Source organism: Kouleothrix sp., from assembly GCF_046328425.1.
In the GTDB taxonomy this organism is placed as follows: domain Bacteria; phylum Chloroflexota; class Chloroflexia; order Chloroflexales; family Roseiflexaceae; genus Kouleothrix.
On the sequence record NZ_JAXLWP010000010.1, the window covers coordinates 114,086 to 227,888 of the forward strand.

At 66.5% G+C, this 113,803-nt stretch carries 100 protein-coding genes, 1 tRNA gene and 3 rRNA genes (2 of these 104 cut by a window edge); 30 read left to right on the plus strand and 74 right to left on the minus strand.

The window, feature by feature from the left end; genetic code table 11:
- The 4 genes from U0177_RS11035 to U0177_RS11050 all read left to right on the plus strand — a co-directional run.
- Positions 1-237, plus strand: partial view of a lipopolysaccharide assembly protein LapA domain-containing protein gene (locus U0177_RS11035; RefSeq protein WP_409570680.1) — the 3' portion only. 123 nt of this gene lie to the left of the window's left edge; only the last 237 of its 360 coding nucleotides appear in the window; its start codon lies off the left edge, out of view; the stop codon is at positions 235-237.
- A complete protein-coding gene (locus tag U0177_RS11040) occupies positions 234-1,397 on the plus strand; it encodes a CaiB/BaiF CoA transferase family protein (protein ID WP_409570681.1) in 1,164 nt (387 codons plus the stop codon). The genes U0177_RS11035 and U0177_RS11040 overlap by 4 nt, the downstream gene beginning before the upstream one ends.
- 85 nt (positions 1,398-1,482) lie before the next feature.
- The gene (locus U0177_RS11045) at positions 1,483-2,406 is read left to right on the plus strand and encodes an N-acetyltransferase family protein (RefSeq protein ID WP_409570682.1); all 924 of its coding nucleotides are present in this window, start codon (positions 1,483-1,485) and stop codon (positions 2,404-2,406) included.
- Positions 2,407-2,672: 266 nt separating this feature from the next.
- The gene (locus tag U0177_RS11050) at positions 2,673-3,311 is read left to right on the plus strand and encodes a hypothetical protein (RefSeq protein WP_409570683.1); all 639 of its coding nucleotides are present in this window, start codon (positions 2,673-2,675) and stop codon (positions 3,309-3,311) included.
- 46 nt (positions 3,312-3,357) lie between these two features.
- On the opposite strand, the gene U0177_RS11055 is transcribed toward U0177_RS11050, so the two are convergent.
- Complete coding sequence (locus tag U0177_RS11055; RefSeq protein ID WP_409570684.1) at positions 3,358-4,521, minus strand: tRNA (adenosine(37)-N6)-threonylcarbamoyltransferase complex transferase subunit TsaD; 1,164 nt, start codon at positions 4,519-4,521, stop codon at positions 3,358-3,360.
- Positions 4,522-4,773: 252 nt separating this feature from the next.
- Here U0177_RS11055 and U0177_RS11060 point away from each other — a divergent pair, with 252 nt between their 5' ends.
- Positions 4,774-7,695 carry an N-acetylmuramoyl-L-alanine amidase gene (locus tag U0177_RS11060; protein WP_409570685.1) on the plus strand — a complete coding sequence of 974 codons (2,922 nt, stop codon included), beginning with the start codon at positions 4,774-4,776 and terminating at the stop codon, positions 7,693-7,695.
- Between the two features lie 33 nt (positions 7,696-7,728).
- Here U0177_RS11060 and U0177_RS11065 read toward each other — a convergent pair whose 3' ends face one another.
- The 5 genes from U0177_RS11065 to U0177_RS11085 all read right to left on the minus strand — a co-directional run bounded on the left by U0177_RS11065 (position 7,729) and on the right by U0177_RS11085 (position 11,255).
- Positions 7,729-8,859: an NAD(P)/FAD-dependent oxidoreductase gene (locus tag U0177_RS11065; protein WP_409570686.1), complete on the minus strand. Its 1,131-nt coding sequence runs from the start codon at positions 8,857-8,859 to the stop codon at positions 7,729-7,731.
- Positions 8,860-8,988: 129 nt separating this feature from the next.
- Complete coding sequence (locus tag U0177_RS11070; RefSeq protein WP_409570687.1) at positions 8,989-9,375, minus strand: urease accessory protein UreD; 387 nt, start codon at positions 9,373-9,375, stop codon at positions 8,989-8,991.
- A complete protein-coding gene (locus U0177_RS11075) occupies positions 9,299-9,832 on the minus strand; it encodes an urease accessory protein UreD (protein ID WP_409570688.1) in 534 nt (177 codons plus the stop codon). The genes U0177_RS11070 and U0177_RS11075 overlap by 77 nt, the downstream gene beginning before the upstream one ends.
- A 3-nt stretch (positions 9,833-9,835) precedes the next feature.
- Entirely contained in the window at positions 9,836-10,513 is a 678-nt protein-coding gene (ureG, locus tag U0177_RS11080; protein WP_409570689.1) for an urease accessory protein UreG, read from the minus strand.
- 31 nt (positions 10,514-10,544) lie between these two features.
- Positions 10,545-11,255: an urease accessory protein UreF gene (locus tag U0177_RS11085; protein WP_409570690.1), complete on the minus strand. Its 711-nt coding sequence runs from the start codon at positions 11,253-11,255 to the stop codon at positions 10,545-10,547.
- Positions 11,256-11,508: 253 nt separating this feature from the next.
- On the opposite strand from U0177_RS11085, the gene cphA reads away from it, so the two are divergent.
- On the plus strand, positions 11,509-14,235 hold the full coding sequence (gene cphA / locus U0177_RS11090) for a cyanophycin synthetase (RefSeq protein ID WP_409570691.1): 2,727 nt from the start codon (positions 11,509-11,511) through the stop codon (positions 14,233-14,235).
- 49 nt (positions 14,236-14,284) lie between these two features.
- Here the strand turns inward: cphA and U0177_RS11095 are convergent, their stop codons facing one another.
- The 3 genes from U0177_RS11095 to U0177_RS11105 form a co-directional block, all read right to left on the minus strand.
- Positions 14,285-14,536, minus strand: coding sequence for a hypothetical protein (locus U0177_RS11095; RefSeq protein ID WP_409570692.1), 252 nt, complete (start codon positions 14,534-14,536; stop codon positions 14,285-14,287).
- Complete coding sequence (locus tag U0177_RS11100) at positions 14,533-14,871, minus strand: type II toxin-antitoxin system RelE family toxin (RefSeq protein ID WP_409570693.1); 339 nt, start codon at positions 14,869-14,871, stop codon at positions 14,533-14,535. Before U0177_RS11100 ends, U0177_RS11095 begins: the two co-directional genes overlap by 4 nt.
- Positions 14,872-15,244: 373 nt before the next feature.
- Positions 15,245-16,555, minus strand: a complete 1,311-nt coding sequence (locus tag U0177_RS11105) for a pentapeptide repeat-containing protein (RefSeq protein ID WP_409570694.1) — start codon at positions 16,553-16,555, stop codon at positions 15,245-15,247.
- A 149-nt stretch (positions 16,556-16,704) separates the two neighbouring features.
- On the opposite strand from U0177_RS11105, the gene U0177_RS11110 reads away from it, so the two are divergent.
- The 3 genes from U0177_RS11110 to U0177_RS11120 all read left to right on the plus strand — a co-directional run bounded on the left by U0177_RS11110 (position 16,705) and on the right by U0177_RS11120 (position 18,710).
- Complete coding sequence (locus U0177_RS11110; protein ID WP_409570695.1) at positions 16,705-17,610, plus strand: hypothetical protein; 906 nt, start codon at positions 16,705-16,707, stop codon at positions 17,608-17,610.
- A 37-nt stretch (positions 17,611-17,647) separates the two neighbouring features.
- Positions 17,648-17,998 carry a DUF5655 domain-containing protein gene (locus U0177_RS11115; protein WP_409570696.1) on the plus strand — a complete coding sequence of 117 codons (351 nt, stop codon included), beginning with the start codon at positions 17,648-17,650 and terminating at the stop codon, positions 17,996-17,998.
- Between the two features lie 265 nt (positions 17,999-18,263).
- Entirely contained in the window at positions 18,264-18,710 is a 447-nt protein-coding gene (locus tag U0177_RS11120; protein ID WP_409570780.1) for a YkvA family protein, read from the plus strand.
- 91 nt (positions 18,711-18,801) lie between these two features.
- On the opposite strand, the gene U0177_RS11125 is transcribed toward U0177_RS11120, so the two are convergent.
- The 10 genes from U0177_RS11125 to nrdR all read right to left on the minus strand — a co-directional run bounded on the left by U0177_RS11125 (position 18,802) and on the right by nrdR (position 26,189).
- On the minus strand, positions 18,802-19,605 hold the full coding sequence (locus U0177_RS11125; protein ID WP_409570697.1) for an aminoglycoside adenylyltransferase domain-containing protein: 804 nt from the start codon (positions 19,603-19,605) through the stop codon (positions 18,802-18,804).
- Positions 19,606-19,610: 5 nt separating this feature from the next.
- On the minus strand, positions 19,611-20,537 hold the full coding sequence (gene tatC / locus U0177_RS11130; protein WP_409570698.1) for a twin-arginine translocase subunit TatC: 927 nt from the start codon (positions 20,535-20,537) through the stop codon (positions 19,611-19,613).
- Positions 20,538-20,844: 307 nt separating this feature from the next.
- Complete coding sequence (locus U0177_RS11135) at positions 20,845-21,204, minus strand: twin-arginine translocase TatA/TatE family subunit (protein WP_409570699.1); 360 nt, start codon at positions 21,202-21,204, stop codon at positions 20,845-20,847.
- A gap of 106 nt (positions 21,205-21,310) precedes the next feature.
- Positions 21,311-21,559 carry an acyl carrier protein gene (gene acpP, locus U0177_RS11140; protein ID WP_409570700.1) on the minus strand — a complete coding sequence of 83 codons (249 nt, stop codon included), beginning with the start codon at positions 21,557-21,559 and terminating at the stop codon, positions 21,311-21,313.
- A gap of 98 nt (positions 21,560-21,657) precedes the next feature.
- Positions 21,658-22,086, minus strand: coding sequence for a transcription antitermination factor NusB (gene nusB, locus U0177_RS11145; protein ID WP_409570701.1), 429 nt, complete (start codon positions 22,084-22,086; stop codon positions 21,658-21,660).
- Positions 22,079-22,378, minus strand: coding sequence for an Asp23/Gls24 family envelope stress response protein (locus tag U0177_RS11150; protein ID WP_409570702.1), 300 nt, complete (start codon positions 22,376-22,378; stop codon positions 22,079-22,081). The genes nusB and U0177_RS11150 overlap by 8 nt, the downstream gene beginning before the upstream one ends.
- 23 nt (positions 22,379-22,401) lie before the next feature.
- Complete coding sequence (accC, locus tag U0177_RS11155) at positions 22,402-23,763, minus strand: acetyl-CoA carboxylase biotin carboxylase subunit (RefSeq protein WP_409570703.1); 1,362 nt, start codon at positions 23,761-23,763, stop codon at positions 22,402-22,404.
- A gap of 99 nt (positions 23,764-23,862) precedes the next feature.
- Complete coding sequence (gene fabG, locus U0177_RS11160; protein ID WP_409570704.1) at positions 23,863-24,615, minus strand: 3-oxoacyl-[acyl-carrier-protein] reductase; 753 nt, start codon at positions 24,613-24,615, stop codon at positions 23,863-23,865.
- An 86-nt stretch (positions 24,616-24,701) separates the two neighbouring features.
- Positions 24,702-25,667, minus strand: coding sequence for a restriction endonuclease (locus tag U0177_RS11165; protein ID WP_409570705.1), 966 nt, complete (start codon positions 25,665-25,667; stop codon positions 24,702-24,704).
- Positions 25,668-25,715: 48 nt separating this feature from the next.
- Positions 25,716-26,189 (minus strand): transcriptional regulator NrdR, encoded by a 474-nt coding sequence (gene nrdR / locus U0177_RS11170; protein WP_409570706.1) that lies wholly within the window; start codon positions 26,187-26,189, stop codon positions 25,716-25,718.
- 525 nt (positions 26,190-26,714) lie between these two features.
- Here nrdR and U0177_RS11175 point away from each other — a divergent pair.
- Positions 26,715-27,626 (plus strand): undecaprenyl-diphosphate phosphatase, encoded by a 912-nt coding sequence (locus U0177_RS11175; protein ID WP_409570707.1) that lies wholly within the window; start codon positions 26,715-26,717, stop codon positions 27,624-27,626.
- A gap of 150 nt (positions 27,627-27,776) precedes the next feature.
- On the opposite strand, the gene U0177_RS11180 is transcribed toward U0177_RS11175, so the two are convergent.
- The 3 genes from U0177_RS11180 to U0177_RS11190 form a co-directional block, all read right to left on the minus strand.
- Positions 27,777-30,599 carry a glycoside hydrolase family 2 protein gene (locus U0177_RS11180; RefSeq protein WP_409570708.1) on the minus strand — a complete coding sequence of 941 codons (2,823 nt, stop codon included), beginning with the start codon at positions 30,597-30,599 and terminating at the stop codon, positions 27,777-27,779.
- A gap of 162 nt (positions 30,600-30,761) precedes the next feature.
- A complete protein-coding gene (locus tag U0177_RS11185) occupies positions 30,762-31,376 on the minus strand; it encodes a GyrI-like domain-containing protein (RefSeq protein ID WP_409570709.1) in 615 nt (204 codons plus the stop codon).
- 30 nt (positions 31,377-31,406) lie between these two features.
- Positions 31,407-32,483 carry a methyltransferase domain-containing protein gene (locus U0177_RS11190; RefSeq protein ID WP_409570710.1) on the minus strand — a complete coding sequence of 359 codons (1,077 nt, stop codon included), beginning with the start codon at positions 32,481-32,483 and terminating at the stop codon, positions 31,407-31,409.
- 261 nt (positions 32,484-32,744) lie between these two features.
- Between U0177_RS11190 and U0177_RS11195 the strand changes: the two genes are divergently transcribed.
- The gene (locus U0177_RS11195; protein ID WP_409570711.1) at positions 32,745-33,521 is read left to right on the plus strand and encodes an HAD-IIA family hydrolase; all 777 of its coding nucleotides are present in this window, start codon (positions 32,745-32,747) and stop codon (positions 33,519-33,521) included.
- A 108-nt stretch (positions 33,522-33,629) separates the two neighbouring features.
- Positions 33,630-35,744 carry a glycosyltransferase family 39 protein gene (locus U0177_RS11200; RefSeq protein ID WP_409570712.1) on the plus strand — a complete coding sequence of 705 codons (2,115 nt, stop codon included), beginning with the start codon at positions 33,630-33,632 and terminating at the stop codon, positions 35,742-35,744.
- An 82-nt stretch (positions 35,745-35,826) separates the two neighbouring features.
- On the opposite strand, the gene U0177_RS11205 is transcribed toward U0177_RS11200, so the two are convergent.
- The 9 genes from U0177_RS11205 to bchF form a co-directional block, all read right to left on the minus strand.
- A complete protein-coding gene (locus tag U0177_RS11205) occupies positions 35,827-36,384 on the minus strand; it encodes a pyridoxamine 5'-phosphate oxidase family protein (protein WP_409570713.1) in 558 nt (185 codons plus the stop codon).
- A 208-nt stretch (positions 36,385-36,592) separates the two neighbouring features.
- Complete coding sequence (bchZ, locus tag U0177_RS11210) at positions 36,593-38,110, minus strand: chlorophyllide a reductase subunit Z (protein WP_409570714.1); 1,518 nt, start codon at positions 38,108-38,110, stop codon at positions 36,593-36,595.
- Positions 38,111-38,203: 93 nt separating this feature from the next.
- Positions 38,204-39,472, minus strand: coding sequence for a chlorophyllide a reductase subunit Y (gene bchY, locus U0177_RS11215; RefSeq protein WP_409570715.1), 1,269 nt, complete (start codon positions 39,470-39,472; stop codon positions 38,204-38,206).
- A gap of 149 nt (positions 39,473-39,621) precedes the next feature.
- Positions 39,622-40,431, minus strand: a complete 810-nt coding sequence (locus U0177_RS11220) for a lamin tail domain-containing protein (RefSeq protein WP_409570716.1) — start codon at positions 40,429-40,431, stop codon at positions 39,622-39,624.
- 176 nt (positions 40,432-40,607) lie between these two features.
- Positions 40,608-40,766: a hypothetical protein gene (locus U0177_RS11225; RefSeq protein ID WP_409570717.1), complete on the minus strand. Its 159-nt coding sequence runs from the start codon at positions 40,764-40,766 to the stop codon at positions 40,608-40,610.
- 86 nt (positions 40,767-40,852) lie between these two features.
- Entirely contained in the window at positions 40,853-41,596 is a 744-nt protein-coding gene (locus U0177_RS11230; RefSeq protein ID WP_409570718.1) for a DUF169 domain-containing protein, read from the minus strand.
- A gap of 54 nt (positions 41,597-41,650) precedes the next feature.
- Positions 41,651-42,817, minus strand: a complete 1,167-nt coding sequence (locus tag U0177_RS11235; protein ID WP_409570719.1) for a chlorophyllide a reductase iron protein subunit X — start codon at positions 42,815-42,817, stop codon at positions 41,651-41,653.
- Between the two features lie 84 nt (positions 42,818-42,901).
- Entirely contained in the window at positions 42,902-43,858 is a 957-nt protein-coding gene (locus U0177_RS11240) for a zinc-binding dehydrogenase (RefSeq protein WP_409570720.1), read from the minus strand.
- A gap of 8 nt (positions 43,859-43,866) precedes the next feature.
- Positions 43,867-44,385 carry a 2-vinyl bacteriochlorophyllide hydratase gene (bchF, locus tag U0177_RS11245; RefSeq protein WP_409570721.1) on the minus strand — a complete coding sequence of 173 codons (519 nt, stop codon included), beginning with the start codon at positions 44,383-44,385 and terminating at the stop codon, positions 43,867-43,869.
- A 225-nt stretch (positions 44,386-44,610) separates the two neighbouring features.
- Between bchF and U0177_RS11250 the strand changes: the two genes are divergently transcribed.
- Positions 44,611-45,444: a universal stress protein gene (locus U0177_RS11250; RefSeq protein ID WP_409570722.1), complete on the plus strand. Its 834-nt coding sequence runs from the start codon at positions 44,611-44,613 to the stop codon at positions 45,442-45,444.
- Positions 45,445-45,552: 108 nt separating this feature from the next.
- Here U0177_RS11250 and U0177_RS11255 read toward each other — a convergent pair whose 3' ends face one another.
- From U0177_RS11255 to U0177_RS11300, 10 genes are all read right to left on the minus strand, one after another.
- Positions 45,553-46,401 carry an alpha/beta fold hydrolase gene (locus U0177_RS11255; RefSeq protein ID WP_409570723.1) on the minus strand — a complete coding sequence of 283 codons (849 nt, stop codon included), beginning with the start codon at positions 46,399-46,401 and terminating at the stop codon, positions 45,553-45,555.
- Positions 46,401-46,880: a hypothetical protein gene (locus tag U0177_RS11260; protein ID WP_409570724.1), complete on the minus strand. Its 480-nt coding sequence runs from the start codon at positions 46,878-46,880 to the stop codon at positions 46,401-46,403. The genes U0177_RS11255 and U0177_RS11260 overlap by 1 nt, the downstream gene beginning before the upstream one ends.
- Positions 46,881-47,035: 155 nt before the next feature.
- Complete coding sequence (puhE, locus tag U0177_RS11265) at positions 47,036-48,772, minus strand: putative photosynthetic complex assembly protein PuhE (RefSeq protein WP_409570725.1); 1,737 nt, start codon at positions 48,770-48,772, stop codon at positions 47,036-47,038.
- A gap of 149 nt (positions 48,773-48,921) precedes the next feature.
- Positions 48,922-50,157: a geranylgeranyl diphosphate reductase gene (locus tag U0177_RS11270; RefSeq protein WP_409570726.1), complete on the minus strand. Its 1,236-nt coding sequence runs from the start codon at positions 50,155-50,157 to the stop codon at positions 48,922-48,924.
- Positions 50,158-50,244: 87 nt separating this feature from the next.
- Complete coding sequence (chlG, locus tag U0177_RS11275; protein WP_409570727.1) at positions 50,245-51,150, minus strand: chlorophyll synthase ChlG; 906 nt, start codon at positions 51,148-51,150, stop codon at positions 50,245-50,247.
- 12 nt (positions 51,151-51,162) lie between these two features.
- Positions 51,163-52,596 carry a BCD family MFS transporter gene (locus U0177_RS11280; RefSeq protein ID WP_409570728.1) on the minus strand — a complete coding sequence of 478 codons (1,434 nt, stop codon included), beginning with the start codon at positions 52,594-52,596 and terminating at the stop codon, positions 51,163-51,165.
- A 111-nt stretch (positions 52,597-52,707) separates the two neighbouring features.
- Positions 52,708-53,694: a photosynthetic reaction center cytochrome c subunit family protein gene (locus U0177_RS11285; RefSeq protein WP_409570729.1), complete on the minus strand. Its 987-nt coding sequence runs from the start codon at positions 53,692-53,694 to the stop codon at positions 52,708-52,710.
- Between the two features lie 89 nt (positions 53,695-53,783).
- On the minus strand, positions 53,784-55,703 hold the full coding sequence (locus U0177_RS11290; RefSeq protein WP_409570730.1) for a bifunctional photosynthetic reaction center subunit L/M: 1,920 nt from the start codon (positions 55,701-55,703) through the stop codon (positions 53,784-53,786).
- Between the two features lie 180 nt (positions 55,704-55,883).
- Positions 55,884-56,018 (minus strand): light-harvesting protein, encoded by a 135-nt coding sequence (locus tag U0177_RS11295; RefSeq protein ID WP_409570731.1) that lies wholly within the window; start codon positions 56,016-56,018, stop codon positions 55,884-55,886.
- Positions 56,019-56,032: 14 nt separating this feature from the next.
- On the minus strand, positions 56,033-56,206 hold the full coding sequence (locus U0177_RS11300) for a light-harvesting protein (protein WP_409570732.1): 174 nt from the start codon (positions 56,204-56,206) through the stop codon (positions 56,033-56,035).
- A 524-nt stretch (positions 56,207-56,730) separates the two neighbouring features.
- Between U0177_RS11300 and U0177_RS11305 the strand changes: the two genes are divergently transcribed.
- The gene (locus tag U0177_RS11305; RefSeq protein ID WP_409570733.1) at positions 56,731-57,747 is read left to right on the plus strand and encodes a MerR family transcriptional regulator; all 1,017 of its coding nucleotides are present in this window, start codon (positions 56,731-56,733) and stop codon (positions 57,745-57,747) included.
- A gap of 72 nt (positions 57,748-57,819) precedes the next feature.
- Positions 57,820-58,314 (plus strand): hypothetical protein, encoded by a 495-nt coding sequence (locus U0177_RS11310; RefSeq protein ID WP_409570734.1) that lies wholly within the window; start codon positions 57,820-57,822, stop codon positions 58,312-58,314.
- 278 nt (positions 58,315-58,592) lie between these two features.
- On the opposite strand, the gene U0177_RS11315 is transcribed toward U0177_RS11310, so the two are convergent.
- The 5 genes from U0177_RS11315 to U0177_RS11335 form a co-directional block, all read right to left on the minus strand.
- Entirely contained in the window at positions 58,593-59,420 is an 828-nt protein-coding gene (locus U0177_RS11315) for an ABC transporter permease (protein ID WP_409570735.1), read from the minus strand.
- Between the two features lie 18 nt (positions 59,421-59,438).
- Positions 59,439-60,392, minus strand: coding sequence for an ABC transporter ATP-binding protein (locus U0177_RS11320; protein ID WP_409570736.1), 954 nt, complete (start codon positions 60,390-60,392; stop codon positions 59,439-59,441).
- 143 nt (positions 60,393-60,535) lie between these two features.
- Complete coding sequence (locus U0177_RS11325; protein ID WP_409570737.1) at positions 60,536-61,711, minus strand: anti-sigma factor family protein; 1,176 nt, start codon at positions 61,709-61,711, stop codon at positions 60,536-60,538.
- 6 nt (positions 61,712-61,717) lie between these two features.
- On the minus strand, positions 61,718-62,284 hold the full coding sequence (locus tag U0177_RS11330; RefSeq protein ID WP_409570738.1) for a sigma-70 family RNA polymerase sigma factor: 567 nt from the start codon (positions 62,282-62,284) through the stop codon (positions 61,718-61,720).
- A gap of 110 nt (positions 62,285-62,394) precedes the next feature.
- A complete protein-coding gene (locus U0177_RS11335) occupies positions 62,395-64,269 on the minus strand; it encodes a hypothetical protein (RefSeq protein ID WP_409570739.1) in 1,875 nt (624 codons plus the stop codon).
- Positions 64,270-64,427: 158 nt separating this feature from the next.
- On the opposite strand from U0177_RS11335, the gene U0177_RS11340 reads away from it, so the two are divergent.
- The 4 genes from U0177_RS11340 to U0177_RS11355 all read left to right on the plus strand — a co-directional run bounded on the left by U0177_RS11340 (position 64,428) and on the right by U0177_RS11355 (position 68,653).
- Positions 64,428-64,928, plus strand: a complete 501-nt coding sequence (locus U0177_RS11340; RefSeq protein ID WP_409570740.1) for a pyridoxamine 5'-phosphate oxidase family protein — start codon at positions 64,428-64,430, stop codon at positions 64,926-64,928.
- A gap of 300 nt (positions 64,929-65,228) precedes the next feature.
- Complete coding sequence (gene gatB, locus U0177_RS11345; protein ID WP_409570741.1) at positions 65,229-66,680, plus strand: Asp-tRNA(Asn)/Glu-tRNA(Gln) amidotransferase subunit GatB; 1,452 nt, start codon at positions 65,229-65,231, stop codon at positions 66,678-66,680.
- A gap of 66 nt (positions 66,681-66,746) precedes the next feature.
- The gene (locus tag U0177_RS11350) at positions 66,747-67,640 is read left to right on the plus strand and encodes an ABC transporter ATP-binding protein (RefSeq protein ID WP_409570742.1); all 894 of its coding nucleotides are present in this window, start codon (positions 66,747-66,749) and stop codon (positions 67,638-67,640) included.
- Positions 67,641-67,753: 113 nt separating this feature from the next.
- Positions 67,754-68,653, plus strand: a complete 900-nt coding sequence (locus tag U0177_RS11355; protein ID WP_409570743.1) for an ABC transporter permease subunit — start codon at positions 67,754-67,756, stop codon at positions 68,651-68,653.
- 3 nt (positions 68,654-68,656) lie between these two features.
- Here U0177_RS11355 and U0177_RS11360 read toward each other — a convergent pair whose 3' ends face one another.
- Positions 68,657-69,526 (minus strand): phosphodiester glycosidase family protein, encoded by an 870-nt coding sequence (locus U0177_RS11360; protein WP_409570744.1) that lies wholly within the window; start codon positions 69,524-69,526, stop codon positions 68,657-68,659.
- 49 nt (positions 69,527-69,575) lie between these two features.
- A complete protein-coding gene (locus U0177_RS11365; protein ID WP_409570745.1) occupies positions 69,576-70,874 on the minus strand; it encodes a DUF2088 domain-containing protein in 1,299 nt (432 codons plus the stop codon).
- A gap of 275 nt (positions 70,875-71,149) precedes the next feature.
- On the opposite strand from U0177_RS11365, the gene U0177_RS11370 reads away from it, so the two are divergent.
- Complete coding sequence (locus U0177_RS11370; protein ID WP_409570746.1) at positions 71,150-71,491, plus strand: hypothetical protein; 342 nt, start codon at positions 71,150-71,152, stop codon at positions 71,489-71,491.
- 302 nt (positions 71,492-71,793) lie between these two features.
- Here the strand turns inward: U0177_RS11370 and U0177_RS11375 are convergent, their stop codons facing one another.
- From U0177_RS11375 to U0177_RS11385, 3 genes are all read right to left on the minus strand, one after another.
- Positions 71,794-72,837: an AAA family ATPase gene (locus U0177_RS11375; RefSeq protein WP_409570747.1), complete on the minus strand. Its 1,044-nt coding sequence runs from the start codon at positions 72,835-72,837 to the stop codon at positions 71,794-71,796.
- 367 nt (positions 72,838-73,204) lie between these two features.
- On the minus strand, positions 73,205-74,761 hold the full coding sequence (locus U0177_RS11380) for a 3-hydroxyacyl-CoA dehydrogenase NAD-binding domain-containing protein (RefSeq protein ID WP_409570748.1): 1,557 nt from the start codon (positions 74,759-74,761) through the stop codon (positions 73,205-73,207).
- Positions 74,762-75,412: 651 nt separating this feature from the next.
- Positions 75,413-75,694, minus strand: a complete 282-nt coding sequence (locus U0177_RS11385) for a hypothetical protein (RefSeq protein WP_409570749.1) — start codon at positions 75,692-75,694, stop codon at positions 75,413-75,415.
- Positions 75,695-75,904: 210 nt separating this feature from the next.
- On the opposite strand from U0177_RS11385, the gene U0177_RS11390 reads away from it, so the two are divergent.
- A complete protein-coding gene (locus U0177_RS11390) occupies positions 75,905-76,177 on the plus strand; it encodes a hypothetical protein (RefSeq protein ID WP_409570750.1) in 273 nt (90 codons plus the stop codon).
- A gap of 403 nt (positions 76,178-76,580) precedes the next feature.
- Here the strand turns inward: U0177_RS11390 and U0177_RS11395 are convergent, their stop codons facing one another.
- The 12 genes from U0177_RS11395 to U0177_RS11450 all read right to left on the minus strand — a co-directional run bounded on the left by U0177_RS11395 (position 76,581) and on the right by U0177_RS11450 (position 89,938).
- Positions 76,581-77,354, minus strand: coding sequence for an enoyl-CoA hydratase-related protein (locus U0177_RS11395; protein WP_409570751.1), 774 nt, complete (start codon positions 77,352-77,354; stop codon positions 76,581-76,583).
- Positions 77,355-77,364: 10 nt separating this feature from the next.
- The gene (gene paaD, locus U0177_RS11400) at positions 77,365-77,844 is read right to left on the minus strand and encodes a 1,2-phenylacetyl-CoA epoxidase subunit PaaD (protein ID WP_409570752.1); all 480 of its coding nucleotides are present in this window, start codon (positions 77,842-77,844) and stop codon (positions 77,365-77,367) included.
- A gap of 12 nt (positions 77,845-77,856) precedes the next feature.
- The gene (gene paaC / locus U0177_RS11405; protein WP_409570753.1) at positions 77,857-78,678 is read right to left on the minus strand and encodes a 1,2-phenylacetyl-CoA epoxidase subunit PaaC; all 822 of its coding nucleotides are present in this window, start codon (positions 78,676-78,678) and stop codon (positions 77,857-77,859) included.
- 35 nt (positions 78,679-78,713) lie between these two features.
- Positions 78,714-79,013 (minus strand): phenylacetic acid degradation protein PaaB, encoded by a 300-nt coding sequence (locus tag U0177_RS11410; protein WP_409570754.1) that lies wholly within the window; start codon positions 79,011-79,013, stop codon positions 78,714-78,716.
- Between the two features lie 15 nt (positions 79,014-79,028).
- Complete coding sequence (gene paaA / locus U0177_RS11415; protein ID WP_409570755.1) at positions 79,029-79,973, minus strand: 1,2-phenylacetyl-CoA epoxidase subunit PaaA; 945 nt, start codon at positions 79,971-79,973, stop codon at positions 79,029-79,031.
- A 68-nt stretch (positions 79,974-80,041) separates the two neighbouring features.
- Complete coding sequence (locus U0177_RS11420) at positions 80,042-82,162, minus strand: thiamine pyrophosphate-dependent enzyme (protein ID WP_409570781.1); 2,121 nt, start codon at positions 82,160-82,162, stop codon at positions 80,042-80,044.
- Between the two features lie 45 nt (positions 82,163-82,207).
- Positions 82,208-82,792: a TetR/AcrR family transcriptional regulator gene (locus U0177_RS11425; RefSeq protein ID WP_409570756.1), complete on the minus strand. Its 585-nt coding sequence runs from the start codon at positions 82,790-82,792 to the stop codon at positions 82,208-82,210.
- Between the two features lie 416 nt (positions 82,793-83,208).
- A complete protein-coding gene (locus U0177_RS11430) occupies positions 83,209-84,330 on the minus strand; it encodes a S8 family serine peptidase (protein ID WP_409570782.1) in 1,122 nt (373 codons plus the stop codon).
- Positions 84,331-84,341: 11 nt separating this feature from the next.
- A complete protein-coding gene (locus U0177_RS11435) occupies positions 84,342-85,373 on the minus strand; it encodes a hypothetical protein (protein WP_409570757.1) in 1,032 nt (343 codons plus the stop codon).
- 65 nt (positions 85,374-85,438) lie between these two features.
- Complete coding sequence (locus U0177_RS11440) at positions 85,439-85,885, minus strand: hypothetical protein (RefSeq protein ID WP_409570758.1); 447 nt, start codon at positions 85,883-85,885, stop codon at positions 85,439-85,441.
- 165 nt (positions 85,886-86,050) lie between these two features.
- Positions 86,051-88,438 (minus strand): S8 family peptidase, encoded by a 2,388-nt coding sequence (locus tag U0177_RS11445; protein ID WP_409570759.1) that lies wholly within the window; start codon positions 88,436-88,438, stop codon positions 86,051-86,053.
- Positions 88,439-88,579: 141 nt separating this feature from the next.
- Positions 88,580-89,938: an aspartate aminotransferase family protein gene (locus U0177_RS11450; protein ID WP_409570760.1), complete on the minus strand. Its 1,359-nt coding sequence runs from the start codon at positions 89,936-89,938 to the stop codon at positions 88,580-88,582.
- Positions 89,939-90,258: 320 nt separating this feature from the next.
- Here U0177_RS11450 and yicI point away from each other — a divergent pair, with 320 nt between their 5' ends.
- The gene (yicI, locus tag U0177_RS11455) at positions 90,259-92,580 is read left to right on the plus strand and encodes an alpha-xylosidase (RefSeq protein ID WP_409570761.1); all 2,322 of its coding nucleotides are present in this window, start codon (positions 90,259-90,261) and stop codon (positions 92,578-92,580) included.
- A gap of 250 nt (positions 92,581-92,830) precedes the next feature.
- Here the strand turns inward: yicI and U0177_RS11460 are convergent, their stop codons facing one another.
- Complete coding sequence (locus U0177_RS11460; protein WP_409570762.1) at positions 92,831-92,959, minus strand: hypothetical protein; 129 nt, start codon at positions 92,957-92,959, stop codon at positions 92,831-92,833.
- A gap of 119 nt (positions 92,960-93,078) precedes the next feature.
- Here U0177_RS11460 and U0177_RS11465 point away from each other — a divergent pair, with 119 nt between their 5' ends.
- Positions 93,079-94,596 (plus strand): YifB family Mg chelatase-like AAA ATPase, encoded by a 1,518-nt coding sequence (locus U0177_RS11465; protein ID WP_409570763.1) that lies wholly within the window; start codon positions 93,079-93,081, stop codon positions 94,594-94,596.
- Between the two features lie 295 nt (positions 94,597-94,891).
- On the opposite strand, the gene U0177_RS11470 is transcribed toward U0177_RS11465, so the two are convergent.
- Positions 94,892-97,966: a tetratricopeptide repeat protein gene (locus tag U0177_RS11470; RefSeq protein WP_409570764.1), complete on the minus strand. Its 3,075-nt coding sequence runs from the start codon at positions 97,964-97,966 to the stop codon at positions 94,892-94,894.
- A gap of 68 nt (positions 97,967-98,034) precedes the next feature.
- Between U0177_RS11470 and U0177_RS11475 the strand changes: the two genes are divergently transcribed.
- The 3 genes from U0177_RS11475 (at position 98,035) to U0177_RS11485 (ending at position 99,591) form a co-directional block, all read left to right on the plus strand.
- Complete coding sequence (locus U0177_RS11475) at positions 98,035-98,517, plus strand: hypothetical protein (RefSeq protein WP_409570765.1); 483 nt, start codon at positions 98,035-98,037, stop codon at positions 98,515-98,517.
- 92 nt (positions 98,518-98,609) lie between these two features.
- Entirely contained in the window at positions 98,610-99,023 is a 414-nt protein-coding gene (locus U0177_RS11480; protein ID WP_409570766.1) for a hypothetical protein, read from the plus strand.
- Positions 99,024-99,162: 139 nt separating this feature from the next.
- Positions 99,163-99,591: an ester cyclase gene (locus U0177_RS11485; RefSeq protein ID WP_409570767.1), complete on the plus strand. Its 429-nt coding sequence runs from the start codon at positions 99,163-99,165 to the stop codon at positions 99,589-99,591.
- 104 nt (positions 99,592-99,695) lie between these two features.
- Here U0177_RS11485 and U0177_RS11490 read toward each other — a convergent pair whose 3' ends face one another.
- Both U0177_RS11490 and U0177_RS11495 read right to left on the minus strand, forming a co-directional pair.
- Positions 99,696-100,748: a histone deacetylase gene (locus U0177_RS11490; RefSeq protein ID WP_409570768.1), complete on the minus strand. Its 1,053-nt coding sequence runs from the start codon at positions 100,746-100,748 to the stop codon at positions 99,696-99,698.
- Between the two features lie 221 nt (positions 100,749-100,969).
- Complete coding sequence (locus U0177_RS11495; RefSeq protein WP_409570769.1) at positions 100,970-101,473, minus strand: CBS domain-containing protein; 504 nt, start codon at positions 101,471-101,473, stop codon at positions 100,970-100,972.
- A 234-nt stretch (positions 101,474-101,707) separates the two neighbouring features.
- Between U0177_RS11495 and U0177_RS11500 the strand changes: the two genes are divergently transcribed.
- Together U0177_RS11500 and U0177_RS11505 are read left to right on the plus strand one after the other, a co-directional pair.
- The gene (locus tag U0177_RS11500; RefSeq protein WP_409570770.1) at positions 101,708-102,145 is read left to right on the plus strand and encodes an OsmC family protein; all 438 of its coding nucleotides are present in this window, start codon (positions 101,708-101,710) and stop codon (positions 102,143-102,145) included.
- A 102-nt stretch (positions 102,146-102,247) separates the two neighbouring features.
- Positions 102,248-103,186, plus strand: a complete 939-nt coding sequence (locus U0177_RS11505) for a universal stress protein (RefSeq protein ID WP_409570771.1) — start codon at positions 102,248-102,250, stop codon at positions 103,184-103,186.
- A 33-nt stretch (positions 103,187-103,219) separates the two neighbouring features.
- Here U0177_RS11505 and U0177_RS11510 read toward each other — a convergent pair whose 3' ends face one another.
- Together U0177_RS11510 and U0177_RS11515 are read right to left on the minus strand one after the other, a co-directional pair.
- A complete protein-coding gene (locus U0177_RS11510; RefSeq protein ID WP_409570772.1) occupies positions 103,220-104,356 on the minus strand; it encodes a glycosyltransferase family 4 protein in 1,137 nt (378 codons plus the stop codon).
- Positions 104,357-104,367: 11 nt separating this feature from the next.
- Positions 104,368-105,324 carry a glycosyltransferase gene (locus U0177_RS11515; RefSeq protein ID WP_409570773.1) on the minus strand — a complete coding sequence of 319 codons (957 nt, stop codon included), beginning with the start codon at positions 105,322-105,324 and terminating at the stop codon, positions 104,368-104,370.
- Between the two features lie 34 nt (positions 105,325-105,358).
- On the opposite strand from U0177_RS11515, the gene U0177_RS11520 reads away from it, so the two are divergent.
- Positions 105,359-106,153 carry a class I SAM-dependent methyltransferase gene (locus tag U0177_RS11520; protein WP_409570774.1) on the plus strand — a complete coding sequence of 265 codons (795 nt, stop codon included), beginning with the start codon at positions 105,359-105,361 and terminating at the stop codon, positions 106,151-106,153.
- On the opposite strand, the gene U0177_RS11525 is transcribed toward U0177_RS11520, so the two are convergent.
- From U0177_RS11525 to U0177_RS11545, 5 genes are all read right to left on the minus strand, one after another.
- Entirely contained in the window at positions 106,131-107,315 is a 1,185-nt protein-coding gene (locus tag U0177_RS11525) for a glycosyltransferase family 4 protein (RefSeq protein ID WP_409570775.1), read from the minus strand. The genes U0177_RS11520 and U0177_RS11525 overlap by 23 nt on opposite strands.
- 144 nt (positions 107,316-107,459) lie before the next feature.
- Positions 107,460-107,534 (minus strand) — tRNA-Met (locus tag U0177_RS11530).
- A 5-nt stretch (positions 107,535-107,539) separates the two neighbouring features.
- Positions 107,540-107,651 (minus strand): 5S ribosomal RNA (gene rrf / locus U0177_RS11535).
- 71 nt (positions 107,652-107,722) lie between these two features.
- Positions 107,723-110,650, minus strand: a 23S ribosomal RNA gene (locus tag U0177_RS11540).
- Between the two features lie 196 nt (positions 110,651-110,846).
- Positions 110,847-112,287, minus strand: a 16S ribosomal RNA gene (locus tag U0177_RS11545).
- The 16S, 23S and 5S rRNA genes sit together here with 1 tRNA gene alongside, the layout of an rRNA operon.
- Before the next feature lie 1,007 nt (positions 112,288-113,294).
- Here U0177_RS11545 and U0177_RS11550 point away from each other — a divergent pair.
- Positions 113,295-113,803 carry the 5' portion of a hypothetical protein gene (locus U0177_RS11550; RefSeq protein WP_409570776.1) on the plus strand. It continues 400 nt past the right edge of the window, so only the first 509 of its 909 coding nucleotides appear in the window; it begins with the start codon at positions 113,295-113,297; its stop codon lies beyond the right edge, outside the window.

Genomic DNA, 113,803 nt, shown 5'->3' on the forward strand with positions numbered 1-113,803 from the left:
GTATCGCTGGTGATCGTGATCGCCGCGCTGTTCGGCGCGCTGCTGGTGGCGCTGCTGAACCTGTGGGCCGGCGTGCAGCGCTCGCTGCGCCAGCGCGGCGAGCGCAAGGAGCGCGCCGACATGGCTGCGCGCCACCTGGCGCTGCAGAAGCGCGTGGCTGAGCTTGAGCGCGAGAACGCCGGCCTGCGCGACGACGCGGCGCGGCCCAAGAGCGCGCCAACTTCGGCGGCCAAATGAGCGCTGGCCTGGGCCGGGCGCTGGCCGGCCTGCGCGTGCTCGATCTCACGCGGCTGCTGCCCGGCGGCTTCTGCACGCTGGTGCTGGCCGACCTTGGCGCCGACGTGCTGAAGATCGAGGAGCCCGGCCGCGGCGACTACCTGCGCGCCTTTCCGCCGCTCGGCCACACGCAGAGCGTGCTGTTCACCGCGCTGAACCGTGGCAAGCGCAGCCTGACGCTCAACCTGAAGAGCGAGCGCGGGCGCGAGCTGCTGCTCGCGCTGGCCTGCCGCGCCGACGTGCTGGTCGAGAGCTTCCGGCCGGGCGTGCTGGCGCGGCTGGGCCTGGAGTACGCCGCGCTGCGCGACGCCAACCCGCGGCTGGTCGTATGCTCGATCAGTGGCTTCGGGCAGCGCGGCCCACTCAGCGGCCGCGTCGGCCACGATCTGAACTACCTGGGCTATGCTGGCGCGCTGCCGCAGCTCGCGCCGCGCGAAGGCCCGCCGCTGGTGCCGGGGGTGCAGCTGGCCGACATCGGCGGCGGCGCCATGCCTGCGGCGATCGCCATCCTGGCGGCGCTGCTGGCGCGCGAGCGCGGCGCGAAGGGCCAGTATATCGACATCGCCATGACCGACGGCGTGCTGCACTGGATGGCGCTGCTGGCCGCCGAGCAGTGGGCCACCGGCGCGGCGCCGCGCAGCGGCCACGGCCCGATCTCGGGCGGCTACGCCTGCTACAGCGTCTACGCCGCCGCCGACGGCCGCGCGCTCACGGTTGCCGCCGTCGAGCCGCAGTTCTGGGCCAACCTCTGCCGCCTGCTCGATCGAGCCGAATATATTGGGCAGCAGTACGCGCCCTGGCCGGCGCAACAGGCGATCTTCGGCGATCTCGCGGCGCTGTTCGCCACCCGCACGCGCGACGAATGGCTGGAGCTGTTCGGCGACGCCGAGGTGTGCGTCGGGCCGGCGCTCGATCTGCCCGAGGCGCTCGAGCTGCACGCCCGGCGCGCGTTTCTGCTTGACCAGCCGGGCGAAGGGCGCCTGCGCCAGCTCGGCGGGCTGTTTGGCGCCACTGCGGCGCTGCCGGCCCCGGCGCTTGGCCAGCACACCGGCGAAACGCTCGCCGCGCTGGGCCTGGGCGAAGCCGAGATTGCCGGCCTGCGCGCCAGCGGCGTGGTGTGAGCAATCCGCCGCGTAAACCGTGCCATCAGCAATCCATCCAAGGCGAAGTATAATAGGCGCGTAGCCGTTTATCTGCAGGTAACGTATGGATATACGCAACCTCGAAGAAGCCGATCTGCCCGCCGTGCTCGAGCTGTGCCGGCGCTCGCTGCCACTGGACGAGTTCGAGCTTACGCCGCTGCGCCGCCGCCTGATCGAGGAGCCCAACCGCAACCCTAGCTACCAGCTGTGCCTGTGGGACGACGCGCGCCTGGTGGGCGTGATGTTTGGCGGCACGCGCCGCCTGCACGACGGCCACACCCTGCTGCCGCACGAGCGCGCCGTCGGCATCCTGCAGCTGTTCGCCGTCGACCCTGACTACCGGCGGCGCGGCCTGGCGGGGCGTATGCTCACGACGCTGGGCCAGCGCATGCACGGCCGCGGCCTTAGCTGGCTGCGCTGCGGCAATTTCGCGCCCAGCTACTTCTGGCCGGGCGTCGATCTGCGCTATACGCCGGGGCTGTGCTTCCTGCTGCGCCACGGCTTTCACCGCAAGGGCGACGCGGTGAATATGGAGGTGGACCTGACCGCGCACGATTGGGATACCAGCGCCGCAGAGGCGCGCCTGGCCGCCGACGGCTTCAGCATTCGCCGCCTGCTCCCCGGCGACCAGGCCGCGCTGAGCGAGTGGGTGCACGCCGAGTGGGGGTCGATCTGGCAGTGGGAGGCGCTAAGCACCTACGCGAACGACCCGGTGTCGGCATTCGTAGCGCTCAAGGAGGGCAAGCTGTGCGCCTTCGCCTGCTACGATACCTCGTCGTTCCGCAATGTCTTCGGCCCCACCGGCACCGCCGAAGATCAGCGCTGGAAGGGCCTGGGCCGCGTGCTGCTGCTGCGCTGCCTGCGCGATCTGCGCGAGCTGGGCTTCGAGCGCGCCGAGATCAGCTGGGTCGGGCCGATCTCGTTCTATGCCCGCACCGTCGACGCGGCGATCAATCGCTCGTTCTACTGGCTCGAGAAGGAGCTGTGAGCCGGCCCGCGCGTAGGCCCTGTAACTGACAGGACTTAGGCGGTCGCCTGCGCTATCGGCTTGTTCTGCCTGCGGCAGCATGGTACTTCGCTTGCTTTTGTGCTGAGATGTTGGCGCAAAGCGCCAACATCTCAGCACCATCCATGAAAAAGTACCGCTCTGCCGAAGGCAAAACGCGCACCGCGTAGGCCCTGTAACTGATCTGTGGTAGCATGCCGCCGAGCCGCCCGAAGAATACACGCAGGGCGGCCGCGAGCGAGGACGATATGGCTGCGAAAGACAACGAACCAAGTATCTTCGACCCGGCCGGCATGCTGTTTGGCATGCAGGCCGCCAGCATTGAGGCCTGGACGGCGGCGATGCTGCGGGTGATGAATACCGAAGAGTACACGCGTGCGGCCGGCGCGCTGATCGATAGCTACCTGGCCGGCTCGGCGCCATTCCGCAAGCTTGTCGATAGCATGATGGCCGAGTTCGTTCAGTCGGAAACCTATGCCGCGAGCATGCGCGCGCTGCTCGATAGCTACCTGGCAAGCTCCGCGCCGCTACGCCAGATGCTCGAGGCGGTGATGCGCCAGGGCCTTGCCAGCATGGCCGAGGCGCGCGGCCTGGCGCCAAACTTCGCCGGCTGGCTCGACCCGCTGGGCATGCTGCCGGCGATGCGCGGCGCCATGCTCGAAAACTGGATGGGCCAGTCGCCGCCGGCGATTGTTCAGCAGATGCTCGAGCAGAGCATGACCCAGGTGCTGGTGCAGCTCAACATGCCGACCCGCACCGACGTCACGAGCATTAGCGACCGGCTGAACCAGCTCGATTTGCGGCTCGACGAGATTGAGGCGCGGCTTGACAAGATCGCCGGCGAGCCACGCAAGCCGTCGGCACCGCGCAAGCGCACCTCCGGGTAGCCCGCAAGTCGCCGCTGCTCAGCGCGCATCAGGTCAAGCCGCCGCACTACGCGAAGCCAAGCGGCAGGTTTGGCCGCACGTCGAGATCCCAGCCGTTCTGGCGGCCTTCCTCGAAGCGGTAGAATGCCGCCGCCGCAATCATGGCGGCGTTGTCGGTGCAGAGCGCGATCGGCGGGCAGCGCACCGGTATGTGCGCGCGGCGCGCCAGCTCGGCGCGCAGCCGGGTGTTCGCCGCGACACCGCCGGCCAGCAAGATCTCGGTGGCGCCGTGGGCGCGCGCCGCGTCGACGGTTTTGGTCACCAGCACATCCACCACCGACTCTTGAAAGGCATACGCTAGCTGCGCGATGTGCCGCTCCGGCGGGCGCGGCGCGGCTGTGGTCGGCGGGGCCGGCGCGTCGGCGGGGCTTTTGCGCTGCGGAAGGTTCTTGGTGGCCACGCGCGCCTCGCGGTTCTGATGGCCCTGGATCTGGTGCAGCACCGCCGTCTTCAGCCCGCTAAACGAGAAATCGTAGCTGTCGCGCAGCCACGCGCGTGGCAGCGTTACGCCGCCGGGCGCCTGCGCGGCGGCCTGCTGTATCGCCGGCCCGCCGGGGACGCCAAGGCCCATGATCCGCGCCGCTTTATCGAACGCCTCGCCCGCCGCGTCGTCGCGCGTCTGCCCCAGCAGCCGGTAGCGCCCGTGGCCCTCGAGCAGCGCCAGCAGCGTGTGCCCGCCCGACACCACCAGCGCTACCAGCGGGAACTGCGGCTCGGGGGCTGGAGGTTGCGGCGCGGGAGCTGAGGGAGTGGCGCCTGCGGCTCCCGCATCGTGCTTTCCGCCCGCCAGCCAGTTCGCATAGATATGCGCCTCGATATGGTTCACCCCCACGAACGGCAGCTCGCGCGCCCAGGCGATCGCCTTGGCCGCGTTGAGGCCGGTGAGCAGCGCGCCCGCCAGCCCCGGCCCATACGTGGCAGCCACCGCGCCAACCGCATCCCAGCCGCCCGGCAGCTGCGCCAGCGCCGCCTCGACCACCGCAGGGATCGCCAGCACGTGCTGGCGCGACGCCACCTCGGGCACGACCCCGCCATAGCGCCGGTGAATGTCGATCTGCGAGGCCACGATATTCGCCACGATCGTGCGCCCGCCGCGCACGATCGCCGCGGCCGTCTCGTCGCACGATGTTTCGAGCGCCAGAATGGTAAGCTCGGCTGAAGGCTCAGGCATGGTATTCCCGATCAGTACGTACTGGCCGAATTGTACCATTTCGGCTGCGAACCATGACAGTTCGGTTACAGCGGCCAGCCTGCGTTTAGCTCTTTGGTATCGGCTATTGTACCACGGCGGGCGCGCGGCGGCTCGCCATCTTCATGAATCTATCAGCTGGATCTCAGCTTTGTCATTTTTGGGGTAGGTACTATAAGAGCTAAAAGATCGCTCTCCTTCCCGATTCGCGCTGTTCCCTGAGGAGATCCACCCATGCGCCAGCGGCTACTTTTCATCACACTGTTTGCTATCGCGCTCTGCGCTCTGTACCTGGCGCCTGCCAGGTTCTCGCGCGCCCAGGACGACCCCAACCGCGGCGTGCCCGACCAGGTGCTGCTGACGCCGGGTCTAGGCCCCGATCTTCCCGGCCCCGACGCGCGCACAGCCGCGGCCGCCGACTACCTTTCGCCGCCAATGGCCGCCGCGCGCCCGTTCACGCATATGCTGCTGCGCCGCGAGGCCAGCGTGCCCGAAGGCGCCGCCATTGAGCTCGAGGTGCGCGCCTTGGGCGATGGCGCTAGCTGGACCGACTGGGTGGCGGTGGAGGAGAACGACGACCTGTGGAGCGAGGCCGATGGCCCGGATGTAGCCTGGAGCCAGACGATCGCGGTAGGCGGCAGCGCCCAGCTGTGGCAGGTGCGCGCACACTACACGCCCGCGCCCGGCGGCGCTCTGCCCACGCTGCGCGCCATCCAGGTCAACACCGTCGACGCCAGCGCCCCGCCGCCCGCCGCCGAGCCTGGGCCGCCGGCCGCGCCCAATGCCGTGGCTCCGCCCGAGCCAAGCGCCGAGCCGTCGGCCATTGGCAAGCCCTCCGTCGTCTCGCGCACCGCCTGGGGTTCGCCCGACGGCCAGGGCAGCCGCGTCAAGCCGTACTACTACCCGGTGAACCATATGGTGGTGCACCACACCGCCGACAGCAATACGCTTACCGGCGGCGAGCAGAGCTGGAGCGACCGTGTGCGCGCCGAGTGGGCCTTCCACACCTACAGCCGCGGCTGGGGCGACGTTGGCTACAACTACCTGATCGACCCCAACGGCACGATCTACGAGGGGCGTGCCGGCGGCGACGACGCGGTGGCGTTTCACGACACCGCCAACTATGGCTCGATGGGCGTGGTGCTGATCGGCACCTACGCCAATGTGCCGCCGACCCAGGCCGCGCAGGATGCGCTCGTGCGCCTGCTGGCCTGGAAAGCATCGCAGAAAGGTATCGATCCGCTCGGCAGCTCGTACTACTATGGCTGCGATATCTCGTCGTACTGCCGGCCGTATAACGCCGGCGCGACGGTGCTGAATATCGCCGGCCACCGCCAGGTGACGCCTGGCCACACCACATGCCCAGGCGACCAGACGATCGCCTACCTGCCGGGCATCCGCGACCGGGTGAAGCGCATGGTCAGCGACGGCGGCGCCGATAGCGCCGACCTGATCGTCGACGACCTCGAGCAAAGCTTCGCGCGCAGCCCGGTCGACTGGCACGAGGCCGGCTGTGGCTACAACGGCCATACCTACTGGACCTACGCCACCGATGGCGCGCCCGAGAATAGCGCGACCTGGCGGCCAACCCTGCCGAGCGCCGGGCGCTACCGCGTGTTTGTGCACATTCCGCAGGGTTGTGGCCTAGGCACCTCGCCCTACGCCAGCGGCCAGGCGCTCTACCGCATCCACTCGGCCGAGGGCAACGCCACCCGCACGGTCGACCACAACACCGCCAGCAGCTGGGTGGACATCGGCGCCTACCAGTTTAATGCCGGCAGCGACGGCGCGGTCGAGCTGTACGACAACACCGGCGAGCCGCTGAGCGCCGGCAAGGTGCTGTTTTTCGACGCGATCAAGTGGGAGCCCCACAGCTCGGTGACGGGCGCGCAGCTCACCAAGGTGGCATTTGAGCGCACCGCGCTGGCCAGCGGCGAGCTGCTGAAGGTGGCGCTGACGATCCGCAACACCGGCACCACCACCCTGCACGGCCAGGCGCCGCGCGTCGACCCGACCGCCGGCGGCGGGCTGAACAATCCCAACAACGGCTATGTCTACGACCAGGACGAGTGCTTCGTCGGCAATAGCCAGAGCAGCTACCCGAGCTTCCCGAAAGAAGACGACCGCGTGCGCGTGGTGCTGGGCTGGGCCGGCTGGGACAAGCGCGCCAACAATAGCTGCGCCGGCGCCACCAGCGATTACCCCTGGCGCTGGGGCCTGAGCGCCGACCTCGCGCCGAACCAGGAGCAGACGATCGTCGGCTATGTGCGCTTCCGCGACGCTGGCTCCTACACGCTTCAGGCCGGCATTGTGCAGGAAAACGTGCAGTACCTGGCGCAGGGTGTGTCGCCGACTGCCATTCAGGTCAGCGGCGAGAAGATTGCGCCGGTGGCGGCCAGCTACGACTCGAGCCTGCGGCCGCTGGCGCAGGTGTACCAGCTCGGCGGCATCCCCGACAACTTCCTGGCGCGCACGCGCAACCCGCTGTCGATCCCGCGCGGCCAGTATGTCGGCAGCTTCGCTTGGGATGGCGCCTGGATCAACTGGGGCGAGGGCGGCCCGCTGGGACTGACCGACCAGTTTCTGATCGAGCAGACCCGTAGCTTCTACGCGGCGGCTGGCGGCACCTACACCTTCCGCACCAGCAGCGACGACGGCTCGTGGCTGTGGGTCGACGGCAAGCCGGTGGTGGTGAATAACGGCCTGCATGCCGACGCGGCCGCCACCGGGCAGATCGACCTGGCCCCCGGCGTGCACGTGCTGTCGTTCAAGTATTTCGAGCGCACCGGCGACGCCTCGGCTGGCTACGACGTCCAGGCGCCCGGCGACACGCAATTCCGCACGCTGCCCGACGCGCTAGGCGGCGGCGCGGTGAGCTTCGGCGGCACGTTCGCCGACGCGCCCTGGCTGCGCGTGCCCGCCGACGACCAGGGCGGCAAGGGCGTCGATCACATCCACTGGAGCTGGGATGGCGCCAGCTGGAACGACACGCCCGGCGCGCTGCTCGACCTGGGGCGGCTCGCCAATGGTGGCTACACCCTGCGCTACCAGGCCGTCGATGGCGCGGGCAATGCCGGGCCGCAGCAGACGCTCGCATTCAGCGTGAATACTAACCTGACGGTGCGGCGTGTGTATCTGCCGGTGGTATTCAAGTAGGCCGGAAGCTACTGCGGGGCGGCTCAGCCGTGCTCACGCGCTGAACCGCCCCGCGCCAAACGCCGCAATCGCGCCCGCGTCGCCCGCGCCGCGCATGATCTCGGCCAGCAGCTTGCCGCTATATGGCCCGAGCTGCAGGCCGTGCGGGCCATGCCCGGTGGCTACATATGCGCCGCGCAGGCCCGGCAGCGCCCCGAGGATCGGCAGCCCATCGGCGCTGGCAGGCCGCAGCCCCACCCGCACCTCGGCGAGCCGCGCTGCCGCAAGCCCCGGCGCCAGCCGTAGCGCTTCGGCCAGCACCGTCTGCACGCCAGCCACGCTGGTGTGCGCCGCGAAGCCGCTGCCGCGCTCGCGGGTGGCGCCGGCCACCACCCGCCCGCCCGGCCACGCCACAATATAGTGCCCGCGAAACCCACACACCACCGGCCACTCGCCGGTGTCGGCGCCAGGCAGCTGCAGGTGCGCGATCTGGCCGCGCTGCGGCTCGATCGGTAGCGTAATCCCCAGTGGCGCGGCAAGCTCGGGCGTCCACGCGCCGCCGGCAACCGCCACTGTCCCGGCGGCAATCCGCTCGCCGCCTGCCTCAACTCCTTCGGCGGCGCCCTCGCGCACCAGCAGCCGATCGACGCTCTGCGCGCGCACCTCAAGCCCACGCGCCTCGGCCGCGCGCCGCAGCGCCTCGGCCAGCATCCGGCCGTCGACGCGCGCGCCGCGTGGGTAGAACATTGCCTGCTGAACCGAGGCCAGCGCTGGGAAGCGCCGCCGCGCTTCGTCGGTCGCCAGCTCGTGCGGCGCGTAGGCTGCAGATGCGCCAGAGCGCGGGCGCGCCAGCTCGGCCCCGTGCGCGGCCGCGAACGGCGCAAGCTCGTCGGCGTCGAGCGCTACCGTCAGCTGGCCGCAGCGCGCGAAGCCGGTGTCGCCGTCCTGCTCGGCGGCTAGCTGGGCCACCAGCTGCGGGTAGTAGTCGTTCGCCGCCAGCGCCATCTCGAACAGCGCGTCCGGCGTATGCTCGCTTAGCTCGGGCGTAAGGATGCCGGCGCCCGCGTCGGTGGCACGCCCGGCGTCGGTTCGGTCGAGCAGCAGCGTGCGCGCGCCGCCGCGCACCAGGTGGTATGCCAGCGACGCGCCGACAACCCCGCCGCCGATCACAATTGCGTCGTACATTGCTCCCTCTCAGCACACAACAATCGCAGTCGGCGCGATCGTACCACGGAAACGCGCGCGCGGCGACGGCCAGTGGGCCATCGCCGCGCCGAAGCGGGTGTGCCGGCGATCATGCGGGCCTACCGGATGCTAAACTTGCCGAGCACCATCAGAGCCCGCAATGGCTGTGGCCTGCGCGTGGAGGCGCGCCAGCGCCTGGTGCACCGCGCTGGGCGATGCGCCGAGCATACGCACCAGCACGCCGGCCGCGTTCGGCAGCACCGTCACGCCGACGCGCGGGTCGTCGGCGGGGTGCAGCGCCGCCGCCAGCCGCTCGGCGTCGGGCATGTCGCCGAGCAGAAACAGGCTTCCCGGCACCGGCGTGTCGGCGGGCAGCGGCGGCTGGTCGCGCTCGGGCTCGAGCAGCGCGCGCTCGGCCACCAGCAGGCGCCCGCTCGTATCACACACCTCCAGCCGCGACTCGTAGCGCGCAACCGCGCAGCACTCGCCGCGCGCCAGCCGGCCAGGCGCCAACACGTCGAAAGCGCGAGCCGCGCGCCGGGCGCAGGGTAGCGGTTGTGGTGCGCTGGGCGAAGCGCGCGCCGCCGAAGAGGATCAGCGGCTGGGCCAGCCATTCGAGCTGGGCGCCCGCGCCAAGCGTAAGCGCGAGCGCGTGCGCGGCGTCGCCGCTGGGCATGCGGTATACCTGCGTAGCCGCGGCCATGTGTACGCGCGCCCGCGCGCCCGCGCCGAGCGACACGCGCATCTCGGCGCGGTCGCCGGCCAGCACGCCGCCGAGGTGCAGCAGCGTGAAGCTGGCGGCGCCTGGCGCCTCGGGCGCGTCGTAGCGCACCCGCGAGAGCTGCAGCGGCGGGCTGGCGAACGCCAGGCGCGGGCGCGTCGTCGCGCCGTCGCGCCACAGCTCAAGCTCCAGCCGGCCAGCCTGGCGCGGCGCGGCGCTGGCTGCTTCTGGCGTATGGTCGGCCGTCTGCACGGCTCAGGCGGTTGGCGCGCCAAGCAGCGCGCGCTCGATCGCGTCCAGCACTTCGGCCACACCCGCGCCGCTGCGGCAGTTGGTGAACAGAAACGGCCGCGCGCCGCGCACCAGCCGCGAGTCGCGCTCCATCACTTCTAGGCTCGCGCCGACGTGCGGCGCCAGGTCGGTCTTGTTGATCACCAGCAGGTCGGCCTGGATCAGGCCGGGGCCGCGCTTGCGCGGGATCTTGTCGCCGCCGGCCACATCGATCACGAAAACAAAGAAGTCGACCAGCGCGCGGCTAAAGCTGAGCGTCAGGTTATCGCCGCCGCTCTCGAGCAGCAGAATGCTGGCGTCGGGGTAGCGCGCCTCGAGCTCGGCCGCCGCCGCCAGGTTCATGGTCGGGTCGTCGCGCACTGCGGTGTGCGGGCAAGCTCCCGTCTCGACGCCGACCACGCGCTCGGGGTCGAGCGTGCCGGCCAGGGTGCGGCGCACGTGCTCGGCGTCCTCGCGCGTCACAATGTCGTTGGTGATCACCAGCGGCGCGCGGCCGCGGCCGATCAGCAGTGGCACCAGCGCCTCGATCAGCGCCGTCTTGCCCGAGCCGACCGGCCCGCCGATGCCGACGCGCGGGATGCGGCCGTGTCGCCCGCGCGGCGGCAGCGGGTCGGCGTGTACGTGGGGGTGGCTGTGTTCCATGGTGCTTCCTGTTGGGCAGGCGCCGGCGGCGCTAGCTGGCGAACATATGCATCTCGGCGTAGCGGTGGCGGAACTGCTGCACGTCGATCTGCGGCGCGAAGCCGCCGATGTCGTGCCAGTGGCTGTGGCGGTGCGCGTCGGCGGCGGCGGCGATTGCCGGCTGGGCGCCTAGCAGCAGCGCCTGGGCGTCGGCGTGGTCGATCGCGCCAAGCCGTAGCGCCGCGCCCAGCAGGCTCACGGCGAAGGTGTGCAGCTCGATCAGCGCGGCGGTGTCTTCGTCCAGGCCGGCGGCCGCGCCCAGCAGCGCCAGCGCCAGCGCCTGGTGGCCGGGTGCGCGCCCGGCGGCCACCAGCGCGGCGTACTCGGCCAGCAGCGGGCTCGGGTAAAGCTCGCGGCCAAGCAGCAGCACGCGCCCGCCGCAGCGCCGCGAGGCCGCGCGCGGCTCGGCCGCGAGCTTGCCGGCGTCGAGGCGCGCGTCGATCGCGGCTACCAGCCCGATGTCATTGGCGTGGGCCGCGCGCACGGCCCAGCGCGCCGCCAGGCCATCGGCCGGGCCGGCGGTGTGGCGCAGGTAGCTCGCCAGCAGCGGGGCGACCTGCGCCGGCCCGGCTACGCCCGCGCTCACAAACGCTTCCATGCCGTGCGATTGGGTGTACAGCCCGCTGGGGAAGAATGAGTCGGCCAGCTGCAGCGCCGCGAGCAGGCTCGTTGCGGCCAGCGGCGCCGCGCTATTCGCGATCATACGTTCTCGCTAGGCATGCTTCAGCTCACCGGATTTCGGCTTGCGGCTGTACGGGCGCGATATTGGTGCAATCTCTGCGGTGGCACGCCGGGCCGCAGATTTGAGGCGCGCGACCCCGCCGCCGGCCAGCTAGTGCGCTGGAGCGCCTGGCCGAGCAGCCTCCGCATTGTACCACGCCCCGGCCGCAGCAGCGCGACACGCGCGAAAGCAAGTATGGTACAATCGCCGCCACAGCATCCCAAAGGAGAAAACAATGCGCGTGCGTGAAACTCGAGTATATCGCGGGCCGAGCCCGTATGGCTATCGCCCGGTGATCCGCCTGACGGTTGACCTGGAGGAGCTTGAGCGGCACCCCTCGGGCGAGATCCCACAGTTCAACGAGCGGCTGCTGGCGCTCATCCCGACACTGAGCGAGCACGGCTGCTCGTATGGCGTGCCGGGTGGCTTTGTGCGGCGGCTCGCCGATCAGAACGACGACGGCAGCCGTGGCACCTGGCTCGGTCATGTCGTCGAGCACGTGGCGATCGAGCTGCAGTGCCTGGCCGGCACGCCGGTGACATACGGCAAGACGCGATCGGTGCCGGGGCAGCCCGGCGTCTACTATGTGATCTTCTCGTTCACCGAAGAGCAGGTTGGCCTCGACGCCGGCGAGCTGGCGATCACGCTGGTGCGCAGCCTGCTGCCGCCCGATATGCCCAGCGCGCTCCCGGCCGACCAGGCCGCCGGCTTCCATTTCGCGCGCGCGCTGGAGCGGCTGATCGAGCGCGCCCAGGAGATCGCGCTCGGCCCCACCACCGCCTCGCTGGTCGAGGAGGCGCGCCGCCGCGATATTCCGGCCATCCGGCTCGACACCAACAGCCTGGTGCAGCTCGGCTGGGGCAAGTACCAGCAGCGCATCCGCGCCTCGGTGACGGGCAAAACCAGCAATATCGCCGTGGAGACCGCCAGCGACAAAGAGCTGACGATCAAGCTGCTCGGCGATGTCGGCATTCCCGTGCCGCGCCACCAGCTCGCGCGCAGCGCCGACGAGGCGGTGGCGATCGCCGAGCGCATCGGCTACCCGGTGGTGACCAAGCCGCTCGACGTGAGCCACGGCCGTGGCGTGTCGATCCGCCTGACTACGGCCGACGAGGTGCGGCGCGGCTTTGAGGCCGCCGCCGAGTATACCCGCTCGGTGCTGGTCGAGACGTTTCTGGCCGGCAAGGACTACCGGGTGCTGGTGATCGACGGCAAGGTTGTCGCGGTGGCCGAGCGCGTGCCGGCGCACGTGGTCGGCGACGGCGAGCATACGATCGCCGAGCTGATCGAGATCGTCAACCGCGATCCGCGCCGCGGCATCGGGCACGAGAAGGTGCTGACGCGCATCAAGATCAACCACCAGTCCGAGCTGCTGCTGGCGCGCGCCGGCTACTCGCTCGGCACGGTGCTGAAGGCCGGCGAGGTGTTCTCCCTGGCGGCCACCGCCAACCTCAGCACCGGCGGCACCGCGATCGACCGCACCACCGAGATCCACTACGAGACGCGCGAGATCGCCCGGCGCGCCGCGCTGGTGATCGGCCTCGACATCGCCGGCATCGACATTATCACGCCCGACATCACCCAGCCGCTGCGCGAAGTCGGCGGCGGCATCGTCGAGGTGAACGCCGGCCCCGGCTTCCGCATGCACCTGCAGCCCAGCGAAGGCCAGGCGCGCAACGTCGCCCGGCCGGTGATCGACATGCTCTTCCCGCCGCGCACGCCGGCGCGCATCCCACTGGTGGCGCTCACCGGCACCAACGGCAAAACCACAACGGCGCGTATGGTCGCGCATATTCTGAAGATGAACGGCGAGCGCGTGGGCCTCACCACCACCGACGGCATCTACATCGACGGGCAGCTGTACATGCGCGGCGACATGACCGGCCCGTGGAGCGCGCGCGTGGTGCTGAAAGACCCGACCGTCGACTCGGCCGTACTCGAGACGGCGCGCGGCGGCATTCTGCGCGAGGGATTGGGCTTCGACCGCTGCGACGTCGGCGCGGTGCTGAACGTGTCGTCGGATCACCTGGGGCTGCGCGGCGTCGATACGCTCGAGCAGCTGGCCGAAGTCAAGCGCCTGCTTGTCGAGGTGGTGCGCGACAACGGCGCCTCGGTGTTGAATGCCGACGACCCGCTGGTGGCGGCGATGGCCGAGCACGCCGAGGGCCGGGTGGTGTACTTCAGCATGCACGGCGGCGAGGGCGCCAGCCAGCTGGTGAAGAACCATATCGCCGAGGGCGGCACGGCGGTGGTGCTGCAGCCCGGCGTGCGCGGCGAGATGCTGGCGATCTATGATGCCGAGCAGTATATTCCGCTGCTGTGGACGCACCTGATCCCGGCGACGCTCGAGGGCAAGGCGCTGCACAACGTGGCCAACGCGCTGGCGGCGGCGGCGGTCTGCTACGCGCGCGGCGTTTCGGTCGAGAACATCCGCCAGGGCCTGCGCACCTTCGCCACCAGCTTCTACCTCACGCCTGGCCGCCTGAATGTGTTCGACGAGTACGCCTTCCGCGTGATCGTCGACTACGCCCACAACCCGGCGGCGCTGGCCGCGCTGAGCGACCTCGTCGGACGACTGCGGCCGAACTACCGCCGCACTATCGGCGTGATCGCCGCGCCCGGCGACCGGCGCGACCAGGACATCCGCGCGTTCGGTGCAATCGCCGGCAAGACGTTCGACCTGCTGGTGATCAAAGAGGACAACGACCGGCGCGGCCGCGAGGTCGGCTCGATCGCTGAGCTGCTGCACGATGCCGCGCGCGAGGTCGGCATGCCGCCCGACCGCATGATCACTGTGCTCGACGAGCTCGAGGCTACGCGCCACGCGCTGCGCCTTGCCGAGCCCGACGACCTCGTAGTGATCTGCGCTGATGAGATCACAGCAGTATGGAAGGAAGTCATCTACTATCTGCCGCGCAACACGCGCGGCGGCACGACCGCGCAGTCGCCGATGCCGCACTAACGCCAACAAGCTTTGGGGGCGGCTGTGCTGCCCCCGAATGCATTCCTGGCTACTCGGTCAGGCCAAGGCGCCGCTTCACCTCATCAAGCGGAAGCGTGCGCGCCTGCCGAGCGCGCTCTTCGAGCAGCGCCATGAGTTTCTCGTTCTGGCGCGTCTGGGCAACTTCGATATCGAAATCATCGACCGCGCTCAGCAAGAACTCGCGGCCATCAGCCAACCGCACCACCACATCTTCGTCATTCGCTTGATCGAGTAGGGCAGTCAGATCGATCGTCGGATTCGAGAGATTGATCGTTTTCACAGCATGTACTCCTCGCCGTGGATAAACAATGTGTTGCCTTGCTTATACCCCACGGCGATGATCTTGACCACTGAGCGAGTTGTATCTACGTCGTAGAAAATGCGATATGGGACAATTCGCAGCTCCCATTCGGCAAGCTTATTCGGGCGCAATTGCTTTCTATTGCGGGTCAGAGTCGCTGGCTGGTGCGAAAGCTGTTCTTCAATAGCGGCGATGATGTGTCGTCGGTCGAATGCGCGTAGCTGCTCGATATCTTCGATTGCCTCTGGCGTGAACTCGATCTCGAACATCAGCGTAGCGCCCTCTTTCATCGTTGGCAGCCATGTGAAGAGCATTATACACCACCAGATCCCTACTCATCAGCCGGTTGCGGCGCTTCCAACGCTGGCGCTCACTGTTCATCAGTAGCTTCACCCACGGTACGTTCAGCAGGATGTCGCTCTTGTGGGCCTCAAAGCATTCCGCGCAGTAGTACGCCGGCACGCCACCGATACGTCGATGCACTGCCTTCTCGTCGCAGATGCAGCAGATGTTGCCGTCCTCAAGCAGTGCCACGCTGGTCTCCTTTGCACACACAAAAGGGCCGCCCCCTTGCGGAGACGACCCTCTCGTATTAGGTTTTGCAGGCACAAAAAGACCGCCCCGATCAAGGACGGTCGCTCGTGTCTATACTTATTATAGCACCTTTACCTGTAGGATTCGGGAGACTTACTTTTCTGGTGTTTTCGGTGCCGCTTCGTGCTTTGCTGTATTGTCGTTCTGCGGAGTTGCTCTGGCTTCTGGCGCTGGTGGAAGATGCATGCCAAAGGGCAGTTTCGCGTCTTTCAGTGAACGAGCCTGTGCGAGCTGTTCAGCCGTCACCTTGCAATCGAACTGAAGGTTTGCTTCGATTAAGATCGCATCCCTCAAGTCTGCTCCAAGTAGGTTCGCTTTTTGTAGGTCCGCCCCTCGTAGATCTACTCCGGTTAATTTCGCTTCTCGTAGGTCTGTTCCTCGTAGGTCTGTTCCAACCAAGTTAGCCACTCGCAGATTCATACACCGTAGGTTCGCTTGGAACAAGCTGGCTTCTCGCAGATCCGTCCCTTTCAAGTCTGCATAAAATAGGTTAGCAGCCTGGAGATCCGCCACTCGCAAGTCTGCCTCTCGTAAGCTCGCCTCCCGTAAGTTCGCCTCTCGCAAAAGTGCGCCCTGTAAGTTCGCTTTATATAGATATGCCTTTTCTAAGTTGGCCCCATCTAAATTGGTTCTACTCAAGGTCGCGCCGCTTAGCTCAGCTCCCTTCAGAAATGTCCCGCTCAGGCTGGCTCCGCTGAGATCAGTTCCAGCCAAGTATGCCTCGTTCAGGTCGGCATCGCTCAGGTTCACTCCGCTCAGAATTGCTCCATTCAGCATGGCTTTAGGTAAGTGCGCTAGCGTTAGGTCTGCCCCCTCTAAAGATACAATTGCAGACATGCTGCTCAGTGTTGTTTTATTGTCTAGCTTGATGCTTCCGATAAGATTTGCCTCATAGAGAAATTGAAGTACAGTGGCCTTTCTCAAGCCATCTAGCACCCGGAGCACCGTCAGCGTTCTCGCCCGTGCGATGCTCCGTACCTCGTCATCAGGTTGAGATGTTCGCAGCTTTTCGTGCAGTAACAGTTGAGTTATCTGGTCAAGGTATGATTGCAGTGCGGCGTCCTGTGCCCGATCGTCTTCAATCTTGCGAGCTTCTGCCTCACGTCGCTCTTGAAGTTGAAGGGCATAGCGGTTCTCGGAGCGCGTCAACCAATAGCCGCCGACCGCCAGCACCAACGGTACAAGGAGAAGCTGAAGCCAATCCCACAGCGTCTTTGCAGGCTGGTAGACCACAACAGGAGTGATTGCGGCGTTTGGTGGTATAGGATCAGCAGCGAAGCCCGTCCAGCTGGGAAACAGAGCAGCAAAGTATGCAGCGGCGACAATGCTGGCGATGCAGGCGATGATTATCCCCGCTATGCCTAGGCGAACGAGTACCCCCAGGAGACGTTTCCATAGCTGCATATGTACCTCTGCTGCGTGATTGTTGTTAGGCTATTATATACTTTACGCGAAGCAGAGGTAAAGGTTTCTATAGGCTATCGCCGAACGTCACTTGAACGGATATGCTATAATAGGGCGGCGACAATCAACCTTACTTACGCCCTAGCCTGATGAACCTTAGCGGCTCAGTTATCCGAATAGTCGTCCTCGCGCTGCCCGGCATCATCAGCGCGTTGTTGTATTGGCGACTGCGTGGCCGATCAGAGCATAAAGACTGGGAAGACTTCCTTCTCATTGGGTTGTTCTCGTTTTTCATATATCTCGTTTACGGCGCTGGGATAAACCTCCTCGCCCGCCTCGGCTTTTCTGTGTACCCTCCGAAGGCTTTTGAAGCACTCACAGACGATAAATTAGCAATACCGTGGGGCGAGATACCAGAAGCTACTCTGATAGGCGTAGTGATAGCGGTTCTTGCTGCGTATGCGGATAAGTATAATCTAGTCGGCAAGTTCGGTTATAGGATAGGGGCAAGCAGTCGTTTACACGATAAGGAGCTGTGGCATACTTTCCTGGCACAACCCAACCAGGGATGGGTTTATGTAAGGGACCATAAATTACAACTTGTATACTATGGCTGGTTATTTCAGTATTCAGATGCAGATAAGGACAGAGAGCTTGTATTGCGGGATGTCAAAGTCTATTCCGAACAGGGTCACTTGTATACAAGTCCACTGATGTATATTTCAAGAGACAAACACGACTTAACAATTGAGTTTACTCCAACTATGTCGCCCGTCACTAATAACACTCACTTGGAGGATGAAAAAATGAGTGATAACCAGAACCAGAGCCCCGCAGTCAAGGTAATTGCTCCCGTCATAACCCAAGACGTAACCCCTGATTTCATAAAGAGCCACCAGAACCCAGCACAACAAACGCCACGCCCAGCCGCAGAGCCGGTGGTGGCGACCGTACAGGCGGCACCAGCAGCGGCAGCACCAGCAGCCGCTGCGCAGCCAGCGTCGCCCGCCGCGCAGCCGGCAGCTCAACAGACGAACGGGAATGGCAAGGAATAGCCAACCTTAGAGTGATTGGAAGTTGGGGGAGCTAATGATGACCGAGACAACACAAACCGTAGATGCCCTTTTTGTGGGTAAGGATGCGGTGGTCTCCGCTATCTATCATCGGCTGATTGAAGTCCTGCACACACTTGGGCCGTTTCAGGAGGAGCCGAAGAAAACATCTATCCATCTTGTCCACACATCAGGCTTTGCAGGTATTCACCCCCGCAAGAGCTTTCTGTACCTCAACCTGCGAATGGATCGGCTTTTGCAGGGCGAGCGCGTTGCAAAAAGCGAGCAGGTGTCTAAGAACCGCTATCACAACGAGGTCAAGATAGCTACCCCTGATGAAGTGGATGGCGAGCTTATCGCGTGGCTCAAAGAAGCATACGTGCTCGCATAACTAGATGGGCAGCCGACTTCTTGTAGGCCGTCGAAGTGTGGCGTGGCGTGACAGCCGATGCTGTGCGACGCCACAGTGCTTTATTGCGCGGATGTGAAGTCTAACAGCTTTGTGGAAGGAAGTCATCTACCACCTGCCGCGCAACACGCGCGGCGGCACGACCGCGCAGTCGCCGATGCTGCACTGACGCCAACGAGCTTCGGGGGCGGCTTTGCTGCCCCCGAATGCATTCCTGGCTCCTTCGCTCGCCGTGGATAGGCAAGAAGTGGTTCCGCTTCACCAGCTGCGCCAGTGGGCGCGTGCGCTAAAACAGAACGTCATCGCTTTGTATTTGGCCGCACGCGACCCCCGCGTGCCCTGGTATGCCAAGTTGGTCGCTGGATGCGTGGCGGCCTATGCCCTCAGCCCGATCGACCTTATACCTGATTTTATTCCGGTTCTTGGCTACCTGGATGATCTCATCCTCGTACCGCTGGGAATTGCCCTTGCAATCCGCCTTATTCCGCCTGCTCTCTTTCAAGAACATCGCGAGAGCGCCGCAGCACGTATGGCACACCGGCCTAGCAGCCGCTTGGGTGCGCTGGCCATTGTCGTCATCTGGATTGCCCTGGCGCTGCTCGTGCTTGGCTGCGCAGCGAGGTACGTTTCGGCTTCCTACACGTTTGGAAGGGCCGTCTATCCGTTTGAAATGCTCGCCAACTTGTTTGAATAGAGCAGTCTACATGTTTGAAACGCTCGCCGATTCGTTTGGAAGGGCAGCCAACATGTTTGGAAGAGTGGCCAACTTGTTTGAACAGAGAAGCCTACTCGTTTGGAAGAGCCGCCCACACATCCAGAGCGTCGCGGATGAGCTGAAGTGTGGCGCGTATGTCGCCGGGGGCGGCGGGCTGCGCGGGCTGCTGCCGCCCGGCCCAGGCGCGCTCGATCAGCGCCGCGCCCTGCGGCCCTAGCCGCGCCTGCGCCCACAGCGCCGCCGCGCGCTTCGAGGCAATCGCGCCGGTGTCGAGCGTGTAGCGGATGCGGCAGAGCGACAGCACCACGTACGACTGGTAGCCGCGCCCGGCGAGCAGCTCGGGGTGTTCGAGAACGTGTGCCGCCCAGCCGTGCAGAACCGCGCGCATCGCGGCGCGCAGCTCGTCCGGCTCGACCGGGTCGATCAGCGTGCTCGGCGGCGGCCCGGCCAGCGCGATCCCGCGCTCGCGCAAGATCGCCAGGTGCACCAGCCACGCCGCGTCGTGCTGGTTCAGCTTTAGCCGCTCGCCACGGCCTCGCTCGATATTCGGGTGCAGGCTATGCGCCGGGTCGTAGCGCCGCAGCGCCGCGCGCGCGATATACGTGCCCTCCAGCTCGGCCGACCACGGCGTATCGAGCGCCGCAATGTCGTCGTGCATCGCCTGCAGCGCCGCGAACTGCGCGCCCGACAGCTCGGCATCAACGACGACGACGAAGTCGACATCGCTGGCGTCGTCGAAGTCGTCGCCGGTGATCGAGCCTTCGAGGTACAGGCCTACGAGCTGCGCGCCCAGGATCGCGCGCACGCGCGCGAGCAGCGCATCGAGCAGCGCGACGATCGCCGGGCGCGCGGCCAGGTGCGGGTTGTGCATCATAGCGGCTACTTCGCGGCGGTTGCAGGCTCGTCGGCCGCCGGCCTGGCCGGCACAAAGCGCGAGAGCAGAATGCCCAGCTCGTACAAGAGGTACATCGGCACCGCCAGCAGCAGCAGGTTGTAGGGGTCGCCAGTGGGGGTGATTATCGCCGCTACGATCGTAATAATCACAATCGCATAGCGGCGGGTGCGGCCGAGCATAGCGGTATTGACGATCCCGAGCCGCGCCAGCAGGTAGATCACCGCAGGCAGCTCGAAGATCACGCCATTCCACAGCAGCAGCGTGGCCACCGTCGAGATAAAGCTCTCAAACGTCGGCTGCGCCTCGATCCGCGTCGTAGTGCCGAAGGTGAACAGGAACTGCAGCGCGGCCGGGATGGTGAAGAACCAGCCGAACGCCAGGCCGGCTATGAACAGCTCGGTGACGAACGGCAGCGCGGTGAACAGGATGCGCTTTTCGTGCGGCAGCAGGCCAGGGATGAAGAACGCAATCAGCTGGTAGATGATCACCGGGATGGCGATCGCCACGCCAATCACCAGCGCGATGCGCATGTAGTTGACGAATGCCTCGGCCGGCTCGATGAACTGCAGCTTGATCTCGGCCGGCACGAAGTGGCCGATCAGCAGGTTCGGCAGCGTATCGCCCAGCAGCCACGAGCTATTAACGATCCAGAAGCCGACGAGCGTGCCGACGAGCACCGCCAGCAGCGCTTTGGTCAGCCGGCCGCGCAGCTCGATCAGGTGTGGCGCGACGCCGGCCCAGAAATCGCCGAGCGACTGGAAGCTAGCGAGCGTATCGGCGTCGATCTCGGTGGCCTCGACCACCTCGGGCGTGTCGCGGATCAGCACGCGCACCAGCAGGGCGATCAGCAGCGGCGTGCCGAGCAGCAGCACCAGCAGGCCGATCACCAGGAAGAATTGTGAATTGCTCATGGGCGGGCCTCTTCGGTCGCGATCGGTTCGGCTGCCGGCGCCGGTGCGCCTTCGGCGGGCAGGTGCACGCCCCACGAGGGCGGCTGCCAGCTGGCGTCGAGCGCGCTGCTGCGCGGCGCGCAGCTGTTCTTGCAGCGCGAACAGGTCGCCCATGATCGCCTGGAGCCGCACCTCGATCGACGCGAGCGTATCGGGTGGCGCGGTCAGGCTGGTCGCCGGGCTCGGGCGCCTGCGTGGTGGGGTACGTCGTCCAGGCTTCGGGCAGCTTGAACGGCTCTTCGGCGGCGCAGGGGCGTCGGCCGGGCTTTCAGGCGTGGCGCGAGCTTGGTGGCGCGATCGAGCTGGATCTCGTGCAGCTCGGTGCGCGCGCCGCAGTCGTGAGCGACTCGACCGACTCCTCGATCTGGCGCGCCGCGCCGATCACTTCGTCGCGCACGCTCTGGACTTCGAGCAGGCTAGTGCGCAGCGACGCAAGCTCCTGCTCGATCTCCTGGCGCGCCCGCAGCACCATTGCGGCGTCGGGCGAGCTTTGCAGCCAGTTGCGGCCGCGCACCAGCAGCCTGCCAGCCTGGCGCGCCAGGTCGGGCAGGCGCTCGGGGCCAACCACCACCAGCAGCACCACCAGTATCAGAATAAACTCGCCTGGCCCAATGCCCAGAATTTCCATGACGCAGCCTCAAAAAGAAACCGCCGAGCCGCAGACAACGGCGAAGCGCCGGCTTCGCGTTCCCTACGTTCTCTGCGGTCGTGCAGTCGGTGGCCGGATGCTGGGGCTAGCCTGCAGCCGAGTGCGAGTCGATATAATCGATCGCATCCTGAACCGTCAGGAGCTTCTCGGCGTCTTCGTCGGGGATCTCGACGCCGAACTCTTCCTCAAGCGACATGATCATCTCGACTAGGTCGAGCGAGTCGGCGTTCAGATCGTCGGTGAAACGCGCCGACGGCACAATTTTCGCCTCTTCGACGCCGAGCTGCTCGGCGACAATGTGCTTCAGGCGGGTTTCCATTTCGGGCGATGGCATGGGAAATGCTCCTTTCAACAGCCTGGTTGAGAATATGCCTGTGTAAGATACCGACAGCGCAGACGCCGCAAGCGCGGCGCCTACCCCAGCACAACCGGCTACTCGCTATACCCTTCGATATAGCGCGTCACGACTGTGCCGAGCACACCGTTCACAAAACGGCTGGAATTATCGCTGCCGAACTGCTTTGCCAGCTCGACGGCCTCGTTGATCACCGCTTTGACCGGCGTCTTCTCTGCTTCATCGATCAGGATTTCGTAGAGCGCGATCCGCAGGATGGCCTTGTCGACGCCAGGCATCTGGTTGACTGGCCAGCTTGGCGCGGCTTCTTCGATGATCCGGTCGAGGTACGAGTAGTGCTCCCACACCCCGAACACCAGCTGGCGCAGAAAGCGTTCGCCTTCGGGCGGCAGCAGCTCTTCGGCGATCCAGCGCGCCACCACTTCGTCGGGCGCGTGGTCGGTGGCATCGAGCTCGAACAGGGCCTGGAGCGCAATAGTGCGAACGCGGTGGCGCAGGCTAGGCATTGCCCGCCTCCACGTCTTGAATGTACACGTTCACTTCGCGTACCGCCATACCAGCCAGCTCTCGTATCACTGCCGCCACGGTAGCCTGCACCGCCATGCCCACGTCGAGCAGGTTGGTGCCGGCCTGGGCGATCAGGTAGCAATCGGCACTTACGCCATCGGCGGCCACGCGCAGCGCGACACCGTCGCCGCGCAGGCCTGGGCGTGCGCGCGGCGCGCTGCCGAGGCGTGCAATGCCCGGCACCTCGCGCACCGCCATCACCACCAGGTTGCTTAGCACATGCGGTGCCACTGAAACGTTTCCGGCCGCCTGCGTCACGTTGCCTGGCCTTTCTGGCGCTGGATCAGGTTTGGCAGAAAGCTCAGGTCGATCGTGCCGCGCCGAAAATCTGGCTCGTCCAGCAGTGCGAGCTGAAAGGGCATGCTGGTTTTCACGCCGGTGATAATACACTCGCTCAGCGCGCGCTGCATCCGCGTCAGCGCTTCGTCGCGGTCCTGCCCCCAGGTGATGATCTTGGCGAGCAGCGAGTCGTAGGTACCGGGTGGCGTATAGCCGGCGTAGATGTGCGAGTCGACGCGTACGCCTGGCCCGCCCGGCGGAAGAAAGAACTCGACCTCGCCGGCCGACGGCAAGAAATCGCGCTCGGGATCTTCCGCATTGATACGGCACTCGACCGCATGCCCGCGTATTCTAACGTCTTTCTGAGTCAGCGTCAAGCGTTCGCCGGCGGCGATACGTAGCTGCCACTTCACCAGATCGACGCCGGTAATCAGCTCGGTGACGGGATGCTCGACCTGGATGCGCGTGTTCATCTCCATGAAGTAGAAGTGCCCGTCGGGCCCGAGCAGGCACTCCATGGTTCCGGCATTGGTGTAGCCGATTGCGCGCACGCCGCGCATGGCCGCATCGCCCATGGCCGCGCGCAGGTCGGCATTCACCGCCGGCGAGGGGCCTTCTTCGATGATCTTCTGGTGCCTGCGCTGGATCGAGCAGTCGCGCTCGCCCAGGTAGATCGCGTTGCCGTAGCTGTCGGCCAGCACCTGGATCTCGACGTGGCGCATGCCGGTGAGGTAGCGCTCGAGGTACAGGTCGCCCTGGCCGAACGCAGCCTCGGCCTCGGCCTTGGCGGTGGCGTAGGCGCGCGCCAGCTCGGATTCTTCCTGCACCACGCGCATGCCGCGCCCGCCGCCGCCGGCCACCGCCTTGAGCAGCACCGGGAAGCCGATCTCGCGCGCCAGCTCGCTGGCCTCGTCGACGCTGCGCAGCGCGCCGTCGGAGCCAGGGATCACCGGCATGCCGGCGGCGCGCATCGTCTGGCGGGCCACGGCTTTATCGCCCATCAGGCGGATGGCCTCGGGCGAGGGGCCGATAAACGTGAGGCTGCACTCCTGGCAGATCTCGGCGAAGTACGGGTTCTCCGACAGAAAGCCGTAGCCAGGGTGCACCGCGTCGCAGCCGGTGATCAGCGCGGCGGTGATCAGCGCGGGGGTGTTGAGATACGAGCGCGCCGGCGCGGCCGGGCCGATGCACACGGCCTCGTCGGCCAGGCGCACCGCCAGCGAGTCGCGGTCGGCCTGCGAGTAGGCGACAACCGCGCGCACGCCCAGCTCCTGGCAGGCGCGCACGATCCGCACGGCGATCTCGCCGCGGTTTGCGATCAGTATTTTATCAAACATATATCTTCAATATTGGCGCGGGCGGCGCAGCCCTTGGCCGTGCCGCCCGCGCATAGTGGGGGTGCGAGGCGGCCTCCGCCCCACACCCCCACCATAAAGCTACTGCATCACCATGCCACCGTCGACGGTGAGTGTCTGGCCGGTGATATAGGCGGCGGCGTCGGAGGCCAGGAAGCACACCAGGTTGGCGACGTCCTGGGGTGTGCCCATCCGGCCGAGTGGGATGTTTTCGAGGATGGCGGTTTTGATCTGATCGCTCAGCACGCCGGTCAGCTCGGTCTCGATATAGCCTGGCGCGACGGCGTTGACGGTAATGCCGCGCGAGGCCATCTCGCGGGCGGTGGATTTTGTGAAGCCGACGATGCCGGCCTTGGCGGCGGCGTAGTTCGCCTGGCCGGCGTTGCCCATCAGGCCTACCACCGAGGTGATGTTGATGATCCGCCCGCCGCGGGCCTTGCCCATGGGCCGCAGCGCCGCCTTGGTGCACAGAAACACGCCGCGCAGGTTCGTGCTGATCACGGCGTCGAAGTCGTCTTCCTTCATGCGCAGCAGCAGCGTGTCGCGGGTGATGCCAGCGTTGTTCACCAGGATGTCGAGGCGGCCGTAGCGCTCGATCACCGCCTTGAACAGCCGCTCGACCTCGGCGGCCTGGCTGATGTCGGCCTGAATGGCGCTGGCCTGGCCGTCGGCGGCGGCGATCGCCTGCAGCACTTCATCGGCCGCTGCGGCGTTGCCCTTGTAGTTCACCACCACCGTCGCCCCGGCGGCGGCCAGCGTGGTTGCGATCGCCCGGCCGATCCCGCGCGAGCCACCGGTGACGAGCGCGACCTTGTCGTTCAGGTTGAGCTGCATCCTACACTCCGTGATGTATGATGTACGAATGTGGCTCCGCGATCGGCCGCAGCGGCGTCGCAGAGCCCGAGATGCACATCCAGCGCCTACTTCTCGGCAATCTCAAACAGCGTCTGCCCGTCGATCAGCGCCAGCGGCCGGCCGCGCGCGGTTTTGGCTACATTCGGCTGGAACTCGGTCGATACCACCACCGCGCCCTTGCGGCAGCCCTCGCGCTTCATGTCCTGCAGCAAGCTCTCGACCGTGCCCACGCCGACTTTATCGGCCACGCTCAGGCGCAGGTGCCACGGTTCGCCCTCGTGCTCGAACCACATGTCTAGGTGCTTGTCTTTGTCGATGAAGCGGTAATCTTTGAACGTGAAGCCCTGCTTGGTGAACAGGTTCTTGACATAGGTGCCGAGCTGCGGCAGCGACAGGCCGCGGATATCGCTGGCCTCGCGGATGCTGCCGGGGCGCTGCAGCTGCCCGCCGCGGTTGTCGACTTCGTCGCGCACTTTGCGGTTGCGCTCCTCGGTGCGGCCGGCCATCGAGGTGCCGAACGTGCAGAACGCCACCAGCGAGAACAGCGTGAAGCCGGCGAGCTGCGCCCAGATCTGCAGCAGCGTGAAGTTTGCGGCCTGCTCGCCGAGGGCGCCCTGCATAGCGGTGCGCAGCGGCGTCAGGAAGATCAGCGCCGCCAGCGCCACCGCGCCGGTGACGCCGCCCAGCAGGCCGGTGACAAAGCCGTGAAGGCCGTAGTGCTGGCGCACGCGCCGGCCCAGCAGCAGGCCGGTGCCCACCGGCACGATCCCGGCGATCAGCGAGAGCGATGGCCCCTGCAGAAACGCCAGGCTCATAAGAATACCCGAGGCGATGCCGTACAGCAGCACCACGCGCCAATCGAGCTCGCGCAGCGCGGCACGCTGCGCGGCAATCAGCGCCGCAACGCGGCCGCGCGGCGGCTCGGTGATCGCCGGCAGCGCAGGCTCGGCTGGCTGCTCGCGGCCCTTGCGCGGCGGCTTGGCAGGCTCGGCTGGCGGTGTTTCGCGTTGCTCCGACACGTCGACTCCCATCTATGGCTCCATAAGCTTCAAGTTGCGGGCTGGCAGGTTGGCGGCGCGCTAGCCGTCGCCGGGCGGCGGCTCGTGCTCGAGCAGCTCGTCGACGGCCTCGCGCAGCTTGCCGATATCGGCGAACGAGCGGTACACCGAGGCGAAGCGGATGTAGGCCACGTCGTCGAGCTCGCGCAGGTGGCGCATCACAATGTCGCCAATCGTCGACGACGGCACTTCTTGCTCGTCGAGCGCCATCAGCGCCGCCTCGACATCGTTGGCGAATTGGTCGAGCTGCTGAGCCGACACGGGCCTGCGGTAGCAGGCGGTGCGCACGCCGCGCATCATCTTTTCGCGGTCGTACGGCTCGCGCTCGCCATTTTTCTTCACCACCGTCATGCTCACCGACTCGACGCGCTCGTAGGTGGTGAAGCGCTTGCCGCACGACGGGCACTTGCGGCGGCGGCGGATCGACTCGCCGCCGTTGAGCTTGCGCGTGTCGATGACATCGCTATCGGCGTGTTGGCAAAACGGGCAGCGCATGGCCATCCAATTGGGTAACAGGCGCGGAAACCGCGCCAGCCTGCGGCGCATTATAGCATAGGCGTGCCGCCGCGCCAAACAACCTTCGGCCCGCTGCGGGGCTGGTGCAAAGTCGGCCCTCACCCCCCTTACCCCCCTCTCCCGCACGCGGGAGAGGGGGATTATCGCGTTTGCGCGCCGCCGCGACCGCACCACACAAAGCCAGATGTGTTTCCTTCTCCCCTGTCAGGGGAGGGGGTAGGGGGAGGGGTCGAAAGACGTTGCACCAGCCCTGCGGCCCGCTGCGGGGTATGCCTTACATAACACGAGCTACATGGTCGGGTTCGGGGGCAGCAAAGCCGCCCTCCAAGCCTCCCACGCGAGAGAACACCGCGTAACTTGTTTTACGTAAAAGATCGCCCTGATGGCGCGGATCTTGATACACGCTTAATCAGGCCCTAATGCGGGGCTGCTATTCTTGTACCTGCTTGATCCGCCCGTTCGAGCACAGCATGTATGAAAGAGAGGAATCTCGTGTCGGATCGCATGTCATCCCCTGCCCTCGCACCGGCTGTCGCCCCGGCCGCGCCCGTGCTGGCCTCGCGCCTGCGGCTGATCGCCCTGGCCGTGCTGGCCGCATGTTTTGCGCTGGCGGCAATTCTTCCCACCGAATATCGCGTGGCTGTCACGCTTGGCATTGTTCAGGGCCTCGGCGAGTTTCTGCCGATCTCCTCCTCGGCCCACCTGATTCTCACGCCGTGGTTTCTCGGCTGGCCCGACCCTGGGCTGACGTTTGATGTGGCGCTGCATGTCGGCACGCTGATCGCGGTGGTCGCGTACTTCTGGCGCGATCTGCTGAAGCTCGTGCTGGCGGCGCCGCGCCCGCGCACGCCCGACGGCCGGCTGGCCTGGATGCTGCTGCTAGGCGCCATCCCCGGCGGCATCGCCGGCGTGCTGTTCGACGACATGGCCGAGCAGGCGTTTCGCAACCCGGCGCTGATCGCTTTCACGCTCTCGGCGATGGGCCTGGCGCTGTACGCGGCCGATCGCTGGGGCCGGCGCGAGCGCGACCTGCACGAGATCGGCGCGGCCGATGTGCTGCTCATTGGCGCGGCGCAGGCGCTGGCGATTGTGCCGGGCGTGTCGCGCTCGGGCATTACGATCGCGGTCGCCCGCTGGCGCGGGATCGAGCGCGCGGCGGCGGCGCGGTTTTCGTTTCTGCTGGGCACGCCGCTGATCGCTGGCGCGGCGCTGTTCAAGCTGCGCCACCTGCTCGACACGCCCGGCGTGGTGAATGGGCCGTTTCTGGCGGGGATCGCGGCGGCGGCGCTGGTTGGCGGCCTGAGCATCGCGTTCCTGATGCGCTACCTGCGGCGCGCGGGGCTGGAGGTGTTTGTGGTGTACCGGCTGGCGCTGGCGGCACTGGTGGTGCTGGCGCTGGTGTTTGGGCTGCGCTAGTATCTGCCGAACAGCTCTCGCGGGCGCGGGGTTTACCGCCGCGCCCGCGAGAGCTTTTTTTATGCCCAGGAATGACCCAGCTGCGCCACTTCACACCGCAGCGCCATACGAAACGCTCTGCCGAAGGAAAGAGCTTGCCTTGCCGATGCGCTAGCAGCGCTGCAGGTAGCTGGCCCAGCACCACAGCAGGTAGGCGGCGGCGGTGTTGCGCGCAATGCCCAGCGGCTGCACGCCCTGGCCGCCCTCGAAGCGCAGCGTGCTGGCGATCAGGCGGCCCTGGCCCCAGCGCAGCTCGGCGGCATACTCGTGCAGGTGCATGGTGCGCGTGTCGAGCCGCCGCAGGATCGGCCGCCACTCGCCGGCGTGGCGGCTCATGTCGAGCGCGTGGTCGGCTGCGCAGCCGAAGAGCTGCATGGCCAGCGCGTCGTCGAGCGGGAAATCGCCCCAGGCCGGGTGCGGCTCGGCCAGGCGCAGCGCCTCGCGCCAGAATGGCAGCGCGGCCACCGGCAGCGGCCCGGCCGGCGCGGAACCTGGCTGCAGCAGGATCGCCCGCCCGCCGCGATCGATCCACGCACGCAGCTCGGGCGACCAGGCGGTGGCGATCACGACCGAAGACGAAGGATGAAGGATGAGCGACGCAGACAGCGCGACTGCGTCGTTTGTCGTTCGTCCTTTGTCGATTCCGGGCGCAATCTGCTCAAAGCCGCTCAGCTGCCCGAGCGGGTCGTACAGCGCGATGTCGCGCGCGCCGGCCCACGGGTTGCGCGGGAAGAACCATAGTGGCCAGCTGTTGCGCGCTGGCTCCCCGCCGGTGCCGACCTCGAACTCGGCCGCGAGCGTGGCCTGGCGTGGCGCGGCCATGGGCGGGGCGGCAAACTCGGCCACCGCCAGCTCGCGCAGGTCGCCGGGCGCGAGCGCGAAGGCTGTGGCGTGCTGGCCTGCCGCGAATGGCGGCTCGCCGGCGAACGCCACCTGCCAGCGCAGGTGCGCGTGGCCTTGCGCCGCGCCGTAGTGCGCGGCGATCAGGTGGGCGCGCACGGCGGCGCCGGCCGGGTAGCCGAAGGCATCCCACGGCGCGGCGCGGTCGCCGCCGGCAACCCAATCGCGCCGGCGATCCCAGCCGAGCAGCAGCACGGTGTCGGCGTTGAAGCCGCGAAATGCAGCCAGCTCGAACTTCAGGCGATCGTGCGCGTCCCACATGCCGGCGGTACTGATCGGCGTATCGGCCTCGCCCGTCACGACATAGCCGCCGATCTCGCGGAACAGCCGGGCCTGCTCGATCGTATACTTGCGCTGCCACAGCCCCTGCGCATACGAGCGGCGCGTCAGCTCGGCGGCGCGCGCGCCCATGCCGCTGGCGCGCAGCCGGGCGGCGTGGTGTGGCGCGTCCATCTGCCAGCGCGCCCCCTGCGGGTTGACGGCCGGGTCGCCGCTCGTCCACCACGGCTGAGAAGAGCCGGGGAGCCGAGCGTCAAGCATCGTCTGCGCTGGCGGGGCGGCTTGTGCCTGCCAGCCTGGTTCTTGGTCATGGCCGCTCGGCTCTCGAAACGTGTCGTAGTCGCAGAACTCGCCGAACAGCCAGGGCTGGGGCGGCCGGCCGCGCGGCGCGAAGTAGTCGAGCAGGCTGCGGAAGTGCTGCAGCTCGCTGTAGAAATGGTAGTCGTAGAACTCGGCGAACTCGTTCAGCAGCCCGCCATAGGCCTCGCCCGAGCCGCTGTTGTCGCGCACGAGCGCGTCGCCGGCGTGGGCCTTGGCGAGCGCGAACAGCGGCGCCAGCAGCGCGGCGTCGGCGGCGCGGCTCAGCTCGCAGCCAAGCGTATACAGGATCGCCGCGGGGTGGCTGCGGGCCTGGCGCATCAGCCGCTCGTACTCGCGCGGCGCCTGCTGGCGGAAGAACGCCGACGGCCGCGGCAGCCACATCGGCAGCTCGACCCACAGCAGCATGCCCAGCTCGTCGGCCAGGTCGAAGTAGTACTGCGGCGGGAACCACAGGCACAGCTTCACGCCGTTGAAGCCCAGCGCCTTGAGGCGCGCGAAGTCGGCGCTGACGCGTGCGGGGCCGGGGTTGCTGTGCAGCGCCTCGGGGTACCAGCCCCACGAGAGCGCCATGCGCGGGTAGATTGGCTGGCCGTTCAGCGTGAGCGTGCTGCCCTCGGCGCGCAGCGTGCGCAGCCCAAAGCGCACCACGCGCTCGTCGCCATTGGCGATCGTCAGGCGGGCAGTGTACAGCGCCGGCGCCTCGGGCGACCAGGGCTGGGGCTGCGATATGCTCAGCGCGAAGTGCGCTACGTGCTCGGCCGCGACGGGCGCGGAGGAAGCGGCTGCCTCGTTTTTTGCGCTTTTCGCGTGTTTGGCAGCTACAACCCTGCCGTCGGGGTCGCGTATCTCGAGCGCTACGTCGGCCGGCGCGGAGGTAGCCGCCACGATCGTGGCCGTGCCATTGGCCGCAGCGCGCACCAGCACATCGTCGAAGCAAACCGCGCCAGTCGCGAACAGCTCGACATCCTGCCAGATCCCGCCGAAGCAATGGCCCCAGACGTAGGGCAGAAATCCGGCGAGTGTTTCGCGCAGGTGGAAGCGGCCGGGCGCCGCAGCCGAGTCGGGGCCGGCGGTGAGGCTGGCGGGCTTCTCGACGCGCGCCAGCAGCTCGTTCGCGCCGCCAATATTCGCCGCGCCGGTGATCTCGACCGTGAACGCGTCCCATAGGCCGGTGTGCTCGCCGGCGGGCTGGCCGTTGACGAACAGCTCGCAGTGGTAGCTGACGCCGCCGAAGCGCAGCCAGATGCGCCGGCCGGCCCAGGCGGGCGGCAGGCTGAAGGTAGTGCGGTACCAGAACGGCCCGGCGTCGTCTTTCGGCCGGCCAAGCTGCTCCCAGCAGCCTGGCACCAGCGCGGGCTGCCAGGTCGTCTCGCCGTCGCGGCGCAGCTCCCACGGGCCAGCAACCGCGATCGGCGCAGCGAAAAGGTCGGGCATATCGCTCTGCCGAAGGCTGAGCCCGCCAGCTGCGTAGGTCATAACATTTCACATAGCCACAAAGACACAAGGGCGCAAAGAATATGCGGCTGCAGCGCGCCTTCGCGGCTTTGTGTCTTTGCGGCAAACGTCGATGCTCAGCATATGCGAAAGGTATTGGCGCTAGGCCGGCGCGATTGGCTGGCGAATGATCGTGCGCAGCTTCTCGGGCGCGGTGCGGCTCGGGTCGCCCAAGTAGATCTCGTGGTGCTTGCCGACCAGCCGGTAGCCCTGCGCGCCGATGAACTCGTGCAGCCGGGCGATCGTCGGCGGCTCGGCGGCGTACGGCCCAACGTGCATGATCTGCGCGGCCAGGCCCTCGTGGAGGCGCGCCAGCCGCACCTGGCGCGCCGCCGGCAGGCCCTTCTTGCGCGCGACATCCTCGGCCAGCGCGGCCAGCAGCTCGGGCGGCGGCGCCACCGGCTGGCAGATCATCATGCACCAGCGCCAGTTGCTGCGGTCGTCGTAGCTAAACGCCGCGACGTCTTCCGTCCACCACTGGCCCTCCAGCGGAGCCACGGCGTAATCGGCGGCGGGGTCGCGCTTCTTGAGCGCGAACTTCAGGCCGTAGGCCAGCCCATACAGCGCCGACACCGCGTCCTGGTACGCCTGGGCGCTGCGCGGGTCGCCCGCGCCGTCGATCATCAGGAACTCCAGCTCGGGCACTTCGACTATCACCGGCGCCTGCTCGGGCGCGCTATACAGCTGCTTGAGCTGCTTTTTGATATCGAGTGGCATGGAACCTCCTGTGCTGCTATAGGCTGTATGCTAGCTCGCAAGCCGCTCGAGCAGTACGATGCGTGGGGCCATGCCGCCGCTGCGGACGCGCAGCACCTCGCGCACGCCCCACTGCGCGGCGAAGCGCGCCGCCACCTGCTCGAGCAGGCGCACCTCGTGCGTCAGCAGCGCCATGCGCGCGCCGGGGCGCGCTACCCGCGCCGCCTCGGCCACCAGCCGCGGGTAAAGCTCCTGGTTCTCGCGGTGCGAGCCGACCAGCTGGCCGAATGGCAGGTCGGCGGCGATGATGTCGACGCTGGCGTCGGCCATGGGCAGCGCGCCTGCGTCCCACGGCTCGAGCCGCGCGGCGCGCGCCAGGCCCGCGGCGGCAAGGTTGCGGCGCGCGCACTCGATCGCCGCCGGGTCGGTGTCGCAGCCGATCGCCTGCTTGGTTTGACATAATAGAAGCAGCTCGATCAGGATCGTCCCCGAGCCGCAGGCGATATTCAGCGCGCTCTCGTGGCGCGCCGGCTCGAGCAGCACGGCCATCGCGTGGGCCAGGGTCGCGTTCAGCGAGCCGGGCAGGTTGCAGACACGCCAGGCGCGCGTGGCCAGCGGGCGCGGCGTGAGGCGCACCAGCAGCTCCCAGCCTGCCTCGGCGCGCCGCAGCCGCAGCAGCAGATCGCCCTCGGCCTCGGCCACCGCCAGCCCGCACCGGTCGGCCAGCTGCTGCTTGAATCGCGTCAGCACCGCCGAGTTTTCGCCGGCCGCGCTCAGGCGCAGCGTGGCGTAGGCGCCGGGCGCAAGGCCGAGCGCCAGATCGGCGGCGTGCGCGACCATGCCGAACTGCTGGTTGCCGAGCAGCGCCTTCGGCCGCGGGATGTCGAATTCGAGCACCAGGTACACCGCCACCACGCTGCGCAGCACCAGTAGCTCGCGCGGCTCGCCCACAAAGCCGAAGCGCAGCGCGCCGGGCCGGTCGGCGCCGAAGCGCACGCGATTGCCAAAGCGCGCGCTCAGCTCGTCGCGGGCGAAATCCTCAAGCCCTTCGAGCACGTCGGCCTCGCACTCGTGGCGGGGTGCGGCCGGGCGCTCGGGGCGGCGGTATGGCGGCGTGCGGTGTGGCACGGCGGTTCCTTTGTGTGGCTGGCTGCGTCGCCGACTATTGTAGCACGCGCGCGGGCGCCTGCGATCCGGCAAAAGCAGGCCGGTGCGTGCCGTACGCCGGTGGTGCATGCCTCAGGCGCGCCCGACACTTGTTCGGTTGGGCGAGGCATGATAGGATCATTTTACCGTTGGCACAGCCCGCATTGCCGCAGGGGTTTTACGGCGAACCTGCAACGTTCACCGCATCTGGGTGCGGGCCGAAGCGCCCGCCGAGGAGCACACATGCATTACGAGGCCTACATCTTCGATCTGGACGGCACGATCTACTTAGGCGACCAGCTGCTGCCCGGCGCGGCCGAGACAATCGCGGCGCTGCGCGCGGCCGGACGGCGCACAATCTTTCTTTCGAACAACCCGACCAAGACGCGCGAGCAGTACGCCAAAAAGCTCAGCGGCATGGGCATCGCCACGCCGATCGACGACATCGTCAACTCGTCGTTTGTGATGGTGCAGTGGCTGCTGCGCGAGGCGCCCGGCGCAACGCTGTTTGTGGTTGGCGAGGAGCCGCTGAAGCACGATCTGGCGGCTGCGGGTTTCGCCTTCAGCGAGCAGGCCGGCGCGATCGACATTGTGATCGCGTCGTTCGACCGCACGTTTGTGTACCATAAGCTCCAGGTGGCCTTTGACGCGATCCGCAAAGGCGCGCGGCTGGTAGCCACCAACGGCGACCGCTACTGCCCGACGCCGGCCGGCGGCGAGCCCGACGCCGCCGCGGTGATCGCCGCAATCGAGGCGTGCACCGGCGCGCGCTGCGACCCGATCGTCGGCAAGCCGTCGCCGATCATGGTCGCGCTGATCATGGATCTGCTGAAGCTGCCGCCCGAGCGCTGCATCATGGTTGGCGACCGGCTCGAGACCGACATGCGCATGGGCATCGCGGCGGGCATGGATACCTGCCTGGTGCTCACCGGCGACGCCGACCGCGCCGCGCTGGCGGCCTCGGGCCTCAACCCGACGCTGGTGCTCGAGCGGATCGACGGGCTGCTGGAGCAGCGCTAGGCGACATAGGCGCGCACGGTTTGCGTCGCTGGGCGGCTACGCGGGTTTCGCATATATGCTTGGCACAACGTCATTCTCGGCCGATGAGCAGCATGAAGCGAGGAAGTGATGGAAGACCAGCTTTCCGATGGCGCCTCTAAACAGGCCGAATTCGGACTGGCGTTTGAAACCGCTGTGGCGCAATCGCCGGCCGACAGCCGCCCTGCCGGCCGCGCGCCTGCTTCACCCTGGCGCATGCCGCGCGAGCAGGTGCTGTTTTTCGGGCTCGCGCTTGGCGCGGCGGCGCTGGTGCTGCTGCTCCGGCTGGTGCTGCTCGGCTCGATCCAGAACGACCCCTATGGCGATATCGAGATCGTGTATACCTATGCGACATCGATACAAGCCGGCGAGTGGCCGTTTCACTTTGTGCTGAGCGCAGGCCCGCTGTACAACTACACGATCGCGCCGATCGTCGCGATTACCGGCCTGAGCTACTACGGCCTGAAACTGGCGGCGGTGATTGTGAGCCTGGGCGTGCTGGCGGCAACCTACGCGCTGGGCCGGCAGCTGATCGACGACTATTTCGCGCTGCTGGCGACGGTTGTGGCCGGCGTGTCGTGCTGGCTGCTGATCTGGAGCCGGCTGGGCAACTCGCAAATTATTGTGCCGCTGCTCACTACGGCCGCGCTGTGGCTGGCGGCGCGCGTGGCCCAGCACGGCCGTACGGCCGATGTCGTGGCGTGCGCCGTGGTGTCGGCGCTGGGGCTGTACGCCTACCCGCAAAGCTTTGTGCTGCCGGGCGTGGTGCTGATCACGCTGCTGGGCCTGCGCTGGGCCGGCTGGCCGATCGCTTGGGCGCGGCTCGGGCTGTTTGCGCTGGTGGCGGCGGCATGCGCGCTGCCGTTTGGCCTGCTCGTGCTGCGCGACCCGTATAACTTCATCGGCGGCTATATCGGCGGCAAGATCGCCGCGCCCGCAAACCCGCTGGCGGCGCTGCTGCACAACCTCGCCAGCGCGGCGTTGGCGTTCCACGTGCGCGGCGACAGCTCGTTTCGCAGCCACCCGAGCAAAGTTCCGCACCTCGACGTGGTCAGCGGCGTGCTGTTGCTCGGGGGCGTGCTGTTCTGGCTGCGGCGCGAGCGCCGGCGCTGGGCGGCGCTGCTGCTGGTGCCATTTGTGCTGCTCCAGCTGCCGTCGGCGTTGGTGCTGGCCTTTCCTGAAGAGGTGCCTTCGGCCTCGCGCACGCTTGGCGCGGCGCCGATCGCGTATGTGCTGGTGGCCAGCGGATTGTGGTGGCTGGCGCGCGCGGCTGGCGCGCGCGGCTGGCGGTGGCTTGGGCTGGCGGCAGGCGCGGTTTTACTCGCCGCGATCGTTGGGCTGAACGCCGAGCGCTACTTCAACCAGTATATTCGTGGGCTGCCGTATAGCGATACATCGATCAACGCCGAGATCGCCCAGTATGTCGGCCTCTTGCCGGCCGAAACCAATGTGTATATCGTGGGCTGCTGCTGGGAGTCGAACATGCCTGTGACGCGATACGCGCAGATCGCGCTCGATCGGCCGCGCGATATTCAGGAGCTTGAGCCGCGCGCGCTGACGTGCGACCAGCTGCGGTTTATGCGGCAGCCGACGGTGCTGATCTGGAGCTTTCACGACGCGAGCCCCGCGCCGCAGATGGCGGCCTGCGCGCAGTGGCTGCCGGCGCAGCTGTTCGCCGACCCGCGCGGCCAGCCGCTGTTCCACGCCGCGCCCGTGCGGGTGGATCAGGCGAACCAGAGCCTGCCCGATCTGCCGCCGCCACCGGTCGATCGCGCTGGCGAGCAGCTGGAGTACACGACCGTCGAGGTCGGCGGGCAGCCGATCGGCGTGCGCTTTTCGCCGCTGGATATCGGCACGCCTGCCGATATATTCGATGGCAGCCGCGACACGCTGGCTCGTGGCCGCGACGCCAACCCGCTGGTGATCGAGCTGCGCTTCAGCGAGCCGCGCACGCTGCGCTCGATCGGCCTCGACCTTGGCACCATGTCGCGAGTTCAGGTGAAGCTGGAGGCGACCATGGCCGACGGGAGTGTCGCTCGGGCCGAGCGCGAGTACCAGAATTTGCCGAGCGACCCGCATATCGACCTGGCGCTGGCCAGCGATGCCACGCGGGTGCTGCTGGCGCGCGTCGAGATCACCGACATGCACGAGCGGCCCGCCGACGGGTTTCACATACACGTGCGCGAGCTGAAGCTTCAGCCATAATACCAGCCTCGTGCGCTCGCTTCTGCTTTCAGCCGCAGCGCCGGGCGAAGCCGGGTAGCGCAGCTGAAGATGCGCCGTCTGCTCACTCTTCGGCGCATCCCAGCGCGCTGGGCAGGCCGTCGATGCTGCGCGTGTTGTTCTCGGCGCGGTAGGCCGTGAGCTCGTCGGCATCTTTGGCGTTGGCCCAGTCGAGCAAGGTTGGGCGCTGGCCGGCGTAGTCGTAGCGCGGCACGGCAAAGCCGCACGACGTCTGCACGCGGCTGATATCGGCCACGATGATCTGGCGTACGCCGGGGTACTCGCCGAACAGCGCGCGGAGCGTGGCCCACTCGGGTGCGGCGGGCAGCACAGTGCGGCCGCGGCCATACAGCCGCAGAATCCGCGGCGGCCCGGCGAAGGCGCAGAACATGAGCGTGATCCTGCCGTTTTCGAGCAGGTGCGCCGAGGTTTCATTGCCGCTGCCGGTCAGGTCGAGGTAGGCTACGCGCTGGGGCGAAAGGATCCGCAGGCAGTCGAGCCCTTTGGGCGACAGGTTCACATGGCCGCTGGCGTCGAGCGGGGCGCTGGCGACGAAGAACATCTGCTGTTTCTCGATGAACGTGCGCAGCTCGGGGATGATCGAGGGGTAAAGCTTGGCCATGGGCTTGCTCCTGTGCTTATGGCGGGATCGCTTTTGCATTATACAACGTTCACGGCGGTGTTTTTTACCAGGCATGCGCAGCTTCGCCCGCGCATCTTTTGCTGATATGGCCCGGCAAAAACGCCGCGCGCCACGCCAGAAAAAGCCGCGGGGCGGCAATGCCGCCCCGCGCCGCGATACGCATTTCGCCGAACTATAGGGCCAGGCGTTAGCTTCGCTGTGCCAGCGCGCTCTCGACTAGGTCGGGGGTGATTTCGGCCAGGCCGCGCTGGCGGGCGGCGGCCTCGACCTGCATCTGCAGCTGGCGGCTGGCCGAGATGCGCGGAATAAACGGCAGCTGCTCGAGCGCGGCGTCGAGCAGCGCCTTGGCCTCGGGCTGCCACGGCAGGTTGCCGGCGCCGCCAGCCGCCGCCGCCACCGGCGCGGCGGTGCCCTTGGCGTAGGCCGAGTCGACCGGCAGGAAGTTGAACAGCGCGTCGTACAGCCGGTTGACGATCTCCTGGATCACGTACACCGCGCCGCGATAGCCCACGAACGGCGTGCCGACCGCGCGCCGCACGACCGGCCCGGGAAACGCCGAGGGGATGAAGCTGGTGTACTTCGCGCCGGCCTCGCTCAGGTAGATCCGCTCGTTGATCGAGCCGAACACAAACGCCGGCGCCTTTTTGTGCAGCTGCTGCCGCAGCGCCTCGTTGTCGGGCTCGTCGGGCAGGCGCGGCCGCCCCGAGAGAAAGGCGATCGGCATGCCCAGCTCGTCGCCCAGGAAGCGCCGCAGCCCATCGGCGTGCGCGCGGCTGGCCACGATCCCCACGTCGGTGGTGCCGAACCAGTCGCCCTGCGGGCCGCGCCACAGATCCCACACCGCCCGCAGCGTGGTTGCCTTCTCGTGCTTGATGAACGCCTCGGCCTGCTCGGCAGTACCCAGCAGCCGCCCCAGCTCGCGCACGAACGCGGTGGTATCGCGCATGCCGAACGGCGCGGCGAGCGTCGGCTGGCCGAGGTCGGCCGCCAGGCCCAGCCCGAACTCTTTGTACAGCACCACATTCAGCTGCGCCTCGGCCAGCCGCGGCGTGTCGGCTAGCGTGGCCTCGAACGGGTACACCAAGTTGATCGTGCCGCCCGCGCCGGCGATCAGCCGCTTGAGCTCATCCAGGTCGGACGGCGAGTTGAAGCAGCCGTAGGTCGGGCCGATGATATTGACCGATTTTGCGGCAGGTTGCCCCGGCCTTGCAGCATCGCCGGCCGGCGTATGATCAGCCGCGCCGGCCTGCGGCGCGCCATAGTTCGCCCACAGCCAGCGCAGCACGCGGTCGCGGCCGGCCCACTCGTCTTCCGAGAGCGAGTTGCTGTAGTAGAACAGCGTGCCAGGCTGGAGCTGCTTCACCAGGTCGGTGAGATCCGAGCCGATCATCTCGCTCTCGGCGGTCGAGACCACAATCAGCTGCTTGCCGGCCAGCGCGCCGGTGTCGCGCAGCTGCTCGTAGGTGCGCTTCACCGCAGGCCCGGTGCCCTGGCCGCCGACCTCCTGCTCGGTCATCACCGAGGGCGTAATATTCTCGATGTGCGGGATGGCATCGGTGTAGTCGGGCACGGCGGTGGCCACCAGGTTGAAGCAGCCGATCGGCGCGTCGCAGATCACGTGCACATCGGGCAGGCAGCACATCGTCCACACCGCTGCCCAGTAGCCGCTGGTGTCGGAAAGATCGCGAATAAGTGTGGGGGGCATGATCATCCTCGGAGTCGGCAGCCGGCAGCTCACCACGCAGAGCTATTGTCACACAATGATGCCGCCGGCTGCGTACTGCATACTGCGGGCCGGCTACTCGGCGAAAAATTCCTGCATCTCGCGATACTTCGCGCTGCGGTCGAGTGTGTCGCGGATCAGGCCGAGCGTCGCGGCCATGCCGGTGCTGAGAAAGAACGGCCGCGAGGCGAGCTGGTTGGTGAAGTACAGGCCGGGGATGCCGCGGTCCTTGGCGGCGCTCGAAAACGGCGTGGTGCCGAGCACCAGGTCGGGCGCGTAGCGGTCGAGCGCGCTCATATCCTCTTCGAGCGCCTTGCGGTACACCACCTCTTTGGTGCCGCGCGCCTTGAGCCACAGCTCATCGGGCAGCACCAGCGGGTCAGGCGCAATCGAAGTCGAGACATACGGCACCTCGGCGCCGGCCTCGACCAGCAGGCGCGCGTAGGCCAGCTCGGTTCCTTCGTAGCCTGTCACGAACACACGGCCGCTGAGTGGGCGCGCCGCTACCATCGCCTGGGCGCGCTCGCGCTCCTCTTCGGCGGCCTGCTGCACCAGCGCCGGGTCGAGATCGAGCATCGCGCCGATCGTTTTGATCCAGGCGTACGAGCCGCTGATGCCAACCGGCGCGCCGCCGACCACCGGCACATTCCAGCTGCGGAACACCTGGGTGGTCTCTTTGTAGAACGGGTGCAGCGGCGCCAGCGCGCCGGCGCGCCCGGCGCGGCGCAGGTCGTCGATCGAGCGGCCAGGCAGCGTGATCGTCTGCTCGACGCCCATGCGCCGCAGCACCCCGTCGATCACCAGCGGGTCGGCGGGGAACACCTCGCCGAGCAGCACCACCGTGCGCGGCTCCTTTGGCCCGTCTTGGTCGCCCAGGCGGCGCAGCAGCGCGGCCATAGCCACGTCTTTGGCCTCGGGGTGTGAGTGGATGGCGTAGGCCGGCACGCGCACCAGCACCACCTCGGCCTCGCCGGCCTGGCGGGGCAGCAGCTCCTCGGGCATGCCGGCGGTTTCGGCTACGCACAGCGAGATCACCGGGATGAGCCGGCAGCCCGGCTCGCGCGCGGCGGCTTCGATCGCCGCGCGGGTGCCCTCGACGATCTGTCCGCTCATCAGCTCGGCGGTGCCGAGCGTCGGCGCCAGGATCGACTTGCGCGCGCCGTAGAAGTGGGTAACAAAGGTGAGCCCGTAGAGGCAGCCGGTGTCGGTGGCCATCACCGGGTGCGAGCCTTCAATGCGCGTCAGGACGCGCAGCGATCCGAATGCCGGGCACATCGATTGGGGGTGTAGCTTGCAGGGCTGGCTGATCGGCTGGTCCGTCTGAAGCGCGATCGTCTCGGCCATGATCTCTCCTCGGTAGGGGCGGCGGGTGAAAGCGCGCTGGAGGCCGCGCGGTAGTGCGGGCGGCGAGGTAGGGAGAAGAGGAGACAAAGAGAAGCCGTCGCTTCTCTCTGTCTCCCGCTCTCGTGTCTTCCGGTGCGATGTAGCAGCGGCTATTTACCGTCGTAGGTGTAGCGATTCACCACGGCGCCGCTCGCGTCGAGCAGCACGCCGGTGTCGCCGGTGTTGTTCCAGATCGCGCTGCGATTGCCCCAGTACAGGTTGGCGGCGTCGTTCGCGCCGCTCTTGGTCCAGAGCAGCACCTCGCCGCCGGCCGGAAGCGTGAAGGCAGGGAAGGTGAACACATGCTTCTTGGCGCCGTCGTGCAGCGCCCAGCCAGTCAGGTCGATATCGGCGGGGCCGGTGTTCTGGATGCGCACATACTCACCCTCGACATCGCTGCCGGGCGGGTCGAACTCGATGTAGGCGATCCCCACCGCCGACGCGCCAGGGGCGCTGGCCGTGCCAGCCGGCGCGCCAATGCCCAGCGTGTTCTCGTCGGCGCGGCGGATGGGCCGCACTGCCTGCACATCGCCGATCTTGCCGATATCTTTCGGCAGATCGGCGGCCGGCTCGCCGCTGAAGGCCGGCTTGGTATCGGGCACGGCCGGCCTGGGCACTGCGTCGCTGGGCACGGCGACCTTGGTGTTGTAGTCGCCGGCCGAGATGGTGGTGGTGCCGCTGGGCGCGCCAAGCGAGCCGGCCGGCGTTTCGCCAACCGCGGGCGGCGCGGCGGCGCGCAGGCTTGCCGGCGCGCTCGCGGCCACGAACGGGTTGAAGCGCAGGTACGGCCGCGAGGCGTGCCGATCCGTCCAAACGAACAGCGCGACCAGGCCCAGCACGATCGCTGCGAGCGGAATGATGCAGATCAGGTAGCCCGTGATCGGCACCGGCCCGGTCGCCTGAAGCAGAATGACATTCATTCCCAGATCCTTTCAGTTCCCGCGATGGTCACCATGCCCTGCCGCAGCGCACAGTGCCGGCTGCCAGTCGCCGCCACACGAACCCGCTCGCGGCGCTCGTATGGCAGCAAGCGCCGCCGAGGTGCGAGACGCTAGGGCGCCTCGGCGGCGCCAGCTCTGGCGAGGCCGCCGCCCTGCTAGGCCGGGCGATCGGTTGTAGGCGGCTTGCGCCGCAGGTACGGCCGCGCAGCGTCGCGGTCGGTCCAGACAAAGAATACGATCAGCCCCAGTACAATCGCGGCGAGCGGGATAATACAGATCAGGTACCCCGAGATTGGTACTAGCCCGGCGTTCATGGCCATGCTCCTTTCGAGCTAAAAGTAAGAGAAAGAGGTTTGAGGCATCTCCATGGCTCCTATCTCTCCTTACCGCTCTGCTGGCTTCACGTCTCCTGGCCGCCCCGTGGCGCGTGCGAGGGCATGATCAGCTCGCGCATCTTCTCCGGGTCGATCCGGAAGTTCTCGATCAGCTCGACGATATAGTGGAAGTGCTCGCGCGGGATGGAGATAAACATCTCGCCCGCGCCGACGCGGTTGTGCATACGCCCGCCGCCGTCGCCGGTGGCGAACACGCTGTTGCGCGTGAGCCGCGGCGTGGCGAAGATCGAGGCGCACGCCGACGGGCCGATCTCGCCGATTGGGAAGGTGCCCTCGCGCACCGAGGCCGCCCCGGCGATCTGCATGGCGTGCATGGGGTCGGTGATGCAGATCAGCGCGTCTACCTCCACGCCGTCGGGCACGTCGTCGAGCGGGGCGGCCGCCAGCGCGGCGATCGCGCCCTGCGGCAGCGAGTTGCTCTGGGCCTTGTTGCGCCTGGCGCCCTCGGGCGTGAAGAAGCCCTGCGCCATGGTCAGGTACTCGCCCTCGGTGATCAGCGGCTGCGGGTTCGGCAGCCAGCCCAGGTGATACTGCCCGACCCAGCAGTCGTGGTGCTGGGCGTCGACGTACACCCGCCGCCCGGCCTCGGCCTCGCGCACGATCGCGCATGCCACGACATTGGCCGGCTCGTAGCCTGGCGGTGGCGCGTCGGCGCAGTACGAGATCGCCACCGGCCGGCGTTTCACTTTCATGCGCTCGACCAGCAGCGTGTTCAGGTGCTTCAAGTCGACGGCAGTTTCGGTGGTCATAGTTGCCCCTTTGGAACAGAGCAGCCGGCAGCGTGCGCCGGTCGCCGCTAGCCGCTAGCGATACGACGGCGCGTCGGCGTAGCGCAGGTCGATATACGTAAACTCCTGGCCTGAGCGGCGCAGCGCCGACAGAAACGCTACCTTGCTATCGAGATCTTCGTCGGCGCCGAGGCGCATCTCGAGCGCGCCCGAAGTGACCGTGATGCCGTCTTTGTCGCTGCGATCCATGTCGGTCACGTGCAGGCCGATCGACTCAATCATGCGCTGCACCTTCAGCAGCACCGGGTCGCTCAGCTGCACCTGCGGGATGATCGGCGTGAGCGTGAGCGTTGGGATGCCGCCGACTTTCTTGTTCTTGCCGAACAGCTCGTCGGCGCTGGCGGGCACGGGGCTGCCATCGGGCTCGGCCGCGCCGAACACGCGCAAAAACTCGTCGTACTCGAGCGGCGTGTAGCCGGTGCACGGGTCGATCTCGCGGCGCGCGATCCGCCCGGCCAGGTCGCCGAAGATCGCGTTGAACTGCGCATCCTCAAGCGCTAGCTTGCACGCGTCGGCCAGCTCGCGCACCTTGCGGCTCAGCGGCACGCGCGCCAGGATCGGCAGGCCCACCGCCTGGGCGTACAGATCGGCGGTGTCGCTGCCGTCGTCACGGTTTACCACCAGGCCCAGCACCTGCGTGCTGCCGCCCATCGAGCGGAAGTACTGCGCGGCTTTGGCGATGTTGTTGGCGGCATAGAGCGACTGGCGGTCGTGGCCGACCACAATGATCACGTGCTCGGCCAGCGAGCGCGCCAGCGGCGTGGCGAACCCGCCGCACACCACGTCGCCCAGGAAGTCCATGACGATGTAGTCGAGATCCCACTTGCTCATCCCCAGGCCCTCGAGGGTTTTGAACCCCGACGAGATGCCCTGGCCGCCGCAGCCGCGGCCCACCTCGGGGCCGCCAAGCTCGCAGCCGAAGATCGGCATGCTTGGGCGCAGCTCGTTGCGGAAGATCACATCGCCCACGGCCAGCTGGTCTTCTTTGCCGGCCTCTTTGAACAGCCGCCACTGCTCGCCCAGCGTCGGCAGCGAGTAGCCGCCGAAGATCGTATTGCACGAGTCGTGCTTGGGGTCGCAGCCAAGCTGCATCACCCGGAAGCCGTCGAACGTCAGCCGCGCGGTCAGGTTCGAGGTGAAGAAGCTCTTGCCCATGCCGCCCTTGCCATAGATTGCGAGCATCCGTGGCGCCATTTGTTCCCCCTGAGAACCAAGAGCCGAGCACTTCTCTAGTGTTCGCCTCTTGGTCTGAACGTTTCCAGGTTCTTACACGCTCCACTCGAGCACAAGCTTCAGGCACGCCGGGTCGTGCAGGGCGGTGTGATACGCCTCGGACACCTGGCTGATCGGCAGGTGGTGCGTGAGCAGCCCGCGCACGTCGAGCGAGCCGTCGGCGATCATATCGCGGCAGCGCACCAGGTCGCCCGGCGCCCACTCGCGCGCGGTCAGCAGCCGGGCCTGCTTTAAAAACAACGGCATATACGGCAGGCGCAGCTCGTCGTAGTAGCCCAGCAGCAGCACCGTGCCGCCCTCGGCCAGCAGCGGCAGCGCCTCGGCCAGTGCGGCCATGCTGCCGGTAGCCTCGACAATCGCGCCAACCGGGCCGCCGACCGCATCCTTCAGCGGCGCCTCGCCGGCCAGCGCGATCGCGTCGGCGCTCGAGCGCTCCAGCCGCCCGGCGTCGCGGTCGGCCACGGCCACCCATGCGCCCGCGCGCCGCAGCAGCCGCGCGGCGATCTGGCCCACTGGCCCCTGCCCCAGCACCAGCACGCGCGAGCTGTCGATGCCCGCGCCGCCCAGCAGGTCGACGCCGTGCAGCGCGGTGGCGGCCAGCGCCAGCAGCACGCCTTGCTGCGGCTCGACGCCGCCCAGCGGCACTACACGCTGGTGGTCGACGATCAGCACGGCGGACTGGCCGCCCCAGGCCGGGTTGACGCCAGCGAAGCAGCGCGCCCCGCCAATATACACCCACTGGCCCACCAGCCCTGGCGGCACTTCCGCGCCGACATGCGCCACGCGCCCGACCGTCTCGTAGCCGGGGACGATCGGAAAGCTGAGCATGGGGTGCGGTAGCCGCCCGGCCAGCAGCATGCGCTCGGTGCCGGCGCTGATCGAGGTGTAGAAGGTGCGCACCACCACGTCGCCCGGCCCAGGCTCGGTCAGCTGCACCTCGCGCATCTCGACGCGATTTGGCTCGGGGATTACGATTGCGTATGTGTTCATATGTTTCGTTAGTCGGAAGTCAGCAGGCCCTGGTTGCCAGGGGCTGCCGGATCCTGCCCGTGAGCTTCCGCGCCGCGCGCCATCTGGCGCCGCTGCCGCCCGGCCTGGATGCCCCGCCGCACAAACTGCGCGCAGTTGACGAGGTAGGTGCAGTACGCCAGCAGCATCAGCGTCATCACCGCGCGGTCGTTCCAGTGCAGCGCGCGCGCCAGGAAGTACAGGTTGTGCGTCAGCATCGCCACCGCGTTGCCCACATCCTCCCAGAAAAACTCGCGCGCCAGAAAGTAGTGCCCGAAGATCTCTTTCTCCCAGATCATGCCGGTGATCGTGATCAGCCAGAGCAGCGCGATCTTCACCAGCACGCTGGCATTGGCAACCGCGTAGCCCTGGCCGGTGGCGAGAAAGCGCACGACCAGCCCGAAGCTGGCCAGGAAGGCTACGAACTGCGTTGGCGCCAGAACCGCCTGCACGCGCGTCCAGAAGCTGCGATTGCGGCGTTCGAGCTGTTCGGCTGTGTACATCGACATTATATTTGCACCATTGCGAAATAGTTTACAATCTTTTGGCTCGATACACGCTGGGCGCCAAGCGAAAGCCGGCAAATCTGCGTGGAAAAACCCATCAAATCAAGCTATTCAGTTGAGCAACTGTGATGCGTAGATTATAATACGAAACACTCATCCTGCAAAGTTGTACAACGTTTGTACAAAAGCTCTACATTGAAATGGGCAATCGCCACGACTGGAGGAGGCATGACGCTGCTCGACGGATCGCTATTATTCCTGACGGCCGGCACAGCTAGCGAGCTGGCCGCGCTGCCCGGCATTGCCCGGCTCGCCGCCGCGACCAACAATCAGCTCGTGATTGTGCACCTGGTCGGCGGCGACGACGCCCGCGGCGACGACCGGCGGATCGCCGCGGCGGTGGCGGGGCTTGCGGCCGAGCCGCCGGTGGCCGTGCTGACGGTGCTGGCCGCCAATCTGCCCGCCGCGCTGGCGACGTTTCGGGCCACCAACAGCCGGCTGCTGGCGCTTGAGCCAAGCCGGCGCGGCGGCCTGCTGCGCGTGCTCCTCGGCAACACCGACGAGCAGCTGCTGCGCCTGCACGCCACCCCGCTGCTGGCGCTGCCGGCCAGCGGCGCGCTCGCGCCTATTCGCCGGCTGCTCTTTCCGCTTGATTTCGCTCCACGCTCGGATGCCGCGTTCGAAGCCACGCTCGATCTCTGCCGCGTGCTCGGCGCCGAGCTGTACCTGCTGCATGTATACGGCGAGGACGTGCTGCTTCCTGCCGAGCAAGACACAACCCAGCGCAGCGGCGCCAAAACCGTGCGCGACCTGCTGGCGATCGACCAGGAGCAGCTGCAGCGCTACCACGAGCGTGCCGCCGCGCGCGATCTGCCGGTGCGGGTTGCCACCGCCGAGGGGCGGGCGCACGTGGCGATCAACGCCTATGCCGCCGCCAACGCGATCGACCTGGTTGTGATGGCCACGCATGGCCCGCGCACCCTCGAAGATATTCTGCTCGGCACCAGCACTGCGCGCACCATCCGTGGTGCCGGCGTGCCGGTGCTGGCCATCCCAGCCTAGGTGCGGCTCAAGCCAGCGTTCCGGTGCATTGCCCCGAAGGCGTAGGGGCGCGATAGAACGCGCCCTGCAGCGCCGCGCCAAAACCCGAGGCTTGGGCCATGCCTTTGCTCAGCGCGTCGCGCCCGCTGCCACCGGCGCCGCCAGGAACTCGCGCACAACCGCAGCGTATTCGTCGGGATGCTCGAGCATCGGAAAGTGCCCGCACTGCTCGATCCAGTGCACGTGGCTGCCGGGGATGGCCGCGAGCGTATACGGCACATTGCGGGGTGGCATCACCTGATCCTGGCGCGCGGCCACCAGCAGCGTTGGCGCCTGTATTGCGCGCGCGGCCGCGTCGATCGCCTGGTCGGCGGCCGAGCGCGCGCTTGCCACCGCGGTGTCGTGGTCCATCTCGAGGTAATCGAGAAAGCCGGCCTTGAGCAGCGCCGCGTCGTTGGGGATGCGGTAGAAGAAGCGCGCGCCAAACTGCCGCGCCAGAAACGGGATCTCGGCCATCCAGCGCCCGCGCAGCCGCATGAGCGCGCCGGCCACGCTGGTGATCTGCTGAAAGAACGCGCGCTCGGCGTCGTTGCGAAACAGCGAGATCGCCGTCAGCACCAGCCGCTCGACCAGCTCGGGCCGGCGCGCCGCCAGCAGGATCGCCAGCCCGCCGCCCATCGAGTGGCCTACCAGCTGCACGCGCGTGTGACCCAGGTGCGCCAGCAGCGCCTCGATCGCCGCTACCTGCGCGGGCATATCGAAGGCGCGGCGCACCGGCAGCGAGCGCCCGACGCCGGGCAGATCCGGCACGATCAGGCTGAAGCGGTCGCGCAGCCGCTCGACCGTGCCGCGCCAGTAGCGCCCCGAGCCGCCCCATCCGTGGATCAGCAGCACCGGCGGCGCGCCGCTTGGGCTCGCGGCCGGGTAGCAGTCGGCCACCAGCGGCCCGTCCGGCAGCTGTAGCGTCACCGTGCGCATCAGCCTGCGCGCCGCCAGGGCGACCACGCCGCGAACAGCGGGCCGCTGAGCAGCCCGACCAGCAGGCTGCAGGCGAACAGGATCGGGAAGTGCTGGGTGAAATCGGGCCGCGCCAGCGCGTGCTGCCCGCTGGCAAAGGTGATCGTCGTCAGCGGGATGCGCGCCGTCAGCAGTGCCACCATCGCCAGGTACACCGTGGCGGGGGGGAACGCGCTCGCAAAGCCGATATGCAACGCGGCGCGCCAGTCGCCGCGCGCCAGCCGCACGCGGTAGGCCAGCCATAGCCCCAGCGCCACGCTGATGATCAGCACCCAGATGAACCCGAACAGAAACATCATCCAGGCGAAGCCCAGGTTCCTGCTGCTGAACGAAGCTCCGCCCAGGTAGCCAAGGCCGGCGCTCAGCGCCAGCGCCAGCGGCTGGGCCAGCCGCCAGCGAAACGCGGACGGCTCGGCGGAATGTCGGAACACAAGCTGCATAGTGTTGCTCTTCTCTACGCCACAGCGCCGATACGCTTCGAGCCTACCGGGCGTGCGAAGCCCTCGGCAGGGTGGTGCTCGGCCTTTTCTTGTGCGCGGTTTTCCCGCTTGCAGCCTGGAAAACCGCGCACGACGAATGATCAAACGTACCTTGGCTATACCGCCGGCGCCAGCCGGGCCAGGCCATCGCTGGCATCGAGCCGGCAGGCCGCCAGCGCCGCCTCAAGCTGCGCCGCGTCGACGCTCTGGCCGATCGCCATGACGCGCGGTGCCTCGCCATCGCGCGCGGCGAAGGCGGTGATGCTCGGCTGGCCGCCGGCAAGGTCGAAGTTTACCCAGCCGCGCCGCACCTGCGCGATGCCCTTCATGCGCAGTATCTCGCCGAACAGGCCGCCGGCGGCGCCGTACAGCATCTCGCGTAGCGCGCCCTCGTCGTACACGCCCACCAGCGCGCCACTCCACGACACCAGCCCAAGCTCGTGGTCGTGGTCGTGCGCATGCTCGTGCTCGTCTTCGTCGTGCAGGTCGCTCGCCAGCACCGTCTGCGCTTTGAGCGCGCTGGCGTCTTCGACCACGCCGAAGCGCGCCGGCACGATCCGCGCGGCCGGGTTCAGGGCGCGCAGCGTCTGCTCCACGGTCTGCAGCTCGGCCGGGGTTGCCAGGTCGGCCTTGTTGACGATCAGCACCGGCGCGATGTTCGCCTGGGCGCTGAAGTACTCGGGCATGCGCGCGTAGGCGCTCAGGAAGCCGCCCGCGTCGATCAGCGTGTAGACGCTCACGTCCTTCACGGCGTCGGCCAGGTCGGGCTTGCTCAGCACGCGCAGCAGCGTCGTCACCTCGGCCACGCCGCTCGGCTCAATGATCAGCCGCTGCGGGCTGAAGCGCGCCACCGTCTCGCGGATCTGGCGCCCTAGGTCGCTGCGCAGCGAGCAGCAGATGCAGCCGTTGGGCAGCTCGACGACGTCGGCGCCGCGGTTGTTCAGCAGCGATCCGTCGATGCCGACCGCGCCGAAGTCATTCACCAGCACCACCGTACGCACGTTCGGGTCGGCGTTGGCCAGCAGCCGGCGCACAAACGTGGTTTTGCCGGCGCCCAGGAAGCCCGCCACGACCTCGACGTGCGCCGGGCGCAGCGTGCCGCGCGATTTCAGGCCCCAATCCCAGATCTTGTTCGGGAACGGCAGCACCAGCAGCCAGTGCTCAAGGATCGCCAGCGCCATCAGGAAGGCCAGAAAGGTGAAGCCGATCGCCTGGAAAGCGCTCGCGCCGGCGGCAAACGCCCACTGAAACAGCAGCGCCGTGATGATGGTCGAGACGGTGACCGAGATCGGGAAGAACGCGTTCATGGGCTTCTTGGTGAGGAAGCTACGCAGGAACTGCAGGTGCTCGGGTAGGAACTCTTCGCTCAGGTTGCGCACGCCGAAGAACACATTCAGCTTGGCGCTCTGGTGCATCCACCACATGATCAGGAACGTCCACGCGCCGATCTGGTTCGCGCCGCCCCAGGTAAGCGCCAGCACCACCGTGGCCGCGGCGATCACCGCCAGCTCGTGGTACAGGCTCGTCTGGATGGCGTGGCCAAAGTGGCGCAGGCCGCTGCAGCCCTCGGGGCAGGGCGCGGTGCGCGGGCCAGTCACGTAGCCCATGTAGAAGCTCATCTCTTGCCAGCCCCAGGCCAGCGTCCCCCAGGTGAACGCCAGGTACGCCCCGGCGACACTGGTGTCGTCGCGTGTGGCCGCGAGGCCCCACAGCGCGGCGAACATCAGCAGCGTGCCGCCTAAGAAGCTCCACTTGAACGTGCGGCGCGGCAGCCCGTCCAGGTAGATAATCACGCCGGTGCTGAACCACCATACGAACAGTGCGAACAGGATCGGGAACAGGTGGAGTTGCATAATCGCCCTAATTTCTGCCTTCGCCAGAGCGGTACCGTGTAGTGTTTCCGTGCCGATGCTTTGGTTGCGCCGAAATATCAGCACAGCAGAGTTCAGTAAGTACCATGCTGCCGCAGGCCCATAATCACTCACCAAACGGCTTGCGCCAGCTAGGCATAGCCGCGCGCTGCGGGCTTGCCGGCCGCGCGTGCGCCCGGCCAGTAGTGCTTCACCTGAGACTTCAGGATGTCGCCGGTCATGCGCATTTGGGCCAGCCAGGGCACCGGCGTCATGTTCTTGTGCATGTACGACTCGAACGTCAGCTGCTGCACGTCGATGTTGCGGCACATGTCGGTGAACACTTCCATCTGGCGCTCGTTGCCGTAGCCCCACTTTTGCAGCCAGCGTAGGAAGCGATACATGGTGCCGTAGGTCTTCCACCAGGTTTTCTGGTAGCGCGCGAGCCGCTCGGCGCTAGGGTTGGCCAGGCTTGCGGCCAGCACTTCGGCGGCGAGCTTGGCGCTCTTCATGGCCCAGTAGATGCCTTCGCCCGAGGTTGCCACCACCAGGCCGGCCGCGTCGCCCACCAGCATAGCCCGGTCGAAGGCGATCTGCGGGCGCGGGTGCATCGGCAGCGCGTGGGCCTCTTGCAGGATGATCTCGCCGCCGGCCAGCTCGGGTGCGATCCGGCGCTTGAGGTTCTCGAGGTGCTGCTTGGCGGCTTTGGTGTGGCCGTGGCCGGCGCCGATGCCCACCGCCACATGATCCTTCTTGGGGAAGGCCCAGGCGTACAGGTCGGGGCTCACCTCGGCGCCAAGGTACAGGTCGGCGCAGTCTTCCCAGCGCGCCATCTTCTCGGCGGGCAGGCGGATGCGCTCCTGGATGGCCACGCAGCGCGGCACGTTTGGCAGGCCCAGCGCCTTGGCGGTGGGCGAGTACGCGCCGTCGGCGCCGATCACTGCGGCGGTGCGTAGCGTCTTGGTTGCGCCGCTAGCCTTTTCGCGGTAGGTCGTGGTCACGCCAGTGGCGTCGACCTTCAGATCGAGCAGCTGGCCCTCGATCAGCGCCGCGCCGCGCGCCACCGCCCGCTGTCGCAAAAACTGGTCGAACTCCTCGCGGCAGCACATGGCGATGTAGTTCTCGTCGCTGCGGCCGCTCGTGCCTACCACGTCGATCGCCACAGTGCGCTCGGAAGGCGAGTGCACCAGCGCACGGTGAACCTTGCGCGAGATCAGGTGCTGCGGGATGTCGAACTCCTTGAACGCCACTGGCGGCACGGCGCCGCCGCACGGCTTCACCCGCGCCAGGTCGCGCTCGAGCATCACCACCGGCACGCCTGCCTGCGCCAGTGTCTCGGCGGCGGTGGAGCCGCCCACCGACGCGCCAACCACGAGGACGTCGTCCATAGCCTGTTCCTCCAAGCATTCAGGGGTCAGGGGCCAGAGTGAAGCAGCGCAGCGCGTCCGAAGCCTGGCTTCTGCCCTCTGCCCGATTCAGCGTATTCCGATCGCCGCCGCGAGCATACCCCATACGAAAAGCGTGGTGCCGCTGGCATTATAAAACACCGCACGGCCGCGCGGATCTTGCATGAACTTGCGCTGGAGCGGCAGCTGGGCCACGAACAGCGCCGCAATGATCGCCGCGATGATCCAGCGCTGCGACACCGCGAACAGCATGATCACGAACAGCTGGGCGATGTTCATGGTGAGCACCGCCACCCAAGCGGCGCCCCACGAGCCCAGCATCACCGGGATGGTATTCACGCCGCTCACCCGGTCGCCGTCGACGCTCTTGAAGTCGTTGATCGTCATGATGCCGTGCGCGCCCACCGAGTACAGCCCGGCGATGATCAGCGAGGGGATCGTCAGGCTGCCGAAGGCCAGGTGGCCGGCCAGCCAGGGCAGGCCCTCGTAGGCCACCGCCACCAGCCCGTTGCCGATCCAGCCGTTGCGCTTGGCGCGGAGCGGATGCACGCTGTACACCAGCGCCAGCACCATGCCCACCGCGGTCAGCAGCGTCACCTGGGCGCCCAGGATCAGCGCAATGCCGATCGCCAGAACCGCCAGCACGCCGCTCGTAAGGTACACCTGGCGCGCCGACACCAGGCCGGAGGGGATCAGGCGCTGTGGCTCGTTGATCGCGTCGACCTCGCGGTCGCAGTAGTCGTTGATCACCTGCGAGAGCCCGCACAGGATCGGCCCCGAGAGCAGCACGCCCAGCATGATCCGGCCGATGTCGGCCAGGTGCCAGCCGGCGCCACCGCTAGCGACTGTGCCGCATAGGAATGCCCACGCCGGCGCGAACCATGTCACCGGCTTCATCAGTGCGATCGAGCGCGCCAGCGGCGATGCGGGCACCTTTGGTGCGATCGGGGATGGTGAGGCGAGCGGTGTTTGCATATCGTTATCCTGTCAATAAATAATCTGGTCTGCCGGGATGTCTTGCAACCCTTGCCAGGGCGATGTCGTGCTGTCGGGGCGCAGGTGGGCCAGCCGCAGCGCGGCGATCAGCGCCAGCGCAACCAGCAGCGCCAGCAGCGCCGCGCCGTAGACGGCGGTGTAGCCGAGTATCACGCTGCCCAGGCGCGCTTCGGCTATGTCGCGCGCCAGGCCGCCGCCGACCGCGCCCACGCCCTGCGCCAGCGCTTGCATCACGCCCCACAGCCCCAGGAACAGGCCGGCGTGCGCCCGATCGGTCATGGCCATCACCAGCGCCACGCTGCCGACGATAAACAGCCCGCGGCCCATGCCGATCAGCCACACGCCCGATCGGAACGCCGTCACCAGGCTGCTGTCGCTGGCGATGCTGATGACCAGAAAGCCAAGCGCGCCCACGGCGCAGCCCAGGATGATCGGCAGCACCGGCGAAAAGCCGCGCCACAGCAGCCAGCCGGCCGCCGGGATGGCCGTGAGCATCGCCAGGCCCCAGAGCGAGGTCAGGCGCGTGGTCGCGCTGACGCTCATGCCCAGCACCTGGCCGCCGTACGGCTCGAGCAGAATATCGTGCGAGGCGAACGCTGCCGTCGCGATGAACAGTATCGCGAACAGCTGGCGCAGCACCGGCTGGCGCCACAGCAGCGCCAGCGACTGGCCGAGCGACATCCGCACGCGCACCTCGTCGTGGTAGCCGATCACCGTGCCGTCGCGGCGCAGGCGCTCTTGGCCCCACAGCGATATAACGCTTAGAATCAGGAATACCAGCGCCGAGCTTTGCAGAATCGCGATCAGCCGCTCGTCGGTGTAGTTTACCAGCAGGCCGCCCAGCAGCACCGAGCTGGCGATCGTGCCGAGCACCAGCATCATCCACAGCACCGCCAGCACGCGCCCGCGCTCTTTCGGCGGCGTGAGGTCGCTCACCAGCGCGAGGTAGGCGGTCTCGAGCACATTCACCCCGATGCCATAGGCCAGGAAGATCAGCAGGCAGATGACCAGCGACGGCACGAACGGCAGCGTGCCCTTGCCGCTCAGCAGCACCAGCGAGAAGCCGGCGTTGTTGAGCCCGCCAAACGTCAGCAGGCCGCCGAACACCAGGTAGGGCGTGCGCCAGCGCCCGCGCGCACGCTGCTGGTCGGAGCGGTAGCCGATCAGCGCGCGCACCGGCGACACAAAGTAGTGGATGGCGATCAGCAGTGCCACCAGCGCGGCCGGGATGCGCATGCTCTCGATCAGCACCCGGTTGAGCGTGCCAGTGATCGGCGCGAGCGTCAGGCCCATGCCGAACTGAAACAGCCCCAGCCGCAGCACGCGCAGCCAGAGCGCGGCGCTGCCGTGGCGCTCGAACCAGCCGTTGATGCGGTCGCGCAGCCGCAGTATCGGGCCGAACAATCGCGCAGGTGGTCGGCTCAACGCGCCCTCCTCACAGATGCAGATAACCACAAAGGCACGAAGGCACAAAGCGCGCGGGTTCGGCTGCTCTGTGTCTTCGTGTCTTTGTGGTTCACGACCGGTTCCGTCAGGCTACTTTGGCGTATACCCCAGCACTGCTGGCACCTGGCCGGTGTTGGCCGAGCCGGGCGGCAGCTGCTGGCCCTGGTGGCACATCCAGCACGAAGGTGCCTTCTGCGCCATGATTGGTTTGTAGGTTGTGTTGATGTGCTGGGCCATCTTCAGCATCGTCAGCGCCCAGGTCTTCTGGGGCCGCTCGTTGCTGGGGAAGTAGTTGGCGTTGTGGCAGAATGCGCAGCCTACGCCAAGCGCCTGGGTGTGATGTGTCATCACCTGCTGATTATACTGCACCGCCGCAAGGTTCGGGTCCTTCTTGCCGGTGATCAGCAGCAGGTCGATGTCGGCCGGCGTGTCGAGCTTGAGCTGGAACGTATCGGGCAGCGGGCTCTGGTCGGCCGGGTAGTTCGTGAGCGTGCCGGTCTTGCCGTTGAAGTTCACGGCCTTGCCATTGTGGCAGGTGGCGCAGGTGATCTGCTTGCCGCCCACCGACGCCGGCAGTGTCGCGACGAAGTTCTGGTTCAGATCCTGGCTCATCAGCATCATCTGGCGCGCGAGCGTCTTGCGTGCGACGCCCTGCGCCTCCGACACCGGCAGGCCATCCTCGGCGGCGAAGTTGCCGGCCGAGAGGTTGTGGCAGTAGGTGCAGTCGACTTTCAAGCCACCGGCGACCATCGCGACCATATAGTTGGCGATCGTCGCGGTGTCCATGCCTTTAAGAACTTGCACGTTCTGCGGTTGCGGATGCTCGGTAATATACTTGGCCATCGCCGCCAGCGACGCGGGCTGCAGGTAAGGTTTGGCTGGATCGGCTGGCTCGGGCGAATAGTTAGTGTAGACTGCGGAAGTTTTAGCCGGCGTGCGAAAGCCGGCAAGCTGCCCATTCAGCCACACCACTGTCCCGATGCCGCCACCCACCAACACCAGCGTGACCAGCCCGAACACGAGGAAGAATAAGGTGCGTTCGCTGAACAGCGGTGTGGCGCTACGCTGGTTGTACATCGGCTTCCTCTTCTACGAGATTGCAAGTTGCAAATTGTACACTGCAAGAATGATCACAATGAGCAATGTACAATTTGCAATCCTGGCGTCTACCGCTGAATGAACTGCGACCAGTCGTAATTCGGGTCGGGCGGCGCGACGATATGCACCGACTGCGCCCAGGTATACCAGTCTTTGATCACTGTGCCCGACAGGAGCAGGCCGACTGCGCCTGCGATCACACACAGGATCGCGAACCAGAACGCCCACACGTGGATGCTGGCGGCATTCGCATTGAAGCCCATCGTCCAGCGCCAGAACAGCTGTGCGCGATGCGTGCCCGGCCCCTCGATCTCGATCTCGGCAAGCTCAAACTCCGAGCCGTAGCGCGCCGTGGCCACGATCGTGGCGCCGTGCATGCCCAGCAGCATCGTCGAGCCCAGCAGGCCGAAGATCGATATCATATGGAACGGGTTGTAGTAGAAGTTGCCGTAGCGCACGCTGACATTGTTCGTCCAGTCGAGCATCGCCTTGAGGCCGTGGCCGGGCGCTTCGGCCCAGCCGCCCAGCAGGATCGGCCGTACCAGATAGATCGTAAAGTACAGCACCAGCGCAGCCGAGAAGGCCCGCGCGAGGTTGCGATCCAGCCCGGTGGCGCGAGCGCGGGTGTAGACGCGCGCCCACCACGTCAGTACGGCGATGTGCAGGAAGAACGTCGCTGCCATCCAGTTGCCGCCATTGAACCAGCCCGGCCAGCGCAGGCCGTACGTCGCGGCTGGCGGGTCGACCGACAGGTTCGGGAATTCGCGGATAAACAGGATGAAGTTGTAGTGCACCTGTGGTGATGTAATATACGACGATAGGATGATCAGCACGGTAGCGCTGAAGCTCAGCAGCGCGATCGCGCCCCAGGTGCCTAGGTAGAACGGGCCGACCTGGCCATTGCCGAACAGCCGATCCATCAGCCGCACATACGAGCGGCTCGAGACGCCAAACGTCGTCTCGCTGCTGGTGCCGGGCTGCTCAAGCGCGTGCAGGTCGACTTCATTAGCCGGCTCGCGCGGGGCGCGCCCCGCCACGGCCACCGAGGCGGCGCCGGCAAAGCTCCACCACGGCAATTTGTCCCAGAATGTCCAGAAGCCCGTCCAGCTGTGCACCAGCGTGCCCGACAGGAAAATGCACACATTTGCCGTCAGCACCGCCAGCGCCGCGATCCAGAATGCGATCCGGTGGATGCCGATCTCGCCGATGCTGTAGCCGGCCGCGATCCCGCGCCAGAACACGTCGATGTTCTCGACGGTGATGCCCGGGCGATTCATGCCGCTACGGATGGCCGAGCCGTGCATCGCGAGCAGCATCGTGCTGAAGAACAGCAGCGATATTGCGATCGCGTGGAACGGGTTATAGAAAAAGTTAAAGTACTGGTAGCCGATATTCGACACCCAGTCGAGGTGGTGGGTAATACCGAGCGGGAACCCATTACCCCACGACCCCATGGCAATCGGGCGCAGCCACTGCAGCGTAATCCACGATGACACCACCGCGAAGAAGGTGAGCGGCACCTCGAGACCCATATTTAGCTTGCGGCAGATATCGATTTCGCGCAATCCCCACGAGATGAACGCGATCGTCGCGCAGATTACGATTATTTGCCAGTTAAAACCGGGCCCGCCCGGCGCCTGGAGGTGCAGCCCCAGCGCCAGCGGCGGCGGATCGATGCGAGCCTGAAGAATGTTATACGTACCTTCGACCACGATGAACTGGTAGAGGTAGAAGATCGCTCCGATCGCGGCGAACGTCACCGCCATAATACCCCAGAACCCGACATAAAACCGCCCGATCCAGAAATCGAGCGGGTCTGTGCCGAACAACCGCCCGAACATGGTGCCGCCCGGCCGCTTATAGTATTCTTCGACGATCGCGAAGGGGATGACATCGGCGCTGCGCCGCGATGCCAGTTCCTCCCGCGCGACGTTTGGCGGAACTGGCTGACCGGAGCCAGGCGGCGACTCAGGGGGAAGAGCTGACATCTCAGTCTCTCGCTTTCTAGACTGCCGAGACAGACTTGATCATGGGTATGGGCAACCCACGACCGCGAGTGCGGGAACAGCCTTTAGGCCACGCACGGCAGAGGGCCAACCAGCGCACCGGTCAGCCCGCTGCCGAGCATCTGGAACGACAAACAGCGAACACTTGCCAGCTGTGGCGGGCTATCCGCCAACCAGCTGCAGCCAGTTGTACCGCGGCGAGCTCAACACGACGAAGTGGATCACGAGCGCGATGATGATGCCAAGCAGCGTGTAGAGGATCGCGGTGGTACGGAATTCGATAGGGGCACGTCGCATGAAATCCTCACTAGCTACTGGAGCCACGGCTTCCAGAACCATACTAACGCATGGGCGAGTAGAACGATGACCACCATCGCGTAGGTCGATTGAACGACGATTCGGTGGATCAGCCACTCTTTATTCGAGAACAGCGTCTTCCACGGCGACGGTACGAGATCGCTGGCAACTACCTCTTTCTCAGACATTCAATTCACCTCCTTTCCTCGGGGGTGGTTCCAAAAATGCGATCGGGCGCCAACCGGTGGGCACACCGTAAGGCGTCAAGGGAAGCAGGCCATTGCTCAGGCGTTTGCTTTTGAGCTACCCGGCTCTGCAAAGTGTCAAATTTAAATTAATGCTCGATGCCTTATTATAGTGCTACGTGAGCTTGAGAGTCAATCAAAATATTTAACACAATTACTACACAAATGCTATGCAGATAATGTGCACCTAGCCGCGCAGCTGGCACTGCACGCCGGGCTGCCCAAGCTCGTGTTTGACAAGCACAGCATATGAAAATATAATGAACACACGTTGAACAGTCTGGTGAACAGTGAACCTATGCTGTCGTGTGAGACTACGCTTTGTCTCACGCGATCCTCGAAGTGTGCATCTCGTGCGCTGGCGACGCGGGCTCACGAACGCCCGACGAGTGGCGGCCTGGGCCGCCAACCGCCTGACTCGCAGCCTGATCTATGTGCCCGATCGTGCACCGAAGGGCTGACGTTCTATGAACGAGCATGTGAAGCACATTCTGGCACTGCCCGACTCGCCACGCTATAACATCAAGGCAGTTGTCCAGCAGACGGGTGTGAACATCTCGACGCTTCGCGCTTGGGAGCAGCGCTACGGCCTGCCAAGCCCGAAGCGCTCGGAGCACGGCCACCGGTTATACTCGCAGCGCGATGTCGCAATTATCAAATGGCTCAAGCAGTGCACCGACGAAGGGCTGGCGATCAGCCAGGCTGTGTCGATGCTGCGCGACCTCGACCACGACGATGTTTCCCCTACCCGTGCGCTCGGCAGCCAGCCCGCGCCAACCCTGATCCCACGCGGCGGCAGCAACTGGCCCGAGATCCGCGCCCAGCTCATGGAGTTCCTCGACGTCACCGACATGCGCCAGGCGCACCTGCTGGTGAACCATATTTGCACAATGTTTCCGATCGAGACGGTGATCCTCGAGCTGTTCGAGCCGATCATGCTGCAGATCGGCGAGCGCTGGATCCGCGGCGAGATCACGATCGCCGAGGAGCATATGTTCTCGAACTTTGTGCGCCAGCGCTTGCTCGGCCTGGTGCAGCTGCACGCGCCGTTCGCCCATGGGCCGCGCCTGATCCGCGGCTGCGCCCCCGACGAGCAGCACGAGCTGGGCCTGCTGATGTTTGCTCTGCTGATGGAACAGCGCGGCTGGGAGGTGATCTACCTCGGGCAAAGCCTTGAGGCCGAGGGGATCGAGGTGCTGCTCAGGCGCCTGGCGCCGGCGCTGGTGTGCATCAGCAACTCGATGGTCGAGCATATGGCCGGCATGCTCAAGCTGTGCCAGGCGGTCGCCGCGCTCGAGCCGTATCGCATCAGGCTTTCGTATAGCGGGCCGGTGTTCGAGCACTACCCCGAGTTCCAGGCGCGCATCCCTGGCGTGTACCTCGGCACCGACCTGCACTTGGCGGTGAGCCGCGCCGATCAGCTGGGCGAGGCGATCGACCCCGAGCGCTGGTACCCGATCGCGGCGCCGCAGAATCGCTACTAGCGCGTGCTCGCTTTACGTTTTGCAGGTTCCAGCGTACAATGCCGCGACAGCATCCATGTCGCGGGGGGTAGTATGACAACACTTGAAGCCTGGCTGGAATTGCACGGCGCCCAGATCGCCAGCGTGCTCGACGATCAGCGCGATTACCTGTGCGATATGGTTACGAACCGGCTTACCACCGCGTTTCCTTCGCTGTGCTTCGACCCAACCCGCCCCGACGCGGTCACGTTCCAGCAGCAGGTGTTCCGCGAGACGCCGCGCCGCTTTCACCGGCTGATGCAGGTGGTGCTGCGCTTTCAGACGACGCTGGTGATCGAGCGCGAGTATCGCTGGGGCTGGTCGATCATGCCGCGCTTCGGCGTGGCTCGCCACCATATGATCAGCCACGCGCGCTGGTATTTCGACACCATCCGCAACGCCGGGATGGTCAGCCGCGACGATATGGCGCACCTCGATATGCTGGCGACGCGCGTGATCCAGATCATCGAGCAGATCACCGCCGCGCCCCCGCCGGTGCTGAAGCGGCCCGGCCCGCTGCCGGCCTCGAATGGCCACGCGCCGGCCTGACCTCCAGCTGATCACTTCTTTCTGATGCCCCTGCCGGCTTCGCCGGGCAGGGCATCGTATACCAACTCCGTTTGATTACTTGTGTTTTCTTGTGCGGCGCCCGGCAAAGCCGGGCGCCGCACAAGAAAAGAAGTGGGGCGGCGAAGCCGCCCCCAAACCCCCACCACCGTGTCAGTCATCTAGCGAATTTGGTATTAAACGAGATTTCGGGGGCGGCACTGCCGCCCCCAAACCTCCACTATAGGGCACGTGATCTGCCGGGTGTGGTTTGAGCGGTGCTAGAGATCGCGCTGCCTGAAGCTCAGGAGCGCCAGGCCGAGCGCCAGCGCGGCGTAGCCGGCGGCGTAGAGCACCATGGCCTGGCTGGGCGGCGAGGTACCGCCGAACGGCGAGGGCATGCTGTTCAGCACGGTTGGCTGCATCAGGTAGGCCGCGCGCCGCCACAGCGCCTCCACCGGCATCAGCAGGCTGGTGATAATGCCGATGTTGACGGCCGCGTGCGATTGCATCAGCGCGCCGATCTGCTCGACCCACGCGCCGATAAACGCCACGCCGTAGAGCATAAACAGCACGACGCCGTTGGTAAGCGTCGAGAAGTAGATGCCGCCCAGCAGCGAGAGCGACAGCAGCACCAGCGCCTCGAGCAGCAGCAGCAGCACGGCGGCGGGGTTGGGCGGCAGGTAGCCTACCAGCAGGTACACCGTGCCGACAATGCCGCCGCTCAGCAGCGCCAGGTACAGCATCAGCATCGCGGCGTAGCCGCACCACTTGCCCAGCACCACCTGCCAGCGACCCACCGGTTTGGTGACGATCGCCTGGATGGTGTGGCTGGCGATCTCGCCGGCGATCGTGTCGACCGAGGCAAAAATTGCCAGCATCACAGTCAGAAAGTGCACGACATACAGCCCGGCAACCATCAGCAGGTTGTAGCTGAAGCGCAGCTGCAGCGCGCTGGTGCCGTGCTCCCTCATATTCGAGTTGATCAGGCTGAAGCCGATGCCGAACAGCAGCAGAAACAGCAGCCCCAGCACCAGCGCGGCCAGTACCATGCGGCGGCGCCAGGCTTCGCGGAATGTGAGCCAGGTGATGGTGCGAATTGCGTGCATAGGTGATTCTCAGCAGCGCTACTGCCCGCTGTCCTCATTTCCCACTATTTCGAGAAAGATCTGCTCAAGCGCCATCCGGCGCGGCGTCAGCGCATAGAGCCGCGCGCCGGCCGCGAGCGTGCGCTCGGCAATCAGCGGCAGCGCGTCGTCGTCGGCGAGCGTCAGGTCGATGATTGTGCCGGGGGCTGCGGCCGGCGCCTCGGCAGCGCCATCGCGCACTCGCAGGTCGGGGGCGACGGCGGCGAGCGCGGCCAGCAGGGCTGGCGTGGCCGCGTCGACGCGCAGCTCGACCTGCACGCGCCCGGCGGCTATGTCGGCGAGGCGCAGCGTCTGCAGCACGCGCCCGGCGCGTATGAACGATACGCGGTCGCAGGTGGCCTCGACTTCGCTGAGCAGGTGCGAGTTGAGAAACACCGTGGTGCCGCGCGCCTTGAGCTCGTGGATGATCCGCCGCACCATCATGCGGCCGAACGGGTCGAGCGCCGACGTTGGCTCATCGAGGAACACCAGCTCGGGCTCGTTCAGCAGCGCCTGGGCTAGCCCAATGCGCTGGAGCATACCCTTCGAGAAGCTGGCGATCGGCCGGCGGGCATGCTCGGCCAGGCCCACCAGCTCGAACAGCTCGGCAATGCGGCGCCGGCGCACGGCCGCGCCGATGCCATACAGCTGGGCGTGGAGGTCGAGCAGCTCGCGGGCCTGCAGCCACTCGTGGAAGCGGAAATGCTCGGGGAGAAAGCCCACGCGGGCCATTGCCTGGGCGTCGCCGGGAGCGCGGCCCAGCAGCCGGGCGCTGCCGCCACTGGGGGCGGCCAGGCCCAGCAGCATCTTTACCGAGGTGCTTTTGCCGGCGCCATTGGGCCCCAGGAAGCCGAACACCTCGCCGCGCGGAACCTCCAGCGTCAGGTCGGCCACGGCAACTTTCGCGCCGTAGACTTTACGCAGGCCGCTGGTCTCAATCACCAGGTCGGGCATATAGATCCTGATTTGCACGACGTATGCGTCGGCATTGGTTACATTGGCAGTTTTATAGGGCGATCATCCACTGCGGCAGCATGCGTGTGTGGGGTGTTTCCGCACTCCGCGCGGAAACACCCCACACAATGCAGGCCGTGCTGCTAGCGCACCGACTCAGCCGTGCGGATCAGCAGGTCGACGATATCCTCTTCGCGCGCGGAGCTATCGCCGCGGGCCTCGAGCATGAGCAGCTGGTCGCCGCGCTGCCAGTAAATCTGGCCGTGCTGGCCGTTGCGCGGGCCGCCCACCACCAGCAGCGCCTGCTCGCCGCCAACCGTCACCTGGCGGATGTTGTTGGTGTCGGAAGGGAACGGGAACAGCAGCGTGTTGTTCCAGTTGATCTGGCCGCTGGCAAGCTCGGCTTGTTCGGGCGTCATGCCCAGCACGCGCAGCGCGGCCTTGCCCAGCTGGGCCAGCTCGACGCCGTCGGGCAGCGTAACCTTCGGGCTGGTGCTCTGGTGCAGCGTCAGGTCGTAGCCGGCGCCCTGGTAGTGCGTGCTCACGAATGCCGGCACCTCGACGCTGACTGGTGCGGTGCCGAGCGCTTCGGGAAGGGCGACATCGTGAATGTCGAGCGCGTCGAGCACCTGGCGCGCGGTGGCCAGGTTCACCTGGAAGTGCGTGTTGCCGCCGCTGAGTACGGTGAACACCGTGCTCGCGGGCGCGCCGGGTAGGGTGGCCGGCTGGCTCAGCGGGTGGCCTACTGCGGCGGCGGCTTCGTCGGCCGAAGCGACGGTGCGCGGCGGGGCGGTGTTGCTGACCTCGGGCTTGCCCAAGAACAGCGTGCTCTTGTCGATCTTCAAGTCGCCAAGCTGGCGCAGGCGCGCCTGGTCGATCGGCACGAACACGACCTTCTGCACGCGGAACACGCTGAGCAGCTCGTCGGCGGCAGCGCGCACTGGCGGCAGCGCCAGCAGGGCCAGCAGCGCCACGAGCGCGGCCAGCGCGCCGGCTACGGCCCGGCGCTGGCCGCTCGCGAAAAAGCTCGATACTTGCATGAAAATGCTCCTTGGTTGGGCCGGCGCGGTGTTGCCCGCGGCCGGCGATAATGAAGCGTTGGCGGCCTCACGTGCGCGGCGCAGCGCCTCGTGCGGGCTGGGCGCGTCGGCGGGTGGCAGCAGCGCGCGCAGCCGGGCCGTGCGCTCGCGCAGAGCGGCGAGCGCGGCTTCGCAGCCACGGCAGCCGGCGATATGCTCGGCCACCGCCGCGCGCGCGAGTGGCTGCAGCTCGCCGTCCAGGTAGGCGCGCAGGGTTCCTTCATCGTAGCATGTGCGCATGGCGTCCTAACCTTCTTGCTCGCCCGGCCGGGCTTCGGCCGGGTAATCGCGCTGGTAGCGCTCGAGGAACGCGCGCTCGGCGCGGGCCAGCAGCGTGCCGACCGAGCCAGGCGCAAGGTCGAGCACGGCTGCGATCTCGGCGTACGCCAGGCCGGCATAGCGCAGCAGCAGCAGCTGGCCCTGGCGCTCGGGCAGCTCGGCGATCGTCGCGCGCACGCGCGCCCGATCTTCGGCGCGCAACGCCTCGCCGTACGGGTCGATCTGCTCGGGCGGCTCGGCCAGGCGCTCGGCGTGCTGCCGTGCGCGGCGTTGCCCGCGCAGCAGATTGTAGCCACGGTTCAGCGCCACCCGGCACAGCCAGGCGATCAGCGCCGCGCCATTGGCCGGCGGCGGCCGATCGAGCAGCGCCAGAAAGGTCTCTTGCGCGATGTCCTCGGCCTCCTCGCGGCTGCCCAGCAGGTTGTAGAGCACCCGGTACACCTGGCTGTAGTGCCGCAGGAACAGGCGCTCGAACGCGTCGGCATCGCCGCAGCGCACCTGCTGAAGCAGTGCCTCGTCCGATTCGCTTGCCATATGATCCCTGGTCAGCGGCTGGCTGGTCATTGCTACTGCGCCTGTTCTGCCGGGCCAGCGCGTGTGGCCTTTGTCTATGTAACACCGCCGGCCGCGCTTTTGTGACATGCTCAACCGCAACTACCGGCGTAGTCGGCGATCTGGGTCGTCGCGGCCTGGGCGATCGGGTCGCGGCAGAACAGCGCGCGAATGCGATTCCCGCTGGCGGCGTTCGCCAGGCTCAAGAATGCCATGGCCTGATCGAGCAGCAGCGACAGTGTCGCGACCTCGCCAGTACGCCAGCTCGCCGAGGCGCGAAAGCCGTAATCGTAGGTGTGCAGCCCATCGCTGGCGGGCGGGCGCGCGCCAAGCTGTTCGAGCGCCTGGAGGTTGCCGGCCAGCTCGGCAGAAGTCAGCAGCGTGGCGGCGAGTATGCTGGCGTGCGGCGCCAGTATGTCGTCGCACAGCCGGCCATAGCCGCAGTATGCGGCGCCAAAGGGCGGCAACGCCGTGGCCGACCAGCCCCAAGCTGGGGCGCGCTGGCTGGCGAAGCAGATCTGATCGTGGACGAAATGGAGCGCCGAGGCGCCTAGCTCGCCGCCCGACTCGTCGAGGAAGATCGCCGGCATCAGAGCCATGAATAGTCCTCCGCCGTCCCACCCTGGTTCGAAATGCCACTCGCTCGCAGCGGCGCAGCGTGGCGGTTCGTGGTCGCGCCGGAGGTTTTGCCACGACTGTGCCGGAGCTGCGCCTGCGCCGATGGCGATGAGCTGCGCCAGCCGCGAGTCGGCTGCTAGCCAGTCGTAGTGCCACCATGTCGAGGGCGTGCCATCGAATGCGCGGCAGCCATACATCAGCCCGGCCGCCGGATCGTACAGCCAGGCCCAGTCCATCGCCGCGAGCAGCGCCCCCGCTCGCCCTGAGAGCTCGGCAACGCCCTGCCGCACCACGATCAGGCCAGCTGCTAGCAAGCCGAGATCCACAGTCGAGAATAGATTGGTTTCGTCGGGTGCGATTGGTGGAGCAGTGCCGGGCTGTATGCAGCGGTCGCCGTCGCTGATGGTAGCGGGGCGCTTGGGCGCGAGCGAGACGACGTGGTTGTGCGTGTGCGGGAAGCCGTGTGATTTCGGTAGCCGCTCGAGGCTGGTAAGCGCCGAGCCGAGCCGGGCAAGCCCCTCGGCATGTGGCTGCCAGCCCAGCTCAAGCGCGCCGACGACGCTGGCCATATACAGGCCGATATTGGTGACATTGGTCGTCTCGTCGAGTGGCACCGGCACGCGGCTGCCGGCGGCGTCGACAAACGCAATGTCGTCGACGTAGATCGTACCGCCGGGGTGGATGTGGTCGTTGAAGCCGATGCTCAGCCGGCACAGCGACGACAGGTTGGCGTAGCGGCGCACATCGGCCAGCGGGATGCGCCGTCGCGCCCAGCCTGCTCCTGCGCTGATCAATGCGCTGTCGGGGCGGCCAGGGAAGCCAGCCTGGCAGTTGCTCCAAAGCACCACTTCAAGGCGCTCGCCGCCGCGCGCGCCTTTGACCCACAGCTCGAGGTAGCTCGCCCGACTCACGTCAAACGCGTCTGGGTCGATGTTAAAGCTGCCCCAGGCATTTTGCGGCATGCTGTAGCGCAGCTCCAGGCCGTAGCCGCCGCTGTGGCGGCAGGCTACGTCGGCACAGCGGCGCGCCGCCAGCTGCGCGCTGGGCGCGGTGCTGGTGAACGGCACCCGGTGCGTGGATGCGAGCTGGGGCACAATGTCGAGCAGCGTGGCATCAAGCTTGTCGTGCGGTAGGCCGCTGCTCGGCTCGACCATGGCCAGAATATTGGCGTACGTGGCGCGCGGCAGCGTGTCGGTCAGGTAGGGCGAGAACAGCGTGGCACGCGGCAGGTACTGGCGCGGCGACAGCGCGGCCGGGCCGCTGGTGGCGGCAGGCGCTGCGAGATTGGGCGTGCACATGGAGCATAGCCAGAGCAGCAACCAGCCCCTGATCCAGTGCCGGTGGATCATACACGTTCCTCTCACTCCCGAGCGGCATTGCTCGCCAGCGAAGAACCCACCGATGAAGTGGCACAGCGCTTGCTAGCTGTGTGCCTCGTATTGTACACGACGAATGCGCCGCCTGCCGAGGCATGCTCGGGCAGGCGGCCCAGCAGGAGAAGCGTTTCATGACCGATCACCCGACGCGCGCGCAGGCCATTCGCACGCTTGGCGCGCTGATCAAGGACATCAAGATCGCCATGCTCACCACGATCGAGGCCGACGGCGCGCTGCGCAGCCGGCCGATGGGTACGCAGCAGGTCGAGTTCGACGGCGACCTGTGGTTTTTTGTGGGCGCAAGCTCGCCCAAGGCCCACGAGATCAGCGCCGACCCGCGCGTGAATGTCAGCTATGCCCAGCCCGACGACCAGCGCTATGTTTCGGTGTCGGGCACGGCCGAGCTGCTGCGCGACCGCGAGAAGATACGCGAGCTGTGGAGCCCGCTGTACAAGGCCTGGTTCGCGCAGGGGCTCGACGACCCCGACCTTGCGCTGTTGCGCGTGCGCGTCGAGCAGGCCGAGTACTGGGACGCGCCGTCGAGCAAATTTGTGGCGCTGGCCGGCTTTGTGAAGGCGCTCGCCACCGGTACGCGCGCCGACATCGGCGAAAACGCCAAGCTGGATCTGTAGCGCGGCGTGCCGTAGCAGAGCGTTCGAGCGTGGAGAATCGCCCTGCGCTTGGCTCTGGAAGCCTGCGTGATACGCTGTTCGCTTGATCATGTATCGATTGTGTTGCACGACGTGGCAAAGCCATGTCGTGCAACACAAGAAATTTTGGGGGTGGCTTTGCCGCCCCCAAACCCCCACGTGGTGCGGCAGCGCGTGCCGGTTGGCCCTGAGGCATGCGCGCCGGGCGCTGCTCGCCGGCACAGCGCGCTGTTCCGAACATGCTATAATTGGCCCAGGCCGTGATCACAAAGAGGAAAACCAATGGAATACCTGGTCACGATCGGGCTCGAGGTACACGCCCAGATCCGCACCAAGTCGAAGATGTTCTGCGGCTGTAGCGCCGAGGTCGCCAGCGCCGCGCCCAATACCCACGTCTGCCCTACGTGCATGGGCCTGCCCGGCGCGCTGCCTTACATCAACCGCAGCGCGATCGAGATGGCCGCGCGCACCGGGCTGGCGCTCAACTGCCGCATCCAGCACGACAACGTCATCAGCCGTAAGAATTATTTCTACCCCGACCTGCCATCTTCCTACCAGCGCAGCCAGTTCGACGACCCGCTGTGCGTGGCCGGCTGGGTCGAGATCGACGGCGACAGTGGCGCCAAGCGCGTCGGCCTGACGCGCGTGCATATCGAGGAGGACACCGGCAAGCTCAACCACCAGCCCGACGGCTCGTCGCTGGTCGATTTCAACCGCGCCGGCGTGCCGCTGATGGAGATCGTCTCCGACCCCGACATTAGCTCGCCGGAGGAGGCCAAGCGCTACTTCCAGAAGCTGCAGCAGATCCTGCGCTGGATCGGCGTGAACACCGGCAACATGGAAGAGGGCGCGCTGCGCTGCGACGCGAATGTGTCGGTGCGGCCCGAGGGCCAGAAAGAGTACGGCGCCAAGGTCGAGATCAAGAACATGAACTCGTTCCGCTCGGTCGAGCGCGCGCTGACCTACGAGATCGAGCGCCAGAAGAAGGCGCTCGACGCCGGCGAGCTGATCCGCCAGTCGACGCGCGGCTGGGACGAAGACCGCGGCGTGACGGTCGAGCAGCGCCTGAAAGAGGGCTCGGAGGACTACCGCTATTTTCCCGAGCCCGACCTGCCGCCGCTCAAGCTTTCCGATGCCTGGATCGAGGCGCGGCGCGGCGAGCTGCCCGAGCTGCCCGACGCGCGGCGGGCGCGCTTTGTGAGCGAGTATGGCCTGAGCGCCGCGGACGCCGACGTGCTGACGGTGGCGCGCGGCGACGCAGAGTACTTCGAGGACGCGGTGGCGGCGGCGCGGGCGCACGGCCTGGCGCCGCGCGAGGTGGCCAACTGGGTCACCGGCGAGCTGTTCCGGCTGGCGAAAGACACCGGCGAGACGCTGGCCGACGTGCGCGCGCGCTTCCGGCCGGAGTTCGTGGGCGAGGTGATCGCGCTGCTCGCGGCGGGCACGATCACGCGCACCAGCGCCAAAGAGGTATTCGAGGCCAGCTTTCGCGAGGACGCGGCGCCGGCCGAGGTGGTGCGCGCGCGCGGGCTAGCGGTGATCGGCGGCGGCGACGCGCTGGCGGCGCTGGCGCGCGAGGCGATCGCCAGCAACCCCAAGTCGGTTGCCGACTACAAGAGCGGCAAGGTCGTGGCGATCAAGTTCCTCGTGGGCCAGGTGATGAAGGCCTCGAAGGGCCAGGCCAACCCGCAGGCTGCCCAGGCCGCGCTTGAGGAAGAGCTCGGCCGCATCTAGAACGCCTAACCCGCAACCTGTGCGCGGCGGCGTGCGCGCCGCCGCCAACCTGTGTACGGCTGCCACATGGACGCGATCGTCACCGAGGGGCTCAGCAAGCGCTATGGCGCGCGCGTGGCCGTCGACGCGCTCAGCATGGCGGTGCCCGCCGGCCAGGTGTTTGGCTTTCTGGGGCCGAACGGCGCCGGCAAGACCACCACGATCGCCATGCTGCTCGGGCTGGTGCGCCCCAGCGCCGGGCGCGCGCTGATCTTCGGGCGCGATGTGTGGCGCGAGCCGGCGCCAGCGCTGGCCGATGTCGGCGCGATGATCGATGGGCCGGCGTTCTACCCCTACCTGTCGGGCCGCGATAACCTGCTGGCGCTGGCGCGCGCCGAGGGCTTGCCGGATGGGCGGGCGGCGGCGGCGCTGGCGGCGGTGGGGCTGAGCGACCGCGCGCGCGACCGCTACCGCGCCTACTCGCAGGGCATGCGCCAGCGCCTGGGCATCGCCGCAGCGCTGCTGCGCGAGCCGCGGCTGCTGATCCTCGACGAGCCGAGCAACGGGCTCGACCCGGCCGGGCAGCGCGAGATCCGCGAGCTGATCCGCGATCTGGCCGCCAGCGGCCACACGATCTTTGTTTCTAGCCACCAGCTGCACGAGGTCGAGCAGGTCTGCGACGAGGTGGCGATCCTCAAGGCCGGCCGCCTGCTGGCCTGCGGGCCGGTGGCCGCGCTGCTGCGGCGCGGGCGCGGCGTGCTGGTGCGCGTGGCCGCCGAGCCCGAGCGCGCCGCCGAGCTGCTGCGCGGCCTGGCCTGGGTGGCGGGCGTGGCCCCGCACGGCGGCTCGCTGCTCGTTGACGCGCCGGCCGAGCGCGCCGCCGAGCTGTCGATGGCGCTGGCCGCTGCGGGCATCGCCGTCGCCGAGATCCGCGCCCGCGACGCCAGCCTCGAAGAGTTCTTCTTGCAGACCATATCGTAGGCGATACGAGCTACGCGGCCGGGGCTTTTGCCTGCGCCAGCACGGTACGCGCGCATCTGTGTGCGATTTTCCTGCCTGCCCGCGGCCGCCGGCAAAAAGAGGAAGCGCCAGCTATGCTGAACCTCATCCGCGCCGAATGCTTCAAGCTCGCGCGCCGGCCGCTGGCCTGGGCGCTGCTGGCGGTGCTGATCGGGCTGCTCGTGTTGCTGCGCCTCACCGAGTTCATGGTGGTGGGGCTGCACGACGGCGCGCTGGGTGGCGGCGCGGTGCGCCTGGCGCTGCTGAGCGAAGCGCAGGTGCGCCAGTTCCGGCTTCAGCTCACGTTCCCCGGCGTGTTTGGCGCGGCGCTCGGCCACGTCAACAGCGTTGGCGGCCTGTGCGCGATCGTGCTGGCGGCCGGCGCAGTTGGCAGCGAGTTTGGCTGGGGCACGCTGCGCGCGCAGCTCGCGCGCCAGCCTGGGCGCGGGCGCTACCTGCTGGCAAAGCTCGCGGCGCTGGCGCTGGCGCTGCTGGCCGGCGTGGTGCTCACGCTGCTGGCCGGCGCGGCGCTTGGGCTGGTGTTTGGCGGGCTGCTTGGCGGGCGCGGCGCCCTGCGCCCGGCCGACCTGCTGGCGCTGCCGGTGGCGGCGCTGCGCGCGCTGCTGGTGATGCTGCCGTATGTGCTGCTCACGGTGTCGTGCGCGATCGCCGGGCGCTCGGTGCTGGCCGGCGCGGCGGGCGGATTCCTCTTCCTGATGCTTGATGTTGGCCTGGGCGCGCTTGCGGCGCTGGGGCAGCTCGGCGGCGTGCTGGCGTTTCTGGTGAGCCTGGTCATCCAGCCGAATATCAACACGCTGGTGGTGCAGAACAGCCGCAGCTTCGGGCTCGACCCGGCCGTGCTTACGCCCTCGCTCGATCTGGCTGGGCTGCCCTCGCCGCCCCACGCCATGCTGGTGATTGTGGGCTGGAGCGCGCTGTTTGGCTATGCTGCCTACCGCGCGCTGGCCCGCCGCGACATCGGCGGCGCCGCGTAATCGCTACGCCCGCGCCTCGATCAACAGCACGATCGGCAGCGGCCCAAACGAGTCGATCGACTCCGACAGCTCGCCGGCGCGCAGGTACAGCCCAGTCGAAGATCCGCCGTCGAGGTTGAGCGCGCGGTCGATCGCCAGGTCGCTCTGCGCCAGCCACTGCGCCAGCCCCGGCAGCGTGAACCCGCTGCCCGGCCCGACGATCAGCAGCAGCCGGCCATCGCGGTCGATCGCCAGCACGCTGCGGCGCGAGCGCTCGCCATTGTCCTCGATCTCGGCCGGCGTGCCGCCGGGGAACACCAGCATCGGAAACGACTGCATCGCCTGGTCGAGCGGCTCGCTCGCGTCGTAGGGCTGGTCGCGCAGCGGGCGGATCGATACCCCGCCGTCGGGTGCGACCGCCAGCATGCCGCCAAAGCCCTCGTAGCTCTCGCCGCTGGGCGCGCCGTCGCTGATCAGCAGCGCGGTGGCGCGATACTCCTTGGTGAAGAAGCCGCCGTTGATCACCGCAAGCGGGCGCGTTTCGGCAAACCATCTGCCAAGCCCGCGCGGATTCTCGGGGGCGTAGGCTACCCTCAAGCGAACCCGCGCCGGGTCGAGCCGTACGACCACCAGCGCGCCGGCGCTGGCCTGCACGTGCCGCAGCTCGACACCCGGGCTGCCAAGCTGCCAGCCGGTGTCGGCCGGCGCAGACGTGTCGGTGGCTGGCGGTGCAGCCGGGCGCGCGCTGGTTGGGAATAGCGTTGGCACCGGGCGCGGCGCGCTGGTTGGCGCCGCCGTCGTCACGATGTCGCAGCCGCACAGCAGCACCAGCCACGCCAGCACCAGCGGCCAGCGCGCAGTCGTACGCCAGGTCGTGCGTGTTCGGTCGAGCATACTTGAACAAACCGCGCAGGGCAGCCAGCAGCGCGCTGCGGCCTGCCTACTACCAGCTGCTTTCAACAAACATTCCATCATCGCCGAATGCGATCGGCTCGGGCGCACCCAGCAGCTCGACGCGGCCGGTAGCCAGCAGCTCGGGCAGCAGCGGCTCCGAAGCCCACAGCTCCTCGAGGTGTTTGGTATCGGGAATGCGCGCGATCCGCGCCTGCTCGGCCTCGAGGTTCAGGCAGCACACCAGCGCGATCAGCAGCGCCTGGCGGTCGTTGGCGGCGGCCAGCGGCATGCGCGCGCCCTGCGGCGTCTTGGCGGTCAGGCAGTTCATATACGTCTGCTCGAAGTCGATCTTATCGGCCAGGCGGCGCAGCACGATATCGACCAGGCCCATGCCGGTGGCATTGCCCTCGGTAGCCGGCGTCAGGTCGCGCACGACGATCCGGTTGATCTCGGGCTTGAATGGCAGCGGGCCGCTGTAGTAGCGATTGATCACGTTTGTGTCGGCGCCAATTCCGCTGATGTCTTTGCCGATCGCGTCGATGATCAGCACGTCGATGCGCTCGCCAGGCAGGCTGGGCATCCATTCGCGCGCCAGCAGCAGCAGCTCTTGCTCGCGCTCGCACATACGCGCCGCCGGCACGGCCTCGACATGCGCCAGCCGGCCGTAGCCATCCTCGATCAGCGCCAGGCCGAACGGGATGTTCACAAGTGCCAGCGTGGTGCGCGCCACCGCCGGGATCAGCTCGTGGAATGTGGCGAAGCCGCGCGAGTGAAAAGTATCGGCGCCCTTCTGCTTGCCCAGGCCGATCGCGATCATCTTCAGCAGCCCCGACTCGGTGGGGCCGTGGAAGTCGGTGTGCGGTTTGACGCGCCCCACCGGCACGACGACGTCGGCCTGCTCGTAGGCGATCCGGTCGAACCAAACTGGCACCGGCTGATCGGGGCTTGCCGCCGGGCTGGGCGCCTGGCCTAGCAGCACCGTCTCCATGCTGGCGCGGATCGGGCAGCCTACGCTTGCCTCGGTGATGCCGTACTCGGCCAGCAGCGCAAGCTGGCCCGCGGCGGTTGCGCCGCCGTGGCTGCCCATCGCCGGCACGACAAACGGTTCGCCGCCAAGCCGGCGCACCTCGCGCGCGGCCGCGGCCAGCACCAGCTCGATCCGGTCGATCCCGCGGCTGCCGGCGGTCAGGGCCACACGCGCGCCCGGCGCGATAGCCGCGGCCACAGCCGGGCGCGCGAACTCGCCCGCCACCGCTGCGGCTACGTCGCCAATCGCCGCGTCGTGCAGGTGCTGGCGAACCCTGGCCCAGCGCGGCAGCGTGCCGCGCTCGAACACTTCAAGCCCCATTGCTTCCTCCGGTGGTGGTGAGCCTGTTTGGGCAACAGCCAGCGCGAGCGGCGCAGCGCTTCGCGCTGATTCTTGCGGAGCGGCAAAGCCTCTTCAGGTCGCCCAGTTCAAACAGCCTCTGAGAATGCTGCGGCGATATTACCACATTCGGCAGGAAGCAGATTAAAGCCCAGGCTCGTGGGCCGCCAGCTTTGTGGAACCTGCGCACTGGTGGCGCGTAGATCATACCAGCAACTGGGGCTGGCGCCTGCGCCAAACACACAGGGAGCATCGTAATGGGCTATATCTTCATCTTCCTCTGGATGCTGATCGGTCTGCTGCTCGTGATCGTATCGATGCGCTGGGAGCGCCGGCGATCGGCCGCGCTGATCGACCGTTGGGCGCAGGCGCAGGGCTATCAGGTGCTTGAGCGCCAAAGCCGGCTGTTCGATCGCGGGCCGTTCTTCTGGCGCACCAGCAAAGGCCAGACGGTGTACTACATAACGTTGCGCGACGAGCAGGGGCAGGTGCGGCAGGCGTGGCTGCGCTGCGGCAACTGGTTTCTGGGGCTGTGGAGCGACGAGGTGGCCGTGGAATGGGAGCAGCCACAACAATACGCGGCAAACCGGGCGCAGTGAGAATGCAAGCGCCGGAAGAGCGCCGCCCCGATGCCGCTATGTGCAGTTTTCGGCGCGAAATGCGGAAAACTGCATATACACCAGCTGTAGTTTACCCGAGTTATGCGGTGGGGGGGCGAGGGCGGCTTTGCCGCCCTCGAAAACTTCCTTTTGGCTGGCCGCGACCAGCCAAAAAGAGTGATTTTGGAGGGCTTGCGCCCTCCAAGCCTCCCACGCGCGAGGACACCGCGTTTCTCGTGTAGTTTAAAGAATGCGCAATGCGCACGAGCGCGGTTGCGCAGGCCCGAAGATCGCGGGCGACGCTACGCCGCCATCGCGGGAGGCGAGCCCTGGCGCGCGCGGTCGCGCACAGCCTCGGCCGCCGCGATCCAGCCCTCGACGGTGGTGGGCTTGGGCGCGCGGCTGCGCAGGTAGCTCTGCACTGCCGGCCAGCTATCGCCGCCGATCACGTCGCCGTAGCGGTTGAAGAAGCGCTGCTCGGCCTCGGCCGGGTCGCGCGGCGGCGCGGCAACGCCTGCTGGGGCAGCCTGGGCGGGTGCTGCCGCGAAGGCCACGTCGTCGGCCGGCTCATCCTCTTCGCTGGCGGGCTCGGCGGCGGGGGAGCTAGCCGGCTCGGCTTTGCGCGCGGCGGTACGCTCGGCCTTGCGCGCGGCCGGCTTCTCGCCGTCGGGCACCATGTCGGGGTAGAGCGTGGCCAGCGTGGCTGGGTAGCGCTTGTTCATCTTCAGGTGCGCTGGGCGCGGCGGCTTGATGATCGGCGTGATCGTACGCTCGTCGCCCTCGCGCTCGACCAGCAGCATTGCGTCGGCCTCGTAGGCGATCTGCTCGTCGGCCAGCACGCGCAGCCCTTCGTCCTGCAGGCCGGCGCTGTCGGCGCGGTACTTGCGCGCCAGGTGCCCGATGATCACGACGTGGAAGCCAGCCTGCTTCAGCTCCGTCAGGCCAGTGTATACCGCCTGCATATTGCGGTTGATCGAGGCGTGCTCGTCGAAGCCCACCCCGGTTTTGCGGTCGGTCTCGGCGCCGGCGCGCCGCTGCGCGTAGGCGCGCATCGCCTGAAACACTTTCGAGATCGAGTCGAGCAGCACTGTGTCGCCGGGCTTGCCGAGCTTGCGGATCTCGTCCATCGCCTCGACTAGCGCTTTCAGCGAGAGCGACTGCATTACCTGGATGCGCCGGTGGATTCCCGGCTTGCCGGCCAGGTTCTGGGCCGCGCCTTCGGTGTCGAGCACCCAGAGCGTGCCGCTGCGCCGGGCGCTGGCGGCGAGGTGCGATTTGCCGGCGCCGGCCTGGCCCGTGAGAATATACAGGGTGCCGGTTTGTAGCTCGTCCAACCGCTGGAACATGGAACCCTCCTTGGCGAAGACCGCGCGCGGTCATCTACTCGTATCTATGCGTTCTACTCCGCTTTGCCGGCGCGTTGCTGCCTGGCTGTGCTGTATCATAGCACATATGTTCTGCTTTGTAAAGGGTTTGTTGGCACGGTTGAGGGTTCGAGCAGCGTTTTTCGAGGCCATCCCTTTATACGCTGTTTGCTTGCTCACTTCTCGATTGTGTTGCACTAGGTGGTGAAGCCGCGTAGTGCGACACAATAAGAAATTTGGTGGCGGCGAAGCGCCCCAAACCCCCACCAAAGTGTCAGTAATCAAGCGAATGCAGTTGGCGTCCTCGGCCCTCGGCAGCTAGCCGTGCCACGCGGCAGCGGCTCGCGCCCTACAGCTGCCCGAGGCGCGCCGCGCGGCGCAGCGCCGGGGCCACGCGGTAGCGCTCTTCGCCATACTCGGCGTGCATGTGGTCGAGGATCGCGGCCACGCGGTCGTAGCCGAGCGCGCGCGCTCGCGCCAGCGGCCCGATCGGGTGGTTCGCGCCCAGCCGCATGGCCGTGTCGATGGTTGAGGCGTCGGCCACGCCCTCGCCGAGCGCGAACGCGGCTTCGTTTGCCAGCGCCGCTACCACGCGCGGCACGATCAGGCCCGGCGTGTCGGCAGCCCAGATCGGCGTGCGCCCTACGCGCCGCACCAGCGCTTCGGCGAGGGCGCGCGCGGCAGGAGCGAGCACGGGGGTGGCGGCCAGCGTGATCGCGCCGTCGGTAAACAGCCCGTCGAAGCCGACCAGCCGCTCGGGGTGATGCAGCAGCGCCGCCAGGTCGCTGGCGCAGGTGTCGGCGCACTGCGCAAAGATCGGCGTAGCGGGCGGCAGCTGCCGGTCGAGCACCATCAGCAGGTCGGGGCCGCCTTCGCCGCGCCCGGCCTGCACGAATGCCGCAGCGACCGGCGTGCGATCGTCGTAGGGCAGCTCGTCGGCTGCGGGTATGCCGGCCGCGCTCAGCAGCGCGCTCAGGCCGGGCGCCCACGACCCGCTGCTGACAAGCACCGGGTATGTGGATCCAGGATCCAGATCCGGCTGCGAGCCGGCGCGTGCTTCGGTGTTTTCGGTTTCTGGCTTTCCGTAGTCGTAGAAGCCGCGCCCGCTCTTGCGGCCAAGCCGGCCGGCCAGCAGCATCTGCTGCTGGATGGGGTGCGGGCGGTAGCGCGGCTCGCCGAACGATTGCTCGTACATCGAGCGCGTGACGGCGAAGTTCACGTCGATGCCGATCAGGTCCATGAGCGCGAATGGGCCAAGCGGAAAGCCGCCGGCCAGCCGCAGCGCCTGGTCGATCGCGGCAGGATCGGCGGCCTGTTCGCCCAGCAGGCGCAGCGCCTCGCCGTAGAATGGCCGGGCCACGCGGTTCACCACGAAGCCGGGCGTATCGCGCACCAGCACTGGCGTTTTGCCGAGCGCGCGCGCGAACGCCAGCAGCCGCTCGATCGTGGCGTCGTCGGTGGCGGGCGCGCGCACTACCTCGGCCAGCGCCATGCGGTGCACCGGGTTGAAGAAATGCAGCCCGGCCACGCGCTCGGCGCCGGGGCAGGCGGCGGCCAGCGCGGCGATCGGCAGCGAGCTGGTGTTGCTGGCGAGGATGGCGGGGGCTGGGCAGAGCGCGCCAGCGCGCGCTAGCAGATCGCGCTTGAGGTCGAGCTGCTCGGGGGTTGCCTCGATCACCAGATCGGCGCCTGCCACCGTGGCCAGGTCGCTACTCGTCGTGAGGCGCCTGGCAGCCTGCGCTGCGCCCTGTTTCTCCAACCCGGCTGCGATCCGCGCCTGGGCCGCCACCAGCGCGGTAGCGCTGGTGTCGAATAGCGCCACGCTAGACCCGGCCGCCAGCGCCGCCTGCGCAATACCCGCGCCCATGGTGCCGCCGCCTAATATTGCCACAGTACGTATATCCATCGTAGATTTCCTTTTATACACCAATATTTTCATTCACTGTTCATATGCAAAGCATATGATTGGCGTGTATTTGTTCCTTTATTCTTCCGAGCGCACTTGTTGCAAGGACGGCCTCCTATGGTACGAGGGTTTTTGTGCCAGACCGAGGGGCAAGGCTTGGTGGAGTATGGCTTGCTGCTGATGCTCGTAATGGTCGTGATTGTCGCGGTGCTAACGGTTATTGGAGGCAAAGTTAGCACAATGTACAGCTCAATCAATAGCGGTTTCACGCAGTAGCGCCCATACGCTCCCCGGAAATGAGCGGATCTCGCAATAGAAGCGAGGTTCGCTCTTTTTTTGAATTACAGGACTTATGCGGCTCAAAGGGTATCAGTCCATGGGAGGATTACCGGTACAAGATCCAGACCATTGGCAGCGCTTGGGTGTAACTCCCAAGCGCTCCTTCAGAGCACACCAATCTGAAACAGGCGCAACACTTCCGGCGCTGCGCGCCGCACCATCATCGACCAAATGACGGTAGCCACGCTTTACGACCCAGCGCCCGACTGCGACCAGCCACACATATGCAATCACCAGTGGCAGCAACAATCGCGCAAACCGCTCGCGGTCAGTGACGCCGCTCTCATCAGGTAAAAGCCCCCGCTCTGCCAGTCACGAAAGACCGTCTCGATCCACATGCGCCGACTGCCAAGCCGGTAGGTCTGCCAATTCGCCGGCAGGTTTGTCATCACCGCATGCGATTGGTTTGCCCTCGGTATCTTTGGCCCACCAAGCCAGGATATTCACCGGCCCAATGCGTTCCTCGGTCAGATACACGCCATTGAGATAGGCAACCGTGTCGCGATTGGGCAGCCACTTCGAAAGCGCCGTCGCATCACCATCTGGGGTGAGCGCGAGCAGCGTGTGCCCAGGGATGCCCCAACAAACCATCATGGCCGCGCTCGCGCGCGAGCAAACAGCTCTGGCTGCAGAACTCACTATCGCCGTGGTCCGCTCACGCACCCGTTCAGACAACAGCGCCAGCGCGGAGCCCAGAAGCTTCTTTTGGTCAGCCGAAATCGTCCACTCTGTCCGCGATGGGGCAACGCAAGCCAGGCCAGTAGGGCAGGCGTCGGCGAAAACCGATGCTTACCACAGAATGTTGTGGATATCGCGCAGCGGGACGCGGTCGATCAGCAGTTGCACCCGCTGCGCTTTCAAGCCGTGGAGCGCCAGTTTGGCGACCGGCTGATAGTGTTCCTCCTGCGTGATACGCTCGTTATCGAGCAAGCGCCGAATGCGTTGTTCTTTGGCGGCTTAAGGTGGTGTCCAGCGGCATCGCTCGAGGCAAGTTTCCCAATTTGGGCCGAGACACTTTGGCTACTCGCCGACCACCAGCAACGCCAGGGTTTCGATCTGGCTGGCGAGCGCATTTAACGGCTGCGCGGTCAACTGCTGGGATGTGCTATCATACAGCGTGAGGTAGACATCGGATTCTCCTTTGGCTGATCAGGTCTTGGCACGCGTGATCATACCAAAAGTTGGCGTCTGACCCTCCTTTTTGTCAAGTGAAACCCTTTGAGACTTATGCGGTGTCCTCCCGCGCGGGAGGCTTGGAGGGCGCAAGCCCTCCAAAATCATCTCTTTTTGGCCGCGAACGGCCAAAAAGGAAGTTTTCGGTGGCGGCAAAGCCGCCCCCGAACCTCCACCGCGTAACTCGTGTGAATGAGTGGCGCTGCCGCTATTTCAAGCCATCGCTTCGGCCAACAGCTGCCCGCGCTAGAACGCACCCGTACGCCGCCGACCACAGGCATGGTCGGCGGCGTGTGAGTTGGGCGGCCTACTGGAAGCGCGGCGGGCGCTTCGCGCGAAACGCCGCCACGCCCTCGGCGTATTCGGCGCCCGCGCCGGCCACCTGCTGAAGCTCGGCCTCGTATTCGAGCACGCGCTCGAGCGTGGCGTCCTGGGCCAGCGCGAAGCCGCGCTTGATCAGCCCGAGGGCGCCGGTTGGGCCGCCGGCCAGGCGCTCGGCCAGCTGGCGCACCGCGCCGGGGAATTCCTCGGCCGTGGCCACCACATTCACCATGCCATAGCTGTGGGCTGTGGTCGCGTCGAGCGTGCCGCCGAGCATGCACAGCTCGAGCGCGCGCGCGTAGCCGATCAGACGCGGCAGCAGGTAGGTCATGCCGGTGTCGGGCACCAGGCCGATGTTCGCGAACGCCGCCACGAAGCGCGCGCCAGCCGCCGCCACGCGCATGTCGCAGGCCAGCGCGAGACTCATACCAGCGCCGGCGGCCACGCCATTCACCGCCGCCAGCACCGGTTTGGGCAGTGCCTGGAGCTTCAGCGCCAGCTGGTTGTAGCGCTCGCGCAGCAGCGCGCCAAAATCGACATCGGGCGGCAGGTCGTTGAGATCCTGGCCGCTGCAAAACGCCTTGCCTGCGCCGCTGATCACCAGGCAGCGCGCCGCCGGGTCGGCCTCGGCGCGCGCCAGTGCGTCCATCAGCTCGGCGTGCATCTGCCGGGTGAATGCGTTGTAGGCCCGCGGCCGGTTGAGTGTAATCGTCGCGACGCCAGCCGAGAGATCGTACAGAACTGTTGGCTCGTCGGTCATAGTTGCCTCGCTACAGTGGTTTGAATTGCTCGAATGGCTGCTGGCAGTCGCGGCAGTGGCCGATCGCGCGGCACAGCGTAGGCCCAAAGGCGCTCTCGAGCGTGGTGTGGCGCGAGCCGCAGTGCGGGCAGCGCGCGGGCTCGATCAGCGGGATGAGTGTGCTGCCGGGGACGCCGGGCGGCGCAATTCCGGCGCTAGCCAGGGCCGCGCGCCCAGCGGCGCTGATCCGCTCGGTGCTCCAGCGCACCTCGCGCGCAAGCTCGACGCGTGCCTCGAGGCCGAGCTGCTCCAGGCGCGCGCGGATCTGGTCGCGCATCAGCTCGATCGCCGGGCAGCCGTTGAATGTCGGCAGCAGCAGCACACGCGCGCAGCGCCGCCCGGCGTCGAGCTCGACGCTCAAGATCACGCCGAGGTCGACCAGATTGATGGTCGGGATCTCGGGGTCGGGCAGCTCGCGCAGTGCCTGCCAGATGTCGTGTTCGTCGATCATCGCCGCGCTATTCTACCACTGCGCGCCCGGCTCGAGCCGGCGCACGCTTGTGATCGTGTCGTAGAGCTGGGCGAACTCGCGGCTGTGGCGCCCGGCGCGCCCGCCGTAGTGTGGCGCGAGCAGCGGCTCCCAGCCGGCCGCGCGCTGGGCGAATGGCCACGGCAGGCCGAGCTGCCGCAGCATTGGTTCGATCTGCTCGAGCCAGCGCTGGCACAGCGCCGCCGACGGGGCCGGCTGGATGCCCGACTCGACCAGCGCGGCCTCGCCGGGCAGCGGCTCGAACAGGCCTAGCGCGTCGGGCCACAGCGCGGTGAATGCTGCGTGCTGGCGCTCGCGCGCCGTGTCGCCGGCCGCGAGGCGCGCGAGCCAGGTGTGGGCGTGCAGCAGGTGGTAGCGCTCTTCGCGGATCACGCTCGCCGCCGCCTGAGCCAGCGGGGTGTAGCGGCTGCCCAGCAAGCACTCCAGCCGCACGTAGTCGGCGGTGTCGTACAGAAACTGGCGCGACACGCTGTAGGCCCAGTCGCCGCGCGGCCGCTCGGCCAGCTGGGCGTTGCGAAAGCCTTCGGGTGGCCGGTCGTAGGCGATCTCGTCGGGCGAAACCGCGCCGCCCCGCAGCTCGGCCAGCAGCTCGTAGAACAGCCTGGCGTGGCCCAGCTCGTCTTGCGCCAGCGAGCTGAAGGCAATATCTTCTTCCAGTATCGGCGCGATGCCAGTCCACTCGCTGTTGGCGTAGCCGGTCACGAACTCGTCGTCGGCCAGGGCCAGCAGCAGCTCGGCCAGCGCCGCGCGCGTGTGATCGCGCTCCTGCGTGGCGGGCGGTGTCTCCAGAGCCACGGCGCGCTCCTTTCCGCGTGTGTCGCGCTGCGATCTCAGCGTTTTGTCTCGAGCTGGCTGAGCAGCTGCTCACGCTTATCGCGCATGCGGTAGCCCTCAACGGTGCGGTGCGAGCGGTCGAGCACCGGGCGCAGGATGTCCTGGTCGTCGAGTAGCTGGAAGGCGCTGCGCGGTGCGATCCACAGCGCGTCGCTTTCGCCGCGCCGTCCGAAGATCTCGCGGGCGTAGATCAGCGCGAGGTCGGGGCTGGGCGCGCCCACACTTCCGGCGTGCGTCATTGGCGCGCCGGGCTTCTCGCGGCGGAATACCTCGTAGACGGTTGGTTCGGCTGCCATAGCGCCTCCGCTCGTTCAAATGCCGCAGGTTTGAGTGCGAGCTTGCTCACCTGCCATGGTTTCGCGCACCCAGGCGCCCTGCTCGTAGTTCAGCCGGCGGAACGCCAGCCGTTCGGCGCTGCGCGGGCCGTGGTTGCCCACCACCGTGCGCAGCTCGGCCCAATCGGGCGGGCTATACTCCCAGCTGCCGTTGTCAGCGCGGCGCAGCGCCGGGTCGGGCAGCGCGAGGCCCAGCTCCCACACGCGCGGCACGTACGTGGCAATGAAGTCGCGGCGCAGATCTTCGTTGCCGCGCGTCTTGATCCGCCACAGCGTCAGGTCGCGGTCGTGCTCGGGCGGCGTGGGCGGGCCGTGCATCTGCATCAGCGGCCCCCACCAGCGGTTCAGCGCATCCTGCAGCAGCGCGCGCTGCGCGGCCGTGCCGCCGGCGAGCGTCACGACAATGTCGTAGCCGTGCTTGATGTGGAAGCTTTCTTCCCAGCAGATCCGCTGCATGGTGCGGGCGTAGGGTGCGTAGCTGGTGCCGAGCAGCGCCTTCTGGCTGAGGATCGCCGCCGCGTCGACCAGCCAGGCGATCACGCCCACGTCGGCCCAGCTCTGGGTCGGGTAGTGAAACACGTTGTGGAATTTCGTGCGCCCGGCCAGCAGGTCGTCCATCATCTGCGCGCGCGGCTTGCCCAGGTCTTCGGCCAGGCGGTACAGCAGCTGGGCGTGGCCTACCTCGTCCTGCACTTTCGCGGTGAGCGCCAGCTTGCGCCGCAGCGTGGGCGCGCGCATGATCCACTCGCGCTCGGGCAGCACGCCCATTAGCTCGCTGTTTGCGTGCATCTCGATGAAGCGGATCAGCGCGTGGCGATACTCGCCGGGCATCCAGTCGCTCGCTTCAACCTTGCCACCGGCGGCGATGTGCTGCTTGAAGGCTTCCGCGCGAGCGGTGTCGTTCGCATGCCCTGTTGTCATAACAATCTCCGTTTCGCAGTCGCCAGCAGTGATCGGCGAGTAGAGCCATACGGACTGCTTGCCGGCGGCTAAAAGGCCAGCACTTCCTCGATCTTCGCGCGAATTAGCTCGGCCGTCGGAATGATATTTGACATAAGCGTGGCGCTATAGGGCACGGGGCAGTCGGGCGCAGCCACACGGCCGATTGGCGCGTCGAGCCAGGCGAAGGCCGCGTGGGCCACGGTGGCGGCCACCTCGGCGCCAAAGCCGGCGGTCCAGGTGTCTTCGTGCACCACCAGGCAGCGCCCGGTTTTGCGCACCGAGTCGAGCACCGCAGCGCGATCCCACGGTATGAGCGTGCGCAGGTCGAGGATCTCGACATCGCCGCCGAATTGCGCGGCGGCCTCGATGCAGCGCGGCACCATCGCGCCCCACGTGACGATCGTCAGCAGCTGGCCGGGTTGGCGCAGCGCGGCCTGGCCGAACGGCAGCAGGTAGTCGTCGCCAGGGTATGGCGCGCGGCCGTCGGCTGTGTCGAGCAGGGCGCGGTGCTCGAGAAAAAACACCGGGTCGCCGCCGCGCAGCGCAGCGCGCAGCAGCCCGGCTGCGTCGGCCGCGTTCGAGGGGAAGGCCACGCGCCAGCCGAGTGTGTGCGCAAAGATCGCCTCGCCCGACATGCTGTGCCACGGGTCGCCGCTGCGCTTGCTGAAGCCGATTGGGATGCGCACGACGACTGGCGCGGCGAAATTGTTGGCGGTGCGCCAGCGGATGGTGCCGCAGTCGGTCAGCTGCTCCATGGCCGGGTCGGCGTATTTGCGGAACTGGATCTCGGGCACCGGCAGCAGGCCGCACAGCGCCATGCCCACCGCGCGCCCGACGATGCCCTCTTCCGAGAGCGAGGTGTCGAAGACGCGCTCGGCGCCGTAGCGCGCCTGTAGCTCGCGCGTCGCGCCGTGTACGCCGCCTTTCAGGCCCACGTCTTCGCCGAACACGGCCATGCGCGGGTTCAGCCCAAGCTCGCAGTCGAGCGTCTGGCGGATCGCGTCGACCATATTGACGCGCGCGCCGCCGTGCTGCGGCTCGGCCACGCCCAGCGGCAGGCGCACCGCCAGGATCTCGGGCTGGATGCCGCCGGCCTGCTGCGGGCAGCACGGGTCGAAGAACACGTGGCGCGTGCTGTCGTGCGCGTCGGGTTCGGGCTGATTGTGGGCGCGCTCGGCGGCGCGGCGCACATCGGCGGCCACCTGCGTGGCGAGGTCATCCCACTGCTGTGCGCTCCAGCCGTGCTGGAGCAGCAGCGCGCGCAGGCGCGGCAGCGGGTCGCGCTCGCGCTCGGCCGCCTGCACGCTCGTGTCTTTGTAGCTCTGGCTGTCGGCCGATGAGTGGCCGTTGAGCCGGGGTACGCGCAGACGCAGCAGCGCCGGGCCGCTGCCCGAGCGAATATGCGCCAGCGCCTGCTCGATCCGGCCGAGCGCCTCGATCGGGTCGGCGCCGTCGCCGTCGAGCAGCAGGGTGCCGCCAAACGCCGCCAGATTCGCCAGGATATCGCCGCCGGGCATCTGGAGCGTGCTCGGCACCGAGATCGCGTAGCCGTTGTCTTCAATGAAGAACAGCATGGGCAGCGCCAGCGTCGCGGCCATGTTCAGCGCCGCCCAAAAACCGGCAGTAGCGGTCGAGCCGTCGCCGCCAAGCGCGGCCGCCAGCGCGCCCTGCCATTCGGCCTCGCCGAGCACGTGCTGGCGGTAGCGAATCGCCTGCGCCCAGCCGGCGGCCGGGGTGTACTGGCCTCCGACATCGCCGGTCATGGGTAGCACGGTGCCGTGGCCGCGCGCGGGCATGTTGAACACCGTGCCGATGTCGCGCCCGCCGTTCATGCTGCCGACGCGCGCCATGGTGCTGCACAGCGCTTCTTCAGCCGAAAGGCCGCTGGCGAGCATGAACGGGCGTGAGCGATAGTAGACCGTCGCGGCGTCGTGGGGGTGCGTCAGACTCAGCCCGAGCAGGATCTGCGCAAGCTCGTGGCCGCGCGCCGAGAACTGGTAGCGGATCTTGCCGCTCGGCAGCAGCTCGTCTTCCTCGAGCTGGTCGAGCGCGCGCGATGTCAGCAGCAGGCGCGCCACCTCGCGCCAGTCGCTGGCGGCGATGGGGGCAGGGGCCAGCCGTGGCCTGGTGCGGTTTGCCGGATCGGCGACGATCGGCGTGTGTTGCATCATTCACCTCATTGTGAACGGATCGTGTGTGGCCTGAGGCCGCGTTTAATGCGGCGCCAGCCCGCGCATGAGCAGCTCGAAATACTGCTCGGCTAGATCACGAGCATTCCACGTGCCGCCGGGCTGGTACCACTGGTATGTCCAGTTCAGCAGCGAGAGCACGTGCAGCCCGATCGCTCGCTCGTCGCCGGCCGCGAACTCGCCGCGCGCCACTCCCTCGCGGATGATCTGGCGCAGGTAGGCCTCGTACTCGTCGCGGCGCGCGCGGATGTCGGCCTGGGCCTGCGGGCCGAGGTGGCGCCACTCGTGGAAGTGCACGATCGCGCGCGGCCGGCTCTCGGCGATGATCGCCAGGTGCCGCTGCATGAAGCGCAGCAGCTGTGCCCGCGCGCCGCCGCCCTCGGCGATCGACTCGCGCGCCGCGCGCAAAAACTGCTCGCTGCCACGCAGCACGATCTGGTACAGCAGCTCGTGCTTGCCCGAGATGTGGCTGTACAGGCTGCCGCCTTCGAGCTCGAGCGCGTGCGCGATCTCGCGGATGGTGGTGGCGTGGTAGCCGCGCTCGCTGAATAGCCGCTCGGCGGTGTCGAGGATCTGGTCTTTGCGGGTTTGTGGCGGATTGCTCAACATAAGGTTTTACCACATAGCTCGCGTAACTAACAGGACTTACGCGGTCGCCTGCGATACCGGCTTGTTCTGCCGGCGGCAGCATGGTACTTCGCTTGCTTGTGTGCTGAGATTGTGGCGCTTTGCGCCAACATCTCAGCACCATCCATGAAAAAGCACCGCTCTGCCGAAGGCAAAAACGCGCACCGCGTAAGTCCCTTAACTAGCACACGTTTTGTGGTGGAGGTCGGGGGCGGCTTTGCCGCCTCGAAAACTTCCTTTTGGAGCGCTGCGCCCGCCAAGCTTCCCACGCGAGAGGACACGGCGTAACTAACGCTTGTTAGGCTACCATAATAGCGAAGCGCCTGCCGAATGTCAAGCGGGCAGGCAATTCGCGCGAATGCGAATTGCCTGCCCGCTGGTGCTGCTATGGCGCGCGGTTACTTCTGCGCCACTGGCACGTAGCGCTTGATCTGCGGCGCCGAGCCTGGCGTTCGTGTCGGCGTGCTGGTAGCGGTGCTGGTGGGCGTGCTTGTGGCCGTGCTGGTAGCGGTGCTAGTCGCTGTGCTGGTGGGCGTGCTTGTGGCCGTGCCGCCATTCTTTGCGCTCTGCACTGCGGCAAACGCGTCGATGATGCCGGCGCCGCTGTCGCGATCGACGCCAGCGCTCTCGATGTCGATCGCGCCGGTGAGTAGAAATGCGCGGAGCTGCGCCTGCGTGAAGCTCGGGTTCACCGATTTCACCAGCGCGGCAATCGCGCCGGCGTGTGGCGCGGCCGCCGAGGTGCCGAAGAACGGGTTGAAGCCCGGCGCGGCCGTGCTCACGCCATCGGCGGCGGTGATGTCGGGCTTCTGAATGATCTCGCCGCCGCCGAGCAGCAAGTTGCCCGGCGTGATTGCCGTGCCGTCGGCCTTGAAGAAGTACTGCCGCAGCCCATCTGAGCTGAAGCGCTCGACCTCGTTGCTTGCGTTGAAGGCGTTCGGGTATGGCCCAGCCGGGCAGCCGTTGCAGAAGGCATTCTTCGCCGGTGTAGCCGCGACGCTGAAGGCGTACGGGCTGATCGCCGCCGAGTGTCCATGCGTCTCGCCCGAGGTGCCGATCGTCAACCGGCCGCGGTTGGTGGCCAGGTGCAGGAAGCGAGCCGCGCCCGAGAACTTCACTATCACAAAGCGCGACCCAGCTGGGATCGAGCTCAGGCCGAAGATCTCGATTGGATCTTGTGTGCCGTTCTGGATATTCGTCGAAGCCCCGGTGATTGATGTGCCGGTGGAGTTGAGCAGGAACAGGTCGTAGTCGTCGGTTGCGCCGCCGAGCGGATTTGACCAGAACAGCGCTGGGTTGCGCCCGCCGTTAACCGTAGCTGCGTCGAAAGTGCTCACGCCCGCGCTTGGGTCGAAGTCGTGAAGCGTGCCGGTTTCGCCGGCTCCGCCGAGCGGCCCGCCGCTCACCGGCCCGCCGTCGGCGAAGTCGCCCTCCCACGTGCCCGACTGGTTGTCGTTTTTGTTGCCCGAGTTAGCGGCCGACGAGAAGTACAGCGCGCCGTTGGCGGTCACGTCGTTCACCGCCTGCAAGATCAGCGCGCCGTTGTTTGGCGAGTTGATATTGGCCAGCTGCCCTTCGTGAAATGGCGTTTCGGTGAGTAGCTCACGTCGTCGATGATAATGTCGCAGCCGGCGGCGCGCAGGGCCTTGATATTGTTGGCGAACGAGGCGACGCCGCTAAAGGCGGTGGCGAAGTAGAGCTGGGCGCCGGGGGCGAGGTCGTGCACGATCTCGAGCATGGCCGAGCCTTCGTCGCCGTTGCCGGCCTGCCCCGGCAGCACCGTCACGGCCGGCAGGTCGCCCGAGTTCTGCAGCGTCGTCAGCGAGTTCACGCCGTCGGAGAGCACGCCGATCTTGATGCCCGCGCCGCTCACGCCAAACGTCGAGCGCGCCAGGTCGGCCCGGTGGGTTTTGTCGCCCTCCGACACATTCACCGCGTTGCCGATCTGCTGCGCTGGCGCGCCGCGCAGCGCCGACGCAAGCCCGGCGCGCACGCGCGCAGCCCGATCGGCGAAGCCCGGCGCGGGCAGGGCGATTGTCTCGGTAGTTGGCTCGATCACCGGCTGAATGGAGCGCACATCGGCCAGCGCCGCCAGCGGCTCGGCCTGCATCAGCGGAATACGCGCGCGGATGGCGTGGTATTCGGGGAACGCCGACTCGATCGTGCCGCCGAGCGTGCGGATCTGCGCCAGCAGCGCGTCGCTAACATTCGCGCTGATGTCGACTTCAGTGGTGCCGGCGGAGTCGGCCGCCACGGCGCTACGCAGCCCCGGTGCCGAATGCAGTGTGATCGGCTCGCGGCGCAGCTGCTTGATCCGCCACAGCAGGTTCGAGTCGATCTTGCGCTGGGCCGGCGTGCGCGTGCGCTTGTCGACCAGCAGCGCGGCGATCTGCTGCTGCGCCTGTGCGCTGATCGGCCCGCCTTGCGCGGCTTGCTCGGCCTGCCCTTGCGCGCTGGCTGTGAGGTTCGGCAAGGCAATCGCAAGCACCAGGCATGCGAGCAGCACAAGCGCCAGCCGCCGTGTGCGCGACCGTGGCTTGAGAAGCGAAGAATCATCCGCCATTGAATGCTCCATTCTGACTATGCAGTTAATAGTGATGCGGGCTCTGCGATGCCAATCGCCGCCTGTTACGAGTTGGTCATGGGCGCAAGCGCCGGCGCGATAAAGCGTACATCTGGCTCGGCTGCGATGCGCTCGAGTGCGTTAAGCGGTGCGCGCGCGCGAATGCTATGGCTTGGCGCGTCGGCAGCAAGTACTTCGGCGCCGTAGGATTGAATGCGGGCAAGCAGATTGTCGCTGACGCTGGCACTTATATCAACGTCCACCAGGGTCGATTTGTTACGACTGTCGCCCGTAATCTGGGCCAGCAGGTTCGAGTCGATCTTTTGCTGCGCGGCGTTGCGCTTGTCTTTCGGCGGCGGTAGTACGGTTGTTGGTTCGGGGGCGGCCGGCGCAGATGTGGCCGGCGGAGGAGTTGCGGCGGCGTTGGCCGGCGCTGTAGCGCGAGGCGCTGGCGGTGTAGGCGCGGCGTGCGGCGCTGCCTCGGGCTGCCCACAGGCCACTAGCAGCGCCATGCTAACGAGAACCGCTACGATCCGACGATGGGCGTGTGCTATCGACAATTGGCTTTCATCCTGTAGAGTTGCCATCGGCAGCCGGCGGCCGGTAGTATCCGCTTGTGGCTACCAACAGTCGGCTGCCGATGGCAGGCTTATAGAAACCGTCTATGCAGAGCTGTACTATGGCGACGCGGCCACATACGGCAGGAAGATCTTTACGGATGGCGCCGCACCGGGCGTGCGGGTTGGTGTGCCGGTCGGGGTGCTGGTGGGCGTGTCGGTTGCGGTGCCGGTTGGCGTGTCGGTTGCGGTGCTGGTGGGCGTGTCGGTTGGCGTGCTGGTGGGCGTGTCGGTTGCGGTGCTGGTGGGCGTGTCGGTTGCGGTGCTGGTGGGCGTGTCGGTTGCAGTGCTGGTGGGCGTGTCGGTTGCAGTGCTGGTGGGCGTGCTGGTAGAAGTTTTGGTTGGTGTGCTTGTCGGCGTATTGGTGGGCGTGCTGGTAGAAGTTTTGGTTGGTGTGCTTGTCGGCGTGTTTGCGCTCACCGCCGCCTGCACAGCCGAGTATGCGTCGATGATGCCGGCGCCGCTGTCGCGATCGACGCCAGCGCCCTCGATGTCGATCGCGCCGGTGAGTAGAAATGCGCGGAGCTGCGCCTGCGTGAAGCTCGGGTTCACCGATTTCACCAGCGCGGCAATCGCGCCGGCGTGTGGCGCGGCCGCCGAGGTGCCGAAGAACGGGTTGAAGCCCGGCGCGGCCGTGCTCACGCCATCGGCGGCGGTGATGTCGGGCTTCTGAATGACTTCGCCGCCGCCGAGCAGCAAGTTGCCCGGCGTGATTGCCGTGCCGTCGGCTTTGAAGAAGTACTGCCGCAGGCCATCCGAGCTGAAGCGCTCGACCCCGTTGCTTGCGTTGAAGGCGTTCGGGTATGGCCCGACCGGGCAGCCGTTGCAGAAGGCATTCTTCGCCGGTGTGGCCGCGACGCTGAAGGCGTATGGGCTGATCGCCGCCGAGTGTCCGTGCGTCTCGCCCGAGGTGCTGAAGTTCAGCCGGCCGCGGTTGGTGGCGACGTGGAGGAAACGCGCCGCGCCCGAGTATTTCACTACCACTATGCGCGACCCAGCTGGGATCGAGCTCAGGCCGAGGATCTCGATTGGGTCTTGCGTGCCGTTCTGGATATTCGCCGCGAACCCAATGATGCTCGTGCTGGTGGAGTTGAGCAGGAACAGGTCGTAGTCGTCGGTCGCGCCGCCGAGCGGATCCGACCAGAACAGCGCTGGGTTGCGCCCGCCGTTAACCGTAGCTGCGTCGAAAGTGCTCACGCCCGCGCTTGGGTCGAAGTCGTGAAGCGTGCCGGTTTCGCCGGCTCCGCCGAGCGGCCCGCCGCTCACCGGCCCGCCGTCGGCGAAGTCGCCCTCCCACGTGCCCGACTGGTTGTCGTTTTTGTTGCCCGAGTTAGCGGCCGACGAGAAGTACAGCGCGCCGTTGGCGGTCACGTCGTTCACCGCCTGCAAGATCAGCGCGCCGTTGTTTGGCGAGTTGATATTGGCCAGCTGCCCTTCGTGAAATGGCGTTTCGGTGAAGTAGCTCACGTCGTCGATGATAATGTCGCAGCCGGCGGCGCGCAGGGCCTTGATATTGTTGGCGAACGAGGCGACGCCGCTAAAGGCGGTGGCGAAGTAGAGCTGGGCGCCGGGGGCGAGGTCGTGCACGATCTCGAGCATGGCCGAGCCTTCGTCGCCGTTGCCGGCCTGCCCCGGCAGCACCGTCACGGCCGGCAGGTCGCCCGAGTTCTGCAGCGTCGTCAGCGAGTTCACGCCGTCGGAGAGTACGCCGATCTTGATGCCCGCGCCGCTCACGCCAAACGTCGAGCGCGCCAGGTCGGCCCGGTGGGTTTTGTCGCCCTCGGAGGTATTGACTTTGTTAGCGATCGGCCCGCCCTGCAGCGGCTGCCGGGCAGCCGGGATGCCGAGCACCTCAGTCAGCTTGCTGCGCACCAGCGCCGCGCGCGCATCGAAGCCGGGCGCGGGCGCGGGCATGCCGGCGGTCACCGCGAGCTGCTTAGGCTGGATGAAATGCACGCCGGCAAGCTCGGCCAGCCGCTCGGCCTGCACCAGCGGAATACGCGCGCGCACGGCCCGGTACTGTGGAAATGCAGACTCGACCGTGCCGCCGAGCGCGCGGATCTGCGCCAGCAGCGCGTCGTCGATATCGGCCTGGATGTCGACCTCGACCAGGCCGCCCAGGGCGGGCTGCACATCCGCGCGGAGCGACGGCAGCTGCGCGGTGATCGGCTCGCTGCGCAGCTGCTTGATCCGCCACAGCAGGTTCGAGTCGATCTTGCGCTGGGCCGGCGTGCGCGCGCGCTTGTCGGCCAGCAGCGCGGCGATCTGATTGCGCGCAGTCGCGGCGAGCGGGCCGCCGGGGATGGGCGGCTGCTCCTGCGGCTGCGCGCTCGCCACCAGGTTTGGCAGCCCCGCGAAGCCATACGCGACCATTGCGCTCAGCGCTAGCGCCAGCAGAGCATGGTTGATCCGACCGAACCCACGCACGATGCGTTTCCGTCGTTTCATGGACGTTGCCTTTCTGTATGTGCTATGAGGTTGCCGGAATCTGCTAGCGCTTCTTCAGGCCGCACAAGCCTGGCACGCTGCCGGGATGCAATCTCGGATACCTGCCGATCGTCGCGCGCTGGGGCAAGCCAGCTGGTGGCGCTAGCCTTGCACCGCCCGCGTCACACTGTCGATCGCGCCGCCGACGGCCTCGACAATCTGGTCGATCTGGGCCTCGCTCGTCACCAGCGGCGGCGCCAGGCACACTGCGTCGAGCACCACGCGCGTGAACAGCCCGCGCTCGAGCATCGCGTCGACCAGCTTCTGCGTCACGCCGGCCGTGGCCGGGAACTGCTGCTTGCTGGCTTTGTCGGCCACAACCTCCACCGCCGCGATCATGCCCACGCCGCGCACATCGCCGACATGCGCGTGGCCGGCGAGCCCCTGCAGCCGCGATTGGAAATACTGCCCAACTTCGTCGGCCTGGCCGACCAGTCCCTCGTTCTCGATGATCTCAATATTCTTCAGCGCCACAGCCGCGCACGTCGGGTGGCCCGAGTAGGTGAATGCGTGCATCCAGCGCTTCTCGGGCGGCACGCCGTTCATCACGTCGCGGATCGTGTCCGACACGCCGATGCCGCCGAGCGGCACATAGCCGCTGGTGACGCCCTTGGCGAACTGTATAATATCGGGCTCGATGCCGTAGCGCTCAAGGCCGAACCAGCGGCCGGTGCGCCCAAAGCCGGTGATCACCTCGTCGGCGATCAGCAGCACATCGTACTTGCTGCAGATCTCGCGCACGCGCGCGAAGTAGTCGTCCTGCGGCACGATCACGCCGCCCGCGCCCTGCACCGGCTCGGCGATAAACGCCGCCACGGTGTCGGCGCCCTCGCGCAGGATCGCCTCTTCAAGCAGGTTTGCCGCCGCCACGCCGTCGCTCACGCCTGGCGTCTTGTTCACAAAGCGGTAGGGGTAGGGCGAATCGATATGGAGGAAGCCGGGCACGCGCGGCTCGAACATTGGCCAGAAATTCGCCAGGCCGGTCGCGCTCATGGCCGCGAGCGTCACGCCGTGGTAGGCGCGCGTGCGCGCGATGATCTTGGTTTTGTCGGGCTTGCCGAGCGCCTTCCAGTAGAAGCGCGCGGTTTTGAACGAGCTTTCGCTGGCCTCGGCGCCGCCGCTGGTGAAGAAGAAGGTGTTGATCGAGGGGTAGGTGAGCGCGCTGAGCTTTTCGGCCAGCGCAATCGCCGGCAGGTTCGTCGAGCCCGCGTACGACGAGTTATACGCCAGCGTGCTCATCTGGTCGAACGCGGCTTGCGCCAGCTCGCGCCGGCCGTGGCCAATGTGCACATTCCACAGCCCGCTCAGCCCGTCGATGTACTCATTCCCGGCGGCGTCGCGCACCAGCGCGCCTTCGCCCGAAACCCAGATCTTGGGCGCCTGGTGCGCGCTCGGGTGGTGCAGCGGGTGAATCAGGTGCGCTTGGTCGGCGCGCGTGCGCTCGTCGATCGTCGTGGTCATGGTGCCTCTTCTCTGCTATCGGTGGGTCGCCGGCCTATGATAGCACAGCCACGGATTTGGGTTAACGGATTGCACGGGGTTGCGAGCTTGGCGCTTGCGCGCTTGGAACGCGCGCGGTTTTCCGCAGGCTGAGCGCACCAACTGCCTCGGTCCTTCATGGATTGAACGCGCGCTGATGCTGGTTTTCGTTTGTGCTGGCCGCGCCGGCAGGTTGACAAAGCCCCGGCAGCGGGGTATGCTCTCGTGCCGATGGAGTGCGATCGGCCGCGCCAGCGGCCGGCACCGCTAGCCGAGCGCTTTCGTACGAGCAAGGAGCGGCTGTGAAATTTACCGACGGCAACTGGCTGCTGCGCCCCGGCGTCGCGGCGTTCTACCCCGCCGAGGCCTACGATGTCGACGTCGCGCCCGATGTGCTCACCGTCTACGCCCCCACCACGCGCGTGGCGCATCGCGGCGATACGCTGAAGGGCCCGCTGCTGACGGTCGAGCTTTCGTCGCCAATGGCTGATGTGATCCGCGTCAGGCTCAGCCACTTCGCCGGCGGCCAGCCGCGCGGCCCGCGCTTCGCGCTGCACGAGCAGCCGGCCCGCGCCGTCTCCGCGCGCGCCGACGACGGCGCAGCAACGCTCGTCAGCGGCCGGCTCGCGGTGCGTGTGCCGCGCGGCGGCGCGTGGCGCGTCGAGTTCGTGGCCGATGGCTCCCGCGTGGTCACGTCGAGCGGGCCGCGCGGCATGGGCTATGTCGAGCACGAGGGCGCGCACTATCTCCACGAGCAGCTCGCGCTCGGCGTGGGCGAGTGCGTCTACGGCCTGGGCGAGCGCTTCACCGCGTTCGCGAAGAATGGCCAGGCTGTCGATATGTGGAATCGCGACGGCGGCACCAGCAGCGAGCAGGCCTACAAGAATGTGCCGTTCTACCTCACCAACCGTGGCTACGGCGTGTTTGTGAACCACCCCGAGCTGGTGTCGTTCGAGGTGGCCTCCGAGAAGGTCGCGCGCGCGCAGTTCAGCGTCGCGGGCGAAAGCCTCGAGTATTTCGTGATCTACGGCCCAACGCCCAAGGAGGTGCTGGCCAAGTACACCGCGCTCACCGGCCGCCCCGCGCTGCCGCCGGCCTGGTCGTTCGGGCTGTGGCTCACCACCTCGTTCACCACGCGCTACGACGAAGCCACGGTCACGAGCTTCATCCAGGGCATGGCCGATCGGGCGCTGCCGCTGCACGTGTTTCACTTCGACTGCTTCTGGATGCGGGAGTTCAACTGGTGCGACTTCGCCTGGGACGCGCGGATGTTTCCCGATCCGGCCGGCATGCTGGCGCGGCTGAAGGCTCGCGGGCTGCGGATCTGCCTGTGGATCAACCCCTACATCGCCCAGCGCTCGTCGCTGTTCGCCGAGGGTATGCGCCAGGGGTTTCTGCTGAAGCGGCCCAACGGCGATGTGTGGCAGTGGGACCTGTGGCAGCCCGGCATGGCCCTGGTCGATTTCACCAACCCGGCCGCGCGTGAGTGGTATGCCGCTAAGCTCGCCGCGCTGCTCGACATGGGCGTCGACTGTTTCAAGACCGACTTCGGCGAGCGCATCCCCACCGACGTGGCCTACTACGATGGCTCCGACCCGCACAAGATGCACAATTACTACAGCCACCTGTATAACCAGGCGGTGTTCGAGCTGCTGTGCGAGCGGCGCGGCCCCGGCGAGGCGGTGGTGTTCGCGCGCTCGGCCACCGCCGGCGGCCAGCAGTTCCCGGTGCACTGGGGCGGCGACTGCGACTCGACGTTCGAGGCTATGGCCGAGAGCCTGCGCGGCGGCCTCTCGCTCAGCCTTTCGGGCTTTGGCTTCTGGAGCCACGATATTGGCGGCTTCGAGGGGCTGCCGCCGGCCGAGCTGTATAAGCGCTGGATCGCCTTCGGGCTGCTTTCGTCGCATAGCCGCCTGCACGGCAGCTCGTCGTACCGCGTGCCCTGGCTGTTCGACGACGAGGCCGTCGAGGTGCTGCGCGCCTTCACCCGGCTGAAGTGCCGGCTCATGCCCTACCTCTACGCCCACGCCCGCGAGGCCGCCCACACTGGCCTGCCGCTCATGCGCGCCATGCTGCTCGAATTCCCCGACGACCCAGCCTGCGATTATCTCGATCGCCAGTATATGCTCGGCGAGTCGCTGCTGGTGGCGCCGGTCTTCTCGGCCGATGGCGCGGTCAGCTACTACCTGCCGCAAGGGCGCTGGACGAGCTTCCTCACCGGCGAGCTGGTCGAGGGCGGGCGCTGGCTGCGCGAGACGCACGGCGCGCTGAGCCTGCCGCTGCTCGTGCGGCCGAATAGCGTGATCGCGGTGGGCGCGAACGACCAGCGGCCCGACTACGACTATGCCGACGGCATCACGCTGCAGGTGTACGAGCTCGCCGATAGCCCCGGTATCACCGTCGAGATCCCTACGCTCTCGGGCGAGCTTGCCTGCGTTTTTGAGGTGCGCCGCGAGGGCCGCACTATCACCGTCGCCCCCGAGGGCGCGGCTGGGCGTTGGAGCGTGCTGCTGGTGGGTGTCAAGGCCGCCGAGGTGCGCGGCGCTGGCGTGATGCCGCGCGCTCAGGGCCTGCTGATCGCGCCCGACGACACCGCCGCGGTGCTGCGGATCGAGCTACCATAACGAACCACGCTTGCGGCCAGCTGATCACGCCACCTGCGTAATACCAAATTCGCTTGATTACGTACACTTTGGTATTGGGCAGCCGCCGCCCTGTGTATTGTGTTGCACTACTTGGTGGGGGTTGGGGCGGCTTCGTCGCCCCCAATGTATTGTGTTGCACTACTTGGTGGGGTTTGGGGCGGCTTCGCCTTATTTCGTATTGTGGCCCGCGGGGGCGACGCCGGGGGGGGCAACACAATCTATACGTGATTCAGTAGTGGTTGTGGAGCGCGGTGAACTGCTCGAGCGAGGGATCCAGGCGCATGTCGAGCCACGCTGAAAGCACCAGGTTCACTTCTGGGCGGTGCCACTCTTTCTGCCGCCGTGGCACCTTCAGCATACGGTATGCCAACTCTGGCGCATCTTCCGGGCGAGTATGGCTACAAGCGTACCCTGCCGGCGCATCGCTACGGTAGAACAAATGAACAGGATCGTAGTACAACGAGAAAGAGAACGCCCGTGCTCGCCAAAGTGTTCAGCTGTGCTGTCGTTGGCCTCGAAGGCTGCCCGGTTGAGGTTGAGGTCGATATCAGCCAGGGTCTGCCCAGCTTCCAGATCGTTGGGCTGCCCGACGCCGCCGTTCAGGAGGCCAAAGAGCGGGTGCGCGCAGCTGTGAAGAACTCCGGGGCCACGTTCCCCATGAAGCGCCTCACCGTGAACCTTGCGCCGGCCGATATCCGCAAAGCTGGCCCCGCCTACGATCTGCCGATCGCGGTGGGCCTGCTGCTGGCCTCCGAGCAGGTGCAAGGCCGTGTCGAGCGCGCGCTGTTCGTCGGCGAGCTAGGGCTCGATGGCAAGCTGCGCCACACCGACGGCGTGCTGCCGATGGTCAGCATCGCGCGCGGCCACGGTATCGAGACGGTGTATGTGCCGTTTGAAGATGCGCCCGAGGCCGGCCTGGTCGAGGGCGCCCGCGTCATCCCGGTGCGCACCCTGGCCGATCTGGCCGCGCATCTTGTGGGCGAGCGGCCGCTGGCGCCTTACCTCGCCACCCACACCCTCGCCGACGAAGAGGCCACCTACCCGGTCGATTTCCAGGATGTGAAGGGCCAGGAGCATGCCAAGCGCGCGCTCGAGATCGCCGCGGCCGGCGGGCATAACCTGCTGATGAGCGGCTCGCCCGGCGCGGGCAAAACGCTCATGGCCCGCGCGGTGCCGTCGATCCTGCCTCCCATGAGCATTGAGGAATCGCTTGAGGTGACCAAGATCTACTCGGTCAGCGGCATGCTCCCGCCCGACCGGCCGCTGATCCGCCAGCGCCCGTTCTGCGCGCCGCACCACACGATCTCGCAGGCCGGGCTGGTGGGCGGAGGCTCGCGGATCAAGCCCGGCGAGATCACCCGCGCGCATCGCGGCGTGCTGTTCCTCGACGAGCTTCCCGAGTTCGGGATGCAGACGCTCGAGGTATTGCGCCAGCCGCTCGAAGATCGCGTGGTGACGATCAGCCGCGCCTCGGGCTCGCTTACCTTCCCCGCCAACTTCATCCTGATCGCCGCGATGAACCCCTGCCCATGCGGCTGGCATATGGATCCCGAGAAGCAGTGCACCTGCTCGCCTGCCGTGGTATCGCGCTACCAGAAGCGCATCTCAGGCCCGCTGCTCGATCGGATCGACATCCAGGTCGAGGTGGCGCGCGTGCAGTACGAGAAGCTTGCCTCCGATCGCCAGGGCGAGCCGTCGCGCGCCGTGCGCGAGCGGGTGGTGGCCGCGCGCGCCCGCCAGGCTGCGCGCTTTCGCGGCATGCGCCTGCTTACCAATGCCGACATGGGGCCGGCCGAGGTGCGCGCTTTCTGCCAGCTCGACGGCGCTGGCCAGCGCTTGATGCAGGCCGCCATGCGCCAGCTGCAGCTCTCGGCGCGCGGCTACCACCGCGTGCTCAAGCTCGCCCGCACGATCGCCGATCTGGCCGCAGCCCCCGAGATCGGCCCGGCGCACCTGGCCGAGGCGCTGCAGTACCGGCCGCGCCGGGCCGAGTGATACGCTGTTCGCTTGATCACCTTAGGACTTACGCAGTTTGCGCGTTCAGCCTTCGGCAGAGCGGTACTATGCTCCGTATGCGCGGTTTTTCGCGCCCCGCGGAAAACCGCACACAGAAGATGAACCAGTACCATCTGCCGCAGGCTCAATCTCCTGCCTTGAGGAAGACGAAATACGCAACTGCGTAACTCCTACATCGAGAGATTGGATGCACGGTGGCGAAGCCACGTCGTGCATCACAAAAAGAAATTTGGGGGCGGCTTCGCCGCCCCCAAAGTGCAAGTAATCAAGTGAATTAAGCTTGGCTGGAGCTTGCGGCCTCGGCTTCGCCATTTTCCAGGGCATACACGATCGCTTGCTCCAGCGGCATCCTCTGCCCTTCGGCCCATGCCGCCGCGAAGGCTGTTTCGCCGAGCTGGGCGCGCGCGACCTCCTGCGCTCGCTCGTAGGTCGCGCGGGCGGCCGGCGCTGGCCGGCAGCCGATCGTTTGCCGCAGCTGCTCGGCCGCGCCCCACAGCCGCGCCGCGCGCTCGGGCTGCCCATCCAGCGCGGCAACGCTGCCAAGTCCGGCCAGGCACCAGGCGATCGTGTCCCGGGCGTTCAGCCTTCGGCTTAGCGCCAACCCCTGCCGCAGCCAGCGCGCGGCCTCCTCCAGCTGCCCGAGGCCGAGGACACTCTCGCCGAGAGAGTGATAGGCCGAGCGAACTCCAGCGTGGTAGTCGCTAGGAAACACGGCCAAGCTGTCCCGGTGGAGCTGCGCCGCACGCGTATAGTCCCCGCGCAGCTGCGCTGCGTTCCCTAGGTGATTCAGCGTCCAGGCGTATATGTCGGGGGCGGCGTGCTCCGCCAGCGCGCGACTCTCCGCCAGCAGTAGCTCCACTTGTCCTGCATCCTCCTCCACAATCGCGATTCCGGCCATTGATACAAGCGTCCCGGCAATCGCACGCGCGTCGCCCAGCTCGCGAAAGATTGTCAGGCTTTCGGTCATCCACCGCCAAGCGGTCGTGCTATCACCCTGCTCCCGCGCGAGCCAGCCGAGGCGTTCGCACATATAGCCAGCCAGCTGTGTGTCGCCTTGCTCGCGCGCACGCAGGAGCAACTGTTCAAATTGGATGTGCGCGGCGGAGAAGTTGCCGGTACCTGCAAGTAAATTTGCCAATGTCCGTCGCATGTATCTGTGGATCTGCTCCAGCCCATCGATTGCCACGCTGGAGCTACCGGCGCGCGGCTGATTGAGGGCTTGCTCCAGTGCAGCGATTGCATCGCGGTAGAAGCCGCGATGCCGCCACAGCGGAATCAAGGCACCGCTGAGCTGGAGCGCGAGCGCTGCGTCGCTGGCGCTTCTGCGACTCCAGACCAGCGCCGCGTGCAGGTTATCGTACTCGCGATCCAGGCGATGCACCCACGAGCCAACAAACTCGATATGATCTGACACTCCCTGCTGGCTCAGCGCGAGGTAGTAGCGCGCATGCCGCAGGTGCATCTGCTGTGCTTCGCCGCTGGCGTCGAGCTGCTCCTGCGCGTACTCGCGGATTGTTTCCAGGGGGCTGAAACGCGTTTCGCCTTCTGGCATGGCGATCTGTCGCAGCAGGCTTTTGTCGACTAGCGCGGCGACCTCGGGCTGTACGCCCAGCGAGGCATCGCCGGCGAAGCTACAAACCGCATCGATCGCCTCCGGCGTGCAACCACCCACAAACACGCCCAGCCGCCGGAACAGCGCCTGCTCCGCGTCCGTCAGCAGATCGTAGCTCCACGCGATCGTGGCCCGCATGGTCTGCTGGCGCATTGGCAGATCGCGTGCCCCGCCGGTGAGCACTGGCAGCCGGCTGCTCAAGCGCTCCAGGAGCGCCTCGGGCGTAAATAGCTTGAGGCGTACCGCCGCGAGTTCTATCGCCAGCGGCAAGCCGTCGAGCCGCGCGCAGATCTCGGCCACCGCCGGGGCATGTGCATTTGTCAGCACGAAATCTGGCCGAGCGTCGAGCGCCCGCTCGACGAACAGCGCTACGGCGGCATACTGCGACAACTGTTCGAGTGGCGGCAGCTGCGCCGGGTTCGGCAGCGCCAGCGGTTGCACGCTCACCTCTTTCTCGCCGCGCAGGTGCAGCACCTCGCGACTGGTGACGAGCACCTTGAGCTGTGCAGCGGCCGCTAACAATTCGGCAACCAATGAGGCGGCGTCGAGAAGATGCTCGAAGTTATCAAGCAGCAGCAGCAGGCGCTTGTCGCGCAGATAGTCCTTCAGGGCTGCCAGCAGTGGCTGTCCACCGCTTTCGCGCACTCTCAGCGTGGCGGCGATTGCACTCGTAACCAGGCTGGGCTCGCGAATCGGCGCCAGGTCGACGAAATACACACCGTGCGCGAAGTCGTCGACCAGCTCCGCCGCAGCCTGGAGGCTCAGGCGCGTCTTGCCAACACCGCCCGGCCCCGTCAAGGTGACCAAGCGGACATTCGAGCGGCGCAGCAGTGTCGCAACCGCCACAACCTCCTGCTCGCGCCCGATCAGCGCAGTTGGCTGCGCCGGCAGGTTGGTATGGCGCGCGTCCAGCGTATTCAGCGCGGGAAAGCTCGCCGGGAGGTCGGGGACGGCGACTTGGAAGATCTGCTCGGGCAGGCTGAGGTCTTTGAGCCGATGCGTGCCCAGGTCCCGTAGCGTGGTCTCAGGCGGCAGGTGCTCGCGCACGAGCTGCTCGGTGGCCAGCGAGAGCAGCACCTGGCCGCCGTGGCCAGCCGCCAGCACACGTGCGGCGCGGTTGAGCACCGGCCCAACGTACTCTCCATTACGGCTTTCAACACTGCCCGTATGCAGCGCCATGCGCACGCGCGGTGGCTCGGGCAGCTCCCAGGCTTCCGTGCCGATGACCCGTTGGGCGGCCAAAGCTGCGGCAAGCGCAACGGGTGCCTCGGCGAAGGCGGCGAGAAGGCTATCGCCGACGGTCTTGAAGACTGCCCCGCCGTATGCTCTTACAACCGCTTTCAGCAGGGCATTGTGGCGGGCGAGCGCGGCTGGCATCGCTCGCGGGTGCTGCTCCCACAGCCGGGCACTGCCTTCGATGTCGGCGAATAGAAACGTGATGGTGCCCTGCGGCAAAGCAACGGCCGGCTGCTCGACGGGTTGGGAGGGCAGCGTAAGGCGGTCAGCCGCGCGCTCAGCGCGCGCGGCCTGGACAAACGCCACCCGTCCGGCAGCGTCGAGCCCGAGGCTGTCGGCCAGCCGCTCGGCGAGCTGTTTGGACGGCCGGCGCGCGTCGGCCTCGATCTTCTGGATCAGGTCGAGCGAGCAGCTGACCCGCTGGGCCAGCTCCGCCTGGGTCAGGTCGAGCGCTTTGCGTCGCCGGCGCAGCCAGTAGCCGAACGAGTGGGTGCGTTCCATCGCGTCCTCCTGTATCGGACAGAGTCGCCCAAGCCGGTGGGTGGTGCTGATACAAGGAGCTGCTGAAGATGATGCTGACGCAAGGAGCTGCTGAAATGGAGGCTGCAGGGTTTTGTCCGGATTATTGTACGGCAAATCCGCACCGCTGCCTAGCCCAAATGTGGTGTTATTGCGGCATGCGAAACCGACCACACAACCAATACACAAACCTTCAAGGAGAATATGATGAGCACACACCCCTTCTCGCGGACGGCGACCAGCATTTGCCAGACCCTCGCCCGCTATCGCTGGCCGTCACGTTGGTCGCGAACGTCTCACAGATCTCAGGCACAAACCAATCTCAGCAGAACATGCTGGGCTACGTGCGGATATATCAGGCCGCCGCCGAGGCGCTCCCACAAGATCCTGCCCAGCAGGGCGTGCTGGACTACCTGCGCGCACATACAGTAGCCGCGACACGTCTACAGGCTCCTGCCCAGCAGGGCGTACTGGACTACCTGCGCGCGCATCAGGCCGTCACCGAGCCCCGCCCACGCGTTCCTAGTCAGTAAGGTGTGATCGATTGCGGGCATATGCATACACAGTAGCACGCTGCTGCCATAGCAACGCCTGAGCGAGGTGATCGATGAGACGCGTCGTTGGCTTGATCGCCATCATCCTGGCCATAGGCGCCTGCGGCGCCCTCTCGTGGCTGGCACTCCGCCCACCGGTTGCCATCTTCCTGGCGCCCGGCGCGGCTGAGATCCAGGTGGCCAATCTGCGGCTCGGGGAGCAATACATCAGCTATCGTTGCCCTGGCCCGCCCTACGCCTGGTACTGGGACACGATCCGCATGATCGAAGCGCAGCAGTGGAAGCGACAAACCTCCTTGGGGCGGCCGGACTTGGCTGGGACGAGCTATAATCCAGTTATTCCACTGCGATTCGAACGCGTCTCCCTCGGCTTCTTGGTGGAGGAGGCCGTGGTGGAGCCTGATCGTACAGATCCAAGCCTGGCACGCATTCATGTCTACCGCCGTATCGTCATTCCCTGGCAGCAATTCCCTTGGCATCTTTAGCTGGCATGCGAAGCGCGGCGGCCTGCAATATGGGCCGATTCTACCCGCCGCCGAGCCGAAATCAAAAACACTCATCCAAACCGCCGCATCTCATCGCACGATCTGGTAGCCACCGTAATAATCAAAAGGAGCAAGGGCAATGGCTACCGAGCAGAACAAGGCGATCGTGCGCCGGCTGTACGAGGAAGTGATCAATCAGGAGCGCGCTTCGGTGATCGACGAGCTGTACGCCGCCGATGTCGTCGTGCACGACCCGTTCATGGGCGAGGCCCACGGCGTCGATGCGTTTAAGCAGCTGCTGGGCATGTTCGACGCAGCTTTCCCGCACCATCGCGTCACGATCGACGGCATGGTCGCCGAGGGCGATTTCGTGAGCGTGCTGCATACCCATACCGCCACGCACACCGGCGAATTCATGGGTCTGCCCGGCACCGGCCGCCAGGTCGTGGTCGGCGGGATCGAGCTGTTTCGGCTGCGCGACGGCAAGGTCGCCGAGTTCTGGCGCAAAGACGACGATGTGGCGCTGCTGGCGCAGCTTGGCATTCTACCCGCTCCACAGCCAGCTTAGCGGCTCGGAGAGCGGAAAATCACACACCGGCAGAATCAAGGCGCGCCCTGCCTTCGGCAGGGCGCGCCAGCAGCGCAGCCCATATCGCTTATTGGCCGCGTGATCTACATCCACCCACCCCATAGGCTCTGAAATATCGGGTGGTGGTACTTAATATGTTTGATCACCGGCGTCACATCGGGCTCGCTGGCGTCGAATCTCCCCAGCCGATCGGCCGTCACCGGCTGGTCGAGCAGCACTTGCAGCGAGGCCACCACGCAGTCGGCGAGCGCCACCGGGTCGTAGCCGCCCTCCAGGATCATCACCAGCCGCCCATCGCAGATCGCCTCGGCAAGCTGCTTGAGGCGGCGCACCAGCCCGGCGTACCCTTTGGTGGAAAGCGTGAACGGCCCCAGCGGGTCGGCCCAGTGCCCATCGAACCCGGCCGACACCAGAATCAGCTGTGGCGCGAAGTCGCGCAGCGCCGGGACAATCACCTCGTCGAATACCAGCCCCAGCGCCTGGTCGCCCGCGCCATGCGGCAGCGGTACGTTGAGCGTTGCCCCATAGCCGTCTTCGTAGCCGTTCTCGTCGATCTCGCCGCTGTCGGGGTACAGCGGCGCAGCATGGGTCGAGCAGAAGAGCACCGTGCCGTCGTCGTAGAAGCAGTCCTGGGTGCCGTTGCCGTGGTGCACGTCGAAATCGACAATCGCTACCCGCTCGAGCCCCAGGCTCATGATCGCGTGCCGCGCCGCGATCGCCACGTTGTTCAGCAGGCAGAAGCCCATAGGGCGTTGGTTCGTGGCGTGGTGCCCAGGCGGCCGCACGAGCGCAAATGCATTGCTGGCTTGCCCGCCCACTACCGTTTCAACCGCGCGGATCGACGCGCCGGCCGCCAGCACTGCCGCGTCGAGCGAGCCGGCCGTCGTGTAGGTATCTTCGTCGATCCAGCCGCCGCCGCGCGCGACCGCTGCGCGCACCGCCTCGAGCACGCGCGGCTGGTGTGCCGCCAGAATTTGCGGCACGCTTGCCGGAAGGTAGCTGATCTCCATCAGTGCGGAACGTACGCCGCTGGCGTCGATTGCGCGGTGGATCGCTTTGAGCCGTGCAGCCTGCTCGACATGATCGGGGTTGTCGTGCGCGCTGTGCGCCGGGGTGCTCACAAGTGCTGTCGCCATAGACATCTAACCTCCATGTTTCGCCACTACCCTACAGCAGCGCCCCAGATCAGGCGAGGCGTGCGAGATCTGGGGCGCTAAGGCGGGTTTGAGGCATCCGCCCGACAGGCCGGTGTGCTCACCGGCGATCGAATCAGCGTCATCACGACGCTGATATCGCGAATTATGGTGGCGCCTGGAGTGCAGCCGGGCACAGGTTCCTTGCGGCAACCGACCCCACTCTACATGTTGCCCACCTCGGTATCATCGTTCTCCGATGCGTGTTCGAGCTGTTGCACCAGCGCTTCGAATAGGTCGCTCTCGGTAATAATGCCGAGCACATGGTGCTCGTGGTTCACCACCGGTATGCCGCCGATCTTATGCTCGATCATCAGCGTGGCGGCTTCGCGCAGGCCGGTCTCTGGCGTGATCGTAACCGGCTCCTCGCTCATTACTTCATATACCTTCACGCGCCGCAGCGCCTCGCCGACCTCGAATGGATCGTAGCCTGCCGCGCGCAGCACGTCGGCGCCGCGAATATCGCCCTGCGTGATCATCCCCCGCAGCTCGCCGGTATCGACAACAACCGGCAAACGGCGAACATCGTGCTCGTGCATCAGCGCGAGCGCTTCGCTTAGTGGTGCCGCCAGATTGATCGTGATCGCCGGCGCGCGCATCCAGAACCGGATCTCTTCCTCGGCCGGAATCGCACGCCGCGTCGTTGTGTTCGTGCGCATCGTCTTCATCGTCGGCCTCCTGATGCTTCTTCCCGGCCAGTGATTCGTAGTTCCAGCATAGCAGCATCCACGGCAGGGGCGGTTGAGGAACGATAACTAGTTGTGTCGCTTTCGCTATCCTCAGCTGCTGTATGCCGTCGCGCGCAGTTGCGAAAGTATCCACAGTGGTTATCAAATATTTACGTCGCGATCGTGGCGCTTTGTTACCATAAACCCAGTTAACGACGATTCAAGGAGGCCATGATGGCAACCGAGCTAACAGCCAGCGTGACACTTCAGGGCGGCATGCATTTTGTCGGCAACGTCGCCTCGGGCTACCAGATCGATATGGACGCCAGCCGGATGGCTGGGCCGCTGCCCATGGAGACGTTGCTGCTCAGCCTGGCCGGCTGTACTGCCATGGACGTGGTGGCCATTCTGCGCAAGCAGCGCCAGTTGGTCGAAAATCTCGACGTGCATGTGCGAGGCTTCCGGCGCGATGAGCACCCTGCTGTGTTTACGTCGATCCAGCTTGAGTATGTCGTTCACGGCCTGGATGTCGAGCCGGCTGCGGTCGAACACGCCATCGCGCTTTCGCGCGAGCGCTACTGCCCGATCTGGGCTATGCTGGGCGCCAGCGTGCCGATTACGTCGGTGTTTCGCGTGGTGAGCGGCGAGCTGGCATTTGTGCCGATGGATTAATCCCGATTGCGGTAGTACGCGCTGGGCGGCTTCGTGCGGGCGGCCAGGCGCTGCTGCATGGTCGCTGGGTCGATGACGACCCCAGACGGAAATGGAAAAAGCATGAAAACGATCCTCGTTCCGCTCGATGGCTCGGCGCTGGCCGAGCAGATTCTGCAGTATGTGCAGGTCGTCGCCCCGTTGCTCGACGCAAGCGTGCGGTTGGTGCAGGTGGTGAGCGAGCCGGCGCCCGAGTCGGTTCTCGTCGAAAGCATGACCGGCCTCTATGGCGTGAGCGAGCCAGTAGCCCATCAGCGCGAGCGCAGCCGGGTCGCCCTCGACGAGACATTGGCGGGCGCCGAGGCGTACCTTGCGGCGCGGGCTGCGCGGCTCGAAGACGCCGGGCTGGAAGTGACCTTCGATGTTCAGATTGGCTCGGCGCCCGAGATCATCGTCGATATTGCGCATTCTTCTCAGATCAAGCTGATCGCGATGGCCACCCACGGCTACAGCGGCCTGCGCCGCTGGGTGCTCGGCAGCGTGGCCGACCGGGTGGTGCAGGCGGCGACCGTGCCGGTGCTGCTTATCCGTGCAACGCAGTACTCACAGCGGGGTTTTGGGCTTAGCCGCGTGCTGCTGCCGCTCGATGGCTCCGAGCTAGCGCTGCAGGCGCTGCCGCTCGCGCGCGAGCTGGCGCTGAAATCTGGCGCCGAGCTGATGTTTGTCGAGGCAGTTTCGCCCGACGTCGAGAGCTACCCGAGCCTGGTGGCGCAGCCGGTGTCGCCGTATGGCACCACTGTCGGCGCGCTCCACGATCAGGCCAAGCGAAATCTGGCGATGCTCGCCGATCAGGTGCGCGCTGGGGGCGTTGCGGTTGCGAGCATCGTTGAAAATGGGCCAGCCGCCGAGGTGATCGTCGACGAAGCTACTCGGCAGAATATTAGCCTGATTGTGATGGCTACACACGGCCGTGGTGGCCTGCGGCGCTGGGCAATGGGTAGTGTGGCCGATAAAGTGCTGCACGCTGCGCATATCCCGCTGCTGCTGGTGCGCGTCAGCTAGATTGTTCGGTGGGTGGTGGTGTTCGGGGGCAGCTTAGCTGCCCCCGAATGCGTTGGGGCGCCCTGCGTGCTCGTATACTGCCAGCGTGGCTGCGGCAGTGGCCCGCCACGAGAAATGCGCCGCTCGGGCAGGCCCGGCCGCGCGTAGGCGTTCGCGCAGCGTGGCGTTGCTCAGTACCTGCATCATTCCTTCCGCCAGCGCGTCGGCCGCTGGCTCGACCAGCAGCGCTGCGTCGCCTACCACCTCCGGCAGGCTCGACGTATTGCTGCAAACCACCGGCGCGCCGCAGGCCAGCGCCTCGAGCGGCGGCAGCCCGAAGCCCTCGTAGCGCGATGGGAAGGCGAATACTTCGGCACCGCAGTACAGCCCCGGTAGGTCGGCCTCGGCGATGCCTGGTAGAAAGCAGATCTGTTCGCCTAGCTGTGCGGCGGCTTGCTGTGCCTCGGGGTAGCGCGCATCCCAGTGGCCCGCGATCACCAGCCGTAGCGGCGCTGCCCACGCCGCCTTGAGCTTTTCGAATGCGGCTACCAGGATGGGCAAGTTTTTGTGTGGTTTGTTCGAGCTGACACATAAAATATATGGTTCGTTTAGCCCATAGCGCGCGCGCGTGCGCGCCACAGCTTCGCGCTCCTGCGGCGCGAAGCGCGGGTCGGCTGCGAGCGGCGTTACGCTCATGCGCGCGCGGGCTATGCCATACGCTGCCGCTAGGTCGTCGCGCGCGCTGGCCGAGATCACCAGAATATGCTGTGAGCTGCGCGCCGCTAGCTGTGTCAGCAGGTCGAATAGCAGCCGCGCGCGCAGTGTGACCTCGTGCGGAAATAGGCGCGGGATGGCATCGTAGAGCGTTGTGACGCTCGGGCAGGGCAGGTTCAAGAAGGGCCGTACGTAGTACGGCGCGTGGAACAGCCCGGCCTGTAGCTCGCGCAGCAGCCGTGGCAGCTCGCGCTGCTCGGCAAGTGTAAATGGCCGCGCCGACGTGCGAACCAGCCGGATGGCGTGCTGCTCGAGCGCCGCGATATCGTGGCGCGTGCTGGCTAGCTCGGGGTTGTACAGCGCTACCAGCTCGTGCGATGTGCCCAGCTGCCCGAGTGCGCCAAGCAGATTGTAGACATATCGCCCGATGCCCGGAAAGTGATCATTGACATAACGGGCGTCGATAACAATACGCACGCTGGCTCCTTTTAAGCGTCGTGGTACCAGCCCCACACATAGCCGAGCGCACCGGCGTACGAAGTGAGCGCTTTCAGCGGCTTGAAGCCGGGCCGCCACGATGGCGCGGCGAACGAAAACGGCAGAAATACGTTCGGCAGCAGGATCGCTGTGCGGAAGAGAACGAACGCAGCAGCGTGCAGTGGCGTTTTCAGGTTGCGCCCGCGCGCGCGGCTTGGGTCGCGGCGCACCTCCTGCGCATGGCCCATGCCATACAAAAAGTGCTTGCGCAGCAACGCGCGTAGCGTGGCCGGCGCGGGGTGGTAGGCCCAAGTGTTCGGCACCAGCACGAAGCGGTAATGCCCGGCTGTGCCCGAAGGCTGCAGCACGCCGCGCGCTTCGGCAAGCATGCGCCGCACGCGCACAAAGAACTCGGTATCGACGCCGCGTATCAGATGGTCATTGAATCCACCGGCCTGCTCGAATACCTCGCGGCGCATGGCACAGCACGTGGTTGTTATCTCACAGTAGAATGATGGTGGGTCAGGGTTGCTTTCGAGTGGCTGAGCTACCACCGGGTGCTCGATGCGCGGCACCTCGCGGGCTACCCAGCGCTGAAACGCCGGCGCGTCGGGCGGCAGCAGCTTCGAGGCTCCTGTCACGCCGATCGTTGGATCGGCCAGTAGCGGCGCCACCAAGTTGGCAATCACGTGCTCGTCGCCCAATACCGCGTCGTCGTCTACGAATACCAGAAGCGGTGCGCTGGTGCGCGCTACGCCCTGGTTGCGCGCGCGCCCATTTGGGCTCACGCCGCGCACTACCTCGATCTCGTCTGCTACCCAGGTCTGGCGGCGCGCGCTGGCCAGCAGCACTTCGGCATTGCCGCCAAGCGAAGGGATGATCAGCGCGACCCGTGCTATCGCCGGTGCGTTTTGCGCACTACCTCGAACCGCTGCTATACTAGCCGGAGTACCGGTATGTGCCGACATATCATCATTCATCAGAAAGCCACAAGCATTATTTATGAACATTCTTCCATCATACACTGCGCGCTTGCTGCCGCGCATGCTGCGCTACCATGTCACCTCGCCGTATATTGTCTTCTGGCGCACGATCGAAGTCGCGGTCATGGTCGATCTGGCAGCGCGCCAGGGGCTCGATCTTCAGGCCCACGTCGATCTCGACGTGGGCTGTGGCAATGGCGTGCTTGGGCACGCGCTTATCCGCGACATTGGCATCGGTTTTGATCTTGGCGCCGAAGGCGTAGCCTGGGCACGGCGCCACAAGCCGGCTTATCGGGCGCTGCTGCGTGCCTCGGCCACCGACATGCCGCTTCGTAGCGCGTCGCAGCAGTTCGTTTTTTCAAACAGCGTGATCGAGCATATACCCAACGATATGGCGGCGTTCGACGAGCTGGCCCGTGTCGTTGCGCCGGGTGGCTTTCTGCTGCTCTCGACAGTCAGCGAACAGTTTCCAATGCTTATGCTCGGCCACCAGCCCAACCCGGCCGAGCGCGCCGCCATCGATCAAAGCTACGCGCATCATCATTACTATAGCGCCGAAACCCTGCGCAGGATTCTATCCGACCGTGGGCTTGAGCTGTGCGAGTACGCCTATTATATCGACGCGGCTCAGGCGCGCTGGTGCTATCAGCTGCGCCAGTGGGAGCAGCGCCACCGGCGCGGCGGGCTATGGCGGCGGGCGAACCAGCTGCGGCGTGCGCCAATCGGCCTGGCGCTGGTTGCGTGGATGCGCCGTCGCTATGCCCCGTATCAGGCTGGCGTCGGCCTTGCGATCATCGCAAGGCGGCCGGCTTAAGCTCAATCTGGCGCTCGTACAGCGCGGCTAGCTGCTCGCCGATCCGGTTGGCGCTGTAATCGCGCTCGGCGATCGCGCGGCCGGCCACGCCAAGCTGTGAGCGCAGCTGCTGGTCGTTCAGTAGGCGATGAATGGCCGCCGCGAAAGTATCAGCCTGCTCGGCAAATAACGCGCTCTGATCGTGGCGAAGATCGATCCCCTCGGCCGCCAAGGCGGTGCTCACCACCGGCATACCGCAGGCCAGCGCTTCGAGCAGCTTGATCCGCACGCCGCTGCCCCAGAAGATCGGGGCTGCTACCAGCGCTGCGCGCGCATACAGCGCCCTTAGATCGTCGACTGCGCCGGGCACACGAATATCGGGCGCGGCCAGCGCCCGGATTGCTGGCGTAGGGTCGCGCCCGGCCAGCGTCAGCCGGGCGTTTGGCTGAGCCTGGCGCACCAGCGGCCATACCTCGCGGGCAAGCCACAGCGCACCTTCTACATTCGGCGGGTGCAGGTAATTGCCAACAAAGAGCACTTCATTGCTAGCGTCTGCTGAAAAGCACACTGGCCATTCGTCAAGATCAATCGCCGAGTGAACATATTCGGTGGGCAAGTGCGGTAACCAGCGCTGGAGTGCCGCTTTGTCCGCGTCGCTCAGGGTGATCACCAGGTGGCAGTGTGGCAGGGCGCGCAGCTCGTAGAGCCACAGGCTAAGTGCGCCGAGCCAGCGCCGGGCGCGCAGCCGCCGCTCGCGCTCGAGGCGAGCGCGCCGTATTTGAGCGAGAAACCCAACATTATGCGCGACGCACACCACCAGTGCGCCGGCTGCGCACGCCAGCCGGGCGTACTGCGCCATACTTGTGAACTCGAGCTGTACGATCTCGGGCCGATCGCCAGCCCATCCGCCATTCATATACGTGTGAAGCTCGGCTGAGTACTCTTGGCGCACTGCTGGCGGGTCGAAAAAGCGGCCTCGCGCAGGCCCACGCCGCAGCGCGTGGGTGGAGGCGCATAGTTCGGCGAGTGGCCCCCATCTCACTTGCGCCGGGTCGTTCGCTAGCGCGGCAAAGTGTAGTCGATAAAAGCGCGCGAGCTGCCGGGTGGTGCGCATAATATGGGCGGTTCCGCCCGAGAGGGGTGGAAAAGGCGCGACTGGCGAAAGAATATGGAGCGAGCGCATGATCGATCTCACTGCAAGTCGATGTCTGTTCCAGTATAAATGCGCGCGCACCTCGTAGCAACTAAACAGTCATAGGCACAGAGAAAGTATGCCTTGCGACAAAAAGAGAGCACCCCACCTCTATACGAGATGGGGTGCTTTGCCTGGTAGCGGCGGCAGGATTCGAACCTGCGACCTTCGGGTTATGAGCCCGACGAGCTGCCACTGCTCCACGCCGCGATAAAAGGGTGCACGGACCTACTCTCCCAGCGGGTATCGCCAGTACCTTCGGCGCTGCCGCGTTTCACGACCCGGTTCGGGATGGGACGGGGCGGGACCACGGCGCTTCACACTTACCTGCTGGCTCAGGGGCCAGTGCCGAGGCAAGGTCTGTCTGTGCGTCCTACTCGTCCACCCGACGTCTTCCCCCAGGGAAGCCCTCGTCCATGCGCCCCCGTCGCCTCCACGTGTTGCCACGCCTCCAGCTCGGGTCGCGTTCCCAGTCATCTCCTGGGGGACTTACCGGCCTAAAGCCGCGAGTGTACTCATCTTGCGGTGCATTTCCCACTTAGATGCTTTCAGCGGTTCTTGCTGCCGGACATAGCTACGGAGCCTGCAGGTCGTCCCACAACTCCTCCACCAGCAGTCCGTCCAATCAGTCCTCTCGTACCGAATCAGCTCCGCGCAGTACACTAGGCGCCCGTAGCGGATGAACCGAACTGTCTCGACGTTCTGAACCCGGCTCGCGTGCCGCTTTAATGGGCGAACAGCCCAACCCTTGGGACCGACTCCAGCCCCAGGATGCGACGAGCCGACATCGAGGTGCCAAACCCTGCCGTCGATGTGAACTCTTGGGCAGGATCAGCCTGTTATCCCCAGGGTAGCTTTTATCCGATAAGCTACGGCCCTTCCACACGGCGCCGTAGGATCACTAAGGCCGACTTTCGTCTCTGCGCGGCCGGTTTGCCTTGCAGTCAAGCTCCCTTGTGCCTTTGCACTCGCCCGCGGGTTGCCATCCCGCGTGAGGGAACCATTGCGCGCCTCCGTTACCTTTTGGGAGGCGTCCGCCCCAGACAAACTACCCACCAGCCACGGTCCGTGGGACACCCACGTGAGGACGCAATCCACGACAGAGTGGTATTTCACTGCTGCCTCCCCCGCCCCCGCAAGGGCGGGTTCACCGGCTCCCACCTATGCTACGCAGCCGTGGATCGCATCCAATGGCAAGCTGTAGTAAAGCTCCATGGGGTCTTTTTGTCCTGCTACGGGTTCACGGCGTCCTAACCGTGATCGCAGTTTCACCGAGCCCCGGGTTGAGACACTGCCCAGATCGTGATGCCTTTCGTGCGGGTCGGAACTTACCCGACAAGGAATTTCGCTACCTTAGGACTGTTATAGTTACAGCCGCCGTTCACTGGGGCTTCGGTTCGGCGCGTGAACGCCTCCCCTTAACCTTCCAGCACTGGGCAGGCATCAGCCCCTATACATCGTCTTACGACTTTAGCAGGGACCTGTGGTTCTGTTATCCAGTCGCCTGGGCCTGGTTTGTGCCGCTCCCAGCCGCTCGCCGCGCAAGGCGGGTCACCGCCAGGAGCCCCCCTTCTACCGAAGGTACGGGGGTAAATTGCCGAGTTCCTTAACCCGGGATCACTCGTCCACCTTAGCTTGCTCAGCCAGCCTACCTGTGTCGGTTTGCGGTACGGGTATGGTCGTTCTCCCGAGCCGGCCTTTCTCGACTGCGTAGGTGCCCTGCCCTTGCGGTGGGTGTTGCCACCCCCACTCGCACTCGCCTCTCGGTCACCGACGCTGGGACTAACCAGCGCCTCCCTACCAGCTTGGACGGCGCACGTCTCGCCGCGGCAGATCCCCATCAGCATCCGGCATTGGTCAAACGAACGAACCATAGTACGGGAATGTCTACCCGTTGTCCATCGGTGGTCGCCTGTTGAGGCGCCCCTTAGGCCCGACTAACCCGCCGCGGATCACCCTTGCGGCGGAACCCTCAGGCTTTCGGTGGGGGCGGTTCGCACGCCCCTTCTCTGTTACTCGTTCCGGCATTCGCACTCGACAGGCCTCCACGGCTGGCTTCCGCTGCCGCTTCGCCGGCCTGCCGACGCTCCCCTACCACGCAGGGATTATCCGCCTCCTGAGCTTCGGTACCATCTTTTGCCCCGTTGGATTATCGGCGCGCCGTCCGCCGACCAGTGAGCTGTTACGCACTCTTTCAAGGGTGGCTGCTTCTAAGCCAACCTCCTGGTTGTTTATGCAACGACACATCCTTTGCCACTCGCTTATGGATTTCGGGACCTTAGCTGCAGTCTGGGTTGTTTCCTTTTGACAATGAACGTTTGCGCCCACTGTCTCACTCGGGGGTAAGCTGCCTGCATTCGGAGTTTGCCGTCGCTTGGTAGGCGGTGAAGCCCCCGCACAACAGCAGTGCTCTACCTCAGGCAGCCCCGACACCCGGGCTGCACCTCGTCACCATTTCGGGGAGAACCAGCTATCTCCGCTTTCGATTTGGCATTTCACCCCTATCCACAGTTCATCCGACAGTTTGTAACCTACACCGGTGCGGCCCTCCACGTCCTGTTACGGACGCTTCAGCCTGACCATGGATAGCTCAAGCGGTTTTCCGGGTCTACCCCCCGCGACGCGCGCCCTATTCAATTTCGCTTTCGCTGTGGCTCCGCCTATGACTGGCGCCAACGGCCGCAGAGTACTCGCCGGATCATACTCCAAAAGGCACGCCGTCAGGCAGCACACAAAGATCTCGCCTTCGACTGCACGTAAGCAGACAGTTTCAGGATCTCTTTCACTCCCCTCGCCGGTGTACTTTCACCGTTCCCTCACGTTATGTGCGCTATCGGTCACTGCGTCATGTAGCCTTGGGAGGTGGGCCCCCCAGCTTCACGCGGATTACTCGTGTCCGGCGCTACTCAGAACCAAGCCTGGAGCTACAAACCAGTCTCCTACCCGGCTGTCACGGTCTCTGGCGACGCTTTCCAGACGTCTTCGAATGGGTCGTAGCTACTCCAGCGATGCGCGGCAGCGCACCTGCTCAGTCTTTGGCTCCGCCTCACCAGCGCCTGCCGGCTTGACACGGAAACGGTAGGCTGCCCCCGGTTCGCTCGCCGCTACTACGGGGATACTCTCTGTTCCTCGGGGTACGTGAGATGTTTCAGTTCCCCGGGCCCTCCGCCAATGGCGGTGACTACCCGCAGGTAGCCGGGTTGCCCATTCTGGAAATCGGAGGATCAATGCCCGCTCGCGGCTCCCCCCGCTTATCGCAGCAATGCCGCGTCCTTCATCGGCACGCAGCGCCGGGGCATCACCCTCTGCCTTATAATGTCTTCCCTGAAGGAAGACCTCTGGTGGACGATCTCGAACGCGCTCTGGCAGAACGCCAGAGCTGACATAACCTTGCCTCTGCACTTGGTAAGGTACAACGTGGCGGAAGCGAGCTTCCACCACGCAGGGAATATCACCCTGAATCGTGATGATGGCCACAACGCCCGCGCGCCAGCTGATGGGATGCGCACCCAAAGTGCGGCTTCCCCTGGTGATCCAGCCGCACCTTCCGGTACAGCTACCTTGTTACGACGTCCCAGTCGCTGCCCACCCTCGGCCCGCTGCCTCCCGAAGGTTGGCCCACGGACTTCAAGCATTGACAACTCCCATAAGCGTGACGGGCGGTGTGTACAAGGCCCGGGTACGTATTCCGCGCGCCATGGCTGATACGCGGTTACTGGCAACTCCGCCTTCATGGGGCAGTTGCAGCCCCCGTCTGCACTGTAGACCCGGTGGTTGGCGATTTGCTGCCCCTCGCGGTCGCGGCGCACTGTCACCGGCATTGTAGCGTGTGTGTCGCCCCAGGCGTAAGAGCCATGCGGACTTGACGTCATCCCCGCCTTCCTCCCGAAAAGGGCAGTCCGGCCAGACACAAGTAACTGACCGTAGGGGTTGCGCTCATGCGGGACTTAACCCAACATCTCGACACGAGCTGACTGACGACATGCAGCATCTGTGGCACACCCTCGAGGCGTTGCTTTCGCGGGCTTACGGTGCCATGTCAAACCTGGGTGGGTTTGCTGGCGTTACGTCGGATCGCTCCCACGCTCCGCTGCTTGTGCGGGCCGCCCCGTCGATCTGCTGGGTTTGCGACCAGCACCAGCGGTTTCTCCAGTGGAACCACCACCGCGATGCTTCCAGGCCAGCGCTTGAGATCAGCCCGCCAGATGCTGGATATGCGGGTGCGCAGCGTGATTACCGGGTAATCGTCGGGTTCGCTCCCCACGCTTTCTTCCTGGCGATCAGTTGGCCAGTTGTGCTTTTGCCGGTATTCATGCCGTCCTGCGCGTTGCCGCTGCACCGGCGTTGCGGGCCTCTGCCGGTGGGCGAGGTGGCGCCGTATGCGGTGGCGTCTGGCGGTTGGCCAGCGGGTTTCACACCCACGGTGCTGACCTTGCTGCCGAGCAGCGGCGCGCTGATCGTCCGGACGGCGACCTGTCGTGCCGCTGAAACTGCTGGCGCGGGATGGCCGGCCTGATTCGCAGGTGCCGGTCGATGTCATCCCCCGCAAAGAGGAGTTTACAACCCGAAGGCCGTCGTCCTCCACGCGGCGTTGCTCGTTCAGGCTTGCGCCCGATGACCCGAAAATTCCTTGCTGCTGCCTCCGCGTAGGTCTGGGCCGTGTCTCAGTCCCAGTCTGGCTGTCTGTCCTCACAGACCAGCTACCCGTCATCGGCTTGGTGGGCCGTTACCCCGCCAACGACCTGATGGGCCGCAGGCCCCTCCGACCGCGCGTTGCCGCTTTCCTCTTGCGAGCGTATGCGGGATTAGCGTGCCTTTCGGCGCGTTATCCCCCACGGTCGGGCAGGTTCCCACGTGTTCCTCAGCCGTGCGCCACTCAGAAGCCGAAGCCTCTGCGTGCGACTTGCATGCATTAGGCACGCCGCCAGCGTTCGTCCTGAGCCAGGATCAAACTCTTCATAGAATGGCTGGAGGGGTCGGAGCGAGCTCCGACGGACCACCAGCCGACGCTGGACGCGATGTGGTCATCATCACGATTCAGTTGTGAAGGTGCAGCCGGGCGGGCGAGACGGAAGGCGAACAAAAAACCAGGGGGCATCGACGCGGAGGCGTGCGAGCCACCTGGCGACGTCTCCGCTGCGGAGGCAGCGGCGCGGTTCGCGAGGGAGGGAGAAGCCCAGAACCCGGATTGTTGGGTCTACCGCGGTGAAGCGGTGAGACGACGGCGACCAACGAGGCGCAGTATAGCACAGGTGCGGCGGGCTGTCAAGAGCAGCGGCGCAGCGACGAGTGCGAGCAGCGCGTGGTTGTCAACGGAAGCGAGCCGTGCGGCGGTGGCCACCCGCACTCGCAACGTGGCGGAGTATACCACCCTCCCCCGTACTTGTCAAGCACGCTGTAAAAGAACTTTAACAGTGGCTTTTTTGGCATTAGGGTGCCTTTTTGCGCCTTTTCCCAGCATGAGATATAGAGCGAATTTGGGCGGCTGCCAGCCAGCAAAATACTTTTCTTTGAGACAGGACTTGCAGTCGCCTGCGATATGGGCTTGTTCTGCCTGCGGCAGCATCTGGTGTGGTATTGTACTTTTGAAACCTGTTTGAAAGGGAAGTGCGAGGGGCTATGCCTCTCGCACTTCCTTTCTGGCGGGTGGCAGCCACGAATGTGGCCGCCACCCGCCAGAAAAAGTTGATATTTAGAGGGACAGCGAAGTCCCTCCAAACCACCCTTTTCAGACAGCTTCTGAGCGCCATCCACGAAAAAGTACCGCCCTGCCGAAGACAAAAACGCGCACCGCGTAACTTGTGTTTGTGAGCACTACCGGCCACAAGGGCATTCGCGGAAGTGATGAAGCCTTGCGTCCCCTGCGTATGGCCTGTTACGGTATAATAGCGCCGGCACGTACACAATTTTGAAGCCGCGGCTGCCCCATGCCGTGCCTGCGCGGGCGGCCAATTATGCTCGAACATCGATATGGCTCCACTGTTTAGCCCGGTACGCCTTGGCAACCTGCGTCTCTTGAACCGTGTGGCGCTCGAGGCGCTTCCAAGCGGGCTCGCGCTGCCAGATGGCGCCCTCTCGAGCCAGGCCGGGGTGTATTACACGCAGCGCGCGAGGGGCGGCGCCGGCCTGATTGTGTTCGAGGCGACGTATGTGCTGCCGCCGCGCGATGGCCTGAGCGCGCACCTGGGGCTGTACAGCGATGCGCAGCTATTCGCCTTAGCCGGGTGTATTCGCAATTTGCACGCGCATGGTGCTGGGGCGCTGGTGATGCTCGACCAGCCGCTGTGGCTAGCGCATTCGGGCGAGGCGGAGCTGCTGGCGATCGGGGCGGCGTTTGTGGGCGCAGCACAGCGCGCGCGCATGGCAGGGGCCGATGGGGTCATGTTTTCGGCCGCCGACGGTGGGCCGTTCGAGCAGCTGCTTTCGCCGCTGCAAAACCAGCGCAGCGATCGGTATGGCGGCGATGTGGTTGGCAGGCT

Excerpts from the sequence above, each read along its gene's own strand:
- U0177_RS11040 (WP_409570681.1), top strand. The coding sequence starts at position 234 with ATGAGCGCTGGCCTGGGCCGGGCGCTGGCCGGCCTGCGCGTGCTCGAT.
- U0177_RS11045 (WP_409570682.1), top strand. The coding sequence starts at position 1,483 with ATGGATATACGCAACCTCGAAGAAGCCGATCTGCCCGCCGTGCTCGAG.
- U0177_RS11050 (WP_409570683.1), top strand. The coding sequence starts at position 2,673 with ATGGCTGCGAAAGACAACGAACCAAGTATCTTCGACCCGGCCGGCATG.
- U0177_RS11055 (WP_409570684.1), bottom strand. The coding sequence starts at position 4,521 with ATGCCTGAGCCTTCAGCCGAGCTTACCATTCTGGCGCTCGAAACATCG.
- U0177_RS11060 (WP_409570685.1), top strand. The coding sequence starts at position 4,774 with ATGCGCCAGCGGCTACTTTTCATCACACTGTTTGCTATCGCGCTCTGC.
- U0177_RS11065 (WP_409570686.1), bottom strand. The coding sequence starts at position 8,859 with ATGTACGACGCAATTGTGATCGGCGGCGGGGTTGTCGGCGCGTCGCTG.
- ureG (WP_409570689.1), bottom strand. The coding sequence starts at position 10,513 with ATGGAACACAGCCACCCCCACGTACACGCCGACCCGCTGCCGCCGCGC.
- U0177_RS11085 (WP_409570690.1), bottom strand. The coding sequence starts at position 11,255 with ATGATCGCGAATAGCGCGGCGCCGCTGGCCGCAACGAGCCTGCTCGCG.
- cphA (WP_409570691.1), top strand. The coding sequence starts at position 11,509 with ATGCGCGTGCGTGAAACTCGAGTATATCGCGGGCCGAGCCCGTATGGC.
- U0177_RS11100 (WP_409570693.1), bottom strand. The coding sequence starts at position 14,871 with ATGCTCTTCACATGGCTGCCAACGATGAAAGAGGGCGCTACGCTGATG.
- U0177_RS11105 (WP_409570694.1), bottom strand. The coding sequence starts at position 16,555 with ATGCAGCTATGGAAACGTCTCCTGGGGGTACTCGTTCGCCTAGGCATA.
- U0177_RS11110 (WP_409570695.1), top strand. The coding sequence starts at position 16,705 with ATGAACCTTAGCGGCTCAGTTATCCGAATAGTCGTCCTCGCGCTGCCC.
- U0177_RS11115 (WP_409570696.1), top strand. The coding sequence starts at position 17,648 with ATGACCGAGACAACACAAACCGTAGATGCCCTTTTTGTGGGTAAGGAT.
- U0177_RS11125 (WP_409570697.1), bottom strand. The coding sequence starts at position 19,605 with ATGATGCACAACCCGCACCTGGCCGCGCGCCCGGCGATCGTCGCGCTG.
- tatC (WP_409570698.1), bottom strand. The coding sequence starts at position 20,537 with ATGAGCAATTCACAATTCTTCCTGGTGATCGGCCTGCTGGTGCTGCTG.
- U0177_RS11135 (WP_409570699.1), bottom strand. The coding sequence starts at position 21,204 with ATGGAAATTCTGGGCATTGGGCCAGGCGAGTTTATTCTGATACTGGTG.
- acpP (WP_409570700.1), bottom strand. The coding sequence starts at position 21,559 with ATGCCATCGCCCGAAATGGAAACCCGCCTGAAGCACATTGTCGCCGAG.
- nusB (WP_409570701.1), bottom strand. The coding sequence starts at position 22,086 with ATGCCTAGCCTGCGCCACCGCGTTCGCACTATTGCGCTCCAGGCCCTG.
- accC (WP_409570703.1), bottom strand. The coding sequence starts at position 23,763 with ATGTTTGATAAAATACTGATCGCAAACCGCGGCGAGATCGCCGTGCGG.
- fabG (WP_409570704.1), bottom strand. The coding sequence starts at position 24,615 with ATGCAGCTCAACCTGAACGACAAGGTCGCGCTCGTCACCGGTGGCTCG.
- U0177_RS11165 (WP_409570705.1), bottom strand. The coding sequence starts at position 25,667 with ATGGGAGTCGACGTGTCGGAGCAACGCGAAACACCGCCAGCCGAGCCT.
- nrdR (WP_409570706.1), bottom strand. The coding sequence starts at position 26,189 with ATGCGCTGCCCGTTTTGCCAACACGCCGATAGCGATGTCATCGACACG.
- U0177_RS11175 (WP_409570707.1), top strand. The coding sequence starts at position 26,715 with ATGTCATCCCCTGCCCTCGCACCGGCTGTCGCCCCGGCCGCGCCCGTG.
- U0177_RS11180 (WP_409570708.1), bottom strand. The coding sequence starts at position 30,599 with ATGCCCGACCTTTTCGCTGCGCCGATCGCGGTTGCTGGCCCGTGGGAG.
- U0177_RS11185 (WP_409570709.1), bottom strand. The coding sequence starts at position 31,376 with ATGCCACTCGATATCAAAAAGCAGCTCAAGCAGCTGTATAGCGCGCCC.
- U0177_RS11195 (WP_409570711.1), top strand. The coding sequence starts at position 32,745 with ATGCATTACGAGGCCTACATCTTCGATCTGGACGGCACGATCTACTTA.
- U0177_RS11200 (WP_409570712.1), top strand. The coding sequence starts at position 33,630 with ATGGAAGACCAGCTTTCCGATGGCGCCTCTAAACAGGCCGAATTCGGA.
- U0177_RS11205 (WP_409570713.1), bottom strand. The coding sequence starts at position 36,384 with ATGGCCAAGCTTTACCCCTCGATCATCCCCGAGCTGCGCACGTTCATC.
- bchZ (WP_409570714.1), bottom strand. The coding sequence starts at position 38,110 with ATGCCCCCCACACTTATTCGCGATCTTTCCGACACCAGCGGCTACTGG.
- bchY (WP_409570715.1), bottom strand. The coding sequence starts at position 39,472 with ATGGCCGAGACGATCGCGCTTCAGACGGACCAGCCGATCAGCCAGCCC.
- U0177_RS11220 (WP_409570716.1), bottom strand. The coding sequence starts at position 40,431 with ATGAATGTCATTCTGCTTCAGGCGACCGGGCCGGTGCCGATCACGGGC.
- U0177_RS11225 (WP_409570717.1), bottom strand. The coding sequence starts at position 40,766 with ATGAACGCCGGGCTAGTACCAATCTCGGGGTACCTGATCTGTATTATC.
- U0177_RS11230 (WP_409570718.1), bottom strand. The coding sequence starts at position 41,596 with ATGACCACCGAAACTGCCGTCGACTTGAAGCACCTGAACACGCTGCTG.
- U0177_RS11235 (WP_409570719.1), bottom strand. The coding sequence starts at position 42,817 with ATGCTCGCAATCTATGGCAAGGGCGGCATGGGCAAGAGCTTCTTCACC.
- U0177_RS11240 (WP_409570720.1), bottom strand. The coding sequence starts at position 43,858 with ATGAACACATACGCAATCGTAATCCCCGAGCCAAATCGCGTCGAGATG.
- bchF (WP_409570721.1), bottom strand. The coding sequence starts at position 44,385 with ATGTCGATGTACACAGCCGAACAGCTCGAACGCCGCAATCGCAGCTTC.
- U0177_RS11250 (WP_409570722.1), top strand. The coding sequence starts at position 44,611 with ATGACGCTGCTCGACGGATCGCTATTATTCCTGACGGCCGGCACAGCT.
- U0177_RS11255 (WP_409570723.1), bottom strand. The coding sequence starts at position 46,401 with ATGCGCACGGTGACGCTACAGCTGCCGGACGGGCCGCTGGTGGCCGAC.
- U0177_RS11260 (WP_409570724.1), bottom strand. The coding sequence starts at position 46,880 with ATGCAGCTTGTGTTCCGACATTCCGCCGAGCCGTCCGCGTTTCGCTGG.
- puhE (WP_409570725.1), bottom strand. The coding sequence starts at position 48,772 with ATGCAACTCCACCTGTTCCCGATCCTGTTCGCACTGTTCGTATGGTGG.
- U0177_RS11270 (WP_409570726.1), bottom strand. The coding sequence starts at position 50,157 with ATGGACGACGTCCTCGTGGTTGGCGCGTCGGTGGGCGGCTCCACCGCC.
- chlG (WP_409570727.1), bottom strand. The coding sequence starts at position 51,150 with ATGCAAACACCGCTCGCCTCACCATCCCCGATCGCACCAAAGGTGCCC.
- U0177_RS11285 (WP_409570729.1), bottom strand. The coding sequence starts at position 53,694 with ATGTACAACCAGCGTAGCGCCACACCGCTGTTCAGCGAACGCACCTTA.
- U0177_RS11290 (WP_409570730.1), bottom strand. The coding sequence starts at position 55,703 with ATGTCAGCTCTTCCCCCTGAGTCGCCGCCTGGCTCCGGTCAGCCAGTT.
- U0177_RS11295 (WP_409570731.1), bottom strand. The coding sequence starts at position 56,018 with ATGCGACGTGCCCCTATCGAATTCCGTACCACCGCGATCCTCTACACG.
- U0177_RS11300 (WP_409570732.1), bottom strand. The coding sequence starts at position 56,206 with ATGTCTGAGAAAGAGGTAGTTGCCAGCGATCTCGTACCGTCGCCGTGG.
- U0177_RS11305 (WP_409570733.1), top strand. The coding sequence starts at position 56,731 with ATGAACGAGCATGTGAAGCACATTCTGGCACTGCCCGACTCGCCACGC.
- U0177_RS11310 (WP_409570734.1), top strand. The coding sequence starts at position 57,820 with ATGACAACACTTGAAGCCTGGCTGGAATTGCACGGCGCCCAGATCGCC.
- U0177_RS11315 (WP_409570735.1), bottom strand. The coding sequence starts at position 59,420 with ATGCACGCAATTCGCACCATCACCTGGCTCACATTCCGCGAAGCCTGG.
- U0177_RS11320 (WP_409570736.1), bottom strand. The coding sequence starts at position 60,392 with ATGCCCGACCTGGTGATTGAGACCAGCGGCCTGCGTAAAGTCTACGGC.
- U0177_RS11325 (WP_409570737.1), bottom strand. The coding sequence starts at position 61,711 with ATGCGCACATGCTACGATGAAGGAACCCTGCGCGCCTACCTGGACGGC.
- U0177_RS11330 (WP_409570738.1), bottom strand. The coding sequence starts at position 62,284 with ATGGCAAGCGAATCGGACGAGGCACTGCTTCAGCAGGTGCGCTGCGGC.
- U0177_RS11335 (WP_409570739.1), bottom strand. The coding sequence starts at position 64,269 with ATGATCCACCGGCACTGGATCAGGGGCTGGTTGCTGCTCTGGCTATGC.
- U0177_RS11340 (WP_409570740.1), top strand. The coding sequence starts at position 64,428 with ATGACCGATCACCCGACGCGCGCGCAGGCCATTCGCACGCTTGGCGCG.
- gatB (WP_409570741.1), top strand. The coding sequence starts at position 65,229 with ATGGAATACCTGGTCACGATCGGGCTCGAGGTACACGCCCAGATCCGC.
- U0177_RS11350 (WP_409570742.1), top strand. The coding sequence starts at position 66,747 with ATGGACGCGATCGTCACCGAGGGGCTCAGCAAGCGCTATGGCGCGCGC.
- U0177_RS11355 (WP_409570743.1), top strand. The coding sequence starts at position 67,754 with ATGCTGAACCTCATCCGCGCCGAATGCTTCAAGCTCGCGCGCCGGCCG.
- U0177_RS11360 (WP_409570744.1), bottom strand. The coding sequence starts at position 69,526 with ATGCTCGACCGAACACGCACGACCTGGCGTACGACTGCGCGCTGGCCG.
- U0177_RS11365 (WP_409570745.1), bottom strand. The coding sequence starts at position 70,874 with ATGGGGCTTGAAGTGTTCGAGCGCGGCACGCTGCCGCGCTGGGCCAGG.
- U0177_RS11370 (WP_409570746.1), top strand. The coding sequence starts at position 71,150 with ATGGGCTATATCTTCATCTTCCTCTGGATGCTGATCGGTCTGCTGCTC.
- U0177_RS11375 (WP_409570747.1), bottom strand. The coding sequence starts at position 72,837 with ATGTTCCAGCGGTTGGACGAGCTACAAACCGGCACCCTGTATATTCTC.
- U0177_RS11380 (WP_409570748.1), bottom strand. The coding sequence starts at position 74,761 with ATGGATATACGTACTGTGGCAATATTAGGCGGCGGCACCATGGGCGCG.
- U0177_RS11385 (WP_409570749.1), bottom strand. The coding sequence starts at position 75,694 with ATGATGGTTTGTTGGGGCATCCCTGGGCACACGCTGCTCGCGCTCACC.
- U0177_RS11395 (WP_409570751.1), bottom strand. The coding sequence starts at position 77,354 with ATGACCGACGAGCCAACAGTTCTGTACGATCTCTCGGCTGGCGTCGCG.
- paaD (WP_409570752.1), bottom strand. The coding sequence starts at position 77,844 with ATGATCGACGAACACGACATCTGGCAGGCACTGCGCGAGCTGCCCGAC.
- U0177_RS11410 (WP_409570754.1), bottom strand. The coding sequence starts at position 79,013 with ATGGCAGCCGAACCAACCGTCTACGAGGTATTCCGCCGCGAGAAGCCC.
- paaA (WP_409570755.1), bottom strand. The coding sequence starts at position 79,973 with ATGACAACAGGGCATGCGAACGACACCGCTCGCGCGGAAGCCTTCAAG.
- U0177_RS11420 (WP_409570781.1), bottom strand. The coding sequence starts at position 82,162 with ATGCAACACACGCCGATCGTCGCCGATCCGGCAAACCGCACCAGGCCA.
- U0177_RS11425 (WP_409570756.1), bottom strand. The coding sequence starts at position 82,792 with ATGTTGAGCAATCCGCCACAAACCCGCAAAGACCAGATCCTCGACACC.
- U0177_RS11435 (WP_409570757.1), bottom strand. The coding sequence starts at position 85,373 with ATGGCGGATGATTCTTCGCTTCTCAAGCCACGGTCGCGCACACGGCGG.
- U0177_RS11440 (WP_409570758.1), bottom strand. The coding sequence starts at position 85,885 with ATGGCGCTGCTAGTGGCCTGTGGGCAGCCCGAGGCAGCGCCGCACGCC.
- U0177_RS11445 (WP_409570759.1), bottom strand. The coding sequence starts at position 88,438 with ATGAAACGACGGAAACGCATCGTGCGTGGGTTCGGTCGGATCAACCAT.
- U0177_RS11450 (WP_409570760.1), bottom strand. The coding sequence starts at position 89,938 with ATGACCACGACGATCGACGAGCGCACGCGCGCCGACCAAGCGCACCTG.
- U0177_RS11460 (WP_409570762.1), bottom strand. The coding sequence starts at position 92,959 with ATGCTGAAGGTGCCACGGCGGCAGAAAGAGTGGCACCGCCCAGAAGTG.
- U0177_RS11470 (WP_409570764.1), bottom strand. The coding sequence starts at position 97,966 with ATGGAACGCACCCACTCGTTCGGCTACTGGCTGCGCCGGCGACGCAAA.
- U0177_RS11475 (WP_409570765.1), top strand. The coding sequence starts at position 98,035 with ATGATGCTGACGCAAGGAGCTGCTGAAATGGAGGCTGCAGGGTTTTGT.
- U0177_RS11485 (WP_409570767.1), top strand. The coding sequence starts at position 99,163 with ATGGCTACCGAGCAGAACAAGGCGATCGTGCGCCGGCTGTACGAGGAA.
- U0177_RS11490 (WP_409570768.1), bottom strand. The coding sequence starts at position 100,748 with ATGGCGACAGCACTTGTGAGCACCCCGGCGCACAGCGCGCACGACAAC.
- U0177_RS11495 (WP_409570769.1), bottom strand. The coding sequence starts at position 101,473 with ATGAAGACGATGCGCACGAACACAACGACGCGGCGTGCGATTCCGGCC.
- U0177_RS11500 (WP_409570770.1), top strand. The coding sequence starts at position 101,708 with ATGGCAACCGAGCTAACAGCCAGCGTGACACTTCAGGGCGGCATGCAT.
- U0177_RS11505 (WP_409570771.1), top strand. The coding sequence starts at position 102,248 with ATGAAAACGATCCTCGTTCCGCTCGATGGCTCGGCGCTGGCCGAGCAG.
- U0177_RS11515 (WP_409570773.1), bottom strand. The coding sequence starts at position 105,324 with ATGTCGGCACATACCGGTACTCCGGCTAGTATAGCAGCGGTTCGAGGT.
- U0177_RS11520 (WP_409570774.1), top strand. The coding sequence starts at position 105,359 with ATGAACATTCTTCCATCATACACTGCGCGCTTGCTGCCGCGCATGCTG.
- U0177_RS11525 (WP_409570775.1), bottom strand. The coding sequence starts at position 107,315 with ATGCGCTCGCTCCATATTCTTTCGCCAGTCGCGCCTTTTCCACCCCTC.